Consider the following 106834-nt stretch of genomic DNA (forward strand, 5'->3'; position numbering starts at 1 on the left):
GAAACTGACGACCGAGCTTCGACCGACGCTGTTCCTTGCGCAGCTTTCCAATCTCGTCGCCGGCAATATTTCTATCGTCCATAAGGTCACCGGCTCGTCGCGAACCTTCATGGGCGAGGAATCGGCTGGTATTTCTGCCGTTGAAACGGCTTTCCACCGCATCAAGGCGGGCCAGTCGAGCCACAGCCTCGTCGGCGGCGCCTTCGTTGCCGAGCGTGCCGACATCATCCTGCTTGTCGAGGGTATCCGCGCCCATGCGACGGGGGACTGGCATCCGATCTGGTCACGATCCCCGGACAATGGCGGTGGCTTGATCATGGGGTCGGTCGGCGCTTTCCTGGTACTCGAATCCCGCGCGCATGCCGAAGCCCGTGGCGCGCATATCTATGCCGTCGTCGACGCGATCGAAGGCGATCGCGGCAATCGCGACGAAGACAAGCTCGAAAAGCGCCTGACGCGGCTTGCCGGCCATGCCTCGGGTCTTTCGAAGAACGATACGGTCGTCTTCTCCGGGACGAGCGGCCTTGTCGATCTTGCCGCCCGTGAAAAGCTGCTGCTTGAGAAGGAGTTTCCGGGAATGCCGATCCGCGCCTATGGCGGTGTGACCGGACACGGCATGGAGGCGCAATTCCCGCTTGGCCTTGCACTTGCGGCACTCAGCTTGGATGGCGCCGCGCGCATTCCTACATTCGATGCCCAGAACGAACAGCCGATGACGACGCCCGCCAAGCATGCGGTGGTGACGACGGTCGGCTATACGCGCGGCGAGGGACTTGCCGTCCTCTCGGCCGCGTAAAGGAGATTTTGATGAGCGACAATCGCTTCAAGGATCATCTCGGCCGCCCGATCGTCGCCGTCACCGGCATGGGCGTCATGACCTCGCTCGGTCAGGGGCTTGCCGACAACTGGGCAGCGCTGACCGCCGGCACATCCGGCATCCACAAGACCACTCGTTTTCCGACGGACAAGCTTTCCACCCGGATCAGCGGCACTGTCGACTTCATTCCCGTTCCGGCTGAAAATTCCGTCGAACGTTCCTTTGCCTTTGCGCGTGAAACCACCGTGGAGGCGCTCGCCCAGGCGGGTCTTTCAGGCGATTTCGACGGTCCGCTGTTTCTCGCGGCCCCTCCGGTCGAGCCGGAATGGAGCGACCGTTTCGCGCTTGCCGACCGCGCTCCGCCGTCGAAGACGGAAGGCGACGCCTATGACCGCTTCCTGGCGGCCATGCGCGAGCGTCCCGATCCCGTCTTCCTCGAAGCCGTGCAGTTTGGCTCGATCTCCGAGCGTCTTTCCGATGCATTTGGCACGCGCGGGCTTCCGGTAACGCTCTCGACGGCCTGTGCGTCCGGCGCCACCGCGATCCAGCTTGGCGTGGAGGCGATCCGCCAGGGCCGTACCGATCGCGCGCTGACTGTCGCGACCGACGGCTCGGTGAGTGCCGAAGCGCTTATCCGCTTCTCGCTGCTCTCCGCGCTTTCCACCCAGAACGATCCACCGGAAAAGGCGTCGAAACCATTCAGCAAGGATCGCGACGGTTTTGTCATCGCCGAAGGTGCGGCAACCCTGGTGCTCGAATCGCTGGAATCGGCGATTGCTCGTGGTGCCAAGATCCTCGGTATCATGAAGGGCTGCGGCGAAAAGGCGGACCATTTCCATCGCACGCGTTCCTCTCCGGATGGCGGCCCGGCGATCGCCACGATCCGCGCGGCACTTGCTGATGCCGGCATGGACGAAACCGGGATCGGCTATATCAACGCCCACGGCACGTCGACGCCGGAAAACGACAAGATGGAATATGGCGCTATGCTCGCCGTCTTCGGCGACGGCCTGAAGAACATTCCCGTCTCGTCGAACAAATCCATGATCGGGCATACGCTGACGGCCGCAGGCGCCGTGGAAGCCGTCTTCTCGATCCAGACGATGCTTACAGGCACGTTGCCGCCGACCATCAACTACACCAATCCCGATCCGACGATCGTGCTCGATGTGGTGCCGAACAGGAAACGGGACGCTCAGGCCAAGGCCGTGCTTTCGAACTCCTTCGGCTTCGGTGGACAGAATGCCAGCCTTGTCATGGCGCTGGAACCGGCTTAGAGACCGTCGCCAATCACGTTTGACGAGTTGGAACGCCTCCGGGCGAGGGAAAATTTATTATGCGCGCTCTGCAACTGATCGATGACCGCAAGCTCGAGGTCGTGGACATCCCTGAACCCGAGGCGCCCGGGCCGGGTGAGGTCACGTTGCGGGTCAAAGCCGTGGCGCTTAACCACATCGACGTCTGGGGCTGGCGCGGCATGGCGTTTGCCAAGCGCAAGATGCCGCTGACTATCGGCGCGGAGGCCTCCGGTGTCGTCGAGGCGATCGGTCCGGGCGTCTCGAATGTCCTGCCGGGCCAGCTCGTGTCGATCTACGGCGCGCGCACCTGCGGTCTCTGCAAGCCCTGCCGCGAAAAGCGCGACAATCTCTGTGAAAACGTTTCCGGCGTGCACGGTTTTCATCTCGACGGTTTTGCCCAGGAGAAGGCCAATCTTCCTGCGCGCCTTCTCGTGCCGGCGCCTCCGGGCGTCGATGCGGTGGGCGCAGCACTCGCACCGGTCACCTTCGGCACGGTGGAGCATATGCTCTTCGACAATGCCAGGCTCCAGCCGGGCGAGACGATCCTCGTGCATGCCGGCGGCTCCGGTATCGGCACCGCGGCGATCCAGCTCGCCAAGAAGACGGGCTGCACCGTCATCACCACCGTCGGCTCCGACGACAAGATCGAACGGGCGAAGGCTCTCGGAGCCGATCACGTCATCAACTATCGCACCGACCGATTCGAAGGCGTGGTGCGCAAACTCACCAAAAAGAAGGGCGTCGACGTAGTTTTCGAACATGTCGGCAAGGATACCTGGGCCGGCTCGATGCTGTCCATGAAACGAGGCGGGCGGCTCGTCACCTGCGGCTCGACCTCCGGCGTCTCGACTGAGATGAACCTGATGATGCTCTTCCAGCAGCAGTTGAAACTGCTCGGCTCCTTCGGCTGCCGCATGGAGAATATGGCAGACGCCATGCAGAAGATGGCCCAGGGTATCGTCCGCCCGGTCATCGACACGGAAGTCACCTTCGACGAGATCGACAAGGCGCTGGAGCGCATGGAAACCCGCCAGGTCTTCGGCAAGATCGTGCTCCGCATGGATTGAATGCCCTTGAAGCTCTTCCTCACACGGATCGTCATCGCGCTTAGAAACTTCCAGCAATGGCTGGTGGCGCTGGTTGCGTTTGGCTTCCTCAATCTTCTCAAGGTTTTTCCTGCGGATCCAGCGATACGATTTGCCGATCGCATGGCGCGTCGTATCGGCCCTAGGCTCGGCCGTCACAAGCTGATGCTCGTCAACCTGCGTAATGCATACCCGGAAAAGACCGACGAAGAGCTGGAGCAGATCGCGATCGCGAGCTGGGGCCATATGGGAAGGCTTGCGGCCGAATATGTTTTCCTCGACCGATTGTTCGATTTCGATCCGGAAAGAACGGAGCCGGGCAGGGTGGAGGTGTCGGGCATTCCGATCTTCGTCGACCTGCGCGACAATCCGCGACCCTTCATCGTCTTCACGGCACATACCGGCAACTTCGAGCTCTTGCCGGTCGCGGGAAAAGCCTTCGGTCTGGAGGTCATGGTGCTCTTCCGGCCGCCGAACAACCCGTATATCGCGGAAAAAGTCTTTGCCTTCCGTGCCAGCCGTATGGGCCAGCTCGTGCCTTCGCATGCGGGTTCGTCCTTTGCGCTCGCCCGCCGGCTGGAACAGGGCGGCGGCGTCGGCGTGCTGGTCGACCAGAAGTTTCGCAAGGGCCTTATGACGACGTTCTTCGGCAGGCCGGTGCAAACCAACCCGCTGCTCGCCAAACTCGTCCGGCAGTTCAACGCGGAGGTCTATCCGGCGCGTTGCATCCGTCTGCCCGACAACCGCTACCGGCTGGAGATCGAGCCGAAGATCGAACTGCCGCGCGACGAAAAGGGTAATCTCGACCTCCAGGCTACCGGCCAGATGCTCAACGACAAGGTGGAAAGCTGGGTGCGGGAGTATCCCGAGCAATGGCTGTGGTACCACGACCGGTGGCATATCAAGCGGTATCTGTAGATCTTAACAGATGACCCCTGGATACAACTTGGAGCCGCATGGCTGAGCGTTCTACGTTAAGTCATCGACCAGAATTTGGGTCCGGCCTTGAGAAGAAGAATTAATGTCTGGCGGATTTGATGGCGAAGCGCCGGTCGCAGGGAAGGATTGGCGGCAGTCTCCAGATAGAGGGGGCGAGGGGGTATTTTTGCAAGCGCTGATCGATCTCTTCTGGTCCAAATATACCGATCTGCGTCAGGCGGTCGAACGGAATGATACGCTGGCAACCGTCGCGCTCGATCGCGATCTTGATCCTCTCATGCTCGCAATTTTCTCTTCCCAGGGAAAAGACCCGGCCAGCATTCAGGCGCAGTTCCGGTTCGCGCTCGATCTCCTGAACGAAGAGGCCGACGATCGCAGTTGCGTCCGCCGCAACGGGCACCTGCTGCGGATGCTCATAGAGCGCTACGTCGCTCCAGAAACCGGCCTATCGGCCAACCGTCAGCCCGAGCCAAGCGAAACGTCGATCCTTGCGGATGCAACGGCAGACGGCTTTCTCGACGATGCGCTTCTCAACCGCATTTCCGACCGGATTGTCGTCATCGCGCCCAGCTACCGGATATTCTACACCAACGAAACGAATGCGCGGTGTCTTGACGTATCGCGGGACGAACTGATCGGCCGCCATTTCGCGGAATTCGTGGGCATTCACCGTTTCAGGAACGAATTCAAGCCAAGCCTCGAGCGGTGCTTCAAAGGCGAAAGCGTCTCCTTCACTTATGCAGACCAGGTGGACGGCCAGACTGTGGTCATCCGCTGCCGCATGTCGCCCTGCATCTCCGGCTCATCGCAGTTTGTCGGCGCGTTGCTGGTCATGCAGGAAACTGCCGACCGCCGACGGCGTTCGGCAGCATAGCGTTTATCTGTCGGACCAGACGGCCAGTTCGTAGCCTTCCGGATCGGCGAAATGGAACCGCCGTCCGCCGGGAAAGGAAAAGATCGGCTTGACGATCTTGCCGCCGGCCTTCTCGATCCGTGCCTGGGCGTCCTCCAACTCGTCCGCGAAAAGGATGATCAGCGCACCGCCCTTGGCGTTGATATCGGTTGATTTCGCAAAACCGCCGGTCAGTCGTCCGTCCTGGAATTCACAATAGTCCGGACCATAGTCGGTGAAGGTCCAGCCAAAAGAAGTGCCATAGAATGCCTTGGCTCTTTCTATGTCGCGCACATTGAATTCGACGTAATCTATCTTGCGATCCGCGCCCTTGGCTCCCATGGGTGCTCTCCTATTTCTTGTCTTCCAGCAGGTCTTTCAGCGCCTTCAGATCCTTCCGTATATGCGCGGCATCCGCCTCGAAGGCCGCATCGTCCAGGTCCCGGCGCTGGAGCAGCATGAACATGACTTCCGCACCATCGCCATTCGCCACCACCCGCAACGGATTCTCCACGACAAGGCCGTTGTCCATGCTCACCACATGGTCAATGATACCGAACGGGTTCTGTGGGGCAAACCGCACGCGCACCTTGCCGATCGGTCCGCCGTCGCCGATCCAGTCCTCACCTTCGCGGGTCAGGCCGGAGGACAGACCGGACGCCCAGAGCGGCATGTTTTCAGGTCTGGCGGCGAAGGCATAGACTTCCTGCCAGGGCCTTTCGATGCCGATATGGATGATACGGGCGGGCATTGTCGTCATAATCGTTTCCTCGATTTCCCGAAAACCTACCGGACAAGAAGCTGGGGTTTCTTGAACAAAACGGACAATCAGGCGAGCTGCCGGCGGATATCCAGCGGGGTCAGCGTCGTGAATTCCTTTACGTCGCGCGTCATATGGGCCTGGTCGGCATAACCGGCCTCCAGCGCCAGGATGGCGAGACTCTGCGGGGAGGTCCTGCGGGCAAGGCGGAGAAAGCGCTGGAAACGAAGGATGCGCTGGAGCATCTTCGGGCCGTAACCGAAATGATCACGGCTTTGCCGCCGCAGGGTGCGTTCGCCGAATGCTGCCTGTGCTGAAACATCATGAAGCATACCATTGCTGAGCCTGTTGAAGAGCGCTTCCATGTCGCTCCTTGGATCAGCGGTCGCCACGGATTTCCTGAGCGCCCACGCGTGAAGGAGCGCGCGCCTTTCGGCGAGGCTGCTTTCACTGGCGAGCTGCTCTTCGATTTCTTGCGTATCATGTCGCAGGTCCCGCAGCGGGACGGCATGCCCAACGAGTTCACTGAGCGGGATATCGAGCCACCGCAGCGCGGCACCCGGCCGGAAGCGCAAGCCGAGGATTGTTTCTCCGGCAGCCACGGCAGGGAAGGCCGCGATACGATCCGGACCGACGATCATCAGCCGGCCACCGGCAAAGATCAGATCCGAACAACCGTCGGGCACAACGACCATGCGGTCCTGGAAGTCATCCGGCAACGTATGGGACCATGAGCAACGGAAAAGCTTGTCGAGCACCCCGATCGCAGGCTGCTCGCTGTAGATCCCGGCGCACATGGCCAGCAAGGGTGTCTCTGTCCTGGCATTCATGACTTGCTCACAAAGTCCTTGTCGCACCAGAAAACGGCACTTGCAAGGCGCCGCAGGTGGCGGAGGAGCACAGGCCACAGATACTCATTCCCGGTCCCCTTCGTTGCCCGGATGAAGACGGGATGTCACCGAAATTTAATCGTTTAATGCCGCCTTTGCCTTGCCGTTTGATAATTTGAATGCGACAACAGCCCCGAATCTTCAAATGGAGGCACATCCGTGGAACAGGCAGAAATCGGCCTTATCGGGCTCGGCGTCATGGGCTCTAACCTCTCCCTCAACATCGCCGAAAAAGGTAACAAGATCGCCGTCTTCAACCGCACTGCGGAAGTGACGCGCAAGTTCCATGCCGAGGCCGGCGCATTGCAGAACCAGATCGTCCCTTGCGAGACGCTGGGAGAATTCGTTGCCGCCATCCGGCCACCGCGGCCGATCATCATCATGATCAAGGCCGGCGATCCGGTCGACCAGCAGATGGAGCATCTGAAGCCTTATCTTTCGACCGGCGACATCATGATCGATGCCGGCAACGCGAACTTCCGCGATACGATGCGCCGTTTCGACAATCTGAAGGACAGCGGTCTCACCTTCATCGGCATGGGCGTTTCCGGCGGCGAGGAGGGGGCCCGCCACGGCCCGTCGATCATGGTCGGCGGCACGGAGGAAAGCTGGAAGCGCGTCGAGAAGGTGCTCACCTCGATCTCTGCCAAGTTCAACGGCGAGCCTTGCGTCGCATGGCTCGGAGAAAACGGTGCGGGTCATTTCGTCAAGACGATCCACAACGGCATCGAATATGCCGACATGCAGATGATCGCCGAGATCTACGGCATCCTGCGCGACGGCCTCGGCATGAGCGCGTCGGAAATCGGCAACGTCTTCGGTCGCTGGAATACCGGCCGCCTCAACTCCTACCTGATCGAGATATCCGAAAAGGTGCTGAAGGCAAATGACCCGATCTCCGGCAAGCCGATGGTCGATGTCATCGTCGACCGCGCCGGCCAGAAGGGCACCGGCAAGTGGTCGGTCATCGAAGCGCAGAACATGGGTGTTGCGGCGACTGCCATCGAGGCGGCCGTCGCCGGCCGCATCCTGTCGTCACAGCGTGAGGAACGTGTTGCGGCCGAGAGGATTTTCGGCCTGCCGAAAGCCGAGAGGCCGAAGGACGGCATGGCCTTCCTGGCCGATCTCGAGAATGCGCTGCTCGCCGCCAAGATCGGTGCCTATGCCCAGGGGTTTGCGGTGATGGCTGCGGCATCCGCCGAATACAACTGGAACCTGCCGATGCCGACCATCGCCAGGATCTGGCGCGCCGGCTGCATCATCCGGTCGCAGTTCCTCGACGAGATCACCTCGGCCTTCACCAAGGACCCGCATGTGGCGAACCTCATCGTCACGCCGGCCTTCTCGAAGATGGTCAAGGAAACCGATGGCGCGCTGCGCCGGGTCGTCTCCTACGCGGCGCTGTCCGGCCTGCCGGTCCCGGCGCTTTCTTCGGCGCTTTCCTATTTCGATGCCTACCGCCGCAGCCGCGGTACGGCGAACCTCATCCAGGCGCAGCGCGACTTCTTCGGCGCCCATGGCTTCGACCGCCTCGACGGCGTCGACAAGCACCATGGCCCTTGGGGCAGCGGCCTTGAGGAATTCGCCTGATTCACCTAGACCGCTGAAAAGCCCGCCAATGCGGGCTTTTCAGTCCTTCGGGCCCATTTTCGACCAGACCGGCTGGGCGATGCTCTGGAGGAGTTCGGGCGCCACGCCATCGATGCGGGCCATCAGAGCCTTTGCGAGCTCGCGGCCGGCCTGACGCACGTCTTCGTTGACGGTGTAGATTTCCGGCCGGATCCAGTTCAGGAATTCCGCCGACTGTTTCGAGACGACATCGACGTCGACACCGAGCTTCTTGCCGGCCGCTTCGAGGCCGGCGACCAGGGCGATTGTTGCCGATCCACTGATCGAGATGATGCCGTCCGGCGATCCGGCTGAACGCATCAGCCGTTCTGCGTAGGCACGAGTTTCGTCCAGCGGGGTTTCACTCGTCACACGCCCCATGGGCACTTCCGTCGCACCGAAATCCGCCAAACCGCGTTCAAAGCCGATACGGCTGTGGATGTAGAAGGAAAAACGGCTCTGGGGTGCGAGAAGCGCGATACGTTTGCGGCCTTTTTGGACGAGCTTCTGGACAGCCTGATAAACGTAGTTCTCGTTGTCGTAGTCGTGAAAGGGATGCACGATGCCCATATCCGTGCGTCCATGCGTTGCGAAGGGGAGATTGCGCTCCGTCATCAGCCGCACCCGCGCATCATCGGGCTCGATACGCGAAATGATCACGCCGTCGGCAGAACCCGTATCGAGAATGTAGCGCACCGGCACCATCGGATCCTTCTCGAAGGAATGCGGCGTCACCACGAGGTGATATTGCGTGCCGCCCAGCACTTCGGAAATGCCATGCACCAACTGGCTGGTGAAGCCCATCAGTTCCTCGTCGATGCTGAGCACGAGGGCAATCACGTTGGTCTTGCCGGTACGCAGTCTGACGCCCGCGCGGTTCGGCTGATAGCCGAGCTGGTTGGCTATGAGGCGCACGCGCTCCTTGGTCTCCGCGCCGATATCAGGCGCATCCTTCAGCGCCCGTGAAACGGTGGTGATCCCCAGCCCTGTCATATAGGCGATTGTCTTCAAGGTGGGGCGCTCGCGGACCGCGTCCCGCGCTCCGAGCGTTCTTGGTCTTCCGCTGTCGTCCATTATCCGCCGTCACTACCCGAGTCAGGCGATCACTATAGTGAGTTCAAGCTTGCCTGAAAACGGAGCGACCCTTTCTTTCTCCTCCGCGTCAGTCTCAAAACTGAAACGTTACAGGTAAAATGTCGAGAGGAAATTTGCAGGTCTGCAAAACCATATACCTCCCGGTTGTACAACGCAGATGCGAGAGGATTTTTGCGCTCGCGAAATGGAGATGAATATAAATCGATGCGGTTCCCCGTTATCACAGCGAATTTCTTGATCGATTGGGGATGTCAGCGATCTAGGTGGATGAAGGCGTTTTCCCTTAAAAATTGTATTTTTTCGGCTCTCGATTTTTTTCCAGCCGGACCGGTTGCGCGATTTATCCGATTGGCATACGTTTTCACGGCAACGTTTCAGTGAGGGAGGAGACTCATGAATATTCGCGCTATGACAGCCATTCTGGCCGCAACTGTCGTGCTGCCACTCGGAGCGGCCCACGCCACCGATCTGGAAGTTACCCACTGGTGGACATCCGGCGGCGAAGCCGCAGCGGTCGCGGAACTCGCCAAGGCTTTCGATGCCACCGGCAACAAGTGGGTTGATGGCGCCATCGCAGGCGCCGGCAGCACGGCGCGCCCCATCATGATCAGCCGCATCACCGGCGGCGATCCGATGGGCGCGACGCAGTTCAACCATGGTCGTCAGGCCGAAGAACTGGTGCAGGCTGGCCTGATGCGCGACCTCACAGCCGTCGCGGAGAAAGGCAAGTGGAGGGAAGTCATCAAGCCTGTCAGCCTGCTTGATTCCTGCACGATCGACGGCAAGATCTACTGCGCGCCCGTCAATATCCATTCCTGGCAGTGGCTGTGGCTTTCGAATGAAGCCTTCCAGAAGGCGGGCGTACCGGTGCCGACGAACTGGAACGAGTTCGTGGCCGCGGCGCCGGCCCTGCAGAAGGCGGGCCTGCAGGCCCTCGCGCTCGGTGGGCAGCCGTGGCAGGCCAACGGTTTGTTCGACACGCTGGTGCTCGCCATCGGCGGTAAGGAACTCTACGAGAGAGTTTACAAGGACAAGGACGAGGAAGCCGCTGCCGGACCGGAGATGGCGAAGATTTTCGCTGCCGCCGATCAAGCGCGCCAGCTGGCGAAAGGCTCCAACGTCCAGGACTGGAACCAGGCGACCAATCTCGTCCTCACCGGCAAGGCCGGCGGACAGATCATGGGCGACTGGGCGCAGGGCGAATTCCAGATCGCCGGCAAGAAGGCCGGCACGGATTACACCTGCCTTCCGGGCCTCGGTCTCAACCAGGTTCTGGCGACGGGGGGCGACGCCTTCTATTTCCCGCTTCTGGACGATGAGGAAAAATCCAAGGCGCAGGACATCCTGGCCGAAACGATCGTCAATCCGAAGACCCAGGTTGCGTTCAACCTGAAGAAGGGATCGGTGCCGATCCGCGGTGACGTCGATCTCGCAGCCGCCAACGACTGCATGAAGAAAGGCATCGAGATCATCTCGAAGGGCAACGTCGTCACCAGTACCGATCAGCTGGTTTCCGCCGATACGCAGAAGCAGAAGGAGGACCTGATGTCCGAATTCTTCGCCAGCACATCGATCACGCCGGAACAGGCGCAGGAGCGCTTTGCGGAAATCATCGGCTCGGCCGACTGATCCCATCTCATTGCCTGTCGTAACCGGCTCCGCCCGCAAGGCGGGGCCGGGAAAAGCGGTGCGGGAATACTGCAACCGCGATCGAGGAGGAAACATGGCGAAATCCGTTCCATCAGGTCGGCCCAACCATCTCTTGCGTAATCTCAACTCGAAGATCGCCTCGATCCCGATGATCCTCATCGCGGTGGTGATCTTTCTCGGCGGCACGCTATGGACCGTCGTTTATTCCTTCACCAATTCGAGGCTTCTGCCGCGGTTCAATTTCGTCGGCCTGGATCAGTACGAACGTCTCTGGGCTTCGTCGCGCTGGATGATTTCCATCCAGAATCTGGCGGTCTACGGAATCCTGTCGCTCATCTTCAGCCTCGTCATCGGCTTCGTACTCGCGGCTCTGATGGACCAGAAGATCCGTTTCGAGAACACGTTCCGCACCATTTTCCTCTATCCCTTCGCGCTGTCCTTCATCGTCACCGGTCTCGTGTGGCAGTGGGTTCTCAACCCGGAATTCGGCATTCAGGGCATTGTGCGGTCGCTCGGCTGGGAAAGCTTCGCGTTCGATCCGCTCTACAATCCGGATATCGTCATCTACGGCATCCTGATTGCAGCGCTCTGGCAGGGCACGGGACTTGTCATGTGCCTGATGCTGGCCGGCCTGCGCGGCATCGACGAGGATATCTGGAAGGCGGCGCGCGTCGATGGTATCCCGATGTGGCGCACCTATATCTTCGTCGTCATTCCCATGATGCGGCCCGTCTTCATCACCACGCTTGTTCTGATCGCCAGCGGCATCGTCAAAGTCTACGACCTCGTCGTGGCGCAGACGAGCGGCGGCCCCGGAAACGCCTCGGAAGTGCCGGCCAAATACGTCTACGACTATATGTTTCAGGCACAGAATCTCGGCCAGGGCTTTGCCGCATCGACCATGATGCTGCTGACGATTGCGATCATCATCATTCCCTGGGCCTATCTCGAATTCGGAGGGCGCAAGCGTGGCTGACGTTTCCACTCTCAATACGACCGCAGCCGGCATCGACGCGATTTCTCGCGGGCTCGTCTCCGGTCCCCGCGGTCGCAAGCCGAAAAGGGTGCTCTCGCGGCGCAATATCATGCTCTACGGCGCGCTTACGGTCGCGGCACTCTATTACCTCCTTCCACTCTATGTGATGGTCGTGACCTCGCTCAAGGGCATGCCGGAGGTGCGGCTCGGCAACATCTTCGCTCCGCCGATGGAGATCACTTTCGAACCCTGGGTAAAGGCCTGGGCGCAGGCTTGCACCGGCCTCAACTGCGACGGGCTTTCTCGCGGCTTCTGGAATTCCGTGCGCATCCTCGTGCCGTCGGTGGTGGTGTCGATCGCGGTTGCTTCCGTTAGCGGCTATGCGCTTGCCAACTGGCGCTTCAAGGGGGCCGAGCTTTTCTTCTCGATCCTCATCATCGGTGCGTTCATTCCTTACCAGGTGATGATCTATCCGATCGTCATCGTGCTTCGAGAACTGGGCATATACGGTACGCTGACCGGCCTCGTCATCGTTCACACGATCTTCGGAATGCCGATCCTGACGCTGCTGTTCCGCAACTACTTCGCATCGCTGCCGGTTGAGCTGTTCAAGGCGGCACGCATCGACGGTGCAGGCTTCTGGCAGATCTATTTCCGGATCATGCTGCCGATGTCGCTGCCGATCTTCGTGGTCGCGATGATCCTGCAGGTGACGGGTATCTGGAACGACTTCCTGTTCGGCGTGGTGTTCACCCGGCCGGATACCTATCCGATGACCGTGCAGCTCAACAACATCGTCAATTCGGTCCAGGGCGTGAAGGAATACAACGTCAACATGGCGGCTACGCTGCTGACGGGTGCTGTTCCCCTGATCGTCTATTTCGTTTCCGGCCGGCTTTTCGTCCGCGGCATCGCCGCCGGCGCAGTCAAAGGGTAAAGCCTGATGCATGACACCGTTTCCATCAACAAGCAGAACAGTGTTTCCATTCGGGATCTGTCGCTTTCCTTCGGCTCGGTGAAGGTTCTGGAAAACCTGAACCTCGATATCCGCGACGGGGAATTCCTGGTGCTGCTCGGCTCGTCTGGGTGCGGCAAGTCCACACTCCTGAACTGTATCGCCGGACTGCTGGAGCCGACCGAGGGCCAGATCTTCATCAAGGACAAGAACGTCACCTGGGAGGAACCCAAAGACCGCGGCATCGGCATGGTCTTCCAGTCCTACGCGCTCTATCCGCAGATGACGGTCGAGAAGAACTTGTCCTTCGGCCTGCGTGTCGCAGGCCTCCCGAAGGAAGAGATCGCCAAGCGGGTGGCGCGTGCCGCCGGCATCCTGCAGATCGAGCCGCTTCTCAAACGCAAGCCGGCGGAGCTCTCGGGCGGCCAGCGGCAGCGTGTCGCGATTGGTCGCGCACTGGTGCGTGATGTCGACGTCTTCCTGTTCGATGAGCCGCTCTCCAACCTCGATGCCAAGTTGCGTTCAGAGCTGCGCGTCGAGATCAAGCTTCTGCACCGGCAGCTCCAGAACACGATGATCTACGTCACGCACGACCAGATCGAAGCGCTCACGCTTGCAGATCGGATTGCCATCATGAAGAGCGGTGTGATCCAGCAGCTCGACGATCCGATGATCATATACAACCGGCCGAAGAACCGGTTCGTGGCAAGCTTCATCGGCTCTCCTTCGATGAATTTTCTGAAGGGCGAGCTTGCGGAGGAGGGCGGTCGCACGGTCTTCAAAGCTGACGGCGTGCGCTTCTCCCTGGACGGCTACCAGGCCGACGAGGCTCTCTCCCCCGGCCGGCGGGTGATTCTGGGCGTTCGGCCGGAGCACATAAAGGTGGACGGTGATATCCAGGGCGGCGAAGTGCATGACGCCGTGGTCGAGATTGAGGAGCCGATGGGCGCCGACAATCTTCTCTGGCTGAAGCACGCGGGCCATGCGGTAGCCGCCCGCATCGGCGGAGCGCGGCGCTATGCGGTCGGCACCAAGGTCCGCATCGGGTTCGACATGAGCATGGCATCGCTTTTCGATGCCGAAACGGAAGAACGCATCTGATGTTTGGCTGGAATGGGGCCGGATCGGCGCGGCATGACATTTCAGAGGTTGCGGCATGACCGTGATCGACCTTTCGGGTTCATGGCAGCTTGCCTCTGCCGATGGAGAGCATCGGGCCACGATGCCGATACCGGGAGACGTCCATACCGCGCTGAGATCCGCAGGCATCATTCTGGACCCGTATTTTGGGCGGAACGAAGACGCTGTCCAATGGGTGGCCCATGCAGACTGGATCATCGAGCGGCGCTTCGTGCTCGATGATCCGGACGGCAACTGGTATCTCGACATCACCTATCTCGATACGGTCGCGATCGTCTTCGTCAACGACGTCCCGGTGCTCTCAGCCGACAATTGCTTCCGTCGCTACCGGCCCGATGTTTCGTCCGCACTTCGACCTGGCGAGAACACGATCCGCATCCATTTCCATTCGAATATCATGGCAGGCGCCGACCGGCAGGCGCATCAGCCTTTCTACGTTCCTTATTCCACGGCCAATTGTCCGATTCCCAACGGCAACATGCTGCGCAAGCCGCAATGCCATTTCGGCTGGGACTGGAATATCGCGTTGGCACCGCTTGGCCTTTATGGCGCGATTGCCTTGCGAAAGCTCGAGACGGCCCGCATCGAACACGTCGTCACCACGCAGAGACATCACAAGGATGGGGTCGAACTGCATGTGGCGCTGACGCTTTATGCCGGGGAGCCCGGGATACTGCCCGTTCACTTTTCACTCGACGGAGAACGGGTACGGCTCGATTGCGGCATCAACGCGCGTGCAACCACCATTCATCACGTCTTCGAAATCGAGAATCCAAGGCTCTGGTGGCCGGCGGGAAGTGGTGAGCAGGCGCTCTACGAACTCGTCGTCGAAATTCCGGCCGAAACGGTCGTCCGGCAGATCGGCCTGCGCACGGTCGAACTGCTGACCGATCCGGACGAAGCCGGCAGTCGCTTCGCCTTCCGCATCAACGACCGCGAGATCTTCTGCCGAGGCGCCAACTGGATTCCGGCGGACGCGCTCTTTTCGCAGACAAGCCCGGAAAAGACCGGGGACCTGCTGCGTTCGGCCGTGGACGCCAACATGAACATGATCCGCGTCTGGGGCGGCGGTTTTTATGAACAGGACTGGTTCTACGATCTCTGCAACCGGCTGGGCCTGATGATCTGGCAGGATTTCCAGTTCGCCTGCAACCTCTATCCCTCGACGCCCGACTTCCTCGAAAACGTCGAGGCAGAGGTGGATGATCAGGTTCGCCGGCTGATCTCGCATCCCTCGATCGTCATCTGGTGCGGCGATAACGAACTGGTCGGCGCGCTGACCTGGTTCCCGGAATCGTGTGGCAATCGCGACCGCTACCTCGTCTCCTATGACCGCTTGAACCGGACGGTCGAGCAGGCGCTGAAAAGAGTGGCGCCGGAGGCGATCTGGTGGCCGTCCAGCCCGGCGTCGGGCTATCTCGACTATGGTGACGCCTGGCATGCGGACGGTTCCGGCGACATGCATTACTGGTCCGTCTGGCACGAGAACAAGCCGTTTAGCGATTACCGGTCGGTCCGGCCGCGCTTCTGCTCGGAATTCGGTTTCCAGTCCTACACGTCGCTGCCGGTGATCGAGACCTATGCGGCTCAGAAGGACATGAATATTGCTTCTCCGGTCATGGAGCACCACCAGAAGAATGCCGGCGGCAACGAGCGGATAGCCGGCACGATGTTCCGCAATTTCCGTTTCCCGAAGGATTTTGCCAATTTCGTCTATCTGAGCCAGGTACAGCAGGGCCTCGCGATCAGGACGGCTGTCGATTACTGGCGGTCCCTGAAGCCCCATTGCATGGGCACACTCTACTGGCAGCTCAACGACACTTGGCCGGTCGCCTCCTGGTCGAGCCTCGATTACGGCGGAAGCTGGAAGGTGCTGCACTACATGGCCCGCCGCTTTTTCCAGCCGGTCGCCGTCGCGGCCATCCCATCGGAGGACGGAAAGAGCGTCCGCATCTCGCTGGTCAATGACACGCCAGAGGATTTGACGGTGACCATCAATCTGTCGCTTCTTACCCTGAACGGGGAGCGCAGCCCGTTGCAGAGCATTGAGGCCGTGTGCACGCCGGATGTTGCAGTGGCCGCATTGACCCTACCTGTTTCGGACATTCCCGAAGGCTTAATCCTTGCCTGGAGTTTTACCGTTTCCAACGGCATGGGCGGGGAGGGGCATCATGTCCTGGGCACTTACAAGGCGCTGGAGCTGGAGCCGTCGGGTCTTGAGTTTTCCGTGTCTCCAGCCGGTGATGGCGCGTTTGATCTCCTCGTCCAGGCCAGAGGCCTTGCCCTTTTTGTGCTGATCGAGAGCGTCACGCCCGGCCGTTATTCCGACAATGCCTTCGATCTTGCTGCCGGCGAAAGCCGCCGCATCACCTTCACGCCCGCCGCGCCCGTCGGTGCGGTTCCGCAATTCCGCATCTACGATCTCTATTCCTGCCAGGCGGCAGGCTGAGGCTCTTTTCAAGGGAGGATCACATGACGAAACTCGGTTTTCAGCTTTATTGCGCCCGCAATTTTCCGCCGCTCTCCGACATCCTGAAGCAGGTCGCCAGGGCCGGATATTCGGAAGTCGAAGGGTATGGCGGCCTCTATGCAACGCTCGACGAGGCCGGCCTTAAAGCGTTGCGCGCCGATCTCGACGCCAACGGACTTACCATGCCAACCGGCCATTTCGGTCTCGATCTCCTCGAAAAGGAGCCGGCGCAGGCACTGCTCATCGCCAAGACGCTCGGCGTGGTGTCAATCTATTGCCCCTTCCTCATGCCCGATCAGCGGCCGAGTGACGCCGCCGGCTGGTTTGCCTTCGGTCAGCGCCTTCAGGAAGCCGGCAAGCGGTATCAGGATGCCGGCTATACATTCGGCTGGCACAACCATGACTTCGAGTTCAAGACGCTTGCCGATGGCTCGACACCGCAGGAGCAGATCCTCGCCGGCGGTCCCGATCTCGCCTGGGAAGCGGACATAGCCTGGCTCATCCGCGGCGGCGCCGATCCTTATGGCTGGATCGAAAGCTATGGCAAGCGCATCACTGCGGTGCATGTGAAGGACATTGCGCCGGCCGGTGAAAACACGGACGAAGATGGCTGGGCCGATGTCGGCTACGGCACGGTGCCGTGGAAGGATCTGATGGCGGCGCTCAGGAAGACGCCGGCGAAACATTACGTTCTCGAACACGACAATCCGAAGGATGTCGAACGGTTGCTCACGCGTTCGATCGCCTCGTTCAAGACCTATTGATCACAGAGATTCCGGAGTTTTTCCATGCCCAGGGAACTTGGCGTCGGCATCATGGGATGCGGCAATATTTCCACCACCTATTTCAAGCTCGCACCGCTGTTCAGGGGCCTGAAGGTGCTCGCCTGCGCCGACCTCAGCGAAGATGCGGCCGAAATGCGCGCCGCCGAATACGGCGTCAAGGCGCAGTCGATCTCCGACCTGCTCGCCAATGACGAACTCGACGTGATCGTCAACCTGACGATCCCGGCGGCGCATTTCTCCGTCTCGAAGGCGATCCTCGAAGCGGGCAAGCACGTTTATTCCGAAAAGCCGCTGACGGTGACTTTGGAAGAGGGCAAGGCGCTGCAGGCGTTTGCCAGGGAGAAGGGGCTTGCCGTCGGCTGCGCGCCGGACACCTTCCTTGGCGGCTCGCATCAGCTCGCCCGCAAACATATCGATGAGGGCGGCGTTGGCCGCATCACATCCGGCACCTGCCACGTCATGAGCCCTGGCATGGAGATGTGGCATCCCAATCCCGGTTTTTTCTTCCTGGAAGGCGGCGGGCCGATTCTCGATCTCGGGCCGTATTACATCGCCAATCTCATCAACCTCATCGGTCCGGTGAAGCGGGTGGGCGCACTGACGTCTATGGCCAACAAGACCCGCACCATCACCAGCGAACCGCTGAAAGGCCAGGTCATCCCGGTCGAGACTCCGACCAATATCCACGCGCTTTTGGAGTTCGTCAGCGGCGCGACGATCACGCTCTCGGCAAGCTGGGATGTCTGGTCGCACCGCCACGCCAACATGGAGCTTTACGGCACCGAGGGTTCGATCTTCGTGCCGGACCCGAATTTCTTCGGCGGTACCGTCGAGGCGAGCGGCCGCAACAAGGACATCCAGCCGCTGGAACCCTGGGACCATCCGTTCGGCATCGATAATCAGGAACATCCGCAGGGGCCAAGGGCGAACTACCGCACCGCAGGTCTTGCGGACATGGCGATGGCGCTCATCGAGGGGCGTGACCCGCGCTGCTCGCTGGAGCGCACGCTACACGGCGTCGATGTCATGACCTCGATCCTGAAATCAGGAGAAGAGGGCCGGTTCATCGAGCTCTCCACCTCCTGCACCCAGCCGGCCGCACTCGGCATCGACGAGGCACTGGCGCTTCTGCGCTGATCCGCTATGTGTTTGAAGCGGGCCGTTCGCGCCCGCTTCCATCCACGACACAGGAGGGCGTCATGTCCTGGCAACCGGCGGCACACCGCTACGAAACCATGAAATACAACCGCTGCGGCCGGTCGGGGCTCAAGCTTCCGGCGATTTCGCTCGGCCTCTGGCACAATTTCGGAGACGACACGCCGCATGAACGCAAGGTTGCGATCTGCCGCAAGGCCTTCGATCTCGGCATCACGCATTTCGACCTTGCCAACAACTACGGCCCGAGGCCCGGCAGTGCGGAACTCGCCTTCGGCCAGATCCTGCGGGAAGATTTCCGGGGCTATCGCGACGAACTGATCATCTCGTCGAAAGCCGGCTACAACATGTGGCCCGGACCCTATGGCGAATGGGGCAGCCGCAAATACCTGATCGCCTCCTGCGACCAGAGCCTGAAGCGCATGGGCCTCGACTATGTCGACATCTTCTATTCGCACCGCTTCGACCCGGAAACACCGCTCGAAGAGACCTGTGGTGCGCTCGACCACATCGTCCGGTCGGGCAGGGCGCTTTATGTCGGCATCTCGTCCTACAATTCGAAGCGCACCCGCGAAGCCACGGCAATCCTGAAGGAGCTCGGCACGCCGGTCCTCATCCACCAGCCAAGCTATTCGATGATCAACCGATGGGTGGAAGAAGACGGTCTGCTCGACACGCTCGAAGACCTAGGCATCGGTTCGATCGTCTTTTCACCGCTGGCACAGGGCATGCTGACGTCGAAATATCTCGGTGGCATTCCCGAGGAAAGCCGTGCGGCGCAAGGCAAGTCGCTGCGCGCCGCCTTCCTCAACGAGAGGAACGTTGCAAACCTGCGTGCGCTGAATGCGATCGCCGAAAGGCGTGGCCAGACACTCGCGCAGATGGCGATCGCCTGGGTTTTGCGCGGCGGTCGTGTCACGACAGCGCTGATCGGCGCCAGCCGGCCGGAGCAGGTCGAGGATTGCGTGCGGGCTCTCGAAAAGCCGGATTTCACGGCTGCGGAGCTCGCGGAGATCGATACTTACGCAAAGGACGCCGATATCAATCTCTGGGCTGCTTCGGCCGAACGCAAGGGGCCGCAACGCTGACCATCCTGCCCGGCACGCTCACTGCCGGGCATTCTCACCTGTCACTGGGAGGAGACATGATCCGCAATCCGATCCTGCCGGGCTTCAATCCCGATCCGTCCATCTGCCGTGTCGGCGAGGATTATTATATCGCCACCTCGACCTTCGAATGGTATCCGGGCGTGCAGATCCACCATTCGCGCGATCTCGTGAATTGGACTTTGGTGCGCCGGCCGCTGGAACGCGCCAGCCAGCTCGACATGCGCGGCAATCCCGACAGTTGCGGTATCTGGGCGCCATGCCTTTCCCATGCCGACGGCCTGTTCTGGCTCGTCTATACCGACGTCAAGCGTTTCGACGGCAATTTCAAGGACGCGCATAACTATATCGTCACCTCGCCAACCATCGAAGGGGAATGGTCCGATCCCGTCTATGTCAATTCGTCGGGGTTCGACCCGTCGCTTTTCCATGACGATGACGGCCGCAAGTGGTTTCTCAATATGCAATGGAACCATCGCACCGAAAGCTACGGCGGCGCACCGAAACATCCGGCCTTCGACGGCATCCTGCTGCAGGAATGGGATCCGAGGGCGAGGGCGCTGAAAGGTCCTGTCAGAAACATCTTTGCCGGCAGCCCGCTCGGGCTTGTCGAAGGCCCGCATCTCTTCAAGCGGAACGGCTGGTATTATCTGACGACCGCCGAAGGCGGCACGGGTTACGACCATGCAGTCACCATGGCGCGGTCGCGAGCGATCGAAGGGCCGTACGAGATGCATCCGCAGACGCATCTCATCACCTCGAAGGATCACCCGAATGCCGTCCTGCAACGTGCCGGGCACGGGCAATATGTCGAGACGCCGGAGGGTGAGGCCTATCATACGCATCTCTGCGGCCGTCCGCTGCCGCTCCAGCGGCGGTGCACGCTCGGCCGCGAAACTGCGATCCAGAAATGCATATGGGAAGATGATTGGCTCTATCTCGTCCAGGGCGGCGTCGTTCCCGATGTCGACGTGCCGGCGCCGACCGATGCCGAGTCGATCGAAAAGACAACGCGCATCGAACGCACTTTCGACAAGCCGAGCCTGCCGCCGGAATTCCAGTGGCTGAGGACGCCCCATCCGGAGCGGCTTTTCAGCCTCGCCGAACGGCCCGGCCATCTGCGCCTCTTCGGCCGGGAAAGCATCGGCTCCTGGTTCGAGCAGTCGCTGGTCGCGCGCAGGCAGGAGCATCATTCCTTCCGTGCCGAGACCGTGGTCGAATTTGAGCCGGATACCTACCAGCAGGTCGCGGGGCTGACGCATTACTACAATCGCCACAAGTTCCATGCCGTCGTGGTGACGCTGCACGAAAAGCTCGGCCGTGTCGTGACGATCTTCTCCTGCGCCGGCGACTTTCCGCATGGACGCATGAGCTTTCCGGCCGAAAGCGGCGTCTCCGTCCCGAACGGCCCGATCCATCTTGCGATGGAAATCCGTGACAACGACCTGCAGTTCTTCTGGCGGAGCGGCGACTCGAACGACTGGCTGGCTCTTGGCCCCGTGCTCGATGCCGGCGTCATCTCGGACGAGGGCGGGCGTGGCGAGCACGGCTCGTTCACGGGCGCCTTTGCCGGCATCTTCGCCTTCGACACCTCGGGACGAGCAAAGCCGGCGGACTTCGGCTGCTTTGTTTACAAGGCGCTAAAATAGTGAATTTTGAATTTCAAAAAATTACCGGAAGACCATAATTTCATTGCTGAAATGTAATTTTCGGTTCACTTATGGTTCATCATCCGAGGCCTAGTTTCCGGGCGTGTTCAACACGAGGAAACAACCGATGAGAAAGTTTTTTGCGATCCTTCTGTCCGCAACCGTACTTGCGGCACCGCTTGCCGCTCAAGCACAGGATTGGCGTCATGGCCCGGATCGCCATCGCGGCCCGGTCGTCGAAAAGAACGTAGTCGTCAAGAAGAAGGTGGTCGTCAAGAAGACCCGTTGGGTCAAAGGTCATCGCATGACCCCCGCTGAGCGTCGGCACATGGCCGAAATCCGCGACTACCGCCGCTATCGCCTTTCGGCTCCGCCGCGCGGTTATCGCTGGGTCAAGGCCGACAACGATTTTCTGCTGGTCGGCATCGCCACCGGCGTGATCTCCAGCATCATCGCAGCGCGTTGACGCCTTGAAAGCATGTCATTATCGCAAAATCGCTGCTCACTTTTGCGCGACATGCTCTGCATCGCGGACGGCCTGCGGGCGTTTTGCCTTCCCACCCGCAGGCCCCGCAAAGGTCGCCGCTATGCGATCAGCGACCGTGCTTCCATTCCCTACATACCTTGGGAGAGGCAGTTCTTCATTGAGCTTGCCAATCGCCGCATCAGCTCGAAATAAAGATCAGGACCCTCCTTCAGCGTTGCCGCTTCCGGATCGAGCGTCCCAGAACGGGCCGGAGTTCCTTCCGTCACCACAGCCACCAGCTTCGGCTCGAACTGCGGCTCGGCAAAGACGCAGGTCGCGCCAAGCTCCGTCACCTTCTTGTGGATCTGGTTGACGCGTTCAGCGCCCGGCATCGTCTCCGGGCTGACGGTGATCGAACCGGCGACGCGGACGCCGTAACGATGTTCGAAATATTGATAGGCGTCGTGGAAAACGATGAAGGGCTTGTCCTTCACCGGCGCGATGGTGGCCTTCAGTTCGGCATCCAGCGCATCGATCTGCTTCAAAAGCGAGGCTCCGTTGGCCTGATAAGTCGCCGCATTGGCGGGATCGGCTTCGACCAGCGTCTTTTCAATCTCGGCAGCAATGGCCTTGGTATTCATCGGATCGAGCCACAGATGCGTGTCGAATTCTCCGTGATCGTGATCCTCATGACCGGCATGCTGCTCTTCGTCGTGGTCATGGTCATCATGCCCATGCGCTTCCTCGCCTTCATGCTCATCATCATGGGCTTCGAACGCGCCGCCTTCACGGAAGGGCAGCTTTTCGAGGCCCGGCGCATCCTCCAGTTCGACCACCGTGGCCGAGGAGGCCAGCGCCTTCAGCGGCTTTTCCAGGAAGGCCTCGATGCCGGGACCGACCCAGAAGATCACGTCGGCGCTTTCGATCGCGGCCGCATTGGAGGGTTTGAGGGAAAATGTATGGGGCGAGGCGGCGCCCTGGACGATCAGTTTCGGTTCTGCGACGCCTTTCATGATCGACGCCACCAGCGAGTGGATCGGCTTGATCGAAACCACCACATCCGGGGCAGCGGCGCTCGCCGCTGCACTCGCGAAAAATGTTGCAGCCGAGAGAAGGGAAAGGGGGACCGGTTTCATTTCACGTCCTTGTATTGCTCTGTAATGTTATTACATCAATTGCGTTATGCTATAACGTGTGTCATAGCCACTGACAACAGGGAATCCGGAAAAAACATGCTGATGACCAAAGGGGCTGCGGCCCTTCCCGACGAAAGCCAGCTCGTATCGCTCGACAATGCCGGCATCCGCCGGGATGGCCGCTGGCTGGTGCGGGGCGTGGATTTTTCGATCCGCCGCGGCGAAGTCGTGACGCTGATCGGCCCGAACGGCGCCGGCAAATCCACGACGGCGAAACTTGCGATCGGCGTGCTGCGCCCGGACGAAGGTTCGGTTACCCGTATGCATGGCCTGCGGATCGGCTATGTACCGCAGAAGCTTGCGATCGACTGGACCATGCCGCTCTCGGTCCGGCGCCTGATGCGGCTTACCGGTTCGCTCGACGACGCGGAACTCCGGGCCGCGCTTGAAGCAACCGGTATTCCGCATCTCGTCGATGCGGAAGTGCGGCATCTTTCCGGCGGTGAATTCCAGCGCGCGCTGCTGGCCCGTGCGATCGCCCGCAAGCCGGACCTCATGGTGCTCGATGAACCGGTGCAGGGTGTCGATTTCGCCGGCGAAAGCGCGCTTTACGACCTGATCCGTTCGATCCGCAATTCCACCGGATGCGGCATCCTGATGATCTCGCACGACCTGCACATGGTGATGGCCGGTACCGACACCGTGATCTGCCTCAATGGCCATATCTGCTGCCGGGGCACGCCGGAGGTGGTCGGCCAGAGTGCCGATTACCTGAAACTCTTCGGCGGCAATTCCCGTTCGCTGGCGGTCTACAGCCATCATCATGACCATACCCATCTGCCCGACGGGCGGGTGCTGCACGGCGACGGCTCGATCACCGATCGTTGCCATCCGGGCGACGGGCATCATCACGAAAACGAGGACCACAGTTCTCACGACCATCACCTTCATCACCACGGCACACACAGCCATCTTGCACCGGCCACGGGCAGGGAGGACGACCGTGTTTGACGATTTCTTCACGCGAGCCCTCGTTGCCGGCATCGGGGTAGCTTTGACGGCCGGTCCGCTCGGCTGTTTCGTTGTCTGGCGGCGCATGGCCTATTTTGGGGATACGATGGCTCATTCGGCCTTGCTTGGGGTCGCTCTGTCGCTTTTCTTCCAGGTCAATCTGCTCGTCTCGGTCTTCTGCGTCGCAGTCGTCGTGTCTCTGCTGCTCCTCATGCTGCAGCGGCGGCAATCGCTCTCCGCCGACGCGTTGCTCGGCATCCTTTCCCATTCGGCGCTCGCGATCGGTCTTGTACTCGTCGCCTTCATGAGCTGGGTCAGGATCGACCTCGTCGCTTTCCTGTTCGGAGATATCCTGGCGGTGACGCGCGCCGACATCGCACTGATCTGGGGCGGCGGCGTGCTGGTGATCGCGGCGATCATCGCGCTCTGGCGGCCGCTGATCGCCTCCACCGTCAGCGAGGATATCGCGGAGGCGGAAGGCATGAAGCCGGCTCGGGCCAGGCTTCTCTTCATGCTTCTGATGGCGCTCGTCATCGCCATCGCCATGAAGGTCGTCGGCATCATGCTGATCACTGCGCTGCTGATCATTCCCGCCGCAACGGCGCGGCGGTTTTCGTCGAGCCCCGAAGTGATGGCCGTCGCGGCCTCGCTGATCGGCGCGGTCGCAGTCGTCGGCGGACTGTTCGGTTCACTTACTTACGATACGCCGTCCGGGCCTTCCATTGTGGTGGCGGCACTCTTACTTTTCATTGTAAGCCTTATCCCCGTAGCGGGGAAAAACACGGCCGAGAGGGCCGGCAACACAGGAGTGCGATGATGAACGCACCGGTATCTTCACCGGCTTCAACCCCGGCATTGACCAAGAACCAGTCGCTCGTCTTCGAGGTGCTCAACAGCTCCGACGCGCCGATGAGCGCCTATACCATTCTCGACAAGCTGCGCGACCATGGGTTCCGCGCTCCGCTGCAGGTCTATCGCGCGCTCGACAAGCTCACCGAATTCGGCATGGTGCACCGGCTGGAAAGCCTGAACGCCTTCGTCGCCTGCGCCCATCCGAACAGCGAATGCTGCAGCACAGGTCATGGCCACCACGGCACGGTCGCGTTTGCCATCTGTGAGAGTTGCGGCCATGTCTTCGAATTCCACGACCACCAGGTAGACCATCGCCTCGGTGACTGGGCGAAGGGAAAGGGGTTCAAACCCGCCAAGACGACCATCGAGATCCGCGGCCTCTGCGAGGCTTGTGCCGCTTGAATTTGGCGCCGCCTAAAGCTTTCGCAGATCGCGGGCGAACCGCTTCCAGTTGGCGATATAATTGATCGCCGACAGTTTGAGCCTCTCCACCGCCGTGTCGTCCAGGGTGCGGATGACTTTTGCCGGCGAACCGACGATCAATGAATTGTCCGGGAATTCCTTGCCCTCGGTGACGAGCGCATTGGCGCCGACGAGGCAGTTGTTGCCGATCTTCGCGCCGTTCAGAATCGTCGCTCCCATGCCGACCAGCGCGTTCTCCCCGATGGTGCAGCCATGAATGATCGCATGATGGCCGATCGTGCAGCCCGCGCCGATCGTCACCGGATACCCCATATCCGTATGGATCATCACACCTTCCTGGATGTTGGTACCGGCGCCGATCATGATCGGCTCGTTGTCACCGCGCAAGACTGTGCCGAACCAGATGCCGACATCTTCGCGGAGCTCCACCTTGCCGATGACATTGGCGTCCGGCGCCACCCAATAACGATCCGGGGCGGGGAGTTTCGGCTCGAATTCTCCGAGAGCATAAAGCGGCATGGTTCTCCTCCCTTGTTCCGTCAGACCTTGTTCCGTCAGGCGACCGTGAGCGACAGCTTGCCGACGCCATCGATGCCGCAGGCGACCTGATCGCCGCGGACGATCGGGCCGACACCGGCCGGCGTGCCGGTCATGATCATATCGCCCGGCGCCAGCACGAAGAGCTTCGACAGTTCGGCGATGATTTCCGGCAGCTTCCAGATCATCTGGTTGAGATCGCCGGACTGTTTGCGTCCGCCATTGACCTCCAGCCAGATCGCCCCCATCTGCGGATGGCCGATTTTCGCCGCCGGAACGATGGCTGAAACCGGCGCCGATTTCTCGAAGGCTTTCGCCGCCTCCCAGGGGCGGCTCATCTTCTTCGCCTTGTCCTGAAGATCGCGGCGGGTGAAATCGATGCCGACGGCATAGCCGTAGACCTTGGAAAGCGCGTCCTCGATCGAAATATCCGCGCCGCCGCCGGAAAGCGCCATGACGAGTTCCACCTCGTAATGCACGTCGGAGGAAAGCGTCGGGTAGAGGAAGGTCTCGCCGTTATAGATGTTGTCGGCGTTCTTCTGGAAGAAGAAGGGCGGTTCGCGCGACGGATCGTGACCCATCTCGATCGCGTGGTCGGCATAGTTGCGGCCGACGCAATAGACCCTGCGCACCGGGAACTGTTCCGTCACTCCCTCCACGTCGAGAAGAACGGGTTCCGGGGCGGGGATCACGGTGGCGCGCATGGCAGACATCCTGGAAAACAGAAAGACGAGGAGGTCTTTGTCTTACAAATCGTTGCACAATCCTAGCCCCTTTCGGAGCGACGGGGAAAACTGGCGAAGAATTTTTGTTTGCTGTATGGAAGCCGCCAACGGAAGGAATTTGAATGTACGCCGACGCGCTGAAACAGCACGGTAAGATTTTCGCAGTCGCTCCGATGATCGACTGGACGGACCGGCATTGCCGTTTCCTGCACCGGCAGCTTTCGAGGCATGCGCAGCTCTATACCGAGATGATCGTGGCGGATGCGATCATCCACGGGCCGCGGGAGAGGCTGCTCTCCTATTCGCCGGCCGAACATCCGGTGGCATTGCAGCTCGGTGGCTCGGATGCGGGAAAGCTCTCCGAAGCGGTGCGGATCGCCGCGGACTACGGCTACGACGAAATCAATCTGAACGTCGGCTGCCCGTCGGACCGGGTGCAGTCCGGCACGTTCGGCGCCTGCCTGATGCGCGATCCGGCGCTTGTCGCCGATCTGGTGACCGCGATGAAGCGGGTCTCGACCGTGCCGGTGACGGTGAAATGCCGCATCGGCGTCGACGATCAGGAACCGGCCGACGTACTGCCGGATTTTCTCGACCGGATGATCGGGGCAGGCGCGGATGCGATCTGGATCCATGCGCGAAAGGCCTGGCTGCAGGGGCTTTCGCCGAAGGAGAACCGCGAGATCCCGCCGCTCGATTACGCACTCGTCCATCGGATGAAACGCGAAAACCCGGATGTGTTCCTTGGGATCAATGGCGGCATTGCCGATCTCGACCAGGCGGCAGGTCACCTTGCTGTGATGGACGGGGTGATGCTCGGCCGCGCTGCCTATCAGAATGCCGGACTGCTGGCCGGGGTGGATGAATTGGTCGCGGGTTCGAACCCTGCAGGGGTCGCCACTACCGACGTTGACTGGCTCAAGCTGCGCGACACGATGATGGCCTATGCGGAAGAGGTGATCGCCTCCGGCGGAAGGCTGCATCACGTCACCCGCCATATGGTCGGGCTCTTCCAGGGCTTTGCCGGCGCCCGCCGTTTCCGCCAGATCCTTTCCGCCGAAGCGACCCGCCCCGGTGCCGGGATTGAGGTAATCGCGGCAGCATTTGCAGCGGTGGATATCGATAGCGGTCCTCGGGTTCAACCTGAGGAGAAAAGGCTGGCGGGGTGAGGCTGGGCAGTGCCCTTCTATAGGACACACTCATCCCTTGGTGATGGTCGAAAATTCGTTTCGGACGGGGCGCTGAAAGCTGCCTCTTAAGTTTTAGTTTTAGGTGACACCTCTCAGCGCCCCGTTCGGCGGTTTATGCCCGCAGCCTGATCGCCTCGAAACGGACGACATCGGCTCTACCCGATGCCTCGCCTGTCGGATTCCGCGCGGCTTTGTCGACGCAGTTTCCGACAGATTTTAAAGGACGGCAGTGTTTCACCCGCCGCCGCGCATTTCTATGGGTCGAAACCCAGGCCAGGAATTCCTTCCTGGCTGCGATCCTTTCGCGGACCCGGGCGTTGAGGTTTCGCCTCTTCCCCTCAACACCCGCGCCGGCCCTGCCTCGCCAGAACGCCTTCCGGCGTATCCGATGCGGGACGGGGAGATTGTAGGCACGGGTAAAGAGGGCGGGGATGAACGGGGGGATTTTTCCTGTCGATTTCGCGCAAGGCCTTGATTTGCCTCGCCACATCCCCCTCTACCCTGCCGGGCATCTCCCCCTTGAGGAGGGAGATCGTGAGCGGCAGGTTCTTCCCGCCAAACCGGCGATGGATCGGGTAGCAGCGCTTGTTGTTTCGGGAAGCAGATGCGCTATTCGTTGATTTCCGGCTCGACGAGCCTTGCCAGATTTTTCAGCGACTCCTGCCAGCCGAGATAGCAGGCCTCGGCCGGAATGACGTCCGGCACGCCAGCCTGGGTAATATCCATCTCCGTCCCGACCGAAACTTTCTTCAACGTCACGGTGACGTCCATCTCGCCAGGCAGGTTGGGGTCGTCGAACCTGTCCGTATAGCGAACGCGCTCACCCGGAACGAGATCGAGATATTCGCCGCCGAACGAATGGCTGTTGCCCGTCGTAAAGTTGCGGAAGGACATCTTGAACTTGCCGCCGACGGTCGATTCAAAGTGATGCACGGTGCAGGTAAAACCGTTCGGGGGAAGCCATTTGGCGAGCGCATCCGCTTCGATGAACGCGCGATAGACCTTTTCCGGGCTGGTGGCGAGGACGCGGTGCAGGCGTATGGTGCTGGGCATGGTCGTGATCCTTCTGGATGGATGGAACGTACGACTCCAAGGACGGACGAGGCTTGGGTAATCCGACAAAGCCCAAGCCTGCCGTTGAAAATTTTCGAGATATCCTACCGCTGGCTTGCGGCTGACAACAGCGGCCGCGTCCTTCTTTTCTCACAAGAGAAGAGCGGGGCGCCGAATTCGCCGCCCCCCGGTTTGGTGTCCCAACTATTCCGCCGCCTCGGCGTAAGCCTCCATCGGAGGGCAGGTGCAGACGAGGTTACGGTCACCATAAACGTTGTCGACGCGGTTGACCGGCGACCAGTATTTATCGACCCTGAAGGCGCCGGGCGGGTAGCAGGCCTGTTCCCTGGAGTAGGGCCGGTCCCATTCGCCGACGAGGTCTTCCACCGTATGCGGGGCGTTCTTGAGCGGGTTGTTTTCCCGGTCCATCCTGCCTTCTTCGATGGCCCGGGCTTCGTCGCGGATCGCCAGCATTGCATCGCAGAAGCGATCGAGTTCGGCCTTGGGTTCCGATTCGGTCGGCTCGATCATCAGCGTGCCGGCAACCGGCCAGCTCATGGTCGGCGCATGGAAACCGCAATCAATCAGGCGCTTGGCGATGTCGTCCACCGTGACGCCGGCCGAGGTGCTGAGCGGGCGCGTATCGATGATGCATTCATGCGCGACGCGGCCGGCTTCAGACTTGTAGAGCACGTCATAGGCGCCCTTCAGCCGGGCGGCGATATAATTGGCGTTGAGGATCGCTACCTTGGTCGCCTGCGTCAGACCTTCGCCGCCCATCATCAGGCAGTAGGACCAGGAGATCGGCAGGATCGATGGCGAGCCGAACGGGGCGGCCGAAACCGCGCCTTCCCTGCCATCCGACTGAGGATGACCGGGAAGATGGGCCGCGAGATGTGCCTTGACGCCGATAGGCCCCATGCCGGGACCGCCGCCGCCATGCGGGATGCAGAAGGTCTTGTGGAGGTTCAGGTGCGACACGTCCGAGCCGATGTCACCGGGGCGGGACAGGCCGACCATGGCGTTCATGTTGGCGCCGTCCAGATAGACCTGGCCACCATACTTGTGGGTGATCGCGCAGATCTCCTTCACCGTTTCCTCGAAAACGCCGTGGGTCGAAGGATAGGTGATCATGCAGCAGGAAAGGTCTGCCGCGTGTTCCTCCGCCTTGGCGCGAAAATCGTCCATGTCGATGTCGCCGTTCTCCTTCGCCTTGACCGGCACGACCTTCATGCCGGCCATCTGCGCCGAGGCCGGGTTGGTGCCGTGCGCGGAGGTGGGAATGAGGCAGACATTGCGGTGGGTCTCGCCGTTCGCGATGTGATAGTTGCGAATGGTGAGCAGGCCCGCATATTCGCCTTGCGCGCCGGAATTCGGCTGCATGGAGAAGGCGTCGTAGCCGGTGATCTGGCAGAGTTTCTGGGAAAGATCGTCGATCATCTCCTTGTAGCCAAGAGCCTGATCGGCAGGGACGAAGGGGTGGATGTCGGAAAATTCCGGCCAGGTGATCGGCAGCATTTCCGCCGTCGCATTGAGCTTCATGGTGCAAGAGCCGAGCGGGATCATCGCCCGATCGAGCGCCAGATCCCGGTCCGAGAGCCGGCGGATATAACGGGTCATCTCGCTTTCGGCGCGGTTCATGTGGAAGATCGGATGCGTCATGTAGTCCGATTTCCGGAGAAGCGCGTTCGGCAGACGGTATTCCGGCGAGAAGTCGGACACCTTGAAATTGCCGCCGAAGGCCCGCCAGACGGCTTCGAGCGTTGCCGGACGGGTTCGCTCGTCGAGCGACATGCCGATCCGCGTTTCGCCGACCTTGCGCAGGTTGACGCCTTCAGCGACCGCGGCGCGCAGGACAAGGCCCTGCATATGGCCCACTTCGACGGTGATGGTGTCGAAGAAGGTGTCGGGCTCGATCCGGTAGCCGAGCTTCTCGAGGCCCTTCGCCATCAACACGGCCTTCTTGTGGACCTGCTGGGCGATCGCCTTCAGCCCGTCCGGGCCGTGGAAAACGCCGTACATGGAGGCCATCACAGCGAGCAGAACCTGGGCGGTGCAGATGTTCGACGTCGCCTTCTCGCGGCGGATATGCTGCTCGCGGGTCTGCAGGCTGAGGCGGTAGGCGCGGTTGCCGCGACTGTCAACCGAAACGCCGACGAGGCGACCGGGCATGGCGCGCTTATGGGCGTCCTTGACGGCCATATAGGCCGCGTGCGGGCCGCCGTAACCGACCGGCACCCCAAAACGCTGGGAGGAGCCGATGGCGATATCGGCTCCCATTTCGCCGGGCGATTTCAGAAGCGTCAGCGCCAGCGGATCGGCGGCGACCGCCGCAAGCGCGCCGGTCTGGTGCAGGCGAGCGATCAGGCCGGAAAAATCGCGAACATGGCCGTGGGTGCCGGGATACTGGAAGACCGCGCCGAAGACGTCGACGGGATCGAGATCGGTCATCGGATCGCCGACGATGACGGTCCAGCCGAGCGGTGCGGCGCGGGTTTCGATGAGCGCGATCGTTTGCGGATGGCAGGCGGAATCCACGAAGAAGGCCGTCGCCTTGGACTTGGCCTGACGCTGGCAAAGTGCCATGGCCTCGGCAGCGGCGGTCGCTTCATCGAGCAGCGAAGCGTTGGCGACATCGAGACCCGTCAGGTCGCAAATCATCGTCTGAAAATTGAGGAGCGCTTCGAGGCGGCCTTGAGAGATCTCCGGCTGATAGGGCGTATAGGCCGTGTACCAGGCGGGGTTTTCGAGGATGTTGCGCTGGATGACGGGCGGCGTGATCGTGCCGTAATAGCCTTGGCCGATCAGCGAGACGAGCACCTGGTTGCGGTTGGCCGTCTCGCGCAGGCGGTCGAGCGCTTCGCGTTCCGTGAGGGCAGCACCCCAGGCAAGCGGCGTCCGCTGGCGGATGGAGGAAGGCACCGTCGCATCGATGAGCGCGTCGAGCGAAGGGTAGCCGATCACCTTCAGCATTTCGGTCATCTCGACGGGCGAGGGGCCGATATGCCGGCGATTGGCGAAATCGTATGGCTGGTAGTCGGTGAAATGGAAATCCGTCCGGTCGCTCATGCGATCAGCTCCTGATAGGCGGTCTCGTCAAGCAGCGCATCAGCATCGGCGGGGTTCTTCAGCTTCAGCTTGAAGAACCAGGCGGCTCCTTGCGGATCAGAGTTCACGATCGAGGGATCGTCGACGATCGCCTGGTTGACCTCAATCACTTCGCCGTCGAGCGGACAATAGACGTCGGAGGCGGCCTTGACGCTCTCGACGGTCGCGGCATTGCCGTCCTTGGAAAGCTGGCTGCCCACTTCCGGCAGTTCGACGAAAACGAGGTCGCCGAGCTGTTCGGCGGCATGCGTCGTGATGCCGACGGTGGCGACATCGCCTTCGAGCTTCAGCCATTCATGTTCGGCGGTAAATTTCAGCATTGGTTTGTTCCTCTCGTGATGTGGTGCGAGCCGTTTGCCCCTCACCCTAACCCTCTCCCCGCATGCGGGGAGAGGGGCCTAAGCAGGTGTTGGCGGCATGCGTCCTTCTCCCCGTTCTGAACGGGGAGAAGGTGGCGGCAGCCGGATGAGGGGCAATCTTGGCCATGGGTTCAACGTTTATATGTGGGGGTGATAAAGGGCAGGGCCGAGACCGTGACAGGCAGGTACTTGCCGCGCACTTCCGCGAAGATCTGCTTGCCGGGGGCGACATAATCCGTCGGCACGTAACCCATGGCGACGGGGCCTTCGACGGAGGGGCCGAAACCGCCAGAGGTGACTTCGCCGATTTCCGTCCCGCCCTCGCCATCGGCGAAGAGCTTCGAATGGCCGCGAACCGGCGCCTTGCCTTCCGGCTTCAGGCCGACGCGGCGGCGCGAGGTGCCGTTCGTCAGTTCGTCGAGGATGCGGTCAGCACCCGGAAAGCCACCGGCGCGCTCACCACCCATGCGGCGGGCCTTCTGGATCGCCCATTCGAGCGAGGCTTCGATCGGACTGGTCGTGGTGTCGATGTCGTTGCCGTAGAGGCAAAGCCCGGCTTCCAGGCGCAGCGAATCACGGGCGCCGAGGCCGATCGGCTGGCAATCTGGATGTTCGAGCAGCGCTTTTGCGATCTGTTCGGCTTGTGCCGAGGGAACGGAGATTTCGAAACCGTCCTCGCCGGAATAGCCGGAGCGCGAAATGATGCAGGCGGCGTCAAGCAAGGAGGCGTCCCGGACATCCATGAACTTCATCGCGGTGACTTCCGGCCAAAGCCCGGCAAGGGCCGACGCGGCGCGCGGCCCCTGGAGAGCTAGAAGGGCACGATCTTCGAGAAGCGTGACATCGCAGCCCGAAAGATGCGCCTTCATATGCGCGACATCCGCTTCCTTGCAGGCCGCATTGACGACGACGAAAAGATGATCGCCGCGATTGGTGATCATCAGGTCATCAAGTATGCCGCCATTTTCGTCGGTGAAGAAGCCGTAGCGCTGGCGGCCGGGCTTGAGGCCCAGGATATCGACCGGGACAAGGCTTTCGAGTGCGCGCGCGGCATCCTCACAGGATCCGGATTTGGCCTTTACGATCACCTGGCCCATATGGGAGACGTCGAAAAGGCCTGCGGCTGCACGGGTGTGCAGGTGCTCCTTCAGGACGCCGGCAGGATATTGCACCGGCATGTCGTAGCCCGCAAAGGGCACCATTTTCGCACCAAGCGACAGATGAAGCGCGTGAAGCGGAGTTTTCTTAAGAGGGGTCTGATCGTCCAAGGGCGCCTCCAAGGTCTGGCGCACTTGTCGCGCCGGCTCAGTATCAGGCGCGTTGCCGCGCCGGTTCTTGAGCCCCCTCTGTCCCTTTCGCCTGAGATTGTTATCCCTTCGGCGAGCCCTTGCCTAACGGAAAGGCTTCTCTCCAGAGTCCTGTTGGCGCCCGCTGGTCCTTTTGCCTGAGAGTTTCCGGGGCGGTTGCTCCTTCGGCACCGCATTCAAGCGGCTTCTCCCAGCGAGTCTGGCGGTCATTATCGACCTCGCCCGGCATTTGGCAAGCCCCCCATGTCGCGGGCAACATGATTTTTGTCGCAGTGCAGCAAACGCTATTTGATCTAATGCAAAGAAGCCGCATCGATCGCTGTTGTATGGGGGCAGAAAGTGCTTTTGCACTTCTTCGCGATTTGGGTTATTCGGGTGCCATTCGGACAGGCAGGACAATGATGGCAAGGCCTTCGACAGCGGCGAATTTTCTGCGCATCTTCTGCGCCGTCGTTCTGCTTTCGCTGGGATTTGCCCATCAGCCCGTCCAGGCGGGCGCGCCGCTCGATTCCTACAGCGAAGCTTACCGGCTGCCGGACGGCACGTTTGCCGATATCTGCGCGGAAGATGTTCATCACAAGCGCCAGCCGGCGGCGAGGCCGGTCTGCGAAGTCTGCCTGCTGGCATCCTCTATTATCCTGCCTCCACCAGCCGACGAGGCATGGCTGGCCAGCGAACCAGCTTTTCTCATCAATCCGCTCCGCCAGTTCTCCCAATTGCTCGGGACGACTGCCGTCGCCCGGCCGAAATCCCGCGCCCCGCCGCTTTCGATCTGATCCTTCCATCGGTTCAAGAGATCAATCGTATTCCCGGTCGAGCGGCGAAGAGCGCCGCCACCGGAAGGGGACATATCATGAAGACCATCACCAAGCTCGCTCTCTCGGGCGCTTTCGCCACCGTCAGCATGGCCAACGCTCATGCGCATTCAACTTTCGCCAACCCTACCGCAGCGGAAGAAGCCACGTCCGTCATCGCGCTGCAGGTTCCGCATGGCTGCGACGGCAAGGCGACCACCGAACTGCAGGTCAAGCTGCCGGAGGGTTTCGTTTTCGCAAAGCCGCAGCCGAAGCCGGGCTGGGAGTTGGAAGTCATCCAGGGCAACTATGCCAAGACCTATGACAACCACGGCAAAACCGTAACGGCCGGCCCCGTGGAGATCCGCTGGAAGAACGGCAACCTGCCGGACGCTTTTTACGACACCTTCGTCATTCAGGGTAAGGTCTCGGGTATTGCAGCCGGCAAGACGCTCGCTTTTCCGACGACCCAGCTTTGCAGCACCGATGGCAAGGTTGTGTGGGACCAGGTTGCGGCCGAAGGCGTTGATCCGCATTCGCTGAAAAGCCCGGCTCCAGCCCTGACCGTAACACCGAAGATGCCGGCGGGGCATGATCACGCCGCGATGGCGATGATGGCGGGCAATGGTGCAGCCAATCCTGCGAGCGCCGCGGTCGTGAAGCTCGGCGATCTGGAGATCACCGGCGCCTTCACAAAGGCCATGCTGCCCGGCCAGCCGGTCGGCGGCGGATATTTCACCGTCAAGAACAACGGCCAGACCGACGACGTGCTGGTTTCTGCCACTTCGCCGATCGCGGGCGCCGTGGAACTGCACGAAATGGCCATGCAAGGCGACGTCATGAAGATGCGCAGGCTCGATACCGGCATCGCAATTCCGGCCGGCAAGACCGTCGAGCTGAAGCCCGGCGGGTTGCACATGATGTTCATGAAGGTGACGGAGCCGTTCAAGGCCGGCGGCGAAGTGCCGGTTACGCTGACCTTCGAGAAGGCAGGCAAGGTGGAGCTCAAGCTCCAGGTCGGTCCCTCGGCTCCTTCGGGCGTGCAAAACAACTGATCGAGAGACCCAGCATTCCGACCTGGAGGCCGCCTGTAAGCGGCCTCTTCTTTTTCTATCGCAAGAGTTTCAGGCTGCCGGTCAGCGATCTGATCCATTTCGACGGGCCGGCAAGGCCGAGACCGTCGATTGCCTCCTCCGCGAGGTTGCGATCGGGGAAGGAGGCTTCGTAGTCCCTGTAATCATGCAGCGCCCGGGCGAAGGCCGGGAAGGGCACGACGGCGCGTTCTTCCGGCTGCGCCAGAGCACGCAGCAGAAGCGAAAGGATCGCTTCGGTATCCGCTTGCAGGATCGGCACGGGCCGATTGGAGCTGATGTCGATCGTGCGATTCTCGCGGTCGGTGAGCCGGCGGGCCGCAAGGGCCGGCATCGAGGCGCCGAGGCCGATCGAGATCGCTGCAACAGTATTGCTGAGAAGGCCGAGCGGCAGGGCAGGGTTGACGATGATGGCAAGGCGGACGTCGTCGATCATGGCGGTATCGGAAGCATTATCTCACGAAAGATGCAGAGACATTACCTTCAATTTGCGGGACGATCCTACCTATTGCTTTCGAATTTCAGCCTGATCAGGTAAAATATACCTCTATAGCCCCAAAATAAGGTAGATATTCATGGACACGACGATCGAACCGGTAGATGTGCGAATCCTGGAGGCCTTGCAGGAGGATGGCCGGCTGACCAATCAGGCACTTGCCGAAAAGGTCGGCCTCTCCACCTCGCCGAGCTGGCGTCGCGTTCGTCAGCTTGAAGAAACGGGCGTGATCCAAGGCTATAAGGCGGTACTGGATCGAAGGGCGATCGGCCTTGGCGTGCTCGCCTTCATCCGGGTGAAGATCGACAGCCACAGCGCGGCCGAAGCAGAGACCTTTGCAGCCGAAGTGTCCAGGCTCAACGAGGTGGTCGCCTGCTACAGTATTGCCGGGGACGCAGATTTCCTGCTGCAGGTGGTCTCGCCCGATCTCGACGCCTACGCGGATTTCGCGATGTCGACACTGAGGCAGCTGCCGCGCATCAAGGAGATGCAGACCACCTTCGTCCTGAAGGAGATCAAACCTTTCGATGGCTTTCCGCTGCGTTTCGCAGGCAAATGAGTCGAAAAGATATCCTCAGTCTTCCAGATCGCGGTAGGCCGACTGTACGTGATTGATTGAAACCTGCTGGCGCGGTTGCTGGCCGGCGTCCAACATATCCAAGGATACGGTTGGGGCGGGAACCATGAGCCGAATGTCACCGGGATCGCTGGCATTCTCTGCCCGCCGGGCGTTACGTTCCGCATCAGCCTTGATGTCGGCCGCCTGATCCTTCGGCGATATGCGCCGTCCGGGCTTCAGGGCCTCGATCGCAATGGCGGCCGTATTCGCCGATATGCTGAGCACAAGTGTCATGTCGCTTGTCACTACCTTTCCAGATAGAAAGGAAATAAGGCAGATCGGATTTGTTCCCATTTAACCAAAATGTCGGCATTTTATCCAATCATCGATTTTCTTTCCGGATTACAGAGCTTTTCATGAACAGCATCCTTCTCGTCGCCCTTGGCGGAGCGATCGGTTCAGTCTGCCGCTATCTCGTCGGGGTCTGGGCCTTGCGCCAGTTCGGCCCGGCCTTTCCGTGGGGTACGCTCACCGTCAATGTTGTCGGCTCGTTCGCAATCGGCTTCATGGCCGAACTCATCATGCGTCGCTTCGATATGTCGACGGACCTGCGGCTGTTCATCATCACCGGAATTCTCGGAGGCTTTACGACCTTCTCCGCATTCTCGCTGGACGTGATCTCACTCTTCGAGCGGGGAGCAACCGTCGCCGGGGCCGCCTATCTCATTGCCAGCGTCGCGATCTCTCTCAGCGCCGTCTTCGGCGGGCTGGCGCTCGGGCGGGCAATGCTCTAAAGGGCAGGACTGACCCAAGAAGAATTAGAAAGAGCTTTGATGGCAGGCATCGAGCATATCCGTGTCGAGGCGGACGAGGCAGGCATGCGTCTCGACCGCTGGTTTAAGACCCATTATCCAGGCCTCGGCTTTGGTCCGCTGCAGAAACTTCTGCGCTCCGGGCAGGTGCGCGTCGATGGCGGGCGCGTGAAATCCGATACGCGTGTTCAGCCGGGCCAGATGGTACGCATTCCTCCCATAGAGGTGGATGCGAAGAAGACCGGACCGATCGCGTCCAAGGAGCTCAAGCATTCCGGCGATGCCGAGCTTCTTTCACGCATGCTGCTCCACGAGGACGACAAGGTCTTCGTCCTGAACAAGCCGGCCGGTCTTGCGGTACAGGGCGGCTCCGGCGTGACGCGGCACATCGACAAGATGCTCGACGCCTGGGTGAGCGCCAAGGGCGAGAAACCGCGGCTCGTGCACCGGCTGGACCGCGACACATCCGGCGTGCTGGTGATCGCCCGCACTCGCGGCGCGGCCCAGAAGCTGACTGCCGCCTTCCGCGAACGCGACACCAAGAAGACCTATTGGGCGCTTGTGAAGGGCGTGCCGCGCAAGCATGAAGACAAGATTTCAACCTGGCTCGTCAAGGAGCAGACGCCCGACGGCGACCGGATGCGGATCGCCAAGCACGGCGAGGAGGGCGCCGATCATGCGGTTTCCTATTACCGCGTGATCGATACCGCAGCACAGCGCCTTGCCTGGCTGGAGATGGAGCCGTATACGGGCCGCACCCACCAGCTCCGCGTCCACGCGCTTTACATGGGGCATCCGATCATCGGCGATCCGAAGTATTTCATCGACGATCCAAACTGGGATTTTCCCGGCGGCATTCAGAAGCGGCTGCATCTGCATGCGCGGCATATCGATATTCCGCATCCTGCCGGCGGCCGGCTGAAGGTGACCGCGCCGTTGCCGCCGCATATGGTGCAAAGCTGGAACCTGCTTGGCTTCAACGAAGTCGACGGCGAAAAAGAAGAAAATTAATGAAACTTGTTTTATTCGATTGCGACGGAACGCTGATCGACAGCGCCGGCCTTATCCACGAAACCATGCGGCGCACCTTCGCACAGTTCGGCAAGCCGGAACCCAAGGTGGCGGACACCAAGTCGATCATCGGCCTGACGCTCGACATCGCGATCGCCCGCATGCAGGGCAAGCAGCATGCGGACCAGGAAGACGTCGACATGACGGCCTATTACAAGTCGCTGTTTTCCGTCGTCCGGCAGGATCTCAATTTCAAGGAGCCGCTGTTTCCCGGCATCCGCGAACTGATCGACGAAATCGGCCCGCGAGAGAACCTGCTGATCGGCGCGGTGACGGGCAAGTCGCGACGTGGCCTCAATCTTGTGATGGAAACGCATGGTTTCGATAGATATTTCGTCGTGGGACGGACGGCCGACGATTGCCCTTCCAAACCGCATCCGGCCATGGTGACGGAATGCTGCGATGAAACGGGCATACGACCGGAGGATACTCTTGTCATTGGCGACGCGATTTACGATATGCAGATGGCGAAAGCCGCCGGGGCCAAAGCGGTCGGCGTATCCTGGGGTTATGCCTCGGTGGGCGAACTGAAAGAGGCGGGAGCCGACGCCGTCATCCACCACCCGAGCGAGATTCTCGCCCATATCGGCTGAGGTTTGTTTTCCATGCGTGACATTTTCCCGGACCCTTCCGACATGCTTAGCCACGCCGATCCGACACGGCGGGCGCAGATCCAGATGCAGAAACCGCTGCCGAAACGCTTCTACAAAGAGGTTTCGGTGTCTGTGGGAGAGGGCGGGCATGCGCTCCATCTCGATGGCCGGCCGGTAAAGACGCCAGCCAAGAACGCGCTTGTCGCACCGACCGAAAGGCTGGCGGAACTGCTGCGGGATGAATGGGCCGATCAGGTGGATGTCATCGACCCGCACACGATGCCGGTGACGCGGCTCGTCAACACGGCAATCGACGGGATCGCGCCCGATACGCAGCCCGTCTTCGAGGATGTCCTGCGTTTTTCTTCAAGCGACATGCTCTGCTATCGCGCCGACAGCCCCGAAAATCTCGTCGTCCGCCAGAACGAGCAATGGGATCCGATCATCGACTGGGCGGCGAACGAGCTTGGGGCTCGCTTCATCCTGATCGAAGGTATCATGCCACAGGAACAGCCGAAGGAAGCGATAGCCGCTTTCGGGGTGACGCTCAGGAAATATGCTACACCGATCGAACTGGCGGTGCTGCATACCGTCACGGCGCTGACCGGTTCGGCAATCCTGGCGCTTGCCTTTGCGGAAGGCCGCATCACCGCCGACGAGGCCTGGACGCTTGCCCATCTCGAAGAGGACTGGACCAACGAGCATTGGGGCGTAGATGCGGAGGCCGAGCATCGCCGCGCCAAACGGTTCGAGGAGATACAGGCGGCGGCGGCGGTTTTTCATGCGCTGAGGCCTGCCGCTTAAGGGTTCTCTAACCGTAATCGGGCACAAGATCGGGTCAGATCGTTTTCGGACCTCCCGATGCTCCGCCACGCCCTTCGCTTCGCTCTCATCGTATTAACGGCCTTGCCGCTCATGGCCTTCCGCATGCCGGCGGAAAACGAAAGGCGCGAAAAGCTGCTTTACGACGTGCGCGGCGCATTCGTCACCGCGCGTCCCGATGTGCCGCAGGGCCTCGTCATTGCCACTGACATGCTGATCGACGAGGCGATCCGGGCGACGGTGCGATCCATCATCCTGCCGCGCACCATCATCACCGTGCGCATCGATACCGCGTCGCATGTTCCGCTCCTGATCGGCAGCCGGCACGAGGCGAGGGTGACGGTCCGGGCCATCTCCGTTGCCAGCGGCGAGCCGATCGCCGAAGGCAGCTTCAAGACCTCGATCTTCCTGCTCGATACCAAAGAGGCAGACAAGGAACTTGCCGGCAGGATTGCGGAGCGCATTGCTGGCGAGTTCAAGCTGGACGGTGGTCAGCGGCCGGCAATCGCCAGCGCGCTGTTTCCTTGAGATTTAAGCTTAAGCCAATCGCTGCGCGTGCCAGCGGAGGTGATCGTCCATAAAGGTCGAGATGAAATAGTAGGAATGGTCGTAGCGCTCGTGCATCCTGAGCGTCAGGCCGATTCCGGTTTCCCTGACCGCCTCCTCGAACAGCCAGGGACGCAGGCCGTTTTCCAGAAATCCGTCCGCCTTGCCCTGGTCGATCAGAAATTCGGGGAATCGCGCTCCGTCTTCCACTAGCGCGCAGGCATCATATCGGCGCCATGCGGCGCGGTCCGGGCCGAGGTATTTCTCGAAGGCGGGGGCCGACCAATCGGCGGTCGAGGGCTCGACGATCGGCGCGAAGGCCGAGCAGCTTCTGAAGCGAGCCGGGTTCTTCAGAGCGATCGTCATGGCGCCATGACCGCCCATGGAGTGGCCGAAAATGCCCTGACGATCCATGTCCACGCGGAAATGCTGACTGACGAAAGCGGGAAGCTCTTCGGTAATATAGGTGTACATCCGGTAGTTTTCGGCCCAGGGCTTTTCAGTGGCGTCGAGATAGAAGCCGGCACCCTTGCCCATCTGCCAGTTGGTGAGCTCATCCGGCACGTCGTTGCCGCGCGGGCTGGTGTCCGGGCAGACGACGATGAGGCCGAGTTCGGAAGCCATGCGCCGGTATTCGCCCTTCTCCATGACATTTGCATGCGTGCAGGTGAGGCCGGAGAGATACCACAGAACCGGGCAGGGCCGATCGATCGCCTTCGGCGGTACAAAGACGGCAAAGATCATCTCGCAGTTGCAGGCGTCGGACTCATGCGAAAAGACACCCTGCATGCCGCCAAAGGCGGTATTCTGGGACAGGATTTTCATGCATTTCTCCCTGAAGAACTCACCCCGCAAGCGAGACCACGGCATTGACCGCGGCAGCCACCAGCACGGTATTGAAGAAAAAGGATATGACCGCATGCGCAAGGTTGATCTTCCGCATGGCGGTGGTGGTGATGGCGGTGTCGGACGTCTGGGCCGTCATGCCGATGACGAAGGAAAAATAGAGGAAGTCGTAGGCGCCGGGCTCATCCGTCTCGGGAAAATCAAGACCGCCGCGCTTCGCTTCGTTCTCCTGCCGTTGCTCGTCCGGCCGCCAGTAGAGATGGGCGTAGTGCATGGCAAACATCATGTGGATCGTCAACCATCCCAGAAAGACCGATGCGAAAGCCAATGATATTTCCGCCAGGCCCGTCGGTCGGTCCCGGTTCAATGCTTCGAAGAGCGAGACCACGGCAGCCACGACCGCAAGCAGCGTCACGGCAAGGATGACCGGCGCCGGCTCGTCGGTGTTCTGGCCTCTCTGCCGCAGCGTGGGGCCGTCAAGCTTGGGGATACGGGCAGCCATCATGCCGAGATAGATGATGAAGAAGACAACGGCGGCGATGCCGGGTGCAAGATGTGATGCATAGGTGAGCAGGAACGGCAGGCTGACGATCGAAGCGACGGTTCCGATCAGGAACGGCCCATGCCGGTGGTGCTTCAACCTTTGCCAGGAGCTCGGCATGGCGGTCTTTCCGATGTCTCACGCGCCTGATCTGGTGCGGCGACAGAGCCTGTCCAGCGTTTCAAGGAATTTTGACCGGTCGCGGGCCGAGAAGGCAGCGTTATAGCCTTTGCTCTCGCCGGTTTCACGCAGGTGAGCCCCGAGATCGCGCATCGCGGAGGCCATGCCGATATTGGTTGCGTCGAAGATACGACCGGTCGGGCCGGTCACCTGCGCCCCTTTGGCGACGCAACGGCCGGCAAGCGGGACATCGGCGGTTATGACGATATCGCCCGGGCCGGCGCGTTCGGCGATCCAATCGTCGGCGGCATCGAAGGCGCCGGAGACGATGATGTTATGGATCATCGGATCACGCGAAGGGCGGAGGCCGGAATTGGCGACGAAACTCACCTCAAGGCCGTGGCGTTCCGCGACCTTGAGGATTTCCGGCTTCACCGGACAGGCATCAGCATCGACGTAGATCATGATGCTATCCCCTCAGGCGATAAAGCTGAGCGTGAAGGGAAGAAGCTATCACTCAGGCGGTAGCCACTGTCTGGTCGTCGATCGCCGCGCCAGGTGCATTCTTCTGGATGGACTCGATCGCGGAGACGGCAGAAGCCTTAGCCGAATACCCCTCGGACGAGAACATGGTCTGGCCGTTTGGAGCCTTGAAGCGGAAACGGAACTCTCCGGCCTTATCCTTGTAGATTTCGAACTTGTACATCGTCTGCTCGTCTCCATTGATTGGAATCGGAATCATAGATTTGTTCGCTGCGATGGCAAGCGCCGCAATGACAAGGTATGAGTGCCGCGCTTGCTAGATCACTACGCCGCGGATCGATTCGCCGCCACGCATGAGCGAAAAAACCTGTTGATATCTTCGAGCAGCATGACGCGGGTGACCGTCGCCCGCGCTGTCGTGTTCAGCCGGAGGTTTTCGCACGAGTGCGCTCGTGCAGATCTCTCACCTCCGGCGTCAGCGTCTCGCCGAAGTCGGCCAGTTCGTAGAGCGGCCGTATTTCGATCTCGCTCGGACCGGGCATGGGATTGGGGCAGCGTTTGACCCACTCGACAGCCTCGGCCACGTCCTTGACCTGCCACAGCCAGAAGCCGGCGATCACTTCGCGGGTTTCGGTGAAGGGGCCGTCCATAACGATCCGGCTCACGCCGTCGAATGCGACCCGTTTGCCGGCCGAGGACGGTTTGAGACCTTCGCCAGCAAGCATGATGCCCGCGGCAATTAGTTCCTCGTTATACTTCCCCATAGCCTCCAGGAGTTCGGTCGAAGGCAGGATCCCTGCCTCGCTGTCCTTGGTAGCCCTGACTATAACCATAACGCGCATCGTCTTCTCTCCTGTCGGTACGGAAGCCTTCATCGACTTCTGTACCGATGACGAACGAAGTGAGGCGGGGCAGACATTCCTGCCACGATTTTTTTCCGAAACGGTGCTTTTCCGTCAGTAGATCACGACGCTGCGGATGGATTCTCCGCCATGCATCAGCTCAAAACCCTTGTTGATGTCTTCGAGCGGCATGGTGTGGGTGATCATCGGATCGATCTCGATCTTGCCTTCCATGTACCAGTCGACGATCTTCGGCACGTCGGTGCGGCCGCGCGCACCACCAAAGGCGGTTCCCATCCAGGTACGGCCCGTGACAAGCTGGAACGGACGGGTGGAGATTTCCTGGCCGGCGCCGGCAACCCCGATCACGACCGACTTGCCCCAGCCGCGATGCGAGGCTTCCAGCGCCTGGCGCATCACCCTGGTATTGCCGGTGCAGTCGAACGTATAGTCGGCACCACCGATCTGGTCCGCGCCGCGCTTCGTCATGTTGACGAGGTAAGGCACGATATCGTCGCCGACCTCCTTCGGATTGACGAAATGGGTCATGCCGAAACGTTCGCCCCAGACCTTCTTGTCGTTGTTCAGGTCAACGCCGATAATCATGTCGGCGCCGGCAAGGCGAAGCCCCTGGATGACGTTCAAGCCGATGCCGCCGAGGCCGAAGACGATCGCGGTCGATCCGATCTCGACCTTGGCCGTATTGATGACCGCGCCGATGCCGGTCGTGACGCCGCAACCGATATAGCAGATCTTGTCGAAGGGAGCGTCGGGATTGACCTTGGCGACAGCGATCTCCGGCAGGACTGTGTAGTTCGCGAAGGTCGAACAACCCATATAATGATGGATCTTGTCCTTGCCGATCGAGAAACGCGACGTGCCGTCCGGCATGACACCCTGGCCCTGGGTGGAGCGGATCGCGGTGCAGAGATTCGTCTTCCGTGACAGGCAGGAGGGGCATTCGCGGCATTCCGGCGTGTAGAGCGGAATGACGTGATCGCCCTTTTTCACCGACGTGACGCCGGGACCGACATCGACAACGATGCCGGCGCCCTCATGACCAAGGATGGCCGGGAAGAGACCTTCCGGATCGGCACCGGAGAGCGTGAAGTCGTCGGTGTGGCAGATGCCGGTCGCCTTGACCTCCACCAGCACCTCGCCGGCCTTCGGGCCTTCGAGCTTAACGGTCATCACTTCGAGCGGTTTTCCAGCCTGGACGGCAACGGCGGCACGGACATCCATCTTGTCTCTCCCTTGGTACTTTTCGAATCCGGGCGGACCTTCGCACGGGGAGGTGCTGTGGCTCAAGCCGTAAGGAACCGCCCTCGGTCGTAATTGGTGACGGTACTAGAACTCAATCAGCGGCACATGCGCTGCTGCATTTTTCGGCATCAGGCCCACAAGGCGCGGATCGTCGATGACTTCGACCATGAAGGCATAGGGCCGGAAGCCGGAACGCTGGTAGAATTCTACCGCAGAGGGATGATCGAAAGTGCAGGTATGCACCCAGAAGCGACGAATGGGACGTGACCAGGCGATTTCGATTGCACGATCCATCAGGAAGCGGCCGGCACCCTTGCCGATGGCGTCCGCGACGAGTCCGAAGAAGGTCAGTTCACATTCGCTTTCTTCGCGGAAATCCAGTTCCAGCAAGCCGATGGCGCGATCGCCGTCCATCAGCCTGAAGACTTCGACTTGCGGATCCCTCAGGATGGCAGCAAGTTTGTCATCGGCCATGACGAGGCGGGAAACCCACATCCAATCCTCGCCGACCGCGCTGAAGAGCGCACGGTAAGCCTCTATCTCGGGAGATAGCCAGCGCTTGAGGACAAGCGCTGCATCAGTCTCAGGTGCGGCTTTTGCAGGGGGCCGCGCAAACATTTCGAGTCGTGTCTCGACATTTGCGAGCTTGCCGGGCGGGACGGCGGAATAGCCGGAAGGAAGCGGAGGATTTTCGGTCTTCATGCCGCCTTTGGAGCCAGTTCACGCTCGAATGTCAATGGCACGGCTGCGGCGCGACAATCGACCGGCCGAAAGGCAAGCCCAGGACGGTTTTATGCGGCAACGTGTTCGTCCAGAAGATGCCGGTCATCGATTGCCAGCCACCGCTTCGCGCGCAGCATCTCCTTCGGCCTTTCGACCATCACAACCGCCGCCATCATCTCGCGCCAGGCGGGATGGTGATCGGAGGGGGCGGCAAGGCGATCGATTTCGCGCAGCACCAGTGCTTCAAGTGGCGAAAGCACCAGCCGGCCGCGTTCCAGGGCACCGCGCAGAACGCGCCAGATATGGGCAAGGTCGTAAGCCGAGACGCCCTCAGCAGCAGGACGGCCTGCGTGATAAGCGCCGCGGGGATCCGGACAGAGGGCCAGGCGGACCTGATCGAGCACGAAGGCGGAAAGGCTTTCCGGCACTTCGGATGCAACTTCCATCGTGTGCAGCAGGAGTTCCAGTTCGAGAGCGGAATGGATGGCGCCGTCAGTGGTGATCGTGCGCATCAGCCAACCCGCCTTGCCATCATCGATGACACCCTCTGGCGTACTTCCGTAGACGAGGAACATCGTCAGGCTCTCGATGAAGTAGGCGGTCCATTCAGGACCTGACTCGGGACAAGCCTCGTTCAGCGCAAAAAGCGCAAGCGCGTCATCGGAAGAGCGGATGCCATCTGGAAACGCGTATTTGCGCAGCATCAAAACATCATCGGCCACGATCCGACCCTTCCCGGCGATGACGCATGCCGGAAAAGAAAAGCGGAACCCGCTCATCTTTCTCTCCCCGTTTCATCATGAAACTGCATGTGGAGCATACGGAAAAGAAGTTGAGAGTGCTGAAAGGAGCGGAGTTAACTGACGTTCAAGGAAACCGTTAAAGGGCCTCGACCTGTTTCGATTTGAGCCGTTCCCGCCAGATGATGAAGAGGCCGGAGGCGACGATGATCGCGATTCCGAGCCATTTGGAGGCCGTCGGAAAGTCGCCGAAAAGGGCATATCCCAACACCGTTGCGGAGATGATCTCGAAATACTGGAAGGGTGCGAGCAGCGAAAGCGGCGCCAGGCGGAAGGCGCGAACGACCAGCAGGTGCATGTAACCGGAGATCGAACCGAGCAGTATCAGCAGAAAAAGACCGAGCCAGGAGCCGGGAAGGGAGGGGGCGAAATCCGCCTCTCCCATACGATCGCCCAGGCCGAGCGCTGCCGCCATGAAGAGCGTACCGCCGACGCCCGCCATGGTCTGCATGACAAGCGGCGAATCGGCTTCGCCGATCGCCCGGTTCAGGAAGAGGTAAAGCGTATAGAGAAAGGCACAGATCACCGGCAGAAGCGCCGTCCAGCCGAAGATCGCATAGCTCGGCTGGATGACGATCATGGCGCCGCCGAAACCGACGACGATTGCCAGCCAGCGCCGCCAGCCGACCTTTTCTCCCAAAAAGATCGCCGACATCATGGTGAGCATGAAAGGCTCGACGAAATAGATGGCGAAGACGTCGGCGAGCGGCATGTATTTGACCGCGACGAAGAACATGAGGCTCGCCGCCGCATGCAGGACGCCGCGGAAGAGATTCATCCAGGGGCGCCTCGCCCTGAAGACGGCCGTACTGGTGAAGAGGACCAGCGGCAGGATGCAGACGAGTTGGAAAAAGAATCGGTAGAACGTCACCTGGCCGGGCGACATGGCCTCGAACGTCGCCATGTATTTGGCGATTGCGTCCATCGTCGGCAGGATGACCATGCAGGTGGCCATGATGGCCATGCCCTTCAAGGGATTTTCGGATGTGGACGGGGGCATGCCGGCGCTTTCGAAGAACAGTCTTCTTCAAATCACAGCGGGTGACGATCTTCAAGCGGCTGATACATAGGGCGAACGACAGGCCCGGACAGCAAAAAACCCGCCGAAGCGGGTTTGTTGGTGCGGTCGAGAAGACTCGAACTTCCACGGGTTGCCCCACAGCGACCTCAACGCTGCGCGTCTACCAATTCCGCCACGACCGCATCGTGGTAGGTGCCGACTTGCGCCGGCGGGGCAGCATGTAGCAAAACGATTTCGCGGGCACAAGTGTGCCGTGACAGATTTTTGAAGGATAAAAATCGGCAGTCGAAATGCCTATATGGAAGCGGCCGGAAAACCGGCCCTTGCCGCCTCCCGTCGTTTTTGCCAGAAGACCTTCCATGCTGACACGCACCGACCTCGATCTTTCCATGCTGCCGAAGCCCGGTTCTCCTCCCGTACGCTGGCGGATTTCCGATGGGCTCGTGCCTTATCAGGAGGCGGTGGCCGAAATGGAGCAGGAGGTAGCCGCGATCGCCGACGGGCGCGCAGACGAACTCGTCTGGCTGCTCGAACATCCACCGCTCTACACCGCCGGCACCAGCGCCAATTCCGCCGATCTCATCGAGCCCGACCGATTCCCGGTGTTTTCCACAGGCCGCGGCGGCGAATATACCTATCATGGCCCAGGCCAGCGGGTCGCTTATGTGATGCTCGACCTCAAGCGCCGGCGACAGGACGTGCGCGCCTATGTAGCGGCGCTGGAAGAGCTGGTGATCCGCACGCTCGACATGATGAATGTGCGCGGCGAGCGGCGCGAGGACCGCGTAGGCGTTTGGATACGCCGGCCGGAAAAACCGCGCCTGCCAGACGGCTCTATGACCGAGGACAAGGTCGCCGCGCTCGGCATCCGACTGCGCCGCTGGGTGAGCTTCCACGGCCTGTCCCTCAATGTCGATCCGGACCTTTCGCACTTCTCCGGCATCGTGCCCTGCGGGATCAGCGCCTATGGTGTCACGAGCCTCGTCGATCTCGGCCTGCCGGTGATGATGGCCGATGTCGACATGAGGCTGCGCGAGGCGTTTGGGGAAATCTTCGGGCAGACGATTTCGGAGCCGTAAGGAGAAGGCAATGGTGGAGCTGAAAGTGAAGGCCCGCCCGATCGGCGCGACAGCGGTGCTCGGGCGCATCGGTCACCCGCAGGTGACAAGCGAGACGAACGGCCAGGTGGAGGTCGTGACGGGCGCTTCGGAACCAGGCTTCAATCCGCTCGACCTGATGTTCTCCTCGCTTGCCGCCTGCCTCGTGCTCAGCGGCCGGATCGCGGCAAGCAAGCTCGGCGTTCTCGACAAGCTTGCAGAGGTGAGGGCGCATGTGACCGGCGAAAAGGCCCATGAAGGTCCTTCACGGATTACCCGCTTCATCGTGAGCTTCCGTGTCGAAGGGGATTTTACTGTGGAGCAGAAGGCCGAGATCATCCACATGGCCGAAGAAATCTGCACCGTCAGCAACACGCTGAAAGGCTCGCCCGAGTTTTCCGTCGAGATCGGTTAGTCTTCATCGGGAATGCGGCTGTCGACGCCCTCGAGCCGGAGATTATTGACGACGTGACGGACGCCGGAAACGCCCTGTGCCGTAAGAACGATCCTGCGGGAGGTCGCTGCATCGTCAACCACGCCTTCCAGCGTCACCCGGCCCTCATCGACATGCACGTCGATCGAGTCCATATCGATCAGGTCGAGATTTTCGATCGCGTCCGTTACGCGCTCCTCCATATCATCCGCATCTTCAAGGCCTTCGGTGCCAGGATGGATGCTGTCGACGACACGCTCCTCCAGACCGTCGAAATCCGCCTCGTCGACACGATAGCCGCGATTCTGCTCGGTATCGAAATTGGCAGCCGGTTGGCCATAGGCGGCATTGTCGATCGGCCGGCCATCTGCGCCGGGGTCATCGTCATAGGGCCAGCCCTCGTCGATATTTCGGTCGTCGTAGTCGCGAAAATCTTCTTCGCGGGAAATGTCGTCGGCCTTTTTCTTGCCCGGCATGGTCGTCTCCTGTCGCCTTCGATCCCGGACCCGGCGCACTGCCTGGTACGCCGGACAGTATAGCATCAATGACGCCCTGACGCGCCATCCTTGTTGCCCGTGAGCGTCAGATGGCTTTCGACATCGTGGACGCCATCCACGGTTCTCACGCCCAGCACCGCCTTGCGTGCTGAGAACACGGTATCGACGGAACCCTCCAGGATCACCCGTGTTCCTTCGACATGCGGCTCGATCATGGACGCGTCGACATCAGGAAGATTTGCCAGCCTTTGGGAGATTTGTCGTTCCAGTTCGGCTGCTGTCTTGTCTGCAGTTGGATTCATGGCCGTAGCTCCTGCTTGCTGCGACCGGAAAACGAATGGACGCGATTTTGGTTCGCCTCGATGGGTTATTTTCCTTTGCCCCACTTGCGGATCAGACGGTCCCGCTTCAGGCGAGAAAGCCGCTTCAGCCAGAAGATGCCGCCGAGCTGGTCGATCTCGTGCTGCATGCAGACGGCGTAGAAGCCTTCGGCTTCCTCTTCGTGGAAGGCCCCGTCGATATCCTGATAGCGGAAACGGATTTTACGCGGGCGTTCGATCTCGTCGGTGACGCCGGGCATGGAGACGCTGCCTTCCATGTGTCGCATCGTCTCCTCCGAAAGAGCCAGGATCTCCGGATTGGCATAGAAGCGGGGGCCGATCTCCTTCGACAATTCCAGCACCACGAGGCGGGTGAAGATGCCGATGTGGGCGGCGGTGATTCCGACGCCAGGCGCCGCCCTCATCGTATCGAGAAGATCATGGGCGAGGGCTTTGAGATTTCCATCGAAGACACGGACCGGCTGGCAGGATCTGGCAAGGCCCGGATCGGGATATTTCAGGATCGGACAAACGGCCATGTCTTCACTTCCTTCGAGCATCTTCCATGCGGTGCGTTGCAGTGCCGGCTGGACCCGCGCCGCCAATTGTTCTAGCAGGAAAACCGGTGGCACGAGCAATAGCATCGGATAGAGCTATCCGGTTGTTGACAATATGCTTTCAGCCGCCATTCTCCTTTTGTCGGATACGAGCAGCGAGGGCGGCAGATGAGCGATATCGGCGAAGACGACCGCCTGCGCACAAATACCGACGAGGCCGGCGACGATATCTATTCCGAAGACGGTTCGATCCGCGCCGATTTCCTGGCGATGGTGGGGGCGGCGATCGCAGACCGCGACGTGCTCTTCCTGCGGAGCCACGTCGCCCGCCTGCACGAATCGGAGCTCGGCGATCTTCTCGAAGCGATCCTGCCCGAACAGCGCCAGGCGCTGGTCAGGCTGCTTGGCAAGGACTTCGACCTCACCGCGCTGACCGAGGTGGACGAGGCGATCCGCCTCGAAATCGTCGACCAGATGCCGAACGAGCAGATCGCGGCCGCGATCGGCGATCTCGATTCGGACGACGCCGTCTACATTCTCGAAGACCTCGACCACGCGGATCGGGAAGAGATTCTTGCGCAGCTGCCGTTCACCGAAAGGGTGAGGCTCAGGCGGGCGCTCGATTATCCGGAACAATCGGCTGGCCGTCGCATGCAGACGGAATTCGTCGCCGTGCCGCCATTCTGGACCGTCGGCCAGACGATCGACTACATGCGCGATGAGGAGGACCTGCCGGAGAGTTTCACGCAGATCTTCGTCATCGATCCGACATTCAAGCTGCTCGGCGTCATCGATCTCGACAGGATTCTGCGCACCAAGCGTCAGATCAAGATCGAGACGATCATGCGCGAGACCAATCATCCGATTCCCGCCGACATGGACCAGGAGGAGGCGGCACAGATCTTTGAGCAGTATGACCTCTTGTCCGCCGCCGTCGTGGACGAGAACGGGCGGCTGGTCGGCGTGCTCACCATCGACGACGTGGTGGACGTCATCCAGGAAGAGGCGGAAGAGGACATCATGCGCCTCTCGGGCGTCGGCGACGAAGAACTCTCCGACTCGGTCACCGACACATCGCGCTCACGCGTGCCGTGGCTGCTCGTCAACCTCTTCACTGCCTTCATTTCGGCCTCGGTGATCTCTCTTTTCGAGGCGACGATCGAACAGGTCGTGGCGCTTGCGATCCTGATGCCGATCGTCGCCGGCATGGGGGGCAATGCCGGTTCGCAGACGATGACCGTCACCGTGCGGGCACTTGCCACCCGCAATCTCGACATCCACAACGCCTGGCGCGTCGCGCGACGGGAAGCGGGCGTCGGCCTCATCAACGGGATCGTCATCGGCTGCCTTGTCGGCACCGTGGCGGGCCTTTGGTTCCACAACGTACATATCGGCGGGCTTATCGCCACCGCCATGCTGATCAACATGTTCGCAGCCGCCATGGCAGGCATCATGATTCCGCTGGTCCTCGACCGGGCCGGCGCCGATCCGGCCGTGTCCTCGGCCGTCTTCGTCACCGCCATCACCGACACGACCGGTTTCTTCTCGTTCCTGGGACTGGCTACCCTCTGGCTGCTGAACTGACCCAAAATTGACTGTTACGTAAAAGTCAATTATTTTGGGCGGAAGAGTAACAGGATACGGTTGTGAACAAATATTACAGCATAACGGAACTGACGCGCGAATTCGGGGTCTCGACCCGCACGCTTCGTTTCTACGAGGATGAAGGCCTTATCCATCCGGAGCGCCGGGGTCGCACGCGGCTCTTCAGGGCGGCGGACAGGAGGCTCATCCAGGAGATCCTGCGCGGTCGCAGGATCGGCTTCACGATCGCCGAGATCCGCGAAATCATCCAGGTCTACAAGGAACCGCCGGGCGAGATGGGGCAGCTCAAGCTTCTGATGAAGCGCGTCGACGAGAAACGCGAGGAACTGCGTCAGAAGCGCAAGGACATCGACGATACGCTCGCTGAACTCAACAATGTCGAGGAAGCCTGCCTGACACGGCTTGCCGAAATCGGCGTCGGAACGTGATATTTAGTCAGATAACTGCAGACCGATGGAGCATTCCTCGGCAATTGCCTGGACACGGTCGTCCTGCGGGGCGATCGTGCCGGTCTGCAGCGGGATGATGAGCGACTGCGCCATGAGACGGTCGGCCGTGCAGCCGCAGAAGCGCTCGCAAAGCGCCCGATCGTTCGTCTGCCTGTTGCAGCCGGCTTCACAGCTCAGCATATAGCTCTGACGGGGGGCCGGTGGTGGAGCGGGATGGACGAGCGAGGCGAGATAGACGAGCGCGATCAGAACCGGCTGGTGCAAGAGATAGATGATCAGGCTGTGGCGTCCGGCTTTTGAAAGAAGATTCGGCTTCGTTTGGACGGCGGCAAGCCGCGGCAGCCAGTTCATGGAGATTGCCAGGCGGGCGACGGCGACACCGGCCAGCAATGCTGCCACCCACGGAAAGAGCGGCACGTAATCGTTGGAGCGCGGAGGGATTTCGGCAAAACCGAGCCAGCTCAGGAAACGGGTATTGAAGGCAGTCGAATCGAGCAACCCGGGTGACAGGCTGTAGTCGACGGTCATTGCCGCGGCGATCAGAACGACGGCTGCGCCGGTGACCAGCGCGGGCAGGCGCAGAAAGGCCAATCCGATCAGGCTCGACAGTGCGATATTGTGCAGGATGCCGAAATAGATCCATTCGTTCGGGAAAGCGATCAGCGTCGCTATGCTGATCGCGATCGCCGCACCGGCAACGATGGCGAAGCGCTTCCAGAAGGAGTACCAGCGAATCGTCGGAAAATGCGCCAGAACCAAGCTGACGCCGGCAAGGAACAGAAAGGAACTGGCAATCGACCGGGCATAGACCCGAAAGAAACCCTGGGTCGCCGTGCCGGGATCGAGATAACCGAAGAACTCGAGATCCCAGGTGAAGTGATAGGTCGCCATGGCGATCAGCGCCAAACCGCGCAGCGTGTCGATCAGCGTGATACGGGGCATTTTAAGCGCGGGATTCTGGCTTTCTGCAACGGTCACTGGCGGTCTTTCCAGATTAGAGGATATCGCGATCCATGATCGCCAGCCGGGCCTCGGAAAAATATTGACGGCGTGTGAGCACGAAGATCACGAACAAGGTCATCGCCATGAACATATAGGGCCCGGCGAACCAGCCCAGATAGCCGATCGACAAAAACAGCGCCCGGAGCCCAGCATTGAAGTGCTTGGCCGCGATGGTGTTCATCCTCACCACCTGATCGGCGGCCCGCTCGGCCGCCGCCGGGTCAATATTCGTATCGCTCATCATCGGCAGTGCACCGAAGAGAATGGTGCAATAATTGAAGAGACGATAGGACCAGCCAAACTTGAAGAAGGCATAACCGAACAGGAAGGTGAGACCGGCCACCTTGATCTCGAAAGCGGTGCGACCGCTATAGGCCACGAGAGGCAGATTGCTGAAGACGGCTTCCACCTGGTCTGTTGCGCCAAGCAGGGCAAAGCAGCCGCCGATGGCAAATATCGAGGTCGAAGCAAAGAAGGCCGTACCATTCTGCAAGCCCGCCAAAATCTGAGTATCAATCATCTTCAGATCGCGCCGGAGGGAATTGTAGATCCACCGCTTTCGGCGTTCGGCCATCGCACGGTTCAGGCTGGCGCGCGGAAAGAAGCGGGCGCCCGATCCCGCCGTTATCCAGGAATAGATAGCCCAGAGAAGGGCGAAAAGAGCCAGAGCAATGTAGTCGGCGATCGTCATGGGCCTCACCAGGCAGGAGAATCGTCCATCTCTTTTCGTCATGCGTTGTTTCAGTTGTCACGGCAAGTATGCGTCCGGAACCGCGAACAACCTTGAAACGTTAAATCATAGCAGGTATGCGATTTCGGTCTTTTTTCCGCCATTTTTCTCATTGCGAAGCCAGCGGGAATTTAATAGACCGTTAGGCATAACGATCCGGAGAGGACGTTATCTTATGCGGCAAGAACCTGGAGACAACATGGAAGAGACTGCTCAGAAATCCTGCTGGGGCGTGACATTCAAGGCGCTCGTGGGATTTGCCGGTGCGATGGCCCTTGCCTATCTGTTCGGCGCCTTCTGACCTGCGGACGCGATCTTCATCTTAATCTTTTGGGCGGGATTTTGGCCTTTCGGCGTGGTATTCAAACCGCGCCGTTTCTATTTTTGCCTCATGTCGCGGGCATCAAACCCGATGTCGGGCAATCGCTGGAACATTCCGGCTGTCTGACATAGACTTTGCCAATATCGTATCTCCACGCGGATTATCATGTTCCTCTCCGTCTTCGACGTCTTCAAGATCGGCATCGGACCGTCCAGTTCCCACACGATGGGACCGATGTCGGCGGCGAACCGTTTCCTCGCGCTGATCCTGTCGAACGAATGGCCGCGCCCCGCCGGTGCGCAGGTCGCGAGCCTGAAGGTGAGCCTGCACGGCTCGCTCGCCTTTACAGGCATCGGACACGGGACGGGTAGGGCGGTGATCCTCGGCCTGATGGGCGAAGAGCCGGCAAGTGTCGATCCGGACAGGATGGACGAGATCATTGCCGAGGTGGAGCGCACGGGACGCGTGACGCCGCCCGGACATCCGCCCTATCAGTTCCAGCCGAAAACCGATCTCATCTTCGACAAGAAACAGCCGTTGCCAGGCCATGCCAACGGCATGAGTTTCTCCGCGCTGGATCGCGATGGCCGGTTGCTCCTTAAACGCATCTACTATTCGATCGGTGGCGGCTTCGTCGTGACGGACACGGAACTGGAAGCCATGCGCACCCCGCAGAAATCATCGGGCGATGCACGGGTGCCTTATCCATTCTCCACGGCAAAGCAGATGCTCGAAATGGCGCGCGGCTCAGGCCTGACGATCGCCCAGATGAAACGCGCGAACGAAGAGACAAAGATCAGCGCTGCCGAACTGAATGCCGGCCTCGACCGCATCTGGGACGCGATGAAAAGCTGCATCGACCGGGGCTTGAAGGTCGAAGGCATCATGCCGGGCGGGCTGAAGGTGAAACGCCGGGCGAAGGCGATTCATGACAAGCTCAACGAGGAATGGCGTAGCAACCGGCTGAACCCGCTGCTCGCCAACGACTGGCTCTCCGTCTATGCGATGGCGGTCAACGAAGAGAATGCCGGCGGCGGGCGTGTGGTCACCGCCCCCACCAATGGTGCAGCGGGGGTAATCCCCGCAACCGTCCGCTACTACCTGCATTTCCATGAGGATGCGACGCCGGAGGATATCCGCAACTTCCTGCTGACGGCGGCGGCGGTCGGCGGCATCATCAAGCACAATGCCTCGATCTCGGGCGCGGAGGTCGGCTGCCAGGGCGAGGTGGGGTCGGCGGCCGCGATGGCGGCTGCAGGCCTTGCCGCGGTCATGGGCGGCTCGCCGGAGCAGATCGAGAATGCTGCGGAAATCGCACTCGAGCACCATCTCGGCATGACCTGCGATCCTGTCGCCGGCTTAGTGCAGGTTCCTTGTATCGAGCGCAACGCGCTTGGCGCCGTCAAGGCCGTGACGGCCGCGTCGCTTGCCATCAAGGGTGACGGCACGCATTTCGTGCCGCTCGACGCCTGCATCGAAACCATGCGGCAGACCGGCAACGACATGAGCGAGAAATACAAGGAGACCTCGACCGGCGGGCTTGCCGTCAATGTCGTCGAGTGTTGATTCATTTCACCGCTGTGGAGCAACGGAGCAAAAACTTGACCTCCGATGCCAATAGGTTTTCAACAAATCCATGGCTCTTCATCTGATCAAACTTTGTGTCGGCGCGGATTCAATCCAAGACCTCAGAGAGTGGGTAACCGAGCGCTCACTCAATGCGATTGCCGCCGGCCTTGAACCGCACAGCGTTCATACGACACGCATGGTTCCGAAACGCATCGAGGAACTTCTCGAAGGCGGCTCCCTTTACTGGGTGATCAAGGGACAGGTGCTGGCCCGCCAAAAGCTCATGAATATCGAGACATTCACCGGCGGCGACGGCATCCAGCGCTGCCATCTCGTTCTCGGTCCGGAAGTGATCGAGACGGCGCCCCAGCCGAAGCGGCCTTTCCAGGGCTGGCGCTACCTGAAGGATGAGGAAGCGCCACGCGATCTCGGCAAGATGGGCGAGGGCGTTGCAGCGCTGCCGGAAGAGCTCAGACGAGAACTCGCCGAACTTGGGCTTCTCTGACTGCAGCAGCCAGTGACCATTGATCCCGACATTCGCTCCGGAGTCGGCAACATCTGGATGCAGATTCCGGTACGGTCAACTATCGAAGCTTGAGACGCACCGGTGCCCGGCCGGAGCGCATACCGACATGAAGATGGATATGCGCCTCCGGCTGAGAATGGCGCCAGGCGCGGGCACCATGGCTGAGCAGCATGGCGACGAGATCGCGCGTCTTTTCCTTTGAACGGCTAAGCCCCATACCTGCAAGCCGCATGGCCGCCTCATGAAGCGGATTGAGGGCAACGCCCCTTGCTCTGCCCCGCGGCGAGGACATCAAGGCGAATTCCACGCTGTTTTCGTTCATTCCCATCGGAAACCCCGTTTACGCATTACTTTCGAGATTCCGCCGCGGCGGCGAGCCGCCGCGGACATTCTTGATGCATGGCTATCGCCAGCAGTTCACTGGAGCGAAGCCCAGCAGTTGATGCCCTTTTTCTTCAAAGCGTTGCACGCATCCACAGCGGCCTTCTGGTCATCAAAGCCCCCAAACCGGGCGCGATAGATCTGCCCGCTATTGCTGTTGAAGGCGACGGTGAAGGGTTTGGCGGAACGCAGTACCTTGCCGCCCTTATCCTGCGCAGTCTGCAGGAGATTCTCTGCCATTTTCTGATCGGGCGAAGCGCCTATCTGGATCACCCAACCGCTCGGCGTCGCATCGGCGGCGTTTGACCTGGTGGCCTTTGCCGATGTCTTTGTCGAGGCCGTGGTGACTTCGTCAACGGTGGCGCTACCGGCGCTGGAAGCGGAGACGTCCTCGGCGCGGGCCGGTATATATTCCGGCGCGGGCGTCGGGACGGCTGCCACACCGGCCATCGCCGTGTTCATAGCCTGACTGATCATCTTCCTTTGACTGGGCTCAGCGGCATAGGCCGAAGCGACGGCCGAGGTCTCCCCAGCAGCCGGCTGTTCCTTGTAGCGCGCACCGGGCATCGGGCCACTGTTCGGCAGATCGAGGGCGGCCATCTGACGCGCCTCGGACTGCGTGGCGGCGATGGCGGGAGCCGAACGCACCGGGGCGACCGGTACAGGCGCCGACGGCGCCGCCTGGGCGATCAGGTTGCTGCTACCGCCCCGCGAAGCCTTCGGCAGATATTCGGCAACGAGTTTGCGCATCGTCGCGTCGCGGGCAGCACTGGAACGGCCGCCGAGCACGACGGCAACGATCGAACGGTCGTCAAGCTGAGCAGAAGTCGCCAGATTGCTGCCGGCGGCACGGGTGTACCCGGTCTTGATACCATCGACGCCCTTCACGTTGCCGACCAGGCGGTTATGGTTGCCGATCACCTGCTTGCCGAAGTTGAAGCTACGGATGGAGAAATAGCCGTAATATTGCGGGAAGTGCTGGCGGAGCGCGATGCCAAGCCTTGCCTGATCGCGGGCCGTCGTCATCTGCGCGGTGTTCGGCAGGCCATGGGCGTTGCGATAGGTGGTGCGCGTCATGCCGAGGGCACGAGCCTTCCTTGTCATCATCTGAGCGAAACGATCCTCGGAACCACCGAGGAACTCACCCAGCGCGGTCGCGATATCGTTTGCGGATCGCGTGACGAGAGCACGGATCGCCTGATCGACCGTCACGGAGCCGCCGGCACGGACGCCGAGCTTGGAGGGCGGCTCGGCTGCGGCGTTGGCGGATACAGGCACTTTCGCATCAAGGCTGAGGCGACCGGCCTCAAGCGCTTCAAAGGTGAGATAGAGGGTCATCATCTTGGTGAGCGACGCGGGATATCGCAGACCGTCCGGATCTTCCGAATAGAGAACCTTGCCGGTCTTGGCGTCCACGACGATACCAGCGTATTTCGGTGCCGCTTCCGCAGGCGCGGCAAAGATCGAAACCGCCAGAATCAGGGTGAAGAGATAACCGAGAAAATATCCCGGAACCGTTGCGCCATCCTTGGGAAAGGAGGCAGAGAATTTAGTTTTCGACACTGCCGCACTCATCGCTTGCATCACGCCATTCACGTCCGGACGCTCCCCCGTCGCAGCCGTTATCCTCCAATCTAGGAGAACAGCGTTACCAAGAGGTTTATGATGAACAGCAGCTTGCTTAGATATGCTGCATTTTAAGCGTCAAAATCCCGACCATCCGTGGAGACCTACTTCGTCAGCCGGTTTTCGACAAAGGATCGAACTGAGGCATCAATATGTTGCCAGTCGTTCAAAAGCGCGCTGGAGAAACGATAGAGCACCGCGAGGTCCTGGCCGATCTGGATATCGCGCTGGCAATCCCCGCTTGTAGGCTTCTCACCGGCAATCGGCAGCAGGCAACGAACGACGTAGTCCGTAGCTCCAGGGCGAGGGGCGGTGAGAATGACCTCGCGGCCATAGCCGGAATCGGCACGCAGCCGGTGGAGCATCAGTCCGAAATCAAACGGCTGCGGCTCGCCATCGAAAAGTCGCGAATAGATCGGGTCGAGACGGCCGGACATATCGCGCGACATCGTGCCTTGCGACAATTGCAGAAAAATCAATGATGATGACTGGAAAATGTCGTCAAACCGCGGGCGCAGTGCGGCGCTGTACCCTTCGAGTTCCGGCCAGGTGAGGTAGAGGTCAACGCGCTCGGCAATACCGTTTTGGCGCTGGTCGCGGAAGCGGATCGTATTGGCGGAAAGGTGGAGCTGGTCCTGACCGATCTGGATGAGGAATTTCTCGGTGCTGTTGGTGTGGCCTGCCAGCGCCATGCGTTCACCGAACCAGCGACCGCCGATGCTGATCGCGACCGTCAGCGCCGCCAGAACTGCGATCACCGCAGTCAACCGGTAGAGAAACCGGTTGGAAATCAGCGGTTCCTCCTCGATGGACGAAGGGATAGGGGGTGGACCTGCCATGACGTGCGCTCCATGTTCACCCAAGGGGCATTCACCCTGCCTTGAAGCCATGCTCTGGAATGAGACAGGATACGGAATGCGGGAAGGCGAATGCGCCGCAAGTCTGGAGCGCCATGGTTAACGCTTCGTAAAAGAGCGGCCGAGTTTAGGACCGCATGGCCTAAACAGGTTACTCAGGGAGGAAGACGTGCAACTCTTTCAGGGAATCAATGTCGTTTCGATCTCCGTTACGGATCTCGAGCGGGCGCGGCTTTTCTACCGCGACACGCTTGGATTGGGAGAACCGCTCTACGATCTGCCGGATGCCGGCTGGATCGAGTTCTCGACCGGCGCCGATGGCGGCAACCTTTCGCTGACGATGGCAGGAGCGGAGTGGGAGCCATCGACGGGAACGACGGTGGTGTTCAACGTCAGGGACTGCCACGCGGCGGTCGACGAACTCAGGTGCCGTGGCGTGGCTTGCGGCGAACCCGTCATGTTCGAGGGCCATGTGGTATTCGCGAGTTTCCACGATCCGTTCGGCAACCGCCTGCAAATGTGCAGCCCCGCGCCTTGATCCTGGCCGCAACCATGTCGCTGCGGCCGTTTTCCCTCGTCGATGGGATGGATTACTGGCCGACGGAACCGACGGCTGTCGCGCGGCCGTCCTGAAGCTTGACCCAACGAGCCGGATCGTCGCTCGCCTGACGCTTCAGGTAGGTATATTCCGTCTCGGACCAGAGCATGACCTTGTTGCGCATGTTGTCGAGCACGAAATCGCCGCGGTCAGTGCGGATGGTCAGGACAGCATGGCCTTCGCCATTCGGCTGAAGCACGACAGTGATCAGGAGGTCGGAAGGGTCAAAGCCTTTTTTCATCAGCATCTTGCGCTTCAGAAGGACAAAGTCCTCGCAATCGCCAACGGTGCGGGGATACGCCCAGAGCTCCTCTACGCCGTAAATCTCCTGGTCGGTCATCGGCATGATCGAGGAATTGACTGTATAATTGACGTCCAGCAGGGTCCGCCACTTGTCCTCCGTCAGCGTCATCGGCCCGGCATCCTTATAGGCCGTTGCGCATTCGCTCGCATAGCTTTTGCAGAACTGGTAGTGACCGATCGGCTGATTGGCTGAGCCGAGGACGCGCATGGCCCCGGCAGGCATGGCGACGGAATGTCCGGCGGAAAAGATCGCCAGGAAAGCGGTGATGGCGGCGAGGCCCAGTCCCTTGCTGAATTTCATTTTTGTGTCTCCCCGTTGTGGGAAGAACACTGACACAGAGGGTTTTAGCGACCGCAAAATCTCGCAGTAAAATCAATATCTTATTTGAATTCAATTTATCTAAAACATGATTCGAATGCGAATCGAATTTTACTAAAATCCGAAGGAAATTTTCATTGGAATGCCACGCAATCAAGCCGGCTCGCCGGCTTCTCTTTTTGCTATCCTTTTGCCGGAAAAGGGTTTTCCGAAACCGGCCAGGATGACTGAAGCGCTTCCGGAAGTTAACGCCCGCGTGGCATCCGGCGCCCATCCGCCGAGGGAGACGTGCCACATAGGGCCTGTCGGGAGGCGCAAAGGGGTGTTCCAGGCCTGTTTCGAAGGCCTAAAAAAGTCCCGAAAAGGCACGATTTTTCCGAATAATGTCTGTTCTGGAACAGACAAACGGCGCTAAACCCGTCCTGTGCAGCCATGATACAGGGTCTTGATGCGAGGAAAGAAGGGGCGGGGAGCGGAATTGCCTAGAGGAATTCCGTCAGTGCCTCGCGCGGCTGGACCGAATTGAATTCGACCGCCACGCCCTCCATGAAATGGCGCACGACGCGACCACGCATATTGCCGAGACGCACGGGCGTGCCGATCGCAGGCCGGATATCGATATCGATCGCCGCTCCGGAGAGAGAAAGGTCCATGATGCGGCAGGCGTAACGCCGACCGTCGTCAAGCGTGATTTCTGCCCGGGTGTTGCGCGGCGTCAGGCGGTCATGGCGGCGATCCTCGGGCAGGCCGAGTTCATGCTTGTTTGCGATCCATGTAAGCTGGGCCGCAAGCTTCTCCCGCTTGCGATCCGTTGCGTTGATCGACATTAAAAAGCCGTTCGCCGAAAGGTTCAAAACCGTGCCTTCGAGGCGCCCGATGTGATCGAGATAGGCGATCACGCGCTCACCGACCGCGGGGCGGCCGACACAGGCAAAGGCAACGTCGCCGGGCGACATATCCACCACGGTGCAGGGAAATTCCTCTTGCGTCGCGAGCATCAGCCGTCCCGCCACGTTGACCGACACCCGCTGAAAAGTCCGCTGGGCGGGAATTGTCTGCGTCGACGGAGTATGCACCGGCTGAAATGAATACATTCGAGAAAGCTTTTCTCTTGGGGAGTATGGCTAAATTGATACCGTGTCGCGGTTAACAGAAGGTTTTGCGTAGCCCCGTTGCGAATTCCAAGCCATGGTCAGGATACCTGGCCGTGGGATGAGAAGAGACGGCGCAACAGCGCTTCGCCAAAGCCGTGATGGCCGCCGCTCGGCGGCGCATCGATCAGAACGCCACTCTCGACAAGAAACGTCCAGCTTTCCAGCACAAGACCAATGACGGGAAGTTCTGTGGTGGGGAAGGACTGTTCTTGCGGCAGGAGGGCACCGAGAACGCGATCGCTTCCGTTTCCCTCGGCCGACCGAATGGGTAGCAGCAGCATTTCATAAGCATGGCGCAGGTCGCCGTTCGACGCGAGAACCTCAAGGTATGCCGGCCGCTCATAATGGACGACGTTCTGAACGATCTCTGCCGGCTGTCGATACTCGTTTTCAAGCCATGCCTCGGCAAAGGCCTCGCCACGGAATTCGCGATCGAACAGGTCGCAGATACGCGTCCCGGCGAGCCGGAACGTCAGGAGGCCGCTGGCATCGGTCGTCACAATGAAGAGGTGTGGGAGAAGATGGCGCAGCGCCACAGGGTCGATTTCCGTGCGCAAGGGTGCCGCGCGGTCCCCCCTGAGGTTGGCCCAATAGTCGAAAATTGCGCGGCTTGCCTTATTTCGCATCCGTTGTCACCTGTCACATTTTGATACAGATCGCGCCTCATGCACGAGCGTCCTCCGTCCACTCAGCGAAATCCGTGCCACGGCCCACCCCTCAGGGTTAACAAATTACAAACCGGGCAAAGCCGGCCTCACCGCCTCCTTGCGACGCTTTCCTTTGGCGGGCCGCTCCTATATGGCTGGCGGACATTCCCGAAAGGGAATGGACCAGAGAGGAATGAGCATGAACGACGGACCGGGCATAGCTGACGAGCAGCGGGAGATGGACGAGGACGATCAGCGCTCACCGCCTGTCTTCAACCTGCCGCGGAGCCTGGTGGTGACGCTGGCCTTGCTCGCGGCAATCTATATCGTTCAGGAATATCTGCTTGATGACGACACACGCGCTTATTTTGTCGTGAACCTTGCCTTTACGCCGCTGCGTTATGCCTATCCGCTGGAGGAACAGGGTTTCGCCTGGCTCTGGACGCCGGTCACCTATTCTCTTCTTCACGGCAGTATCGAACATATCCTCTTCAACGCGCTCTGGCTGATGGCTTTCGGAGCGCCGGTCGTCAGGCGTATCGGCACCTTGCGCTATGTGGTCTTCTGGGTCCTGTCGGCGGCGGCAGCAGCCTTCTTCCACGCCATGATCAACTGGGGCAACGAGACATTGCTGATCGGAGCGTCCGGCGTCGTGTCCGCGTTGATGGGGGCAGCCTGCCGCTTCGCCTTCCCTCCCGGACGGGGCTACGATCGAACCCACGGCCATCTCTATCCCCGCCAGTCCATTCCTGGCGCCTTCCGCAGCCGCACGGTCGTCATCTTCACGGCAATGTGGTTCATCGGCAATCTGCTGATCGCCTTTGGCGTGACGTTGTTCGGTGCGGACATGGGGCCGATCGCCTGGGATGCGCATATCGGCGGCTTTCTGTTCGGCTTTCTGCTTTTTGGATTCTTCGATCCGGTCTCGCCTTCACGAAGGCCGCTCACTCAACCTTGATATGTGTTTGACCTCGCCCTAAAATTTAGGGGGAAGTACGAAGCGATTCTGGGAGGAGGATGCCCAGATCACGCTTGGTTGATGAGGAGAGGGCCATGGCAATAATCGTCAAGAACATGCTCGATGCAAAGGGCCGCGACGTGGTGACAGTCGGCCCGGACAGGACGCTGCTGGAAGTCGCCGAAATCCTGAACCAGAAGAAGATCGGTGCCGTGGTTGTCACCAGCATGGAAGGCCGGATCGTCGGCATCTTCACCGAACGCGACCTGGTGCGGGCCATTGCCGGCAAAGGTCCGGGCGTGCTCGACCAACCGGTCAAATCGGCCATGACCACCAACGTCCATCGCTGCAAGGAGGAAACGACCGTCGACGAGCTGATGGGCATCATGACTGGCGGACGCTTCCGCCACGTTCCGGTCGAAAAGGACGGAAAGCTGGACGGGATCGTCTCGATCGGTGACGTGGTCAAGTCGCGCATCCGCGAGGTCGAACTCGAAGCCGAACAGATGAAGGCCTATATCGCCGGCTGATCGCCACTCGGCAGAACAGGGTTTCCCCGGGATCAGCGGGCGAAAATTTCCTGCACGCGCTTGAGCGCAGCAATCTGCGCCATGGTCTCACTATAGCCGCGATCTATCGCTTCGCCGGCACGGTGGAACTCGGAAAGTCCGATATCACTAAGGCGCGGATGCAACGCCAGATCCGGCGGATCGCCGGCGAGCCTTGCGCGCGAAATACGTTCCTGGATGATATTGAAAGCTTGCACCATGGTGCCGGTGACACCGACCCGGGCGTCGACCGCCTTCTTGCGACCGTCATCCTCAGGCTGAATGCCGGCGCTATGCTTGACCACCGCAGAACGACCAAAGATGTCGTAGTTCAGGTTCACAGCAACCACGAGAGGCTGCTCATAGGCCCGGCAGACGGAGGTGGGAACGGGATTGACCAGTGCGCCGTCAACCAGGGTTCGGTTATTGGACTTGACCGGCTCGAAAATGCCGGGCAGCGCATAGGATGCGCGCAACGCGGTAATCAGCGAACCGCTGGAGATCCAGACCTCGTGGCCGGTGTGAAGTTCCGTCGCCACGGCAACGAAAGGCCGATCGAGATCCTCGATCGCTATGTCCTCGAGATGCTCCTGCATACGCCTGGTGAGCCGCATGCCACCGAAGAGTCCGCCGCCGCCGATCGTCAGATCGAGCAGACCGGCGATGCGTCGCATGGTGAGCGATCGGGCGAAACTTTCGAGCGCATCGAGCTTGCCGGCGAGATAGCAACCGCCGACCAGGGCGCCGATCGATGTGCCGGCGATCATGCCCACTTCAATACCGGCTTCGTCGAGCGCCCTCAGCACACCGATATGGGCCCAACCACGGGCCGCACCACCCCCAAGGGCGAGGGCGAGTTTTGCTTTTGGAGGAGGTGTCGCTGCAACGGGACGAGAGGGTTCAAGAATCTGCGTTCCACCGGCTTCAGCAGGAGCGGCCTGCGGATCGTGACGATTCCAACTCCAGTTCAGCATAGACAAAAACCTCCAAAGCTGAACAACCCCCGGTCTGCGGATTGAACCACCGATCGGTTTCCAAATCGTTTACCCGATGCCAACGCGGCGAAAAAGGAGGCAATTGCCTTATTTCGTTCCCCCGTCCGAATAAACGGTATCAGGATCGAAATGGCGCTCATTATCGGTAATTTCAAGGACAGCGTTGCTGTCACGTTTTGTGACGAGTCGATAAAAACACGAACGCCGGCCCGTGTGGCAGGTCGCATCGTGACCGGCCACGGAAACCTTGAGCCAGACAGCGTCCTGATCGCAATCGGTGCGAAGCTCATGCACCGTCTGAAAATTGCCGGAAGATTCCCCCTTCTTCCATATCTTTCCGCGAGAGCGGCTGTAATAGTGGGCGATACCGGTCTCGATGGTCAACGCTAGGGCTTCCGCGTCCATGTGCGCGACCATCAGGAGTTCACCATCGCGGATGTCCGTGACGACGGCGGTGACGAGGCCGTTGGCATCGAAACGAGGCGTAAAGGCGCCGGCACCTTCCAGCACCGCCTTGTCGGCGGAGGGCTTTTCAAAACTCACGGACATCGGGAAACTCCACCGGAAAATCCGGCCGTCAGCGGCTGCGTACGAGCGTGAAAAAGCGGGCCTGCTCGGCCGCGTTCGTCTTGAACTCGCCGGTGAAGGTCGTGGTCATCGTCTGCGAACCCTGCTTCTGCACGCCGCGCATTTCCATGCACATGTGCTCGGCTTCGATCATGACTGCCACGCCGCGGGGTTTCAGGTGTTCCTCGATTGCAGAGGCGATCTGGGCCGTCATGTTTTCTTGTGTCTGCAGACGGCGACCGAAGATTTCCACCACACGGGCGATCTTCGAGAGACCGAGAACGCGACCACTCGGCAGATAGGCGATATGCGCCTTGCCGACAATCGGCAGCATGTGGTGTTCGCAATGAGAGAAGAACGGAATGTCGCGCACAAGCACGATATCATCGTAACCCGAGACTTCCTCGAACGTACGGCCCAGCACATCTTCCGGCGACTGCTCGTAACCGGCAAACAATTCGCGATAGGCTACAGCGACACGCTTCGGGGTATCGAGCAGTCCTTCGCGGGCCGGATCGTCACCCGCCCAGCGGAGCAGTACACGTATGGCTTCCTCAGCCTCCTGCTGAGTGGGACGGGCCTGCTTCTCCTTCGAGGCCGGGAAATTCTTCACAATTGCATCCATCTATCGTCTCCCGATGCGGTTCAAGGCCGCATCCGACTGGCGTTACTCACACGAACCAACACGCAGACAACCGCGGCTGAATTTTGTGCAATCTGGCGCTATCTGATCCTCGGCGGACGTTTTTACAAGGTATCCTATTTCGATTTCGAGAGGATTTCGTGAAAACATCCTTTCTTGATCATCTCGCCGACACGTCACATATAATGTCGGAAATCCTTTTGTGGTAGTCCGCAAGGCAATGGCACTGCGTCAAAACATATGCCATCGGAACTATGAGCGAGCCGTCATGGACGATATCTACAACAGCAAGATCCTCGAATTCGCCGGCAATATAACCCATGCCGGCACGCTGCCGGATGCCGACGCGAGTTCGGAAAAGCACTCGAAACTCTGCGGCTCGAAGGTACGCGTCTATCTGAAGATGAACGGCGACACAGTGACCGACTTCGCGCACGAGGTGCGTGCCTGCGCGCTCGGCCAGGCCTCGTCCTCGATCATGGCCCGCCATGTGATCGGTGCGACGGCCGCGGAAATCCGGAAAGCCCGGGAAGACATGCTCGCGATGCTGAAAGAAGGCGGCGAAGGGCCGGACGGCCGCTTCGAAGAGATGCGCTACCTGAAGCCGGTCAAAGACTATAAGGCCCGCCACCCTTCCACCATGCTGACATTCGAAGCCGTGGTGGACGCGATCGACCAGATCGAGGCGCGGGAACGGACCGAAGCGGCAGCCGTCTGATCCGATGTGCGAAGCTCCCGATTGCAAGCATTCAGGACACCAGCCGAAGACGAACCGCTCGCGCAACTGGTCGGGACCGTTCCGAAAGACGCCGGGGCGGCTTTTCGGCATGGGGCTGATCCGATTTTATCAGCTGACACTCTCGGGCTTCGTCGGCAATTCCTGCCGGCATATCCCGACCTGCTCCGAGTACGGCTACGAAGCAATCGCCCGGCATGGACTCTGGCCCGGCAGTTTCCTGACGCTCTTTCGTGTCGCCCGCTGCGGGCCTGGCGGCACGAGCGGGCTTGACCGAGTGCCGGATGCGCTGGAAAGACGCCAGCACTGGTGGACGCCCTGGCGCTATTGGCGGGCCAAACCGTGATTTATGTGGCGCTGCTTCACAGCATCAGCGTCGGCGGAGGCAAGCGGCTCATCATGACCGACTTCCGCGAAATGGCTGAACGTCTCGGTTACCGGAACTGCCGGACGCTGGTATCGACCGGCAATCTCGTGTTCGAAACCGAAAAGTCACCACTCAGGGAGATCGAGCAGGTGCTGGAAGAGGCGTTCGAACAACGTTTCGGCAAGCATGTCGATGTCCTCGTCCGTTCGGGGCCAGACTGGCTGAAGCTTTCCGCTGGCAATCCGTTTCCGGAGCAGAAAGGCTCCGAAGTTTGCGTCCGAGTGATGCGCACACCACTCGGCGATAACGTGATCGATCTGCTCGAACGCCATCGCGGCCGGGAAAAGATCGCGATCGTCGACGGAGATCTCTGGGTGGATTTCGACGGCAAGGCGAGCGAGACGCGGCTGATTTCAGCACTGACCACCAGGAAGCTCGGTATCGGCACGATCCGCAACGCCAACACGGTCATCGGGCTCGCCAAAATGATCCAGTGAGCCGCGAGCCACCTTTACTGCAAAGCCAAAAGTCTTTATCAGCCACGCCGGCGCTGCCCAAGGCGGAACGCCATTATTCCAACACCACCCGCATTCGTTGGCGGGACTGGACAGGAGAAAGACATGTCCCAATCCGTTTCCCTTACATTTCCCGATGGCTCCGTCCGCGCATTCGATGCCGGAACAACCGGCCGTGACGTCGCAGAATCCATTTCCAGATCACTCGCCAAGAAGGCGGTCGCGGTTGCCATCGACGGCAACCTGCAGGACCTTTCCGATCCGGTGACCAATGGATCGGTCGAGATCGTTACCCGCACCGATCCCAAAGCGCTGGAACTGATCCGTCACGACGCTGCCCATGTCATGGCCGAGGCCGTACAGGAACTCTGGCCGGGAACGCAGGTCACCATCGGGCCTGTGATCGAGAACGGATTCTATTACGACTTCAAGCGCGTCCATCCGGACACGCGCGAAGACTGGCCCTTCACGCCCGAAGACCTGCCTAGGATCGAGGCGAGGATGAAGGAGATCATCGCCCGCAACAAGCCGTTCACCAAGGAAGTCTGGCCGCGCGAGAAGGCCCGCAATGTCTTTGCCGACATGGGCGAGGGCTACAAGGTCGAGCTCGTGGATGCGATCCCGGAAGACCAGGACGTCAAGATCTATTACCAGGGCGACTGGTTCGATCTTTGCCGCGGCCCGCATATGGCATCCACCGGCCAGATTGGTACGGCCTTCAAACTGATGAAGGTGGCCGGCGCCTACTGGCGCGGCGATTCCAACAACGCGATGCTGACGCGCATCTACGGGACGGCCTGGGCGAGCCAGGAAGAACTCGACCAGTATCTGCACGTGCTCGCGGAGGCCGAAAAGCGGGATCACCGCAAGCTCGGCCGGGAAATGGATCTTTTCCATTTCCAGGAAGAGGGACCCGGCGTCGTCTTCTGGCACGGCAAGGGCTGGCGTATGTTCCAGACGCTGACTGCCTATATGCGCCGTCGGCTTGCCGGCACCTACGAAGAGGTCAACGCGCCGCAGGTCCTCGACAAGTCGCTTTGGGAGACCTCCGGACACTGGGGCTGGTACAACGAGAACATGTTCGCGGTGAAATCGGCCCATGCCTTCATCCATCCGGACGACGAGGAGGCCGACCAGCGCGTCTTTGCGCTCAAGCCGATGAACTGCCCCGGCCATGTGCAGATCTTCAAGCATGGTCTCAAATCCTACCGTGAACTGCCTATCAGGCTTGCGGAGTTCGGCCTTGTGCATCGGTATGAGGCATCTGGAGCGCTGCACGGGCTGATGCGCGTGCGCGGCTTTACGCAGGACGATGCGCATGTGTTCTGCACCGACGAGCAGATGGCTGCCGAGTGCCTTCGGATCAACGACCTGATCCTCTCGGTCTACAAGGATTTCGGCTTCGAAGAAATCACCATCAAGCTCTCCACAAGGCCCGACAAGCGCGTCGGTTCCGACGCACTGTGGGATCGTGCCGAAAGCGTGATGATGGACGTCCTGAAGACGATCCAGTCGCAGTCGAACAATATCAAGACGGGCATACTGCCGGGCGAGGGCGCCTTCTACGGGCCGAAGTTCGAATATACGCTGAAGGATGCGATCGGCCGCGAATGGCAGTGCGGCACCACGCAGGTGGATTTCAACCTGCCGGAACGGTTCGGTGCATTCTACATCGATCAGAACTCGGAAAAGCAGCAGCCGGTGATGATCCATCGCGCCATCTGCGGCTCGATGGAACGTTTCCTCGGCATCCTGATCGAGAATTTCGCCGGCCATATGCCGTTGTGGTTCGCGCCGTTGCAGGTCGTGGTGGCGACGATTACCTCGGACGCCGACGAATACGGCCGTGAGGTAGCGGAGGCTCTTCGCGATGCGGGGATGATCGTCGAGACCGATTTCCGCAACGAGAAGATCAACTACAAGATCCGCGAGCACTCGGTTACCAAGGTGCCGGTCATCATCGTCTGCGGCAAGAAGGAAGCCGAAGAACGCTCGGTCAACATCCGCCGTCTCGGCTCCCAGGCCCAGACCTCGATGAAACTCGAAGATGCTGTCACTGCGCTCGCCCATGAAGCGACACCGCCGGACATCCTGCGCCGGCTTCAGGCCAAGAAGGCGGCGGCCTGATCATCCTTGCCTGACAGCGCCCGTCATCACAGGCGCTGTCAGAAAACTGTAATCTTGCTGCAATATTGCGGTGACATTGTCATACGGCGGGGCTGTTCCGCGGAGACTGACTTGCGGTTCAAGGAACTTTCTTACGCCAATGAGAAGGACCCGCGCATCAAGCGCTGGTTCATCCGCTCCATCGAGGGACTTTCCGGCCGCGACCGATATGCGCGGCTCTACGATATCTGGCGAACGGATATCGTCGGGAAAAGCGACCGCATCTTCGGCAAGATGCTCGATCTCATCGATGTCGACCTCGACGTGGCCGGCAACTGGCCGCCGCGGGATATGTCCGATAAGCCGCTTGTGATCATTGCCAATCATCCGTTCGGGATCGGTGACGGCATTGCGGTCCTGGCACTTGCCGAGCAGCTCGGGCGACCGTTCCGCGTGCTGATCCATAACGACCTCCTGAAGATCCCGGAAATGGCACCTTATTCGCTACCGGTCTCCTTCGAAGAGACCAAGGAGGCAATGGCGCTCAACATGCAGACCCGCCACGAGGCAGTGCGTCTTCTGAAAGAGGGCACGACCATCATCATCTTCCCGGCCGGCGGAGTGGCGACCGCCAAAAAGGGCTTCGGTCGCGCCGAGGATCTGCCCTGGAAGATATTTCCCGCCAAGCTTGTCCAGGCTGCGCGGGCCAATGTCGTGCCGATCTTCTTCGAGGGACAGAACGGCCGGCTCTTCCACATCGCAAGCCGCGTTTCGATGACGCTCAGGCTTTCATTGCTGATCCGCGAGTTCAAGCAGCTCTCCGGCTCGACGATCCGGGCACGAGTGGGCGAGATCATGACCTGGGACGAGATGTCGGCGATCGCCGACCGCAGGGACCTGCTCGCCAGGCTCTACGATGCGGTCTTCTCCATGCAACCATCCAGCAAGCAGAAGCTGCTGAAAACCGGCTAATTTCTATCGGTCAAAGCCTGTGCCGCACCCGCCACCTGCGGCGTATCCCGCAACAACACCTCAACCTCGGTGTTTCGGCCGGCCTTCACGGTGAATTCGCGCTGGTAGATCTTGTTCTTGTTGCGGGCGACGGCGAGATATTCGCCTTCCGACAAAACCATGGTCGAAAAAGCGCTGACGCTCTCGTTGACGATGTCGCCGGCCGCAGTCAGCACCGACCAGGCAGTGTCGGCGATAGCTTCTCCGCCCGGCTGCGAGACGAGCTTGAGGGTGATCTGTGCCGCGCGGTGCTGTAATACCGCCTGCGTGAGCTTGCCTGCCTCCACCTGGATGTCGGCGCGCACCACGGCGTTCACATCGCCATATTCCGAAACGACGTGATAGGTGCCCGCATTGAGCCGCACGATTGCGTTCGGCTTCACGTCCGCCATGATCAGTGCCCGGTCGCCGTTGTCGCGCACCTCCGCGGAATAGATCGAGAAGCTCAACTCGTTCGGGGGGATGCGCTGGTCGGCGCCCGCGACGGCATTCAGAACGAAACCGCCGGCCTCGAGTACCAGCGTTTGCTTCGCTACCTTGCCTTCGGCAGGCACGATCAGTTTCTTGGTAACGCCGGCGCGGCCGAAGGCGCAATTGACGAAATACTCACCCGGCACGAGTTGGAAGGCGGCCGAACCACCTTCGGAACTGGCAACCAGCGGAAGCTTGCCGTCTTCGCCGGCAATCGGGCTGAAGACCCGCCAGACAAGACCTTCCTGCATGACCTCTCCCTCGGAGGTCAACTTGGCGTCAAACAGAACATCCTTGCCGGCAACAGGTGACGCGCCGCCGGGGAGGGCGGAAAAGGCATTGAGCTTCGGCATCTTTGCCGTGCTGTCGAGCTGTCGGAAGCTTTGGAAGGCATCTTCCGCGGAAGCACTGAAGGCAAAGCCGAGAGCCAATGCCCCCGCGAGGATCCTGCATACCGCGAGCGAAGTGCCTGACATCTGTTCCTGTACCGGTTGACTCTTCTTTTCCGAAGCGTCACTTGAAAACCAATGCCAAGGCAATTTCAAGACCTTCCCGCCGCCTCACCTCCGAATGAAAGTTTTGACCATGCAAAATGACGTTAAACTCATTGATTTCCTGCGCGACAGGCATTCCACACCCGTGGCCCAGATCAAGGAACCAGGCCCTTCGCAGGAAGAACTCGAGGCGATTCTCACTTTGGCGACGCGTGTTCCCGACCATGGCAAGCTGGCGCCGTGGCGCCTGGTCGTCTATCGTGGCGACGTGCGGAAAAAGCTCGGTGAAGAATTCCTGGCGCTCCTGCTCAAGAAAACACCCGATTTGGAGGATGCCGCAAAGGAAGCCGAATTGGTGCGCTTCACCCGTGCACCGCTGGTCGTAGGCGTTATCAGCACGGCCGCGCCGCATGTGAAGATACCCGAATGGGAACAGGTGCTCTCGGCCGGTGCGGTCTGCCTCAACATGCTGATGGCCGCAAGCGCACACGGCTACGTCGCCAACTGGCGTACCGAATGGGTGGCTTACGACGACGAGGCGCTGCTGCTTCTCGGTGTGAAGCCTGGCGAGAAGGTTGCCGGCTTCATCCACATCGGCTCCAGCGATTTTCCGACGCCGGACCGTCCGCGGCCGGAACTTTCGCAGATCGTCACCTATGCCGGCGAAAGCAACGTCTGATGTTCTACACGACCGATACCAATCAGCACGGCCTGAAACATGATCCCTTCAAGGCGATCGTGGCTCCGCGTCCGATCGGCTGGATCGGGACGAAGGGCAGGGACGGTTCGCTGAATCTTTCGCCTTATTCCTTTTTCAACATCGTCTCCGACAGGCCGAAGCTGGTGATGTTCTCCTCCAGCGGCCGCAAGCACAGCCTGAAGAATGCCGAGGAAACCGGGGTCTTCACCGCAAGCCTCGCAAGCCGCCATCTTGCCGAGAAAGTGAATGCTTCTTCTGAGGCGGTGGAATACGGCGTCAGCGAGTTCGAGGTGGCAGGACTGACAGCGAAGATGGCCGAACTCATCGATGCGCCCTACGTTGCGGAAGCCTATACGGTGCTCGAATGCCGAGTGACGGAGGTGATCCAGCCCAAAGGGCTGGACGGCGAGGGCGCGGACGCCTTCATGGTCTTCGGCCAGGTGATCGGCATCCATATCAGTGAAGAGATTTTGCGCGACGGGCGCATCGACATGAGCCTCGCCCGGCCGATCGCGCGCATGGGTTATCGGGATTATGCCGACGGCGGTGCGGACGTCTTCGAAATGGTTCGCCCCGCGGGTGCCGGCGGTTAGTCCGCAAAAACGTGATTGATGATCTGAATTTGGTCGAACCGGCGACTGAGCTTACCGGCGAAGCCGTTTTCCCGCGCGATCCGACATTCGGCTTGGAAGGAGGTGTTACCGGTCGGTGACACGGCGTCGATGGCCATCACGCCGATAGCGGATGCGGCAAGCCCAATCGCCGCGCGGGCGAGACGGGCAGTGTCGGAGAGTGGATCAAGGTCCAGCTCCCAACCCAGGCCTAAGAGACGTTCGCTGCAGCGCTCGAAGCTGGCGGCCGCAAGTATTCCGGCAGCATCGGCCAGCGCGACAATCGCGGTACTGCCTGGCGGGCGGCCACACCGCAGTTCCTCGACCCGAAGAACGACAGCGAGCCGCTGAACCTCTGCGCCATTCCGAGTTCCCCCGAGGAGAACTGTTACCGCACCCGCCCGGATTGCGTATTCGGCGGCAACTTCAGTTCGCATGGAGGCAAACGACGGCAGGAGGAAAGCCGGAGGTTGATCAGGATCAAGCTCCGCCCACGCTTTGCAAAAGCCCGCGACCGCCCCCCACGACTCGGGTGATCCCGTCAGGTCGAGCACAAGCCGGTCTGCGCCGGCCGCATGAATAGTCGACATGTCCGCCGATGGTCCGACAATCAACCAGGAGCGTATCTTCGGGGTCTCTTTCATGGTTAACAAACGTGATGAACCAATCTTAAACTTTTTCACCCTAGCGTGAACTCCAACAAGCTGGACGCGTTCCGGCATGTGTTACCGGGGCTGGGTGTGATCATACAAGCATTTCTTCGTTGGGCGGAAACCGCAAGGGCAAGCGACAGGGCCAAGGCGGCCAACGCGCTGGGCCGAGCTTATCTTCGCTCATCGATGGGCGACGAGCAGCACCAGGCAGCAGCGCTCGCCATGACCTACCTGCTCGATGATCCGTCACCGCGCGTGCGGCTGGCGCTCGCCGAAGCGCTTGCCGGGTCTCCCAGAGCACCCCGCGCCATTATCGTCTCGCTTGCCGAAGACCAGCCGGAAATCGCCTGCACCGTGATTACCCAATCACCGGTACTCACCGAAAGCGATCTCGTCGATCTCGCCGGACGAAGCGACAGCCTGACCCGCGGCCTGATCGCCGCACGGCCCGGCCTTTCCCGCGGGATCGCCGCCGCGATCGCCGAAATCGGCGATGAGGGTGAGGTGATCATCCTGCTCGAAAACGAAACCGCATCCATCACCCGTATCTCGCTGCGGCGGATCGCAGAGCGGTTCGGGCATCACAGCGATATCCGTAACCTGCTGCTGGAGCGGGAGACCTTGCCCGCAGACGCCAGGCATATGCTGGTCAATCACATCACCGCGGCACTGGCTAACTTCGGCCTGGTACGCACCACGATGGCGCCAGCGCGTATCGACCATGTCATCCGCGAAGCGGGCGAGGCGGCGGCGGTAGCGATCGCCGGTGCGGTGCGGCTAGAGGAAATCCCGGGGCTCGTCGATCATCTGCGAATGGCCGGGCAGCTGACGCCAGCCTTGCTGATCCATGCACTCTGCACCGGCAGGGTGGATTTCTTTGCCGGCGCGATAGTTTCACTTTCGGGCCTGGATGATCGTCGCGTCAGGGCGATCCTTGTCACCGGCCGGATGCATGCGGTGCGCGCGCTTTTCGAAGCCTGCGGGCTCGGACGCGACATCGCCGTCGTCTTCGTCGAAGCCGTCCTCCTTTGGCGCAAGGCATTGGCGAGCGGCACGCCGGACGGAATATCCGGCTTGCTGCTCAAGACGTTCAACCGTTCAGGGATGCCTCTTTCGCCGGTCTCCGAATTGCTCGACATGATCGAGAAACTGCACCTCTCTGAGATACGGCTCGGGGCGCGGTCCTTCGCCAACGAAGTCTCGCTGGCGGCTTAAGCTTCTTATCGGTGGAATTTCCTGGCGACCCAGGAATAACCGTCTTCGACCAGGCGGACAGGCTTGACCATCAGCGTTTTCACACCTTCGGTCGTGGGAAGGACGCTCCTGACGCGCCGGATGGCGCTGCTCGCAAGCGTTTCCTCTTCCTGCGGCGTTACGACGGCCGGCTGCTGGGCCCGCTCAGGGGGCAACGTCTCGGGTTTTGCCTGCGTTGCGGGAGAATTCGCAATTTCGGTCGCTTCGGGCTTCTGGCAGACGGCAATAATCATCGGATAAGGCTGGTTCGCATAGCGGCCAAGCTGATCTTCGGAAACCGCATCGCACGTCGCGATGGTCGGCCAGCGGTTCTCGGCCGTTGCAATATAATGGCAGTCGGTTCCGGCGTCATTGCAGCCGAGAATGGTCATGACGATAAGTGCGGCGTTCATGTTGTCCCCCGATGATCGTGATCGACTTAAAACGAGCAATCTTGACCCGACCAAGGCAGCTTTCAACGACACGCCGCATCCTGTAATCGTTCTGGAATGCATGAAACCAGTGGGCAATGCCAATGACCGTGACGATCGCGCTCGAACCGCCGCGCCAAGCGGGTGTTCTCAGGCTCCTCGAACTATCCGATGCCTATGCCGCCTCGCTCTACCCCGCCGAAAGCAACCACATGGTCGACATTTCGAGCCTGGAAGGATCGGGGGTGTCGTTCTTCGTCGCACGCAAGGATGATGCGATCCTCGGCTGCTGTGCGCTGGTGGAGGCGAGCGACGGCAGCGCAGAGATCAAGCGCATGTTCGTCGATGAGGCAGCGCGCGGCTTGAAACTCGGAAAGCGGCTGATGGACGCGATCCTGGAACGGGCCGTGGAACGCGGCATGTCGATCATTCGTCTGGAGACGGGAATATACCAGCCGCAAGCGATCGGCCTCTACCGCGCGTACGGTTTCACCGAGATCGGGCCCTTCGGAGACTACAAGCGCGATCCGCTCAGCATCTTCATGGAGAAGAGGCTTTCCTGACGACCGGGACCTCCGGAGGAAGCTCCTGCGCGCCCGCACCCCTGGTGAAATCGGCCGCTTCCACTTCTGTGCTTTCGGCCATCTTCGCTTCCCGGATCCATTCGCGCCAGATCGACACGATGAGAGCCATCAGCACGGGGCCGATGAAAAGGCCAAGGAAGCCCATCGTGCTGACCCCGCCCACCAGGCCGAAGAACGTCGGAAGGAAGGGCAGCTTGATCGGACCGCCGACCAGTCGGGGGCGCAGCGTCTTGTCCACGATGAAAAGCTCGACCGTGCCCCAGAGGAAAAGGCCGGCTCCCGCGACATAGGAACCGTTCGCCACCAGATAGAACGAGATCAGGGTGAAGGAAAGCGGCGCGCCGCCCGGAATGAGCGCCATGATGCCCGTAATCACACCCAACGTCACGGGTGAGGGTACGCCGGCGATATAATAAGCGATGCCGAGTACGATGCCTTCACCGATGGCGATCAGAGTCTGTCCGGTGACAGTCGAGCTGATCGTCGCGGGCACGACGCGCGATATGCGTTCCCAGCGGGTCGGGAAGATCCGCTCTCCCAGAAGGTCGATCTGTTGAGAAAAGGAGGCACCGTCTCGATAGACGAAGAAAAGGGCGATCAGCATGAAGAGCAGCATCAGCAGCAGATGGAAGGCTCCCCCGCCGGCGGCTACGATTGCTCGGTAGATGTTGCCGATATTGGCGCCGCTGATGAGTTGAATCAACTCACCGATCGCCCCCGGCGATCCCACGTGCTCGACCCATTGCACGCCGACCCATTCGCCGATCCAGGGCAAGCCGGTGATCCAGGCAGGAGGGGGCGCTCCGAAACGGTTGACCTCGGCCGCCCATACAATCCACTGCCGGACCTCATCTATCGTATAGGAGATGGCAATGCCGATCGGCACGATGAGGAAGGTCAGGATAAAGATGATCGCCAGCGACGCGCCGAGCGTCGTGTTACCGCCAATGCGGCGCAGCAGTTCGCGATAGAGCGGCCAGCTTGCGAAGCCGATTACGAGGGCGGCCAGAACCGGCACCAAGAAGCCGTGAAAGAAATAGATTCCGGCGGCGGCAACAAGCACGAGAAGCCAGCGCGCAGCGGAAATCGGCGGAATGAGCGCAACCCTTGGCACGACTGGTCCAAGCCAGCGCGGCTCCTTGGGTCCCTTGCCACTGTTGTTCACGCTCACCGTTTATCCTTTTCCATTCTCGCCTTCATATGGCGTGGGCGGCTGCCTGCCACAAGACTAACGCTTCAGTCGTTAAAAGGAAGCTTTACTTACTTGCCCTAGACGGCAGATGCGATAGAAATGTGAAATGACCTTCCGGCCCTCACCGAAAGTACAGCGCAAATCCTACCTGCGGCGTCACCGGCGATAAGGCATCCATAAGGCTGGATAATGCCGGGGATACGGATTGGCTCTCGGTCGCACTCAGATGTCGAGATTCTCCGCAAAGGCGGCGCGTTCCTGAATGAAACGGAAGCGGGCATCGGCCTTGGTGCCCATGAGGTTGTCGACGGCCTCACGCGTTCCCTCGAAATCCACATCGTCGATCGCGACGCGCAAAAGCGTGCGATGGGCGGGATCCATGGTGGTTTCCTTCAACTGCGCCGGCATCATTTCGCCCAGACCTTTGAAGCGGCCGATCTCGACCTTCTTGCCCTTGAACACCGTTTCCATCAGCTCTGCCCGGTGAGCATCGTCACGGGCATAGACCGTCTTTCCACCCTGACGCAGGACATAGAGCGGCGGGACCGCCAGGTAGAGGTGGTTGCCGCGGATCAGCTCCGGCATTTCCTGATAGAAGAATGTGATGAGCAGGGATGCGATATGGGCACCGTCGACATCCGCGTCGGTCATGATGATGACGCGCTCGTAACGGAGGTCTTCCTCGCGGTATTTGGTTCGCGTGCCGCAGCCGAGCGCCTGGATGAGATCGGCGATCTGCTGGTTGGCGGAGAGTTTTTCGCGGCTGGCGCTGCCGACGTTGAGAATTTTTCCCCGGAGCGGAAGGATCGCCTGATTGGCGCGGTTGCGGCCCTGCTTTGCCGAACCGCCTGCCGAATCGCCCTCGACGATGAAGAGCTCGGCACCTTCCGCCGTATTCTGCGAGCAGTCGGCGAGCTTGCCGGGCAGGCGCAGCTTGCGCACCGCCGTCTTGCGGTTGACTTCCTTTTCCTTGCGGCGGCGAAGGCGCTCCTCGGCGCGCTCGATCACCCAATCGAGAAGCTTTGCAGCCTCGTTCGGATTGCCTGCAAGATAGTGGTCGAAGGGGTCGCGCAAGACGTTCTCGACGAGGCGCTGCGCTTCGACAGTGGCGAGCTTGTCCTTGGTCTGGCCGACGAATTCAGGCTCCCGAATGAAGACCGAGAGCATGCCGACGGCCGAGATCATCACGTCGTCGGTGGTGATCTGCGCCGCGCGCTTGTTCTGGGTCAGCTCGGCATAGTTCTTGAGGCCCTTGGTGAGCGCAATGCGCAAACCCGCCTCATGGGTGCCACCTTCGGGCGTCGGGATGGTGTTGCAGTAGGAATGAAGCTGCGGGTCGCCACCATACCAGGTGACTGCCCATTCCATCGCTCCATGGCCGCCGGTCTTTTCCGTGCGGCCGGCGAAAATCTCGCGCGTAACGGTGAATTCCTTGCCGAGCGTGGCGCCAAGATAATCCTTCAGGCCGCCAGGGAAGTGGAAAACCGCTTTTTCCGGTATCTCGCCATCCGCCGGCACCACGCCCGGGTCGCAGCTCCAGCGGATCTCGACGCCGCCGAACAGATAGGCCTTGGAGCGGGCCATGCGGAAGATGCGGCCGGCGTCGAACTTCGCATGCTCACCGAAGATCTGCGGGTCCGGATGGAAGCGGACCTTCGTGCCGCGGCGATTCTGCACGTCGCCAAGCTGCTCCAGCCCGCCCTGCGGAAGGCCGCGCGAAAAGCGCTGGCGATAGAGTTTGCGGTTGCGGGCAACTTCGACCTCAAGATGATCGGAAAGCGCGTTGACGACGGAGACACCCACGCCGTGCAGACCGCCGGAGGTCTCATAGGCCTTGCCGTCGAACTTTCCGCCGGCATGCAGCTTGGTCATGATGACTTCGAGGGTCGACTTGCCCGGCACCTGCGGATGGTTCTCGACCGGAATGCCTCGGCCGTTATCCGTGACCGTCAGGAAGCCTTCTGCGTCGAGATGCACTTCAATGAAATTCGCGTGGCCGGCAACCGCCTCGTCCATCGAGTTGTCGATGACTTCCGCGAACAGGTGATGCAGCGCCTTTTCATCCGTGCCACCGATATACATGCCCGGGCGCATACGCACCGGTTCGAGCCCTTCGAGGACGCGGATCGAGGAGGCACCGTAATCGTCGCCGGAAGATTGCGCGAGGGCAGGGCGTGCCGGTGAAGGCTCTGCCTGCGCGGCAGGCTCCGGTTCGACGGCGACCGGCTTCGACGTCAAGGGCAGGTCGGCGAAAAGGTCGTCATTGTCATCCATCGGCTGCGTCAATACTACCTGTCGGGGTGCGGAAGAAGAAGCCATACCCATCTCATGCTGTTTCGAATCACTCGCGATTCTGCCAGAAAGCAGGCTTTTTCGCGATGCCGCAAAGAAACGGCCGTTTTTCAGCAATGCTTTGCCGATAAGGCAATGGCAAGATTCGACCGCATCAGGAGTCCGATGAAAAAGGCCATGTCCACAATTCATTTCGTCTTCGGCGCACTTCTTGCGGCATTGATCGCGTTTGCCGGCATGCCCGCCGCTGCCCAGGATGGTCCAATCAAGCCCTTCAAGGACGACCTCTTCTCGCGCCAGACTGTATTGGAGACCCGCGACGGCGGCGCCTATAACGTGATCGACTACCAGGAAATGCGGGACATCAACGGCCGTGACCGGGTGCCGGAGCGACGCGTCAAGGATGCTTATGTCTCTCTCGGCGTGCGACGCCACCAGGAGAACGAAACGCTGAACCTTCCCGGGAGCAGAAAGCTTGATGTCACCAGAGTGGGGCAAATGGAAGGTGCGTCCTTTACGGTGATTTTCATCCACGGGCGCGGCGGCGACCGCAGGCTCGGCGCAAACGACTACACGTTCGGCGGCAATTTCAACCGGCTGAAGAACCTCGCAATCAACAATGGCGGCACCTACTATTCGCCGAGCGTTACCTCCTTCGACGACAAGGGTATCGCCGACATCGCAGCGCTGATCCGCTATGCGTTCGACCAGTCCTCAAGACGGCCGGTCATCCTTGCCTGCGCCTCGATGGGCGGTTTCATCTGCCAGGGTGTCAGCCGCGACGCGGAGACCGTGCATTATCTCAAAGGCATGGCGCTCCTCGGTGGTCCGCCTGATGCGGGTCTGCCGAAAACGCCTCTCGCAAAGCTCAAGCTGCCGATCTATTTCGCCCACGGCAGCGCCGACAGCGTCTACAAGGCCGAGGAGCAGGCGGCAATTTATCGCAAGCTTGGAAGCGCGGGCTATCCAACCCGTTTCACGCTGTTTCAGACCGGCAGCCACGGCACGCCGATCCGTATGGTTGACTGGCGGGAAGTGCTGAATTTCCTGCTTACCGACGGCTGAAGCCCCGCCGTTAACCAAAGTCTTGAACCAAGACCTGTCTTTTGCATACCAATTCGGACGGGATGTGTCTAAAACAGGTCCCCGTATCTGTGGAGGTTTCGGTTTCTGCCATCGAAAGAAACCGAACAGGAGAGGAAGCTATCGCCGATGACGCCTGATGTGCGCCCGCTTGTTGCCGGAAACTGGAAAATGAACGGCACGCGCGAGTCCCTGACAGAGATCAAGGCTATGGCCGAAGGCGTTCAGGGCGCGCTGTCCGAAAAGGTCGATGCGCTCATCTGCCCGCCGGCAACGCTGCTCTATGTCGCGACCGCGCTTTCAACCGACAGCCCGCTGATGATCGGCGGTCAGGATTGCCATCAGGAGGCTTCCGGCGCCCATACGGGTGACATCTCGGCGGAAATGATTGCCGACTGCTTCGGAACCTATGTCATCGTCGGGCATTCGGAGCGGCGCACCGACCACGCCGAAACCGATCATCTGGTGCGCGCCAAGGCGCAGGCGGCCCATGCGGCAGACCTAACCGCCATCATCTGCGTCGGTGAAACGGCGGGCGAGCGGGACGCCTACCAGACCCTCGAGGTCCTGAAGCGCCAGATCTTCAACTCAGTTCCGGAAACGGCGACAGCCGCAAATACCGTGATCGCATACGAACCGGTCTGGGCGATCGGCACCGGGGTCACACCGACCGCCGATGACGTCGAGATAGCCCATGCCTTCATGCGGGCCGAGCTCACGGCCTGCCTCGGCGAGGAGGGGAGGCGCATGCGCATTCTCTACGGCGGCTCGGTGAAGCCCGGAAATGCCCGGGAACTGATGAGCGTCGAGAATGTGGATGGTGCGCTGATCGGCGGTGCGAGCTTGAAAGCCAGCGATTTCCTCGCCATCTATCGGGTCTACGAGACACTGATGGCCTGAGCCTTTCGATAGGGGCTTGGAATGCACGCAGCTCTCATGTAAAGAGCCGCCAACTCTTTTTGTTGTCTCCCCCGCGGAGGCATGGATTTTGATATGCAGACCGTTCTGATCGTTATTCATCTCATGATCGTGCTTGCCCTCGTCGGCGTGGTGCTGATCCAGCGTTCCGAAGGCGGTGGACTGGGCATCGGCGGCGGCTCCGGCTTCATGTCGGCGCGCGGCACGGCCAATGCTCTGACCCGCACCACCGCGATTCTTGCGACGCTTTTCTTTCTCACGTCGCTGGCGCTCGGCATCCTCGCCCGGTACGAAAGCCGCCCGAGCGATATCCTGAACCGTATTCCGCAGAGCCAGCAAGGTCAGGGCGGCGGCATTCTCGACCAGCTTGGTCCCGCCCCGACACAGACCCCGGCACCCGCAGAGAACGGCGTTCCGTCCGGTTCCGGCGCGGCTGCGCCTGCTCCTGCAACGGGTGCTGCTCCGGCAGCACCTTCGGCCCCGGCAGAACCCGCCGCGCCGGCCGCACCTTCGGGTGTCCCGACCGGCCAATAAGGACCGGTCAACGCTTAAAGCTCCGGCAGGCCAAAAGCCTGCCGGTTTTATTTTGGGAAGATTCCACAGCAGTTTTGCCCAAGCGGATAATTTGTGCTGGCGGAATCACGAATGAAAAGGTATCCGGTGACTCCCATGGCGCGATATGTATTCATCACTGGCGGCGTGGTTTCCTCCCTCGGAAAAGGAATTGCGGCCGCAGCACTTGGAGCACTGCTGCAAGCCCGGGGTTACCGGGTGCGGCTCAGAAAACTCGACCCCTATCTGAACGTGGATCCGGGCACGATGAGCCCGACCCAGCACGGCGAAGTCTTCGTGACCGATGACGGGGCGGAAACCGATCTCGATCTCGGCCATTACGAACGCTTCACGGGGCGTTCTGCGACCAAGACCGACAACATCACCACCGGCCGCATCTACAAGAACATCATCGACAAGGAACGCCGCGGCGACTATCTCGGCGCGACAGTGCAAGTCATTCCGCACGTCACCAACGAGATCAAGGATTTCGTGACCGAAGGCAACGAGGACTACGATTTCGTCATCTGCGAGATCGGCGGTACCGTCGGCGACATCGAGGCGATGCCGTTCCTGGAAGCGATCCGCCAGCTTGGCAACGACCTGCCGCGCGGCACGGCCGTCTACCTGCACCTGACCCTGATGCCTTACATTCCGGCAGCGGGCGAGCTCAAGACCAAGCCGACCCAGCATTCGGTGAAGGAACTGCAGGCGCTCGGCATTGCACCCGACATCCTCTTGGTGCGCGCCGACCGGGAAATCCCGGAGGCCGAACGGCGCAAGCTGTCGCTGTTCTGCAACGTACGGCCTTCCGCCGTCATCCAGGCGCTCGACGTCGCCAACATCTACGACGTGCCGATGGCCTATCACAAGGAAGGCCTCGACAACGAAGTGCTTGCCGCCTTCGGCATCGAGCCGGCACCGAAGCCGCGTCTCGAACCCTGGGAAGAGGTCTGCAACCGCATCCGCACGCCGGAAGGCGAGGTGACGATCGCGGTGGTCGGCAAATATACCGGCCTCAAGGACGCCTACAAATCGCTGATCGAGGCGCTGCATCACGGCGGCATCGCCAATCACGTCAAGGTCAAGATCGAGTGGATCGAGTCGGAGATCTTCGAGAAGGAAGATCCGGCGCCGTATCTGGAAAAGGTCAACGGCATCCTGGTGCCGGGCGGTTTCGGCGAGCGCGGCTCGCAGGGCAAGATCAATGCGGCGCGCTATGCCCGCGAAAAGAACGTACCTTATTTCGGCATCTGCTTCGGCATGCAGATGGCCGTCATAGAGGCGGCCCGCAATCTCGCCGGCATCGACAAGGCTTCTTCGACCGAATTCGGTCCTACCAAGGAGCCGGTGGTCGGGCTGATGACCGAATGGGTCAAGGGCAACGAGCTCGAGAAGCGCTCCGCTTCGGGTGACCTTGGCGGCACGATGCGCCTCGGTGCCTACAAGGCAACTCTGAAGCGTGAAACGAAGATCGCCGATATCTATGGCTCCACGGATATTTCCGAGCGTCATCGCCACCGTTACGAGGTCAATATCGACTACAAGGACCGGCTGGAGAAATGCGGCCTGGTGTTCTCGGGCATGTCGCCGGATGGCGTGCTGCCGGAGACGATCGAATATCCCGACCATCCGTGGTTCATCGGCGTGCAATATCATCCGGAACTGAAGAGCCGCCCGCTCGACCCGCACCCGCTCTTTGCAAGCTTCATCGAAGCGGCATTGGAGCAGAGCCGGCTGGTCTGAACCGGGTCTTTCGTATTTGCTGAACACTCAAGGCGCGGACCTGGTTTCATTCCGTGGTGGTGGGACATGAGCATTTTCGACAGGCTTTCTCTGGCAGGGCGCGTTGCGGTGGTAACCGGCAGCGGGAGGGGGCTCGGCTTCGAAATGGCCAGGGCCCTTTCCGAGGCAGGCGCCCATGTGGTTCTGACTGGCCGAACGGCAGAAACACTCGATCGAGCCGTCGACGCGATCGCGCAAGCCGGTGGCAAGGCAGAGGCGGCCACCTTCGATGCGGCGGATATCGATGCGGGCCGCGCGGCGATTGCCGATATCCGCAAGGCGCATGGCCGCCTCGACATCCTGATCAACAATGTCGGCGCTCGCGACAGGCGCCCGTTTGCATCGTTCGACGACGCACAGATCCTGAACCTGATCCAGACGGACCTTCTTTCGGCGGTCTCGCTGTCGCGGGATGCCGCGGAAATCATGAAGGCCCAGGGGCATGGTCGCCTCATCGCTGTCACGTCGATCATCGGCAATCTGGCACTTCCGGGCGACGCCATCTATCCGATCGCCAAGCAGGGCATGACAGGCCTGGTGCGCAGCCTGGCCGTCGAATACGGCGCCTATGGCGTGACGAGCAATGCGATCGCTCCGGGAATGTTCGCCACGGAAACCAATGCCGCGCTGGCTGAAAACCCGGACATGATTTCCTTCGCGCGCCAGCGTGTGCCGCTTGAGCGGTGGGGCCGGCCGGACGAGATCACCGGCGCAGCCCTTTTCCTTGCAAGCGATGCCGCCTCCTTCGTCAACGGCCATGTCCTGACCGTTGACGGCGGAATGTCCGTGCGGATGTAACGGCCTTTCAGGCCGCCTGGGGCAACGGGCCGACATAAACCGAGCGGGGGCGGATGAGCCGGCCTTCGAGCGCCTGTTCACGGGCATGGGCGATCCAGCCGACCGTGCGGCCGATCGCAAAGACGCCGGTAAAGGATTCGCGCGGAAAGTTCAGCGCATCGAGCAGCAGGGCCGTGTAGAATTCGACATTGACGTCGAGTGGCCGGTCCGGCTTGCGTTCCTTGAGGATGGCAAGCGCCGCCCGTTCGACGGCTTCCGCAAGCCGGATGCGATCATGATCGACCTGGCCGGTCGCGACCAACGGTTTCAGGGCGCCTTTCAGTGCATCGGCACGCGGATCGCGGACGCGATAGATCCGGTGGCCGAATCCCATCAGCCGTTCGCCACGATCGAGCGCCTGCGCGAGCCAGTTCCCTGCATTGGTCTCCGCGCCGATGGCATCCAGCATGTCGAGCACCGGTCCCGGCGCACCGCCATGCAGCGGTCCCTTGAGCGCGCTGACTGCTGCGAGCATCGAGGAGGTGAGGCCGGCTCTGGTGGAGGCGATCACACGCGAGGCAAAGGTCGAGGCATTGAGCCCATGGTCGGAGATCGTCACTAGATAGGCGTCGAGGGCGGCGACCTGTTCCCGGCTCGGCAGGCTGGCATTCAGCATGGCAAGAATATCGGCGGACTGCGAAAGCGATGGGCTTGGCGCCACGGGTGCCTCGCCCCTCTGCAGCCTCAGCACCGCCGGCAGGAAAACCGCGGGAGCAGCAAGCAGTCGCAGCGCGGTCGCGAAATCCTCGCCGTCCGGCAGTCTGGCGATAAGGGCGCGCATAGCATCCACCGGCGGCAGCCTCAGGAGTGTCTCGTCGGCCGCCTGGACATGGGCGAAGATTTCACTACGCATGCGGCCGAGCCGGGTCTTCAAGTCGCCCGCGGTGACGGGACGGTCCAAGAGCCCGTCCAGCAACAGGGCCGCGGCATCCTCGTAGGTCGCGCGCTCGACAAGGCGATCCAGGGTTACGCCGCGAATGATCAGGTGGCCGGATTCTCCGTCCACGTCCGACAACCGGGTTTCAGCGGCAACCACGTCTTCAAGTCCGTTTTTCATTGCGTGTTTCTCCTTTACGGCCAAGATGATCCGGCCTAGTCTTATTGACGTCAATCTTGATGCAATTGATCAATATGAACACGCTCTGGATCACTGCCGAAGAGGCGCTTGCCCGGCTCGGAACCAAACCGCAGACGCTCTATGCCAATGTCAGCCGTGGGAGAATCCGTGCGAGGCCGGACCCCACGGACCCGCGCCGCAGCCTTTACCGGGCCAGCGATGTGCAGCGGCTCGCAGAGCGCCATGCCGGCCGGCGCCAGGCAGCCGCGGTCGCGGCGGAAGCCATCCGCTGGGGCGATCCGGTTCTGCCGACGGCGATTTCCGCGATTTCCGACGGAAAGCTGCTCTATCGCGGCCAGGACGCGATAGAGCTTGCCGACTATGCGACACTGGAAGAGGTCGCCGCCCTTCTTTGGGACAGCCAGGACATCTGTGTCGAAACGGGTGAGGGCGGCGAGGGCGGGGCGTCGCGCATGGCAAATGCCCTGACGCTCCTTGCGGCGCGCGTCATGAACGATCTGCCGGCATTGGGCAGGAAGCCTTCCGTCCTGCGGGCCGAGGCTGCCTCGGTGCTGTCCACGGCGGCCGCCGGGCTTGCCCCATGGAATGGCGAGCCGGTGTCACTGCATCAGCGCCTTGCGCTTGGCTGGCAACGGCCCGAAGCGGTCGACCCGATCCGCAGGGCGCTGGTGCTTGCGGCGGAACATGAACTCGCGGTCTCTGCTTTCGCTGCACGCGTCACCGCATCATCCGGTGCGGCCCTTTCGGCAGCAACGCTTTCGGGGTTGGCGACGCTGACCGGGCCAAGGCATGGCGGCGCATGGCTCAGCGTCACGCTGCTTGCGGAACAGGCCGCATCTGTCGGCGTGCGGGAAGCGATCCGGGGCGCCCTGTCTTCGGAGGGGCTGGTGCGGGCCTTCGGCCACCGGCTTTATCCGCAAGGCGATCCCCGCGCCAAGGCCCTGTTGGCGAGCTTCGAGGTGCCGCCGCTCTACAACTCACTGGCGGAGGCGGGGGAGGAACTGCTCGGCGAGCCGGCCAATATCGATTTCGCACTTGCCGCGCTTGCAGCCACGTTCGGGCTACCGGAAGACTCGCCGCTCGTCATCTTCGCTCTTGCCCGAACCCCGGGCTGGCTCGCGCACGCCATGGAGCAGGTCGATAGCGGTCAGCTGATTCGACCGCGAGCCCATTATGCAGGCATCCCGCCAGACGATGCTCTTTAAGGCCATGCAGGGGTCTGGCACTGCGCCTGAACCCCAACTCCTAAAGCCTTTATAGCGTTTCAGGACCAGATGGATTCGTTCTGGCCTTGTAGGCTGCGAGCGCTCTGTCTCGGGCAAGGCCGTGATCGACGATCGGCCTCGGATAGGTTCGGCCGAGTTCGATTCCGGCCTTATCCAGAATGTTCTTCGGCGCATCGAAGGGCTTGTGGATGTACTTGCGGTCCAGGTTGCCGAGTTCCGGTACGTGCTCGCGCACGTAATCGCCCTCCGGATCGAATTTCTCGCCTTGCAGGACCGGGTTGAAGATACGGAAGAAGGGCGAAGCGTCGGCGCCCGAGCCCGCGACCCACTGCCAGTTTGCGGCATTGTTGGCGGGATCGGCATCGACCAGCGTATCGCGGAACCACTTCTCGCCCTTGCGCCAGTCGATCATCAGATCCTTGATGAGAAAAGATGCGGTGATCATCCTCACCCGATTATGCATGAAGCCGTAGCGCCAGAGTTGGCGCATGCCGGCATCGACGATCGGGTAACCCGTCAGCCCCTTCGTCCAGGCGCGGAATTCCTTCGCATTATACCCCCAATGGAAGGTATCGAAAGTGTTGTCCCAGTTCTTCTCGTCCAGCTCCGGGAAATCAATCAGCAGGGTGTAGCAGAAGTCGCGCCAGGCGAGCTCACGGCGAAAATGCACCACATCTTCGGAAGCGGTCTTCGGCATGCCCTTGGTCGCATGCAAGATACGAGCCGGGGAAATCTCTCCGTGGGTGAGATGGGGCGACAGCAAAGACGTGGCTTGGACGCTCGGCAGGTCACGACCATCCTTATAGTTTTGGAGCTTCCGGTCGATAAAGTCAGCGAGTTTTTCCCGAGCGCCATCTTCACCGGGCGTCCATATTGCCGGGAAACCGGCCGCCCAGTCTGGCTTTCTCGGAAGAAATCCCCAACTTTCCAGCCTCTCTGACCGGTGATGATGATCCTGCGAAGGAATTTTCAACGGCGGACCGATCGGCTCCCGAGGCTCGCCGGCCTTCTGCAGAGCGTTCCAGAACGGCGTGAAAACCCTGAAAGCCTTGCCGGCTCCGGTGCGGATCGCATGCGGCTCGTGCAGAAGCTGGCCATGGAACGCACGGACGGCGATATCGTGCTTCCTCAGTTCGAGCGCGATGCCACGATCGACCTGATGCCGCTCGTAGGCGCGATTGACAAAAACCGTGCGAGCGCCAGTCTGGCGGGAGAGATCGACCAGCACGTCCTCCGCCTTTCCGGAAATCAATGTCAGGCCGCTGCCGGCGGACTTCAGGGATTTCGCCAGCGCCGCCAGGGAATGATGCAGCCACCATCGCTGAGCGGCTCCCAGCGGGCCGACATTCAAATGCTCCGGTTCACGGATGTAGACCGGAATGACTGGGCTGCCGGCTTCCATCGCCGCGTGCAATGCCGGGTTGTCATCCAGGCGCAAATCCCTGCGGAACCAGACGATGCTGGGGACTTCTGATTTCGGCACACTATTCTCCGTAAGAGGACAATGCTTCCCAAGCTCCGGATTTGGTCGATATCCGGCTAGTCGTCAGGGACGTATCAGCAATACGGGACAAGGAGAGCCTGCAGGCAGTTCCGGCGCGTGCGGCGGGCGGATGATCAGCCCGCCGGACTGCGCAAAAATCTTCATCATCGAAGAATCCTGTTTCTGGAAGGCCTCGGCCACCAGATTACCGGCGTGATCCTTCGAGATCTTCGCACGCAGATAATCCTGGCGCTGGTCGTTGGCGGCCAGCGCCTTCGCCGTGATGCCTTCCACTTCGCGGTGCCTTTCCGGCAGGCGGGCGAGCTTGCGAAGCAGCGGCTCCAGAAAGAGCATACCGGTAACCAGGCTTGCAACCGGATTGCCCGGAAGGCCGAGCACCTGCATGCCTTCAAGGGTCCCGACCATGAGCGGCTTGCCCGGCCGCATGGCGATCCGCCAGAAATCGAGTTGCATGCCTGCGTTCTTCAGCGTCGCCTGGACGAGGTCGTGATCGCCGACCGAGGCGCCACCAAGCGTCACCAGCACATCGGCTTGCGCGGCGCGGGCCTTTTCGATCGCAGCAGCGATATCCTCTTGCCGATCCCTGACGATGCCGAAGTCCAGAACCTCGCCGCCATTGTCGCGCACCAGCGCGGAGACGCCGAACGTGTTGGACGCGATGATCTGTGCCGGACCGGGTGTGTCGCCGGGCAAGACCAGTTCGTCGCCGGTCGCCAGGATTGCGACGCGCGGACGACGATAGACGGAAAGCTCCGGATGGTTCGCCGCAGCGGCGACCGTCAGGTGCGAAAAATCGAGAAGGGTGCCGGGATGGAGCACCGTCTCGCCCTCAAAAAAGTCCTGGCCGCGCGGGCGTACATGCCGGCCCTTCACGACCGCGAACGTGGTGCGGATACGGTTGCCGTCCAGCCTTTCGGCATCCTCCTGGATCAATACGGAATCGGCACCTTCCGGCAGGGGCGCGCCGGTGAAGATGCGAACGGTCTCCCCTTTGCCGACCACCCCTTCGAAAGCATGGCCGGCAGCGGCACTGCCGATAACCATCAATTCAGAGTCGATCGCAGATGCATCTTCGGCTCGCAGAGCATAACCATCCATAGCGGAAGCATCGAATGGCGGCTGAGTAAGCTGGGCGATCACGTCGGCCGCCAGAACCCGGCCGCTGGCCTCGCCAAGTGGAACGGTTTCGCTTCCGGCAATCGGGTCCGCCTTGTCCAGCAGGCGGCTCTTCGCCTCGGAAACGGGCAACAATGCCATCTCTCAGCCCTCCACTCAGCCCTTTGGGCGATAGGTTCCGGACTTGCCGCCGGTCTTTTCGAGAAGACGAATCCCCCCGATCTCCATCCCCTTGTCGGCGGCCTTGGCCATGTCATAGATCGTCAGGCACGAGACGGAAACCGCTGTCAGCGCCTCCATCTCGACGCCGGTCTTGCCGGTAAGCTTCGCTGTCGCCCTAACGCGCAGGCCCGGAAGCGTCTCGTCTTCTGTGATATCCACCGAAACCTTGGTCAGCATCAGCGGATGGCAGAGTGGGATCAGGTCCGACGTCTTCTTGGCTGCCATGATGCCGGCCAGTCGCGCCGTGCCGATCACATCGCCCTTTTTTGCGTTGCCCTCGCGGATCAACGAGAGCGTTTCCGGCAGCATGCGGACGTAACCTTCGGCCGTCGCCGAACGATTCGTCTCGGCCTTGTCGCCGACATCGACCATATGCGCCTCGCCGGACGTGCCGATATGGGTGAGGTTCGCCATTACTCTGCCGCCAGGGTCGCGGTCTCGCCGGTCAGAAGCAGGCGGGTCGCCGCGGCCACGTCGTCCTTGCGCATCAGGCTTTCGCCGACGAGGAAGGTGTTGATGCCGACCTGTCTGAGGCGCTGGCAGTCTTCGTGCGTGAAAATGCCGCTTTCTCCGACGAGCAGACGATCGGCCGGCACCATCGGCGCCAGTTTTTCGCTCGTTTCCAGGCTCAATTCGAAGGTGCGCAGGTTACGGTTGTTGATACCGATCAGCGGCGAGGGGAGTTTGAGCGCCCGCTCCATCTCTTCGGCATCATGGACCTCGATCAGAACGTCCATGTCGAGTTCGACGGCAACATCGTAAAGCTCGCGCGCTTCACCGTCGGACAGCGATGCCATGATCAGCAGGATACAGTCGGCGCCCCAGGCACGCGCCTCATAGACCTGATAGGGCTCGAACATGAAGTCCTTGCGCAGAGCCGGAAGCGAGCAGGCATTACGGGCCGCGATCAAAAATTCCGGAGCTCCCTGGAAGCTCGGCTTGTCGGTCAATACCGAAAGGCAGGCAGCGCCGCCGGCTTCATAAGCGGCAGCAAGGGCAGGGGGATCGAAATCCGGGCGGATCAGACCCTTTGACGGGCTGGCCTTCTTGATCTCGGCAATGAGAGCGAATCCGCCTGCATCCTGCTTTGCCTTCAGCGCCCGATAGAAACCGCGCGGGGCGGGCTGCTCGGCGGCGCGGAGCTTCACCTCGGCGAGCGGCAGGGTCGCCTTGGCAGCGGCGATTTCCTCGCGCTTGTAGGCTTCGATCTTCTTCAGGATATCGGTCACGGCTTCAATCCTTTTCGTTCGAGACGGCGACGAGGCGGTCGAGGGCCGCCGCTGCCTCGCCGCTTTCCAGCGAACGGGCAGCAAGCCTCATGCCGTCCGCGATCGTTTCCGCCTTGCCGGCGATCACTAGGGCCGCCGCCGCGTTGCAGAGGGCGATATCGCGATAGGCATTTTTCGCACCGGCGAGCACCGCGCGCAAGGCCGCAGCATTGACCATCCCATCGCCGCCTTTGAGTTCGGCGAGCGTCGCAGGCTGCACGCCGAAATCCATCGGTGTCAGTTCGAAGGAACGGATCTTGCCGTCTTCCAGCGCGGTAACCTGGGTAATGCCTGTCGTGGTGATTTCATCCATACCGTCGCCATGCACCACCCAGACGGTTTCGGAGCCCAAGTCGCGCAGCACTTCGGCGATCGGCTCCAGCCATTTCGGCGCGAAGACACCAAGAAGCTGGCGTTTGGCTCCTGCCGGGTTCGAAAGGGGACCGAGCAGGTTGAAGATCGTGCGCGTGCCGAGCTCGACGCGACTCGGGCCGACATGGCGCATCGCCGCATGATGCATGGAGGCGAACATGAAGCCGATGCCGGCTTCCCTGATGCAGCGGGTGATCAGGTCGGGGCCGATTTCCAGATCGACGCCCAGCACCGACAGCGCGTCGGCCGTGCCGGATTTCGAGCTCTGCGCCCGATTGCCGTGCTTGGCGACCGGTACGCCGCAGCCGGCGACGATGAGCGAGGCGAGGGTGGAAATATTATAGGTTCCCAAGCCGTCGCCGCCGGTGCCGACGATATCGATCGCGTCAGCCGGGGCATCGACGGGCAGCATTTTCGAACGCATGGTGGCGACCGCACCGGTGATCTCTGCGACAGTCTCGCCACGCACACGCAGTGCCATCAGGAAGCCGCCGATCTGCGAGGGCGTTGCCTCTCCCGACATCAGGATGTCGAAAGCCTCACGCGCTTCCTCACGCGTCAGGCTCTCGCCATTGGCGACCTTGGCGATAAGGGGTTTCAGCTCAGGCATACTCGGCTACCTCGCACATTACTGCAGCATGACCTGATTGAGGACGGTCTGGTTGACGGAGACGCCATAACTGTTCTTCAGGCTGTTGACCATCTGGTCGAGCATGTCGTCGCCGACCGCCTCCGCCATCCGCTCCAGTTGCTCATCGCCGGAAAGCGCATCGGTGGTCACCTGATCGACGGCTGTCACCTTCATCAGGAGACGGCTTTCACCATCGGCGCCAAGCGCTGTGGCAGTGATGCCGACCGGGCCGGAGAAAGCTGCCGCGATCGCTTCGCCTCCGAAAATTGCGTCCTCCCCGCCGCGGCGCAGGCCCTGCTTGTTTTCGACCGAAAGGCCGAGTTCTGCGCCGATGGCCTCAATAGTCTCGCCCTTATCCAGGCGGCCCTTGAGCTCATTGGCCTTGGCTGCAAGCGCCTGGCGCTGCTGTTCCGCGGTCCAGTCGGCAATCGCCTTGTCGCGCACTTCGGCAAGCGGCCTGTCGCGCTCGGGGACGATGTTGCGGACCTCGAACCAGACATAACCATCATTGCCGAGGTTCACCGGAATGGTATCGGCGCCAGGCTCGGTGCGAAAGACTTCGCCGAGCAGCTGATTGGAAGCCGGAAGATCAGCGATCTGCTGCTCCTGCTCGTTGCGGCCCGAGGCATCGGCGGTGACGGTGACGATCTTGAGATTGAGATCCTTGGCCGTATCTTCCAGTGACGTGCCGCCGCTGCGCATGTCTTCAAAGCGGTCGTGGACGTTCAGGACTTCCTGGGAGGCCGCGGAAACCGCAAGCTGCTTGCGGATATCCTCTTTCACCTCGTCGAACGAACGGGTCGTTTCCGGGCGAATATTGGTGACGCGCAGGATCACCGGACCAAAGGTGCCGTCAATGACGGGCGTCGTGCCGCCGGCCGCTGCAACCTTGAAGGCGGGCTCGGCAAAGGTCGGATCCGGCATGTTCTCCCTGGTGAAGTCACCCAGCAGCACGTCGGTCGGCGTCTTGCCCTGGTCCTTGATGATCTGGTCGAAGGTCGCCGTCCCATCCTTGAGCTGCGTTGCGGCAGCTTCCGCCATTTCCTTGTCCGGGAACGTAAGCTGCTCGATCGTGCGGGTTTCGTGAGTCTTGTAGTTGTCCTTGCTTTTCTCGTACTGGGCACGCACATGGTCATCCGTGATCGAGGACACATCGGCGATATCGGCCGGCTGCAGCTTTACATAGGCGAAGGTCCGGTATTCCGGCGCCCGATAACGGCTTTTCACACCTTCGAACCAGGCGGACAGCACGTCGTCGGCCGGCGCCTTGACCGGATCGATATTGGCGTTGGAGAGCAGGAGATAGTCGACGGAACGGCTCTCATCGCGATACTGCTTCAAGGCATCGACGAGTACTTGCGGCGGCTTGAATCCGTCGGACACCGCCTCGACGACCTGGCTTCGCACTGCAACCTTGGTGCGCTCCTTGATGTAGTCATCCTCCCGGATACCTGCATTGCGCAGCCTCGACGTAAAGAGGTTGCGATCAAACTGGCCATTGACGCCCTTGAAGGCCGGATCCTCGGCAATCAGGCCCGCGAGCCTTTCCTCGGAAAGACCGAGGTTCATATCATCCGAAAGCTGATCGAGCGCAGCGCCGGCAGCAAGCTGGGCGAAAACCTCGTTCTCGACACCAAAGGCGCGCGCCTGCTCGGCGGTCAGTTGGGTGCCAAACTGGCGGCTCAGATTGGCGATCTGGCGCTGGTAGGCCAGGCGGAATTCCTCAGCCGATATCTGCTGGTCCCCGACCGTCATCACGGTATTGCCGTTCGCCGTCAACATCGAACTGGAAACACCCCAGATGCCGAAGGAAACGACCAGAAGCAGGAGGAGAGCCTTGGCAACCCAGGAGCGGGCGGCGTTTCTGAGGGAATCAAGCATCGATCAACATACCTTACGAATAGTCCTGCCGCCTGAAACAAAGCGGATTGAAGGACTGTCTCTAAATCAAACCGAGACGGAAATGAAGGCATGCCGACGGAAAAGCGAACGGTGTTCGTTCATGCGTGTCTGGCAGCCGTCCCACCCGAAGAAATGGGGGCGGCATTCAGACGGTCTGCCAAGGCTCCGGCATCCTGCGGTGCGCGGACCTTCACGTCATTGTCGAAATAGACGTAAACATCCCGACCATGGGTCCGGGGAGGGGAGGCTGAATCGACACGTTCGGCCTCCTTCGGATCCTGTCCCTTCGCCCATTGGCGGATCAGATGAGCCCACGACGGTTCCTGAAGCGGCCTATTTTGTGAAGATGAAAAAGGCGCCGAGGGCGATGAAACCGAAACCGACGATCTGCTTCCAATGGATCGTTTCGCCGAGATAAAGCACGGAAAAGATTACGAAGACAGAGAGCGTGATGATCTCCTGAATGGTCTTCAGCTGAGCCGCGTTGAAATAGCCGTAACCGATCCGGTTGGCCGGCACCTGCATGCAATATTCGAAAAAGGCGATGCCCCAACTCGCCAATATAACGATATAGAGCGGCTTATCCCCGAACTTCAGGTGGCCGTACCAGGCAAATGTCATGAAGACGTTGGAAAGAATCAGGAAGCCGATGGTAAGGAAGGGAACGGCGGCGTTGGGCATGGGTGATGATTCCGTGGCAGGATAAAAGATGCCCTACGGCAATCACGTCCGCGCTCGAAACACAAGCGGCTGGTCATCCATGAGACGAGAGCGAGCCACTTCGGCGCCGGCGGCCGGGCGCGCGACGGAGCCCGCGAAACGGCAATACTGCCTGACCGGGCATTCCGAGCAGCGCGGATTGCCGAACCTGCAGAAGAGTTGGCCGAGACGTTTTGTCAGGACATGGAATTCCGACAGTTCGAATGCGTCCAATCCGGCACTGCGGCCGTGACTGCAAGCGCATCCTTCACGTAAGACACCTTATCCTTCGCCTGGGTGACGCCGTTGATCGCGTGTTCGATACCGACGTCGGGCCCTAGGAAGCCGTAGAGGCTCAATGCAAGGTGTCTAGCCGGATCTCGTCCTCGAGCGTGCGGAAGGCTTCGTAAAGCGCCTCGACCAGGATATCGGTCAGCTTATCGGCGTCACTGGTCTGCAGGAACAGCGCGATCGACTGTTCGGACGGCTGGTTTGTAGAGTTGGTCTCGTTCGACATCACAGTCCCCAATCATTCGGGATCATCCCGACGAGAAGACGATAGGGATATTGGCTTGCGCCGAGCTTGATGGATGGAAGGCGCCAGGCATGCCGTCGCTCTCCGCGCACCGTTATTCAGCTAGCGTTCATTTAGCAAATGTCAATTCAGGTGCGCCGTATCGCCTTACGGCAAGAGACCCGGCGTGTGGATCACACGAGGCGCACGCCGGGTCTCGATATCGAATTGGAGGGTGCCTTGCGACTGGCAGCGATCTTCAAACGTCTGTTCTTCGTCTGGCAAAGACGCCGAGACTATGATGTTATCGATTATGCCGTGGGATATCGCGAGCCTTGGATTGAGCAGTCGATTCGCGATTTCGAGCGACGGTTAAAGGACTGATCGACAAGGCCGACGGTCATCTTTCCCTACGCTAGATCAGCACGGTCTCCACGGGACGCCGCGGAGAAAAGGCAAGTTCCGGGCCGTAACCGAATCGCATCACGATATCGGGCCGCATCCCCCTCTCACCGATCAGCGTCGCCAGTTCCGGTCGCAGACGCGCCACCTCGACGGGTTGATTGACGAAGGCGTGTTTGACGCCGAGGCTGGTCGCCGTCAGCGCGAAACGCTGACAGGCGCGGCCGACCGCAATCCAGTGCGCCGGGCTCTCCTCCTCGGCAAGAAAGACGGCGATTCCCGCCGACGAATCGATCTGACGCGCATATTTGTCGTTCTCGGACGCGGGACTGAAGAAAAGCTCGAACGCGTAGCCGCCAAGAAGATCGGGGAGCACCGGATTGCCGCTCGCAGCCGAGAACAGGCCGTCGCCGGAAGTCATGGCGGCGCGGGGATTGAAGCGCAGCCACTGCTTCAATTCCGCCATGAAGGCGGGAGTGCCCATCTGCGCGTCATTACCCGCGACGATCAGGTCCCGCACCTGCCGCATCAGGACCCGGTCGGAAAGAAGGACAGGCCGGACCCCAGGCATTTCGGCAGCCCGCCGGAGCTTTTCGAGATGTTCGGCAGGTACAGGACGTCCATCATAGGTGGCTCGGGTGGACTGTCGCGCCGGAATTGCTGCGAAAAGCGGATCGGATCGCGACGCGCCTTCGGAAAAAGAATAGCGCAGGCGGGCGCCGTCTGCATCGATCTCCAGTTCGCCTGGTCGTCCCGTCGCCCCCGCAGCGATCAGCAGATTCTCCGCTGCGCAGCCGAGACTGACGAAGAGATGATGGTCATCCGGATCAACGGCCGGCGTCCTGCGCGACCGATCGGGCAGGATGCTGATAGAGCCGTCTTCGATGCGAAAGCGCCATGGCTGGGTATTGTGACTGTTGGCCGCGAGTGTCGCATAGCGGACAAGGTCGACCATATCCGGTTGGGCCGGGATCGGAGCGCGCAAGCGGGCCGCATAATCGTCATATCCGCTCATAGACCCGACAGCCGACCGCCACCCGGCGACTCCCACGCCCCCAAGCAGCAGAGTGCCGGCCGCGCCAATGAGCATACTCCGTCTGTTCATGCTGCCTCCTTTTTCTGGCATTTTATATGGGCGGATGGATATGCGTTTGAGCTTGGTCAAAAAGGGCAACGGTGGGTGGCGACGACCCGGCGAAGGTGTTCAACGGGTATATCTTCGACATGGAGTTCTACCTCGATCGCTTCGGCTTGGCTGATCCCGACGTCGTGGTGATCAATCTCGGAACCAACGAAATCACCCAACAGGACGCGGCGACGAGCCTGGCGCAAATACAGACAGGCCTGAATGTCATGGTGTCGCAGGTATGTGCGGCGCTGCCGAACGCTTACATCCTGATCGTCTGGAATTCGCTTGGACCCGCCGAAGGCGACGATCGGTGGAATACCGAACACAGAGCGGCGCTCGGAGCCATCATCAAGTTCGTGAAAGACTTGGCGGACTCCAAGTTCCTTATGGTGCCGATCTACGCCACCGTCAGCCGTGAAAACGGTTTCCGGTGGACAAGTCAGCACAGCCGATGCAGACACCGGTATCAGTGCGATCACCCTAAGCGACGGTATCCATTATGGCGAATACGGCATCGCTCAGTATGGTGACGTGGTGGCGCAGTTCGTGTTGACACTGTTGGCATGAACCATGCCATAGGTGCGGCTTCTGCCACCCTCACTCCTCGACTGAAGAAGCATGTTCCTCTGAACATGGGGAACATCGATAGGTGAACCCCACTTGCGTCCAGAAGTCCTTCACGTTCCGGTCAGGACGTTTCTGGCACGAGTGGCAGGCGACCTTGGGAAATTCTGCAGCCAGGTCCATTTCTCGGATGTGCTTCATGGTGCTCTCCGGACAGTGATACGAATCAAGGCGAATTGAAGCATCCGACGGTCGGGCCAGTCGAGTGAGAACATGAGGCGGCGCGTTGGAAAGGCATCGGACAGAAAAGGTCCTATGTTCCAACCTCCTATTCACCGCCGCACCAGGCGGCGAACATTCGTCCTTGCCGCGACACCAGGACTAAAATGTCGGCCACTACTGCCTTGACCGAGGATTTGTCGACGACTCCTGCCAGGAGTGCCAGCATGCATTGAGCTTAGGCTTCAATTTTGGCGCCGCGCGACTGGCCAAACAGTAAAAATGAAAAGCCCTGAAGACAGTAATATCAGCGAGAACCAAAACAGATAGGAAAAGTCCATCCCATCCATTATGTCGGCACCATAAAAGCCTTCTCTAAACAGAATGACGACGTGGGTGACGGGATTTGCGAGGAGAAACTCTCTGAATGGGTGCGGCATCTGGCGCGGTACATAGAAGACGCCCGAAAGCACAAAGAGCGGCCGCATTATGATTCCGAACAGCTTTTCGTAAAGCGGAAAACGCTCGAAAAGGACGATGTTCCCGAGGGCGACGCCAGTGGCAAGAGCCCATGCGGCTACCATTGCCTCGATGATATCACCCCAAAGCAAGCTGTGAGGGTGCTTTTCGCCATGGCGTGTCACCCAAAGAATAACGAAGGCGACAAGCAAAGAAGTGATCGCCTGAAGGACGCCTCTGGCGACGATCGGATCAATTGGTGAAACCGTCGGGTACTGTAGCAGTCCCTTGTTGGCGCTGACCGATGAGGTCAAATAACTCGCCATGCCGCTATACATGTTATAAGCGAGAAAGCCTGTGGCAAAGAAGAGCGGGAAAGACTCGCCGAGCGCAGGCAATCGCGCAAACGCACCGAAAATCACGCTCATGACTGAGACGTAAGCGATGGGCTCAAGAAAAGCCCAAAGATAGCCGCCTGGGCTACGCCCATATCTCGTTGCCACTTCTCTCAAGAGAAACGCCGACACAATTCGGATGTGAGACTTAAAGTGATCCAAGATGGTGCTCCATCACTGTCCTTGGTTCGCTCATACCCTCATCAAAGTGGCGACTTCAAGCCGGAACTCAATTTCGATTTCTTTCATCCAGGTCCCAGCGCAACTGCGGCGGCGCTTTCCATGCCCAATCGGAGAGCAACAGAAGACGAAGAAAACCCTAGGGGAAGGGGTCACTTCAGCGCCCAAGCGGGACGACAGTTCGCGAAGGGCCAACATTACCGCAAGCGCCGGGAGTTCACGGCGCCCGGCGATCATCAGATCATCATCAAGCAGCTTATCTTCGCACCACGGGTAGAATACTGGACAGATCCGGCGAACTTCCGCGGCAGAGCCTATTCGACCGTCATCGTGGAGATGCTGAACCCGGCAGTCGTCTTCCAGATCAATCCAGACGCGCTTCTCGGCATTCACAAGTGCCTCGGGCCGGTGCCTGACGACTATAGGAGCTTCAAGGCCGATGATGACTGGATCAGGCAGCAGGCTCGCCAGCGCCAATGCCTGGAACCGGGATGATGAGCGAGCTCGGAAAGCATTTTGTGAGACGTCCGATTCGGCCATAGCGCATCGCATCTCATGTCGCATTGGCTTACCGCGATCTTAGAGTTTGGCCGGATCAACGGGCGAATACATTAAGATCCTGCGCATCAATCGCGTGGGGAACGCAGTGGGGACGAGCTCTTTCGTTCTCTTAAAAGATGATTCATTTCAATTGCTTACTGAAAATTTCTGGCGGAAGAGGTGGGATTCGAACCCACGGTACGGTCTCCCGCACGCCGGTTTTCAAGACCGGTTCCTTAAACCACTCGGACACTCTTCCGTCGAATGCTGGCTTTATAGCCTGCAGGCTTTCGGCGTCAACTGAGCGCCGCCAATCATTTCTTTTCTACCGACAGACTGAAATACGTCTGATCGAATTTGACCGTCTCCTTCATCCGTGAGCCACCAGCATGTTCAAGTCGCTCACGAAGCGGTAAATCTTGCTCCTCGCGTCGTCAAAATTCCGGCTTTCACCCGCCCCACATTCGCAATCGATTAACCATACTCGATAAAAGTTTATCTATCTGCCCGATTTCGTTCGCATTTTCGCCATGTTGCCGGCAAAACTCCTCTGCTATCGACTTCGGCGGCATAGGGGTATGCGTCGAACCGGTTCACAATGGCTGCGAAAAGCGGAGCGGTGACGAGGACCGACTGCCGTAAATCGCAGCGAAAGCGGCATGGGACGGACGAGTTTGGGTTTGAGTGGCGGCAAGCTTTCGCTGAGTGCGAAATGGCTCGGGATAACACTGGTCTGCGTCGGAATGGCATCGTGCGCCACGACCGAGGCGCCCAAGAAGAAACCCCGCAGCAAGGAATATTTCTCCGAAAAGGAATATGGCGTAAAAGCAAGCCCTCGGGTTGTCGAGGCCGGAAAGCCCGTGCCGAAAGGTGGCGGTCGCTTCATGGTGGGCCAGCCGTACCAGGTGAAAGGGAAGACCTACGTTCCGAAGGAAGATCCCAACTACAATAAAAAGGGTCTTGCCTCGTGGTATGGTGCTGCTTTCCATGGCCGGTTCACCGCCAATGGCGAAGTTTACGACAGCGAACATCTCTCTGCCGCGCATCCGACCTTTCCTCTGCCGAGCTACGCACGCGTCACCAATCTTGATAACGGCACGTCGGTGATCGTCCGGGTCAACGATCGCGGGCCCTATCATCCTGGCCGCATCATCGACGTTTCCGACAAGACGGCCGAACTGCTGGACATGAAGCGGACCGGCACGGCACATGTGAACGTACAATATGTCGGGCGCGCCCGGATGGATGGCAGGGACATGCCGTTCCTGATGGCATCCTACATCCGCAAGGGCGATCGCCTGCCGTCGATCCAGCCCGAAGGGCAGATCGCAACGGGCGTCATGGTCGCGTCCAACCAGCCGCTGGGCGACCAGCTCCAGAGCTATGGCTCCGCCATGCCCACGCATGTCGCGCTTGCTGGCCGCACGCCGAGCGGTCCCGCGCCGGCAACGGCCGCGACACAGGCCTTTCAGGCATTTGAACAATTCGCGGCGCTTCCGCAGATAGGGCCGCTTCCCTCCGAACGGCCGATGGCCGGCGATCGACAACCACGGGCCGACGCTCCGGTCTATGCTGAATCAGCGCCGGCCAAGGGCAAGGCTATGGCGACCTACGCCCAACCGACAAACGCCCGGGCAACGGTTGCTTACGCGGAACCCACGGAAGCCAAGGCCCCGCAGGTGATGTTCGGCAACATGATCCTCGAAGCCCCAAGACCCGCTCAAAAGCCCGTGCGTTGAGAGCACCGCAATTGCGGTGAGTCGGCGGCGCTGCTAGGCATAGAGTGACGTGGTCGATGGGGTGATGATGCGGCGCCTTCTGTTTTTCCTTTGCCTGATTGTGCTTGGCGTTGCCCGGATTTCGGGACCTGCTAGCGCACAGCAACCCACGCCCGCCTTCGTCACCAAGGCGAAACAGGTTTACATGGTCGAGGCCAAGACGGGCACAGTGCTGCTCGCCTCGAATGAGAACCAGGCTTTCCCGCCGGCCTCGCTCGCCAAGCTGATGACGATGGAGGTCGTTTTCAGCGCCATCAGGCGCGGCGAGATCAGCCGCGACACCGTTTATCCCGTCAGCGAACATGCGTGGCGCACGGGCGGCGCGCCATCCGGTACGACGACCATGTTCGCAGCGCTGAAATCGCAGGTTCGGGTGGAGGATCTCGTCAAAGGCGTGATCGTGCAGAATGCCAATGACGCCTGCATCGTTCTGGCTGAAGGCATTTCCCGTTCCGATGGCGAATTTGCCGCCCGCATGACCGCCCGCGCCAAGGATCTCGGGCTCAGCCGCTCGGTCTTCGGTAATTCCACCGGCCTGCCGGGTGCGGAGAACCGCACGACAGCACGCGACCTCGTGGAACTCGCCCGACATATCCACCGCGAATATCCGGAATTCTATCCGCTCTATGCGCAGCCGGATTTCGAATGGAACAAGATCTTTCAGCGCAACAAGAACCCGCTTCTTGCGCTGAACATCGGCGTCGACGGCCTTGGCGCGGGTTTTGCGGAAGGATCCGGCTACGCGCTGGTCGCCTCGGTCGCACGCAACGGTACGCGGCTCTTTCTCGCCATGGGCGGCCTTGCGAGCGACAAGGAGAGGCTTGAGGAGGCGCGAAGGGTGCTGGAATGGGGACTTTCCTCGTTCGAGACCAAGGTGCTCTTCAAACAAGGGGAGGTGGTCGGTCAGGCAAGCGTCTACGGCGGGACGTCGCGCTATGTGGACCTCATCGCCAGGGAGCCGGTCGATATCTACCTGCCGACCAACAATCCCGATCGGCTATCGGGGCGAATCGTCTACCGCTGGCCTCTCAGAGCCCCTGTTGCGGAAGGGCAGCCGGTCGGTGTACTCAAGATTTCCTCCGCAGACAGAGTGGTGCGCGAAGTCCCGCTGGTGACCGCCCAATCCATCAAGACAGGCAGCCTGACGAGCCAGGCAACCGATGCGCTGCTCGAACTGATGTTCTTCTGGCTTTGAGACTTTGAGATTTGCGCATTGTTTCGCACTGCACCTATATTGCGCTATAAATTGATGAAGAGATGAATGCGGAAACACGCGTGGCAGAACGTTCCGGATTGTTCGTGACTTTCGAAGGCGGCGAGGGGGCCGGCAAATCCACCCAGATTCGGCGGCTGGCCGACCAATTGCGGCGTCGTGGCCACGACGTGCTCATGACCCGGGAGCCAGGCGGTTCGCCAGGGGCCGAGGCTGTGCGCCATGTCCTGCTTTCCGGTGCGGCAGAAGAATTCGGCGTGCGCATGGAAGCGATCCTGTTCGCGGCCGCCCGCAACGACCATGTCGAAGAAGTGATACGCCCGGCGCTCGAAAGCGGGGCAATTGTGCTTTGCGACCGTTTCATCGATTCTTCGCGCGTCTACCAGGGCGTGACCGGCAATCTGGAACCGGACTTCATCGAGGCGTTGCAGCGGGCGGCGATCGATGGTGTCGTCCCGGATTGTACGCTGATCCTCGATCTGCCTGCCGAGGTTGGCCTGAAACGCGCCCGCAAGCGCGGTGCGGAAAACGCCCCGGACCGATTCGAACGCGAGGAGATCGAAACGCACGAGAAGCGCCGCGAAGCCTATCTGGAGATCGCCGAAGCGGAACCAGGTCGCTGCCATGTGGTGAATGCCGAGCGTGCCGAGGATGAGATCGCAGACGAAATTTTCACCATCATCGAGCCGCTGATACGCGAGCTCGCCCTCAGGCAGACGCGCAATGCGGAATCGGTCGGATGAGCGAAGAGACCGCCGGCATCCTCGACGGCGCCGTGCCGCCGGCACGCAACCCGCATCTCTACGGCCATCGATCGGCCGAGGATTTCCTTGCGCGCAGCTACCGTTCGGGGAAGGGGCATCACGCAATTCTCATCGAGGGGCCGGAAGGGATCGGCAAGGCGACACTCGCCTTCCGTTTCGCCAATCACGTGCTCTCCCATCCCGATCCTGAAGCGGCGCCGGACCATCTCTCCGATCCTGACCCCAATTCGCCGGTGAGCCGGCAGATCGCGTCGGGCGCTTCGCATAATCTACTGCATCTGACGCGTCCGGTGGACGAGAAAACCGGGAAAGTGAAAACCGCGATCACCGTGGACGAGGTGCGCAAGGCGGGTCATTTCTTCTCGCAGACCTCCGGCACGGGCAATTGGCGGATCGTCATCATCGATCCGGCCGACGACCTCAACCGCAACGCTGCGAACGCTATCCTCAAGATCCTTGAAGAGCCGCCGCGGCGTGCGCTCTTCATCGTGCTCTCGCATGCGCCCGGAAAACTGCTGCCGACGATCCGCTCACGCTGCCAGTCGCTGAAGCTGTCACCGCTGAGCGATGAGAACCTGTCGAAGGCACTTGCCGGGCTTGGCATGCCGCTCGAAGGCGGCCGAACCGAGGAAATCGTGCTCTCCATGGGCAAAGGCAGTGTTGCGCAGGCGCTGAAGCTTCTGAACTATGGTGGCACCGAGATCATTGCCGCCTTCAATGAGGTGATGGCGGCAGACGGCCCGACCGCCCGAAAAGCCATGCACCGCCTGGCGGACGTGCTGTCCGGCAAGGAGAGCGACGTCATCTTCGGCTTCTTCCTGGAGCATCTGAGCGACTACCTGGTCGCTCGTGCACGCGAAGCGGCGTTCGCCGGCGATCTTCCGGCCGCCGACCGGCAGGCCAGGCTCGTCAGCGATATCGCCGAAAAGATCACGGTGGCGCAGGCCTACAACCTCGACCGCAAGCAGACGATCCTCTCGATTCTCGAAGCCGCCCGACGTTGATCGCGGGTAGGGCGGGGAACATCGCAAAGGAACTTTGTGTTTCGCTCCTGCGAAACATGCGCTAAGAGCGCTGCATCATTCCTTTAAGTGCCCGAGTGCCGACGATGCCGAACAAGACGCCCTATTACATCACCACCGCGATTTCCTATCCGAACGGCAAGCCGCATATCGGCCATGCCTATGAGCTGATCGCGACGGATGCCATGGCGCGCTTCCAGCGCCTCGACGGCAAGGATGTCTTCTTCCTGACCGGCACGGACGAGCATGGCCAAAAGATGCAGCAGACGGCTCGCGCCGAGGGCATCTCACCGGAAGCACTCGCCGAGAGAAACTCGAATGAATTCCGTGAGATGGGACGGTTGCTTAATGCATCAAACGATGACTTCATCCGCACTACCGAACCTCGCCATCACGAGGCTTCAAAGGACATCTGGAACCGGATGGCCGACAACGGCGACATCTACAAGGATACCTATGCCGGCTGGTATTCGGTGCGTGACGAGGCCTATTACGCTGAGAACGAGACCGAAGTGCGCGATGGCGTGCGTTACGGCCCCCAGGGCACGCCGGTCGAATGGGTGGAGGAGTCGAGCTATTTCTTCCGGCTCTCCGTCTATGAGGACAAGCTCCTCAAGCACTATGAGGAAAACCCGGATTTCATCGGTCCCAACGAGCGCCGCAACGAAGTCATCTCCTTCGTGAAATCCGGCCTCAAGGACCTGTCGGTGTCTCGCACCACCTTCGATTGGGGTATCAAGGTACCGAACGACCCGGCACATGTCATGTATGTCTGGGTCGATGCGCTGACCAATTACATTACCGCAACCGGCTATCTGGATAATCCGAACGGCCCGCGTGCGAAATATTGGCCGGCAGACGCGCATATCATCGGCAAGGACATCATCCGCTTCCACGCGGTCTATTGGCCGGCCTTCCTGATGTCGGCCAAACTACCGCTGCCGAAGCGTGTCTTCGCGCACGGCTTCGTACTGAATGCCGGCGAGAAAATGTCGAAATCGCTCGGCAACGTGGTCGATCCGTTCGAACTTCTGGAAAAGTTCGGGCTCGACTATGTTCGCTATTATCTCTGCCGTGAGATTTCCTTCGGCCAGGATGGCAATTGCAACGAGCAGCTCATCGCGACCCGCGTCAACGCCGATCTCGCCAATGGCATCGGCAATCTCGCCAGCCGCTCGCTGTCGATGATCGTCAAGAATTGCGATGGCATCGTGCCCGAGCCCGGTGAATTCACCGACGCGGACAGGGAGCTGCTTGCCGCAGCCGACGGCCTTCTCGCGACCTGCCGGGAGGAGATGGATAAACAGGCTATCCATCGTGCGCTCGCGGCGATCATCGGCGTCGTCTCGGATACGGACCGTTATTTCGCTGCGCAGGCGCCCTGGGTGCTCAAAAAGACCGACCCGGCCCGCATGGGCACCGTGCTCTACGTGGCGGCGGAAGTCGTGCGCCAGGTCGCCATCCTCCTGCAGCCATTCATGCCGGAATCATCCACCAAGCTGCTCGATCTGGTGGCGGCGCCGGCCGACGCCCGCGATTTCGCGGCACTCGGCGAGGCAGGGCGCTTGAAGCCCGGAACGCCGCTTGAAGCGCCGAGACCGGTCTTTCCACGTTACGGGGCGCCGGAAGCAAGCGCCTAATATAGCTCCAGGTTTTGCCATGCTGATCGATACCCATTGCCATCTGGATTTCGCCGATTTCGCGGAGGAACGCGACGCGATCGTCGCCCGCGCCCACGAAGCCGGCGTAAGCCAGATGGTGACCATCTCGACCCGTGTGCGAAGGCTCGACGACCTGCTGGCGATCACGGAGAAATATCCGTCAGTCTTCTGCTCGGTCGGCACCCATCCGAACAATGCCGGCGAAGAACTCGATATCCAGACGGAAGACCTGGTGCGACTTGCGAAGGCGCATGAGAAGATCGTCGCAATCGGTGAGGCGGGGCTCGACTATTTCTACGACACGCAGACGCCGGCCGATCAGAAGACCGGCTTCGTCCGCCACATAGCCGCGGCGCGGGAAACGGGCCTGCCGCTCGTCATCCATAGCCGCAGCGCCGACGCAGACATGATCGAGATACTGACCGTCGAAAGCGGGAAGGGGACATTTCCCTTCATCCTGCACTGCTTCTCGTCCGGTGCCGAGCTCGCCCGTGTCGGCGTGGAACTTGGCGGCTATGTCTCCTTCTCCGGTATCCTGACATTCCCGAAGTCGGAAGAGCTGAGAACCATTGCGCGGACCGTGCCGATAGACCGGTTATTGGTCGAGACCGACGCGCCGTATCTGGCGCCGAAGCGGTGGCGGGGAAAACGAAACGAGCCGTCCTACGTGGTGAATACCGCCGAAGTGCTCGCCGAATGCAAGAACGTGAGCTACGAGGAGATTGCCCGCGCCACTACCGAGAATGCCTTCCGCATCTTCTCCAAGATGCCGAGGCTCTGATCGGTGGCGCGGTATCGGCAGCGCTTCACCATTCTCGGCTGCTCGTCGTCACCCGGCGTGCCGCGGCCGAATGGCGATTGGGGCGCCTGCGATCCGGATAATCCGAAAAACCATCGAACGCGTGCCGCGTTTCTCGTCGAGCAGATCGCACCGGACGGCGCCAGCACCGTCGTGGTGATCGACACCGGCCCGGATTTCCGCCAGCAGATGATCGCCGCCCAGGTGGGCCGCGTCGATGCGGTGCTCTATACCCATGCGCATGCGGACCACCTGCATGGCATAGACGACCTGCGGACCTATTTCATGCTGCAGCGCCACCGCATCCCGGTCTATGCCGATCCGTTCACCATGGAGCGTATCCGGCAAGGTTTCGGCTATTGCCTGGAGACGCCGCCGGGCGGCAATTACCCGCCGATCGCGCGGCCGTTCCTGATCGAGACCATGGATGAGCCGATCATCATCGATGGTCCCGGTGGGCCGATCCGGTTCCTGCCGTACAGACAGGCCCACGGCGATATCCATTCGCTGGGCTTCCGGATCGGTGATGTGGCCTATTGCAGCGACGTCAGCGACTTTCCCCCGGAGAGCATTCCGAAGCTCACCGGTCTCGACGTGCTGATCATCGACGCGCTGCAATACAGATATCATCCGAGCCATCTGTCGCTCGAACAGGCACTCGACTGGATCGCGCGATTCCAACCCAAACGCGCGATCCTGACGCATATGCACATTCCGCTCGACTACGATACCGTCATGGCGGAAACGCCGGAGCATGTGGAGCCGGCCTATGATGGACTGGCGTTCGAAGTCGAGATCGATTTCTGACCTGATACTGCCGAAAGTTCCGCCAGTGGAGCGCCAAGGTCTTCGAACTTATGAATGAACGGGAATGAGCGCTGATCCCAAGGTTTTCCACCCCAAGATCATGGCTGTCAGTTCCATAATCTATCTTATGTGATTTTCACATGTAGCCGCAATGTTGAAGTGTCCTGTTTCTGCAAAGTTGGAATGTCACTCTCCCCGGGTTTTGATGACGGCGGAGATTGCGGATGGGATTGATA

The 106834-nt window shown here is 60.6% G+C and carries 115 protein-coding genes, 2 tRNA genes and 1 riboswitch (1 of these 118 running past the window's edge); of the genes, 61 read left to right on the plus strand and 56 right to left on the minus strand.

Annotated elements, in window-relative coordinates:
• From J2046_RS24700 to J2046_RS24720, 5 genes are all read left to right on the plus strand, one after another.
• Positions 1 to 796: the 3' portion of a beta-ketoacyl-ACP synthase gene (locus J2046_RS24700; protein ID WP_210056406.1), read on the plus strand. 404 nt of this gene lie to the left of the window's left edge; the window shows 796 of its 1200 coding nt (coding positions 405–1200); its start codon lies off the left edge, out of view; the stop codon is at positions 794 to 796.
• An 11-nt stretch (positions 797 to 807) separates the two neighbouring features.
• A complete protein-coding gene (locus tag J2046_RS24705) occupies positions 808 to 2094 on the plus strand; it encodes a beta-ketoacyl-ACP synthase (RefSeq protein WP_210056407.1) in 1287 nt (428 codons plus the stop codon).
• Between the two features lie 59 nt (positions 2095 to 2153).
• Positions 2154 to 3182 carry a zinc-binding dehydrogenase gene (locus tag J2046_RS24710; RefSeq protein WP_210056408.1) on the plus strand — a complete coding sequence of 343 codons (1029 nt, stop codon included), beginning with the start codon at positions 2154 to 2156 and terminating at the stop codon, positions 3180 to 3182.
• Positions 3183 to 3188: 6 nt separating this feature from the next.
• Positions 3189 to 4118, plus strand: coding sequence for a lipid A biosynthesis lauroyl acyltransferase (locus J2046_RS24715; RefSeq protein ID WP_037148477.1), 930 nt, complete (start codon positions 3189 to 3191; stop codon positions 4116 to 4118).
• Positions 4119 to 4221: 103 nt separating this feature from the next.
• Positions 4222 to 5013, plus strand: coding sequence for a PAS domain-containing protein (locus J2046_RS24720; protein WP_210056409.1), 792 nt, complete (start codon positions 4222 to 4224; stop codon positions 5011 to 5013).
• A gap of 3 nt (positions 5014 to 5016) precedes the next feature.
• Here J2046_RS24720 and J2046_RS24725 read toward each other — a convergent pair whose 3' ends face one another.
• The 3 genes from J2046_RS24725 to J2046_RS24735 all read right to left on the minus strand — a co-directional run bounded on the left by J2046_RS24725 (position 5017) and on the right by J2046_RS24735 (position 6621).
• Positions 5017 to 5373: a VOC family protein gene (locus J2046_RS24725; protein WP_210056410.1), complete on the minus strand. Its 357-nt coding sequence runs from the start codon at positions 5371 to 5373 to the stop codon at positions 5017 to 5019.
• Between the two features lie 10 nt (positions 5374 to 5383).
• On the minus strand, positions 5384 to 5791 hold the full coding sequence (locus tag J2046_RS24730; protein ID WP_210056411.1) for an SRPBCC family protein: 408 nt from the start codon (positions 5789 to 5791) through the stop codon (positions 5384 to 5386).
• 68 nt (positions 5792 to 5859) lie between these two features.
• On the minus strand, positions 5860 to 6621 hold the full coding sequence (locus tag J2046_RS24735; protein ID WP_210056413.1) for an AraC family transcriptional regulator: 762 nt from the start codon (positions 6619 to 6621) through the stop codon (positions 5860 to 5862).
• A 219-nt stretch (positions 6622 to 6840) separates the two neighbouring features.
• Here J2046_RS24735 and gndA point away from each other — a divergent pair, with 219 nt between their 5' ends.
• The gene (gene gndA, locus J2046_RS24740; RefSeq protein WP_210056414.1) at positions 6841 to 8271 is read left to right on the plus strand and encodes an NADP-dependent phosphogluconate dehydrogenase; all 1431 of its coding nucleotides are present in this window, start codon (positions 6841 to 6843) and stop codon (positions 8269 to 8271) included.
• A gap of 39 nt (positions 8272 to 8310) precedes the next feature.
• On the opposite strand, the gene J2046_RS24745 is transcribed toward gndA, so the two are convergent.
• Positions 8311 to 9363 (minus strand): LacI family transcriptional regulator, encoded by a 1053-nt coding sequence (locus tag J2046_RS24745; RefSeq protein ID WP_210056415.1) that lies wholly within the window; start codon positions 9361 to 9363, stop codon positions 8311 to 8313.
• Between the two features lie 414 nt (positions 9364 to 9777).
• Between J2046_RS24745 and J2046_RS24750 the strand changes: the two genes are divergently transcribed.
• From J2046_RS24750 to J2046_RS24795, 10 genes are all read left to right on the plus strand, one after another.
• Positions 9778 to 11013 (plus strand): ABC transporter substrate-binding protein, encoded by a 1236-nt coding sequence (locus J2046_RS24750; protein WP_210056416.1) that lies wholly within the window; start codon positions 9778 to 9780, stop codon positions 11011 to 11013.
• Between the two features lie 94 nt (positions 11014 to 11107).
• The gene (locus J2046_RS24755) at positions 11108 to 12010 is read left to right on the plus strand and encodes a carbohydrate ABC transporter permease (protein ID WP_210056417.1); all 903 of its coding nucleotides are present in this window, start codon (positions 11108 to 11110) and stop codon (positions 12008 to 12010) included.
• The gene (locus tag J2046_RS24760; RefSeq protein WP_210056418.1) at positions 12003 to 12947 is read left to right on the plus strand and encodes a carbohydrate ABC transporter permease; all 945 of its coding nucleotides are present in this window, start codon (positions 12003 to 12005) and stop codon (positions 12945 to 12947) included. Before J2046_RS24755 ends, J2046_RS24760 begins: the two co-directional genes overlap by 8 nt.
• Positions 12948 to 12953: 6 nt before the next feature.
• Positions 12954 to 14066, plus strand: a complete 1113-nt coding sequence (locus tag J2046_RS24765; RefSeq protein WP_210056419.1) for an ABC transporter ATP-binding protein — start codon at positions 12954 to 12956, stop codon at positions 14064 to 14066.
• Positions 14067 to 14121: 55 nt separating this feature from the next.
• On the plus strand, positions 14122 to 16554 hold the full coding sequence (locus J2046_RS24770) for a beta-mannosidase (protein WP_210056420.1): 2433 nt from the start codon (positions 14122 to 14124) through the stop codon (positions 16552 to 16554).
• Positions 16555 to 16577: 23 nt separating this feature from the next.
• Positions 16578 to 17339, plus strand: coding sequence for a sugar phosphate isomerase/epimerase family protein (locus J2046_RS24775; RefSeq protein WP_210056422.1), 762 nt, complete (start codon positions 16578 to 16580; stop codon positions 17337 to 17339).
• Between the two features lie 24 nt (positions 17340 to 17363).
• Positions 17364 to 18497: a Gfo/Idh/MocA family protein gene (locus J2046_RS24780; protein WP_210056424.1), complete on the plus strand. Its 1134-nt coding sequence runs from the start codon at positions 17364 to 17366 to the stop codon at positions 18495 to 18497.
• A 62-nt stretch (positions 18498 to 18559) separates the two neighbouring features.
• Complete coding sequence (gene mgrA / locus J2046_RS24785; RefSeq protein ID WP_210056426.1) at positions 18560 to 19603, plus strand: L-glyceraldehyde 3-phosphate reductase; 1044 nt, start codon at positions 18560 to 18562, stop codon at positions 19601 to 19603.
• A gap of 56 nt (positions 19604 to 19659) precedes the next feature.
• Positions 19660 to 21270, plus strand: a complete 1611-nt coding sequence (locus tag J2046_RS24790) for a glycoside hydrolase family 43 protein (RefSeq protein ID WP_210056428.1) — start codon at positions 19660 to 19662, stop codon at positions 21268 to 21270.
• 127 nt (positions 21271 to 21397) lie between these two features.
• Positions 21398 to 21736 carry an RcnB family protein gene (locus tag J2046_RS24795; protein ID WP_210056431.1) on the plus strand — a complete coding sequence of 113 codons (339 nt, stop codon included), beginning with the start codon at positions 21398 to 21400 and terminating at the stop codon, positions 21734 to 21736.
• Positions 21737 to 21885: 149 nt separating this feature from the next.
• Here the strand turns inward: J2046_RS24795 and znuA are convergent, their stop codons facing one another.
• Positions 21886 to 22872 (minus strand): zinc ABC transporter substrate-binding protein ZnuA, encoded by a 987-nt coding sequence (znuA, locus tag J2046_RS24800; protein ID WP_210056433.1) that lies wholly within the window; start codon positions 22870 to 22872, stop codon positions 21886 to 21888.
• A gap of 96 nt (positions 22873 to 22968) precedes the next feature.
• Here znuA and J2046_RS24805 point away from each other — a divergent pair, with 96 nt between their 5' ends.
• The 3 genes from J2046_RS24805 to J2046_RS24815 are packed head-to-tail and all read left to right on the plus strand — an operon-like array spanning position 22969 to position 25137.
• A complete protein-coding gene (locus tag J2046_RS24805) occupies positions 22969 to 23883 on the plus strand; it encodes an ATP-binding cassette domain-containing protein (RefSeq protein WP_210056435.1) in 915 nt (304 codons plus the stop codon).
• Positions 23876 to 24700 (plus strand): zinc ABC transporter permease subunit ZnuB, encoded by an 825-nt coding sequence (znuB, locus tag J2046_RS24810; RefSeq protein ID WP_210056437.1) that lies wholly within the window; start codon positions 23876 to 23878, stop codon positions 24698 to 24700. The genes J2046_RS24805 and znuB overlap by 8 nt, the downstream gene beginning before the upstream one ends.
• Positions 24700 to 25137, plus strand: coding sequence for a Fur family transcriptional regulator (locus J2046_RS24815; protein WP_210056439.1), 438 nt, complete (start codon positions 24700 to 24702; stop codon positions 25135 to 25137). The genes znuB and J2046_RS24815 overlap by 1 nt, the downstream gene beginning before the upstream one ends.
• A gap of 12 nt (positions 25138 to 25149) precedes the next feature.
• Here J2046_RS24815 and J2046_RS24820 read toward each other — a convergent pair whose 3' ends face one another.
• Together J2046_RS24820 and J2046_RS24825 are read right to left on the minus strand one after the other, a co-directional pair.
• Complete coding sequence (locus J2046_RS24820) at positions 25150 to 25677, minus strand: gamma carbonic anhydrase family protein (protein WP_210056441.1); 528 nt, start codon at positions 25675 to 25677, stop codon at positions 25150 to 25152.
• Positions 25678 to 25712: 35 nt separating this feature from the next.
• Positions 25713 to 26399 (minus strand): fumarylacetoacetate hydrolase family protein, encoded by a 687-nt coding sequence (locus J2046_RS24825; RefSeq protein WP_210056443.1) that lies wholly within the window; start codon positions 26397 to 26399, stop codon positions 25713 to 25715.
• Between the two features lie 143 nt (positions 26400 to 26542).
• Between J2046_RS24825 and dusA the strand changes: the two genes are divergently transcribed.
• The gene (gene dusA / locus J2046_RS24830; protein ID WP_210056445.1) at positions 26543 to 27589 is read left to right on the plus strand and encodes a tRNA dihydrouridine(20/20a) synthase DusA; all 1047 of its coding nucleotides are present in this window, start codon (positions 26543 to 26545) and stop codon (positions 27587 to 27589) included.
• Between the two features lie 630 nt (positions 27590 to 28219).
• On the opposite strand, the gene J2046_RS24835 is transcribed toward dusA, so the two are convergent.
• From J2046_RS24835 to gcvT, 4 genes are all read right to left on the minus strand, one after another.
• Positions 28220 to 28663 (minus strand): SRPBCC family protein, encoded by a 444-nt coding sequence (locus tag J2046_RS24835; protein WP_210056447.1) that lies wholly within the window; start codon positions 28661 to 28663, stop codon positions 28220 to 28222.
• Between the two features lie 204 nt (positions 28664 to 28867).
• The gene (gene gcvP / locus J2046_RS24840; RefSeq protein ID WP_210056449.1) at positions 28868 to 31732 is read right to left on the minus strand and encodes an aminomethyl-transferring glycine dehydrogenase; all 2865 of its coding nucleotides are present in this window, start codon (positions 31730 to 31732) and stop codon (positions 28868 to 28870) included.
• Positions 31729 to 32091, minus strand: coding sequence for a glycine cleavage system protein GcvH (gene gcvH / locus J2046_RS24845; RefSeq protein WP_210056451.1), 363 nt, complete (start codon positions 32089 to 32091; stop codon positions 31729 to 31731). The genes gcvP and gcvH overlap by 4 nt, the downstream gene beginning before the upstream one ends.
• Positions 32092 to 32261: 170 nt before the next feature.
• Positions 32262 to 33398 carry a glycine cleavage system aminomethyltransferase GcvT gene (gene gcvT, locus J2046_RS24850; RefSeq protein ID WP_210056453.1) on the minus strand — a complete coding sequence of 379 codons (1137 nt, stop codon included), beginning with the start codon at positions 33396 to 33398 and terminating at the stop codon, positions 32262 to 32264.
• Between the two features lie 154 nt (positions 33399 to 33552).
• Positions 33553 to 33640: riboswitch (glycine riboswitch) on the minus strand.
• A 198-nt stretch (positions 33641 to 33838) separates the two neighbouring features.
• On the opposite strand from gcvT, the gene J2046_RS24855 reads away from it, so the two are divergent.
• Entirely contained in the window at positions 33839 to 34213 is a 375-nt protein-coding gene (locus tag J2046_RS24855) for a hypothetical protein (RefSeq protein ID WP_210056454.1), read from the plus strand.
• A 77-nt stretch (positions 34214 to 34290) separates the two neighbouring features.
• The gene (locus tag J2046_RS24860; RefSeq protein WP_210056455.1) at positions 34291 to 35286 is read left to right on the plus strand and encodes a copper chaperone PCu(A)C; all 996 of its coding nucleotides are present in this window, start codon (positions 34291 to 34293) and stop codon (positions 35284 to 35286) included.
• A gap of 55 nt (positions 35287 to 35341) precedes the next feature.
• Here the strand turns inward: J2046_RS24860 and J2046_RS24865 are convergent, their stop codons facing one another.
• Complete coding sequence (locus J2046_RS24865; RefSeq protein WP_210056456.1) at positions 35342 to 35758, minus strand: DUF2000 domain-containing protein; 417 nt, start codon at positions 35756 to 35758, stop codon at positions 35342 to 35344.
• 139 nt (positions 35759 to 35897) lie between these two features.
• Here J2046_RS24865 and J2046_RS24870 point away from each other — a divergent pair, with 139 nt between their 5' ends.
• Positions 35898 to 36377, plus strand: a complete 480-nt coding sequence (locus J2046_RS24870; RefSeq protein ID WP_210056457.1) for an Lrp/AsnC family transcriptional regulator — start codon at positions 35898 to 35900, stop codon at positions 36375 to 36377.
• Positions 36378 to 36392: 15 nt separating this feature from the next.
• On the opposite strand, the gene J2046_RS24875 is transcribed toward J2046_RS24870, so the two are convergent.
• Positions 36393 to 36671, minus strand: a complete 279-nt coding sequence (locus tag J2046_RS24875; protein ID WP_152601052.1) for a hypothetical protein — start codon at positions 36669 to 36671, stop codon at positions 36393 to 36395.
• 122 nt (positions 36672 to 36793) lie between these two features.
• On the opposite strand from J2046_RS24875, the gene crcB reads away from it, so the two are divergent.
• From crcB to J2046_RS24900, 5 genes are read left to right on the plus strand one after another with little or no spacing between them, the layout of a single operon-like run.
• Complete coding sequence (gene crcB, locus J2046_RS24880; protein WP_210056458.1) at positions 36794 to 37171, plus strand: fluoride efflux transporter CrcB; 378 nt, start codon at positions 36794 to 36796, stop codon at positions 37169 to 37171.
• A gap of 39 nt (positions 37172 to 37210) precedes the next feature.
• Positions 37211 to 38200: an RluA family pseudouridine synthase gene (locus J2046_RS24885; protein WP_210056459.1), complete on the plus strand. Its 990-nt coding sequence runs from the start codon at positions 37211 to 37213 to the stop codon at positions 38198 to 38200.
• Entirely contained in the window at positions 38200 to 38853 is a 654-nt protein-coding gene (locus J2046_RS24890; protein WP_210056460.1) for an HAD-IA family hydrolase, read from the plus strand. Before J2046_RS24885 ends, J2046_RS24890 begins: the two co-directional genes overlap by 1 nt.
• A 12-nt stretch (positions 38854 to 38865) precedes the next feature.
• Complete coding sequence (locus J2046_RS24895; RefSeq protein ID WP_210056462.1) at positions 38866 to 39657, plus strand: ATP12 family chaperone protein; 792 nt, start codon at positions 38866 to 38868, stop codon at positions 39655 to 39657.
• 57 nt (positions 39658 to 39714) lie between these two features.
• The gene (locus J2046_RS24900) at positions 39715 to 40203 is read left to right on the plus strand and encodes a hypothetical protein (RefSeq protein ID WP_210056464.1); all 489 of its coding nucleotides are present in this window, start codon (positions 39715 to 39717) and stop codon (positions 40201 to 40203) included.
• A gap of 9 nt (positions 40204 to 40212) precedes the next feature.
• Here J2046_RS24900 and fghA read toward each other — a convergent pair whose 3' ends face one another.
• From fghA to J2046_RS24950, 10 genes are all read right to left on the minus strand, one after another.
• The gene (gene fghA, locus J2046_RS24905; RefSeq protein WP_210056466.1) at positions 40213 to 41046 is read right to left on the minus strand and encodes an S-formylglutathione hydrolase; all 834 of its coding nucleotides are present in this window, start codon (positions 41044 to 41046) and stop codon (positions 40213 to 40215) included.
• 19 nt (positions 41047 to 41065) lie between these two features.
• The gene (locus J2046_RS24910) at positions 41066 to 41728 is read right to left on the minus strand and encodes a DUF1345 domain-containing protein (protein WP_210056468.1); all 663 of its coding nucleotides are present in this window, start codon (positions 41726 to 41728) and stop codon (positions 41066 to 41068) included.
• Positions 41729 to 41746: 18 nt separating this feature from the next.
• Entirely contained in the window at positions 41747 to 42193 is a 447-nt protein-coding gene (locus J2046_RS24915) for a YaiI/YqxD family protein (RefSeq protein ID WP_210056469.1), read from the minus strand.
• A 52-nt stretch (positions 42194 to 42245) separates the two neighbouring features.
• Positions 42246 to 42434 (minus strand): YegP family protein, encoded by a 189-nt coding sequence (locus J2046_RS24920; RefSeq protein WP_210056471.1) that lies wholly within the window; start codon positions 42432 to 42434, stop codon positions 42246 to 42248.
• 199 nt (positions 42435 to 42633) lie between these two features.
• On the minus strand, positions 42634 to 43053 hold the full coding sequence (locus tag J2046_RS24925; protein ID WP_210056473.1) for a YciI family protein: 420 nt from the start codon (positions 43051 to 43053) through the stop codon (positions 42634 to 42636).
• 114 nt (positions 43054 to 43167) lie between these two features.
• The gene (locus tag J2046_RS24930) at positions 43168 to 44295 is read right to left on the minus strand and encodes an S-(hydroxymethyl)glutathione dehydrogenase/class III alcohol dehydrogenase (RefSeq protein ID WP_210056475.1); all 1128 of its coding nucleotides are present in this window, start codon (positions 44293 to 44295) and stop codon (positions 43168 to 43170) included.
• 105 nt (positions 44296 to 44400) lie between these two features.
• Positions 44401 to 45018 carry a GNAT family N-acetyltransferase gene (locus J2046_RS24935; protein WP_210056477.1) on the minus strand — a complete coding sequence of 206 codons (618 nt, stop codon included), beginning with the start codon at positions 45016 to 45018 and terminating at the stop codon, positions 44401 to 44403.
• 89 nt (positions 45019 to 45107) lie between these two features.
• The gene (locus J2046_RS24940; protein ID WP_210056479.1) at positions 45108 to 45818 is read right to left on the minus strand and encodes a hypothetical protein; all 711 of its coding nucleotides are present in this window, start codon (positions 45816 to 45818) and stop codon (positions 45108 to 45110) included.
• 100 nt (positions 45819 to 45918) lie between these two features.
• Positions 45919 to 46839, minus strand: a complete 921-nt coding sequence (locus tag J2046_RS24945; protein ID WP_210056480.1) for a DMT family transporter — start codon at positions 46837 to 46839, stop codon at positions 45919 to 45921.
• Positions 46840 to 46957: 118 nt separating this feature from the next.
• Positions 46958 to 47042: transfer RNA gene (locus tag J2046_RS24950), tRNA-Leu, on the minus strand.
• A 177-nt stretch (positions 47043 to 47219) separates the two neighbouring features.
• Between J2046_RS24950 and lipB the strand changes: the two genes are divergently transcribed.
• Together lipB and J2046_RS24960 are read left to right on the plus strand one after the other, a co-directional pair.
• Positions 47220 to 47939: a lipoyl(octanoyl) transferase LipB gene (gene lipB, locus J2046_RS24955; protein WP_210056483.1), complete on the plus strand. Its 720-nt coding sequence runs from the start codon at positions 47220 to 47222 to the stop codon at positions 47937 to 47939.
• A 10-nt stretch (positions 47940 to 47949) separates the two neighbouring features.
• On the plus strand, positions 47950 to 48372 hold the full coding sequence (locus J2046_RS24960) for an OsmC family protein (protein WP_210056484.1): 423 nt from the start codon (positions 47950 to 47952) through the stop codon (positions 48370 to 48372).
• On the opposite strand, the gene J2046_RS24965 is transcribed toward J2046_RS24960, so the two are convergent.
• The 3 genes from J2046_RS24965 to J2046_RS24975 form a co-directional block, all read right to left on the minus strand.
• Entirely contained in the window at positions 48369 to 48866 is a 498-nt protein-coding gene (locus J2046_RS24965) for a BON domain-containing protein (protein WP_210056486.1), read from the minus strand. The genes J2046_RS24960 and J2046_RS24965 overlap by 4 nt on opposite strands.
• Positions 48867 to 48931: 65 nt before the next feature.
• Entirely contained in the window at positions 48932 to 49189 is a 258-nt protein-coding gene (locus tag J2046_RS24970; protein ID WP_210056488.1) for a BON domain-containing protein, read from the minus strand.
• Positions 49190 to 49254: 65 nt separating this feature from the next.
• The gene (locus J2046_RS24975; RefSeq protein ID WP_210056579.1) at positions 49255 to 49746 is read right to left on the minus strand and encodes a peptide deformylase; all 492 of its coding nucleotides are present in this window, start codon (positions 49744 to 49746) and stop codon (positions 49255 to 49257) included.
• A gap of 186 nt (positions 49747 to 49932) precedes the next feature.
• Between J2046_RS24975 and mgtE the strand changes: the two genes are divergently transcribed.
• Positions 49933 to 51348 carry a magnesium transporter gene (mgtE, locus tag J2046_RS24980; RefSeq protein ID WP_210056490.1) on the plus strand — a complete coding sequence of 472 codons (1416 nt, stop codon included), beginning with the start codon at positions 49933 to 49935 and terminating at the stop codon, positions 51346 to 51348.
• 62 nt (positions 51349 to 51410) lie between these two features.
• On the plus strand, positions 51411 to 51797 hold the full coding sequence (locus J2046_RS24985; protein ID WP_037147032.1) for a MerR family transcriptional regulator: 387 nt from the start codon (positions 51411 to 51413) through the stop codon (positions 51795 to 51797).
• A gap of 3 nt (positions 51798 to 51800) precedes the next feature.
• Here the strand turns inward: J2046_RS24985 and J2046_RS24990 are convergent, their stop codons facing one another.
• Both J2046_RS24990 and J2046_RS24995 read right to left on the minus strand, forming a co-directional pair.
• On the minus strand, positions 51801 to 52760 hold the full coding sequence (locus J2046_RS24990) for a DUF1624 domain-containing protein (protein ID WP_210056582.1): 960 nt from the start codon (positions 52758 to 52760) through the stop codon (positions 51801 to 51803).
• A 52-nt stretch (positions 52761 to 52812) separates the two neighbouring features.
• Positions 52813 to 53511: a DUF599 domain-containing protein gene (locus tag J2046_RS24995; protein WP_210056492.1), complete on the minus strand. Its 699-nt coding sequence runs from the start codon at positions 53509 to 53511 to the stop codon at positions 52813 to 52815.
• Positions 53512 to 54037: 526 nt separating this feature from the next.
• Between J2046_RS24995 and J2046_RS25000 the strand changes: the two genes are divergently transcribed.
• Complete coding sequence (locus J2046_RS25000; protein WP_210056494.1) at positions 54038 to 55438, plus strand: L-serine ammonia-lyase; 1401 nt, start codon at positions 54038 to 54040, stop codon at positions 55436 to 55438.
• Positions 55439 to 55508: 70 nt separating this feature from the next.
• Positions 55509 to 55946 carry a DUF1489 family protein gene (locus J2046_RS25005; protein WP_210056496.1) on the plus strand — a complete coding sequence of 146 codons (438 nt, stop codon included), beginning with the start codon at positions 55509 to 55511 and terminating at the stop codon, positions 55944 to 55946.
• Positions 55947 to 56025: 79 nt separating this feature from the next.
• On the opposite strand, the gene J2046_RS25010 is transcribed toward J2046_RS25005, so the two are convergent.
• The 3 genes from J2046_RS25010 to J2046_RS25020 all read right to left on the minus strand — a co-directional run bounded on the left by J2046_RS25010 (position 56026) and on the right by J2046_RS25020 (position 58813).
• Positions 56026 to 56295, minus strand: coding sequence for a hypothetical protein (locus J2046_RS25010; RefSeq protein WP_210056498.1), 270 nt, complete (start codon positions 56293 to 56295; stop codon positions 56026 to 56028).
• Between the two features lie 89 nt (positions 56296 to 56384).
• Complete coding sequence (locus J2046_RS25015; RefSeq protein WP_210056584.1) at positions 56385 to 57932, minus strand: D-alanyl-D-alanine carboxypeptidase; 1548 nt, start codon at positions 57930 to 57932, stop codon at positions 56385 to 56387.
• Between the two features lie 146 nt (positions 57933 to 58078).
• Positions 58079 to 58813 (minus strand): hypothetical protein, encoded by a 735-nt coding sequence (locus J2046_RS25020; RefSeq protein WP_210056500.1) that lies wholly within the window; start codon positions 58811 to 58813, stop codon positions 58079 to 58081.
• Positions 58814 to 59000: 187 nt separating this feature from the next.
• Here J2046_RS25020 and J2046_RS25025 point away from each other — a divergent pair, with 187 nt between their 5' ends.
• On the plus strand, positions 59001 to 59369 hold the full coding sequence (locus J2046_RS25025; protein WP_210056502.1) for a VOC family protein: 369 nt from the start codon (positions 59001 to 59003) through the stop codon (positions 59367 to 59369).
• A 52-nt stretch (positions 59370 to 59421) separates the two neighbouring features.
• Here the strand turns inward: J2046_RS25025 and J2046_RS25030 are convergent, their stop codons facing one another.
• The 3 genes from J2046_RS25030 to J2046_RS25040 all read right to left on the minus strand — a co-directional run bounded on the left by J2046_RS25030 (position 59422) and on the right by J2046_RS25040 (position 61831).
• A complete protein-coding gene (locus J2046_RS25030; protein WP_210056503.1) occupies positions 59422 to 60033 on the minus strand; it encodes a transglutaminase-like cysteine peptidase in 612 nt (203 codons plus the stop codon).
• A gap of 500 nt (positions 60034 to 60533) precedes the next feature.
• Positions 60534 to 61145: a PilZ domain-containing protein gene (locus tag J2046_RS25035; protein WP_210056505.1), complete on the minus strand. Its 612-nt coding sequence runs from the start codon at positions 61143 to 61145 to the stop codon at positions 60534 to 60536.
• 98 nt (positions 61146 to 61243) lie between these two features.
• On the minus strand, positions 61244 to 61831 hold the full coding sequence (locus J2046_RS25040) for a PAS domain-containing protein (RefSeq protein ID WP_210056507.1): 588 nt from the start codon (positions 61829 to 61831) through the stop codon (positions 61244 to 61246).
• Between the two features lie 214 nt (positions 61832 to 62045).
• On the opposite strand from J2046_RS25040, the gene J2046_RS25045 reads away from it, so the two are divergent.
• Both J2046_RS25045 and J2046_RS25050 read left to right on the plus strand, forming a co-directional pair.
• Entirely contained in the window at positions 62046 to 62810 is a 765-nt protein-coding gene (locus J2046_RS25045; protein WP_210056509.1) for a rhomboid family intramembrane serine protease, read from the plus strand.
• A gap of 95 nt (positions 62811 to 62905) precedes the next feature.
• A complete protein-coding gene (locus tag J2046_RS25050) occupies positions 62906 to 63340 on the plus strand; it encodes a CBS domain-containing protein (RefSeq protein ID WP_210056511.1) in 435 nt (144 codons plus the stop codon).
• Between the two features lie 32 nt (positions 63341 to 63372).
• Here the strand turns inward: J2046_RS25050 and J2046_RS25055 are convergent, their stop codons facing one another.
• From J2046_RS25055 to folE, 3 genes are all read right to left on the minus strand, one after another.
• Positions 63373 to 64332, minus strand: coding sequence for a patatin-like phospholipase family protein (locus J2046_RS25055; protein ID WP_210056513.1), 960 nt, complete (start codon positions 64330 to 64332; stop codon positions 63373 to 63375).
• A 108-nt stretch (positions 64333 to 64440) separates the two neighbouring features.
• A complete protein-coding gene (gene hisI / locus J2046_RS25060; RefSeq protein ID WP_210056516.1) occupies positions 64441 to 64902 on the minus strand; it encodes a phosphoribosyl-AMP cyclohydrolase in 462 nt (153 codons plus the stop codon).
• Between the two features lie 28 nt (positions 64903 to 64930).
• A complete protein-coding gene (gene folE, locus J2046_RS25065; RefSeq protein WP_210056518.1) occupies positions 64931 to 65545 on the minus strand; it encodes a GTP cyclohydrolase I FolE in 615 nt (204 codons plus the stop codon).
• A 286-nt stretch (positions 65546 to 65831) separates the two neighbouring features.
• Between folE and J2046_RS25070 the strand changes: the two genes are divergently transcribed.
• The 5 genes from J2046_RS25070 to J2046_RS25090 all read left to right on the plus strand — a co-directional run bounded on the left by J2046_RS25070 (position 65832) and on the right by J2046_RS25090 (position 70259).
• The gene (locus tag J2046_RS25070) at positions 65832 to 66281 is read left to right on the plus strand and encodes an iron-sulfur cluster assembly scaffold protein (protein WP_210056521.1); all 450 of its coding nucleotides are present in this window, start codon (positions 65832 to 65834) and stop codon (positions 66279 to 66281) included.
• Between the two features lie 4 nt (positions 66282 to 66285).
• Positions 66286 to 66645 (plus strand): membrane protein insertion efficiency factor YidD, encoded by a 360-nt coding sequence (gene yidD, locus J2046_RS25075; RefSeq protein WP_210056522.1) that lies wholly within the window; start codon positions 66286 to 66288, stop codon positions 66643 to 66645.
• Positions 66642 to 67163, plus strand: coding sequence for a DUF1697 domain-containing protein (locus J2046_RS25080; RefSeq protein WP_210056525.1), 522 nt, complete (start codon positions 66642 to 66644; stop codon positions 67161 to 67163). The genes yidD and J2046_RS25080 overlap by 4 nt, the downstream gene beginning before the upstream one ends.
• A 123-nt stretch (positions 67164 to 67286) precedes the next feature.
• Positions 67287 to 69308 (plus strand): threonine--tRNA ligase, encoded by a 2022-nt coding sequence (gene thrS, locus J2046_RS25085; protein ID WP_210056527.1) that lies wholly within the window; start codon positions 67287 to 67289, stop codon positions 69306 to 69308.
• Between the two features lie 111 nt (positions 69309 to 69419).
• Positions 69420 to 70259 (plus strand): lysophospholipid acyltransferase family protein, encoded by an 840-nt coding sequence (locus J2046_RS25090; protein WP_210056528.1) that lies wholly within the window; start codon positions 69420 to 69422, stop codon positions 70257 to 70259.
• Here the strand turns inward: J2046_RS25090 and J2046_RS25095 are convergent.
• Positions 70256 to 71245: a hypothetical protein gene (locus J2046_RS25095; protein ID WP_210056529.1), complete on the minus strand. Its 990-nt coding sequence runs from the start codon at positions 71243 to 71245 to the stop codon at positions 70256 to 70258. The genes J2046_RS25090 and J2046_RS25095 overlap by 4 nt on opposite strands.
• 109 nt (positions 71246 to 71354) lie before the next feature.
• On the opposite strand from J2046_RS25095, the gene J2046_RS25100 reads away from it, so the two are divergent.
• Both J2046_RS25100 and J2046_RS25105 read left to right on the plus strand, forming a co-directional pair.
• On the plus strand, positions 71355 to 71942 hold the full coding sequence (locus J2046_RS25100) for a nitroreductase family protein (protein WP_210056530.1): 588 nt from the start codon (positions 71355 to 71357) through the stop codon (positions 71940 to 71942).
• Positions 71942 to 72556: a flavin reductase family protein gene (locus J2046_RS25105; protein WP_210056531.1), complete on the plus strand. Its 615-nt coding sequence runs from the start codon at positions 71942 to 71944 to the stop codon at positions 72554 to 72556. The genes J2046_RS25100 and J2046_RS25105 overlap by 1 nt, the downstream gene beginning before the upstream one ends.
• On the opposite strand, the gene J2046_RS25110 is transcribed toward J2046_RS25105, so the two are convergent.
• Entirely contained in the window at positions 72553 to 73257 is a 705-nt protein-coding gene (locus tag J2046_RS25110) for a hypothetical protein (RefSeq protein ID WP_210056532.1), read from the minus strand. The genes J2046_RS25105 and J2046_RS25110 overlap by 4 nt on opposite strands.
• 57 nt (positions 73258 to 73314) lie before the next feature.
• Between J2046_RS25110 and J2046_RS25115 the strand changes: the two genes are divergently transcribed.
• Positions 73315 to 74442 (plus strand): DUF2336 domain-containing protein, encoded by a 1128-nt coding sequence (locus J2046_RS25115; RefSeq protein WP_210056533.1) that lies wholly within the window; start codon positions 73315 to 73317, stop codon positions 74440 to 74442.
• A gap of 5 nt (positions 74443 to 74447) precedes the next feature.
• Here J2046_RS25115 and J2046_RS25120 read toward each other — a convergent pair whose 3' ends face one another.
• Positions 74448 to 74873: a hypothetical protein gene (locus J2046_RS25120; RefSeq protein WP_210056534.1), complete on the minus strand. Its 426-nt coding sequence runs from the start codon at positions 74871 to 74873 to the stop codon at positions 74448 to 74450.
• A 122-nt stretch (positions 74874 to 74995) separates the two neighbouring features.
• Between J2046_RS25120 and J2046_RS25125 the strand changes: the two genes are divergently transcribed.
• On the plus strand, positions 74996 to 75454 hold the full coding sequence (locus tag J2046_RS25125) for a GNAT family N-acetyltransferase (protein WP_210056536.1): 459 nt from the start codon (positions 74996 to 74998) through the stop codon (positions 75452 to 75454).
• Here the strand turns inward: J2046_RS25125 and J2046_RS25130 are convergent.
• The 3 genes from J2046_RS25130 to parE all read right to left on the minus strand — a co-directional run bounded on the left by J2046_RS25130 (position 75432) and on the right by parE (position 78941).
• Complete coding sequence (locus tag J2046_RS25130; RefSeq protein WP_210056538.1) at positions 75432 to 76646, minus strand: AI-2E family transporter; 1215 nt, start codon at positions 76644 to 76646, stop codon at positions 75432 to 75434. The two genes, J2046_RS25125 and J2046_RS25130, sit on opposite strands and share 23 nt — an antisense overlap.
• Positions 76647 to 76744: 98 nt before the next feature.
• Positions 76745 to 77005 (minus strand): hypothetical protein, encoded by a 261-nt coding sequence (locus tag J2046_RS34375; protein WP_411828549.1) that lies wholly within the window; start codon positions 77003 to 77005, stop codon positions 76745 to 76747.
• Positions 76890 to 78941 (minus strand): DNA topoisomerase IV subunit B, encoded by a 2052-nt coding sequence (gene parE / locus J2046_RS25140; protein WP_210056586.1) that lies wholly within the window; start codon positions 78939 to 78941, stop codon positions 76890 to 76892. The genes J2046_RS34375 and parE overlap by 116 nt, the downstream gene beginning before the upstream one ends.
• A 195-nt stretch (positions 78942 to 79136) precedes the next feature.
• Between parE and J2046_RS25145 the strand changes: the two genes are divergently transcribed.
• The 5 genes from J2046_RS25145 (at position 79137) to J2046_RS25165 (ending at position 84095) form a co-directional block, all read left to right on the plus strand.
• Positions 79137 to 80024 carry an alpha/beta hydrolase gene (locus J2046_RS25145; protein WP_411828550.1) on the plus strand — a complete coding sequence of 296 codons (888 nt, stop codon included), beginning with the start codon at positions 79137 to 79139 and terminating at the stop codon, positions 80022 to 80024.
• A gap of 147 nt (positions 80025 to 80171) precedes the next feature.
• Positions 80172 to 80942, plus strand: a complete 771-nt coding sequence (gene tpiA / locus J2046_RS25150; RefSeq protein ID WP_210056541.1) for a triose-phosphate isomerase — start codon at positions 80172 to 80174, stop codon at positions 80940 to 80942.
• A gap of 93 nt (positions 80943 to 81035) precedes the next feature.
• Positions 81036 to 81494, plus strand: a complete 459-nt coding sequence (gene secG, locus J2046_RS25155) for a preprotein translocase subunit SecG (RefSeq protein ID WP_210056542.1) — start codon at positions 81036 to 81038, stop codon at positions 81492 to 81494.
• A 126-nt stretch (positions 81495 to 81620) separates the two neighbouring features.
• The gene (locus J2046_RS25160; protein WP_280107519.1) at positions 81621 to 83258 is read left to right on the plus strand and encodes a CTP synthase; all 1638 of its coding nucleotides are present in this window, start codon (positions 81621 to 81623) and stop codon (positions 83256 to 83258) included.
• Between the two features lie 66 nt (positions 83259 to 83324).
• Complete coding sequence (locus tag J2046_RS25165) at positions 83325 to 84095, plus strand: SDR family oxidoreductase (protein WP_210056543.1); 771 nt, start codon at positions 83325 to 83327, stop codon at positions 84093 to 84095.
• A gap of 7 nt (positions 84096 to 84102) precedes the next feature.
• Here the strand turns inward: J2046_RS25165 and J2046_RS25170 are convergent, their stop codons facing one another.
• A complete protein-coding gene (locus J2046_RS25170) occupies positions 84103 to 85191 on the minus strand; it encodes a citrate synthase/methylcitrate synthase (protein WP_210056544.1) in 1089 nt (362 codons plus the stop codon).
• 59 nt (positions 85192 to 85250) lie between these two features.
• Between J2046_RS25170 and J2046_RS25175 the strand changes: the two genes are divergently transcribed.
• Entirely contained in the window at positions 85251 to 86417 is a 1167-nt protein-coding gene (locus J2046_RS25175) for a citrate synthase (protein ID WP_233470268.1), read from the plus strand.
• 49 nt (positions 86418 to 86466) lie between these two features.
• Here the strand turns inward: J2046_RS25175 and J2046_RS25180 are convergent, their stop codons facing one another.
• The 10 genes from J2046_RS25180 to J2046_RS25230 form a co-directional block, all read right to left on the minus strand.
• Positions 86467 to 87921, minus strand: a complete 1455-nt coding sequence (locus J2046_RS25180) for a cryptochrome/photolyase family protein (RefSeq protein WP_210056545.1) — start codon at positions 87919 to 87921, stop codon at positions 86467 to 86469.
• A 63-nt stretch (positions 87922 to 87984) separates the two neighbouring features.
• Positions 87985 to 89199, minus strand: a complete 1215-nt coding sequence (locus J2046_RS25185) for a molybdopterin molybdotransferase MoeA (protein ID WP_210056546.1) — start codon at positions 89197 to 89199, stop codon at positions 87985 to 87987.
• Between the two features lie 15 nt (positions 89200 to 89214).
• Complete coding sequence (gene moaC / locus J2046_RS25190; protein ID WP_210056547.1) at positions 89215 to 89694, minus strand: cyclic pyranopterin monophosphate synthase MoaC; 480 nt, start codon at positions 89692 to 89694, stop codon at positions 89215 to 89217.
• Positions 89694 to 90509 carry an indole-3-glycerol phosphate synthase TrpC gene (trpC, locus tag J2046_RS25195; RefSeq protein WP_210056548.1) on the minus strand — a complete coding sequence of 272 codons (816 nt, stop codon included), beginning with the start codon at positions 90507 to 90509 and terminating at the stop codon, positions 89694 to 89696. The genes moaC and trpC overlap by 1 nt, the downstream gene beginning before the upstream one ends.
• Before the next feature lie 4 nt (positions 90510 to 90513).
• A complete protein-coding gene (gene trpD, locus J2046_RS25200; RefSeq protein ID WP_210056550.1) occupies positions 90514 to 91530 on the minus strand; it encodes an anthranilate phosphoribosyltransferase in 1017 nt (338 codons plus the stop codon).
• Between the two features lie 18 nt (positions 91531 to 91548).
• The gene (locus tag J2046_RS25205) at positions 91549 to 93432 is read right to left on the minus strand and encodes a peptidylprolyl isomerase (RefSeq protein ID WP_210056552.1); all 1884 of its coding nucleotides are present in this window, start codon (positions 93430 to 93432) and stop codon (positions 91549 to 91551) included.
• 354 nt (positions 93433 to 93786) lie between these two features.
• Positions 93787 to 94134, minus strand: a complete 348-nt coding sequence (locus tag J2046_RS25220) for a DMT family protein (protein WP_210056554.1) — start codon at positions 94132 to 94134, stop codon at positions 93787 to 93789.
• Positions 94135 to 94176: 42 nt separating this feature from the next.
• A complete protein-coding gene (locus tag J2046_RS34380) occupies positions 94177 to 94386 on the minus strand; it encodes a hypothetical protein (RefSeq protein WP_411828551.1) in 210 nt (69 codons plus the stop codon).
• A 121-nt stretch (positions 94387 to 94507) separates the two neighbouring features.
• Positions 94508 to 94669, minus strand: a complete 162-nt coding sequence (locus J2046_RS25225; RefSeq protein WP_210056556.1) for a hypothetical protein — start codon at positions 94667 to 94669, stop codon at positions 94508 to 94510.
• Between the two features lie 412 nt (positions 94670 to 95081).
• A complete protein-coding gene (locus J2046_RS25230; RefSeq protein WP_210056559.1) occupies positions 95082 to 96173 on the minus strand; it encodes an Acg family FMN-binding oxidoreductase in 1092 nt (363 codons plus the stop codon).
• A 71-nt stretch (positions 96174 to 96244) separates the two neighbouring features.
• Between J2046_RS25230 and J2046_RS25235 the strand changes: the two genes are divergently transcribed.
• Positions 96245 to 96727: an SGNH/GDSL hydrolase family protein gene (locus J2046_RS25235; protein WP_210056561.1), complete on the plus strand. Its 483-nt coding sequence runs from the start codon at positions 96245 to 96247 to the stop codon at positions 96725 to 96727.
• A 498-nt stretch (positions 96728 to 97225) separates the two neighbouring features.
• Here the strand turns inward: J2046_RS25235 and J2046_RS25240 are convergent, their stop codons facing one another.
• Complete coding sequence (locus J2046_RS25240; RefSeq protein WP_210056562.1) at positions 97226 to 97996, minus strand: ABC transporter permease; 771 nt, start codon at positions 97994 to 97996, stop codon at positions 97226 to 97228.
• Between the two features lie 120 nt (positions 97997 to 98116).
• Between J2046_RS25240 and J2046_RS25245 the strand changes: the two genes are divergently transcribed.
• Positions 98117 to 98509, plus strand: a complete 393-nt coding sequence (locus J2046_RS25245; protein ID WP_210056563.1) for a hypothetical protein — start codon at positions 98117 to 98119, stop codon at positions 98507 to 98509.
• A gap of 214 nt (positions 98510 to 98723) precedes the next feature.
• On the opposite strand, the gene J2046_RS25250 is transcribed toward J2046_RS25245, so the two are convergent.
• Positions 98724 to 98813: transfer RNA gene (locus J2046_RS25250), tRNA-Ser, on the minus strand.
• 400 nt (positions 98814 to 99213) lie between these two features.
• Here J2046_RS25250 and J2046_RS25255 point away from each other — a divergent pair.
• The 7 genes from J2046_RS25255 to J2046_RS25285 all read left to right on the plus strand — a co-directional run bounded on the left by J2046_RS25255 (position 99214) and on the right by J2046_RS25285 (position 106598).
• Entirely contained in the window at positions 99214 to 100293 is a 1080-nt protein-coding gene (locus tag J2046_RS25255; RefSeq protein ID WP_210056564.1) for a septal ring lytic transglycosylase RlpA family protein, read from the plus strand.
• 67 nt (positions 100294 to 100360) lie between these two features.
• A complete protein-coding gene (locus J2046_RS25260) occupies positions 100361 to 101527 on the plus strand; it encodes a D-alanyl-D-alanine carboxypeptidase family protein (RefSeq protein WP_210056590.1) in 1167 nt (388 codons plus the stop codon).
• Positions 101528 to 101589: 62 nt separating this feature from the next.
• A complete protein-coding gene (gene tmk, locus J2046_RS25265; protein ID WP_233470270.1) occupies positions 101590 to 102288 on the plus strand; it encodes a dTMP kinase in 699 nt (232 codons plus the stop codon).
• Positions 102285 to 103313: a DNA polymerase III subunit delta' gene (locus tag J2046_RS25270; RefSeq protein ID WP_210056566.1), complete on the plus strand. Its 1029-nt coding sequence runs from the start codon at positions 102285 to 102287 to the stop codon at positions 103311 to 103313. The genes tmk and J2046_RS25270 overlap by 4 nt, the downstream gene beginning before the upstream one ends.
• A gap of 104 nt (positions 103314 to 103417) precedes the next feature.
• Positions 103418 to 104971 (plus strand): methionine--tRNA ligase, encoded by a 1554-nt coding sequence (gene metG / locus J2046_RS25275; protein ID WP_210056567.1) that lies wholly within the window; start codon positions 103418 to 103420, stop codon positions 104969 to 104971.
• A gap of 19 nt (positions 104972 to 104990) precedes the next feature.
• On the plus strand, positions 104991 to 105773 hold the full coding sequence (locus tag J2046_RS25280; RefSeq protein ID WP_210056568.1) for a TatD family hydrolase: 783 nt from the start codon (positions 104991 to 104993) through the stop codon (positions 105771 to 105773).
• A gap of 3 nt (positions 105774 to 105776) precedes the next feature.
• Positions 105777 to 106598 (plus strand): MBL fold metallo-hydrolase, encoded by an 822-nt coding sequence (locus J2046_RS25285; RefSeq protein ID WP_210056570.1) that lies wholly within the window; start codon positions 105777 to 105779, stop codon positions 106596 to 106598.
• Positions 106599 to 106834: the final 236 nt, after the last annotated feature.

The organism is Neorhizobium petrolearium, assembly GCF_017873175.1.
GTDB lineage: Bacteria > Pseudomonadota > Alphaproteobacteria > Rhizobiales > Rhizobiaceae > Neorhizobium > Neorhizobium petrolearium.

Bases quoted from the DNA above. Each gene is read 5' to 3' on its own strand.
- J2046_RS24705 (WP_210056407.1), top strand. From the start codon at position 808: ATGAGCGACAATCGCTTCAAGGATCATCTCGGCCGCCCGATCGTCGCC.
- J2046_RS24710 (WP_210056408.1), top strand. From the start codon at position 2,154: ATGCGCGCTCTGCAACTGATCGATGACCGCAAGCTCGAGGTCGTGGAC.
- J2046_RS24720 (WP_210056409.1), top strand. From the start codon at position 4,222: ATGTCTGGCGGATTTGATGGCGAAGCGCCGGTCGCAGGGAAGGATTGG.
- J2046_RS24725 (WP_210056410.1), bottom strand. From the start codon at position 5,373: ATGGGAGCCAAGGGCGCGGATCGCAAGATAGATTACGTCGAATTCAAT.
- J2046_RS24730 (WP_210056411.1), bottom strand. From the start codon at position 5,791: ATGACGACAATGCCCGCCCGTATCATCCATATCGGCATCGAAAGGCCC.
- J2046_RS24735 (WP_210056413.1), bottom strand. From the start codon at position 6,621: ATGAATGCCAGGACAGAGACACCCTTGCTGGCCATGTGCGCCGGGATC.
- J2046_RS24745 (WP_210056415.1), bottom strand. From the start codon at position 9,363: ATGGACGACAGCGGAAGACCAAGAACGCTCGGAGCGCGGGACGCGGTC.
- J2046_RS24750 (WP_210056416.1), top strand. From the start codon at position 9,778: ATGAATATTCGCGCTATGACAGCCATTCTGGCCGCAACTGTCGTGCTG.
- J2046_RS24755 (WP_210056417.1), top strand. From the start codon at position 11,108: ATGGCGAAATCCGTTCCATCAGGTCGGCCCAACCATCTCTTGCGTAAT.
- J2046_RS24765 (WP_210056419.1), top strand. From the start codon at position 12,954: ATGCATGACACCGTTTCCATCAACAAGCAGAACAGTGTTTCCATTCGG.
- J2046_RS24770 (WP_210056420.1), top strand. From the start codon at position 14,122: ATGACCGTGATCGACCTTTCGGGTTCATGGCAGCTTGCCTCTGCCGAT.
- J2046_RS24775 (WP_210056422.1), top strand. From the start codon at position 16,578: ATGACGAAACTCGGTTTTCAGCTTTATTGCGCCCGCAATTTTCCGCCG.
- J2046_RS24780 (WP_210056424.1), top strand. From the start codon at position 17,364: ATGCCCAGGGAACTTGGCGTCGGCATCATGGGATGCGGCAATATTTCC.
- mgrA (WP_210056426.1), top strand. From the start codon at position 18,560: ATGTCCTGGCAACCGGCGGCACACCGCTACGAAACCATGAAATACAAC.
- J2046_RS24790 (WP_210056428.1), top strand. From the start codon at position 19,660: ATGATCCGCAATCCGATCCTGCCGGGCTTCAATCCCGATCCGTCCATC.
- J2046_RS24795 (WP_210056431.1), top strand. From the start codon at position 21,398: ATGAGAAAGTTTTTTGCGATCCTTCTGTCCGCAACCGTACTTGCGGCA.
- znuA (WP_210056433.1), bottom strand. From the start codon at position 22,872: ATGAAACCGGTCCCCCTTTCCCTTCTCTCGGCTGCAACATTTTTCGCG.
- J2046_RS24805 (WP_210056435.1), top strand. From the start codon at position 22,969: ATGCTGATGACCAAAGGGGCTGCGGCCCTTCCCGACGAAAGCCAGCTC.
- J2046_RS24815 (WP_210056439.1), top strand. From the start codon at position 24,700: ATGAACGCACCGGTATCTTCACCGGCTTCAACCCCGGCATTGACCAAG.
- J2046_RS24820 (WP_210056441.1), bottom strand. From the start codon at position 25,677: ATGCCGCTTTATGCTCTCGGAGAATTCGAGCCGAAACTCCCCGCCCCG.
- J2046_RS24825 (WP_210056443.1), bottom strand. From the start codon at position 26,399: ATGCGCGCCACCGTGATCCCCGCCCCGGAACCCGTTCTTCTCGACGTG.
- dusA (WP_210056445.1), top strand. From the start codon at position 26,543: ATGTACGCCGACGCGCTGAAACAGCACGGTAAGATTTTCGCAGTCGCT.
- J2046_RS24835 (WP_210056447.1), bottom strand. From the start codon at position 28,663: ATGCCCAGCACCATACGCCTGCACCGCGTCCTCGCCACCAGCCCGGAA.
- gcvP (WP_210056449.1), bottom strand. From the start codon at position 31,732: ATGAGCGACCGGACGGATTTCCATTTCACCGACTACCAGCCATACGAT.
- gcvH (WP_210056451.1), bottom strand. From the start codon at position 32,091: ATGCTGAAATTTACCGCCGAACATGAATGGCTGAAGCTCGAAGGCGAT.
- J2046_RS24855 (WP_210056454.1), top strand. From the start codon at position 33,839: ATGGCAAGGCCTTCGACAGCGGCGAATTTTCTGCGCATCTTCTGCGCC.
- J2046_RS24860 (WP_210056455.1), top strand. From the start codon at position 34,291: ATGAAGACCATCACCAAGCTCGCTCTCTCGGGCGCTTTCGCCACCGTC.
- J2046_RS24865 (WP_210056456.1), bottom strand. From the start codon at position 35,758: ATGATCGACGACGTCCGCCTTGCCATCATCGTCAACCCTGCCCTGCCG.
- J2046_RS24870 (WP_210056457.1), top strand. From the start codon at position 35,898: ATGGACACGACGATCGAACCGGTAGATGTGCGAATCCTGGAGGCCTTG.
- J2046_RS24875 (WP_152601052.1), bottom strand. From the start codon at position 36,671: ATGACACTTGTGCTCAGCATATCGGCGAATACGGCCGCCATTGCGATC.
- crcB (WP_210056458.1), top strand. From the start codon at position 36,794: ATGAACAGCATCCTTCTCGTCGCCCTTGGCGGAGCGATCGGTTCAGTC.
- J2046_RS24885 (WP_210056459.1), top strand. From the start codon at position 37,211: ATGGCAGGCATCGAGCATATCCGTGTCGAGGCGGACGAGGCAGGCATG.
- J2046_RS24890 (WP_210056460.1), top strand. From the start codon at position 38,200: ATGAAACTTGTTTTATTCGATTGCGACGGAACGCTGATCGACAGCGCC.
- J2046_RS24895 (WP_210056462.1), top strand. From the start codon at position 38,866: ATGCGTGACATTTTCCCGGACCCTTCCGACATGCTTAGCCACGCCGAT.
- J2046_RS24900 (WP_210056464.1), top strand. From the start codon at position 39,715: ATGCTCCGCCACGCCCTTCGCTTCGCTCTCATCGTATTAACGGCCTTG.
- fghA (WP_210056466.1), bottom strand. From the start codon at position 41,046: ATGAAAATCCTGTCCCAGAATACCGCCTTTGGCGGCATGCAGGGTGTC.
- J2046_RS24910 (WP_210056468.1), bottom strand. From the start codon at position 41,728: ATGCCGAGCTCCTGGCAAAGGTTGAAGCACCACCGGCATGGGCCGTTC.
- J2046_RS24915 (WP_210056469.1), bottom strand. From the start codon at position 42,193: ATGATCTACGTCGATGCTGATGCCTGTCCGGTGAAGCCGGAAATCCTC.
- J2046_RS24920 (WP_210056471.1), bottom strand. From the start codon at position 42,434: ATGTACAAGTTCGAAATCTACAAGGATAAGGCCGGAGAGTTCCGTTTC.
- J2046_RS24925 (WP_210056473.1), bottom strand. From the start codon at position 43,053: ATGCGCGTTATGGTTATAGTCAGGGCTACCAAGGACAGCGAGGCAGGG.
- J2046_RS24930 (WP_210056475.1), bottom strand. From the start codon at position 44,295: ATGGATGTCCGTGCCGCCGTTGCCGTCCAGGCTGGAAAACCGCTCGAA.
- J2046_RS24935 (WP_210056477.1), bottom strand. From the start codon at position 45,018: ATGAAGACCGAAAATCCTCCGCTTCCTTCCGGCTATTCCGCCGTCCCG.
- J2046_RS24940 (WP_210056479.1), bottom strand. From the start codon at position 45,818: ATGAGCGGGTTCCGCTTTTCTTTTCCGGCATGCGTCATCGCCGGGAAG.
- J2046_RS24945 (WP_210056480.1), bottom strand. From the start codon at position 46,839: ATGCCCCCGTCCACATCCGAAAATCCCTTGAAGGGCATGGCCATCATG.
- lipB (WP_210056483.1), top strand. From the start codon at position 47,220: ATGCTGACACGCACCGACCTCGATCTTTCCATGCTGCCGAAGCCCGGT.
- J2046_RS24960 (WP_210056484.1), top strand. From the start codon at position 47,950: ATGGTGGAGCTGAAAGTGAAGGCCCGCCCGATCGGCGCGACAGCGGTG.
- J2046_RS24965 (WP_210056486.1), bottom strand. From the start codon at position 48,866: ATGCCGGGCAAGAAAAAGGCCGACGACATTTCCCGCGAAGAAGATTTT.
- J2046_RS24970 (WP_210056488.1), bottom strand. From the start codon at position 49,189: ATGAATCCAACTGCAGACAAGACAGCAGCCGAACTGGAACGACAAATC.
- J2046_RS24975 (WP_210056579.1), bottom strand. From the start codon at position 49,746: ATGGCCGTTTGTCCGATCCTGAAATATCCCGATCCGGGCCTTGCCAGA.
- mgtE (WP_210056490.1), top strand. From the start codon at position 49,933: ATGAGCGATATCGGCGAAGACGACCGCCTGCGCACAAATACCGACGAG.
- J2046_RS24990 (WP_210056582.1), bottom strand. From the start codon at position 52,760: ATGCCCCGTATCACGCTGATCGACACGCTGCGCGGTTTGGCGCTGATC.
- J2046_RS24995 (WP_210056492.1), bottom strand. From the start codon at position 53,511: ATGACGATCGCCGACTACATTGCTCTGGCTCTTTTCGCCCTTCTCTGG.
- J2046_RS25000 (WP_210056494.1), top strand. From the start codon at position 54,038: ATGTTCCTCTCCGTCTTCGACGTCTTCAAGATCGGCATCGGACCGTCC.
- J2046_RS25005 (WP_210056496.1), top strand. From the start codon at position 55,509: ATGGCTCTTCATCTGATCAAACTTTGTGTCGGCGCGGATTCAATCCAA.
- J2046_RS25010 (WP_210056498.1), bottom strand. From the start codon at position 56,295: ATGGGAATGAACGAAAACAGCGTGGAATTCGCCTTGATGTCCTCGCCG.
- J2046_RS25015 (WP_210056584.1), bottom strand. From the start codon at position 57,932: ATGCAAGCGATGAGTGCGGCAGTGTCGAAAACTAAATTCTCTGCCTCC.
- J2046_RS25020 (WP_210056500.1), bottom strand. From the start codon at position 58,813: ATGGCAGGTCCACCCCCTATCCCTTCGTCCATCGAGGAGGAACCGCTG.
- J2046_RS25030 (WP_210056503.1), bottom strand. From the start codon at position 60,033: ATGAAATTCAGCAAGGGACTGGGCCTCGCCGCCATCACCGCTTTCCTG.
- J2046_RS25035 (WP_210056505.1), bottom strand. From the start codon at position 61,145: ATGTATTCATTTCAGCCGGTGCATACTCCGTCGACGCAGACAATTCCC.
- J2046_RS25040 (WP_210056507.1), bottom strand. From the start codon at position 61,831: ATGCGAAATAAGGCAAGCCGCGCAATTTTCGACTATTGGGCCAACCTC.
- J2046_RS25045 (WP_210056509.1), top strand. From the start codon at position 62,046: ATGAGCATGAACGACGGACCGGGCATAGCTGACGAGCAGCGGGAGATG.
- J2046_RS25050 (WP_210056511.1), top strand. From the start codon at position 62,906: ATGGCAATAATCGTCAAGAACATGCTCGATGCAAAGGGCCGCGACGTG.
- J2046_RS25055 (WP_210056513.1), bottom strand. From the start codon at position 64,332: ATGCTGAACTGGAGTTGGAATCGTCACGATCCGCAGGCCGCTCCTGCT.
- hisI (WP_210056516.1), bottom strand. From the start codon at position 64,902: ATGTCCGTGAGTTTTGAAAAGCCCTCCGCCGACAAGGCGGTGCTGGAA.
- folE (WP_210056518.1), bottom strand. From the start codon at position 65,545: ATGGATGCAATTGTGAAGAATTTCCCGGCCTCGAAGGAGAAGCAGGCC.
- J2046_RS25070 (WP_210056521.1), top strand. From the start codon at position 65,832: ATGGACGATATCTACAACAGCAAGATCCTCGAATTCGCCGGCAATATA.
- yidD (WP_210056522.1), top strand. From the start codon at position 66,286: ATGTGCGAAGCTCCCGATTGCAAGCATTCAGGACACCAGCCGAAGACG.
- thrS (WP_210056527.1), top strand. From the start codon at position 67,287: ATGTCCCAATCCGTTTCCCTTACATTTCCCGATGGCTCCGTCCGCGCA.
- J2046_RS25095 (WP_210056529.1), bottom strand. From the start codon at position 71,245: ATGTCAGGCACTTCGCTCGCGGTATGCAGGATCCTCGCGGGGGCATTG.
- J2046_RS25100 (WP_210056530.1), top strand. From the start codon at position 71,355: ATGCAAAATGACGTTAAACTCATTGATTTCCTGCGCGACAGGCATTCC.
- J2046_RS25105 (WP_210056531.1), top strand. From the start codon at position 71,942: ATGTTCTACACGACCGATACCAATCAGCACGGCCTGAAACATGATCCC.
- J2046_RS25120 (WP_210056534.1), bottom strand. From the start codon at position 74,873: ATGAACGCCGCACTTATCGTCATGACCATTCTCGGCTGCAATGACGCC.
- J2046_RS25125 (WP_210056536.1), top strand. From the start codon at position 74,996: ATGACCGTGACGATCGCGCTCGAACCGCCGCGCCAAGCGGGTGTTCTC.
- J2046_RS34375 (WP_411828549.1), bottom strand. From the start codon at position 77,005: ATGTGGATTTCGAGGGAACGCGTGAGGCCGTCGACAACCTCATGGGCA.
- parE (WP_210056586.1), bottom strand. From the start codon at position 78,941: ATGGATGACAATGACGACCTTTTCGCCGACCTGCCCTTGACGTCGAAG.
- J2046_RS25145 (WP_411828550.1), top strand. From the start codon at position 79,137: ATGTCCACAATTCATTTCGTCTTCGGCGCACTTCTTGCGGCATTGATC.
- tpiA (WP_210056541.1), top strand. From the start codon at position 80,172: ATGACGCCTGATGTGCGCCCGCTTGTTGCCGGAAACTGGAAAATGAAC.
- secG (WP_210056542.1), top strand. From the start codon at position 81,036: ATGCAGACCGTTCTGATCGTTATTCATCTCATGATCGTGCTTGCCCTC.
- J2046_RS25165 (WP_210056543.1), top strand. From the start codon at position 83,325: ATGAGCATTTTCGACAGGCTTTCTCTGGCAGGGCGCGTTGCGGTGGTA.
- J2046_RS25170 (WP_210056544.1), bottom strand. From the start codon at position 85,191: ATGAAAAACGGACTTGAAGACGTGGTTGCCGCTGAAACCCGGTTGTCG.
- J2046_RS25175 (WP_233470268.1), top strand. From the start codon at position 85,251: ATGCAATTGATCAATATGAACACGCTCTGGATCACTGCCGAAGAGGCG.
- J2046_RS25185 (WP_210056546.1), bottom strand. From the start codon at position 89,199: ATGGCATTGTTGCCCGTTTCCGAGGCGAAGAGCCGCCTGCTGGACAAG.
- moaC (WP_210056547.1), bottom strand. From the start codon at position 89,694: ATGGCGAACCTCACCCATATCGGCACGTCCGGCGAGGCGCATATGGTC.
- trpD (WP_210056550.1), bottom strand. From the start codon at position 91,530: ATGCCTGAGCTGAAACCCCTTATCGCCAAGGTCGCCAATGGCGAGAGC.
- J2046_RS25205 (WP_210056552.1), bottom strand. From the start codon at position 93,432: ATGCTTGATTCCCTCAGAAACGCCGCCCGCTCCTGGGTTGCCAAGGCT.
- J2046_RS25220 (WP_210056554.1), bottom strand. From the start codon at position 94,134: ATGCCCAACGCCGCCGTTCCCTTCCTTACCATCGGCTTCCTGATTCTT.
- J2046_RS25225 (WP_210056556.1), bottom strand. From the start codon at position 94,669: ATGTCGAACGAGACCAACTCTACAAACCAGCCGTCCGAACAGTCGATC.
- J2046_RS25230 (WP_210056559.1), bottom strand. From the start codon at position 96,173: ATGAACAGACGGAGTATGCTCATTGGCGCGGCCGGCACTCTGCTGCTT.
- J2046_RS25245 (WP_210056563.1), top strand. From the start codon at position 98,117: ATGCCCAATCGGAGAGCAACAGAAGACGAAGAAAACCCTAGGGGAAGG.
- J2046_RS25255 (WP_210056564.1), top strand. From the start codon at position 99,214: ATGGGACGGACGAGTTTGGGTTTGAGTGGCGGCAAGCTTTCGCTGAGT.
- J2046_RS25260 (WP_210056590.1), top strand. From the start codon at position 100,361: ATGCGGCGCCTTCTGTTTTTCCTTTGCCTGATTGTGCTTGGCGTTGCC.
- tmk (WP_233470270.1), top strand. From the start codon at position 101,590: ATGAATGCGGAAACACGCGTGGCAGAACGTTCCGGATTGTTCGTGACT.
- J2046_RS25270 (WP_210056566.1), top strand. From the start codon at position 102,285: ATGAGCGAAGAGACCGCCGGCATCCTCGACGGCGCCGTGCCGCCGGCA.
- metG (WP_210056567.1), top strand. From the start codon at position 103,418: ATGCCGAACAAGACGCCCTATTACATCACCACCGCGATTTCCTATCCG.
- J2046_RS25280 (WP_210056568.1), top strand. From the start codon at position 104,991: ATGCTGATCGATACCCATTGCCATCTGGATTTCGCCGATTTCGCGGAG.